Raw genomic sequence first — 112964 nt, 5'->3', positions numbered from 1 at the left:
CAGTTCGCCGGTGGTGGCGTCGAACCAGTCGTCGCCGACGGGCAGGTACACGTCCCGCTCCCCGGACGCGTCGAGGACCGGCGCGACCAGCAGGTCCGTCCCGAGGCGATACTGCAGGTCGGTCGTCCAGGCCGTCGGATCCTGCGGGGTGTCGACGAGCAGGGCCCGCATCATCGGTACGCCGGTGCGGGCCGCCTGTACCGCCGCCGACCAGAGGTACGGCATCAACCGGTAGCGCAGCCGCAACGCGGCCACCCCGAGTCGTTCCGCCTCGGCCGGGAAGTCCCACGGCAGCCGGCTGGTGGTGCCGTGCAGCCGGACCAACGGAGACAGCGCACCGAACTGCGACCAGCGTACGTAGAGGTCCGGCTCGGGGGTGCCGTGGAAACCGCCGGTGTCGTGGCTCCAGAACGGCACCCCGGACAGGCCGTGCGACAGCCCACCGCGCAGCGTGCTGGCCAACGCCGGCCAGGTGGCGTTGACGTCACCGCTCCACTGCGCGCTGTGCCGTTGTCCACCCAGGTACGACGAGCGTGCCCACACCGCCCGGTGGCCGGCCACCTCCTCGGTGACGGCGGCGACCACGTCGTTGAACAGCAGGGCGTACACGTTGTGCAGGTCGACGCCGCTCATCCCGTTGTGGGCCACCGCGTCGGCGGGCACCCCCTCGGCGAAGTCGGTCTTGAACACCGCCACGCCCTGCCGCAGCAGGGGCCGCAGCAGCCCGGTGAACCAGTCGACAGCCGCCGGGTTGGTCAGGTCCACGATGGCCGAGGCCGGGTAGCTGCCGTGCCACACGTCGGCGACGTACGTACTGCCGTCGGGCCGGCGCAGGAAGTATCCGGCCGCCTCGGCCTCGGCGTACAGCGGGCTGGCCGTCATCAAATAGGGATTCATCCAGAGGCAGACCTTGAAGCCCTGCTCGGCCAGGGTCCGCAGCATGCCGGCCGGGTCGGGGAAGGCCTCGGCGTCCCAGCGCAGGTCCGACCAGTTGCCGGCGACCTGCCAGTAGCAGTCCAGGTGCAGCACGTCGCAGGGGATGTCGCGCTCGCGCAGGCGCCGGGCGCGCTCCAGTACCCGCTCCTGGCTGTCGGGGTAGAAGCCCGAGGAGACCCAGGTGCCGAAGGCCCAGCGTGGCGGCAGGTACGGCGACCCGGTCAGCTGCCGCAGGCGATCCAGCACCTCGGCGGGGGTCGGCCCGGCCAGGACGTAGTAGTCGAGCAGGTCGTCGGGGACCAGGATCTGCACCGCGCTGTGGGTGGACTGGCAGATGTCGAACTGCACCGGCAGTCCGCTGTCGACCAGGACCCCGTAGCCACGGTTTGACAGGTAGAACGGGACGTTCTTGTGCGCCCGGTCGGACTCGCTGCCGAAGGCGTCGAAGTTCCACATCAGGGCCCGCTGGCCGCGCTTGTCCAGCGGGGTGAACTTCTCGCCGAAGCCGACGAAACGTTCGTCGCCGGGGGCGACGAAGCTCTCGTGCCAGGCGACCCGGACCCCGTCGGCGGTGGAGTGTCCGAACGGAAGGGTGCGTTGCCGGCCACTGATGTCGACAGTGCCCGGGTCCTGCTCCAGCAGCAGCGAACCGTCGGGGCGCAGGAACCGGATGTGCCACGGGTCGAGCCGGATCTCGGCGATCACCGCGCCCGCGTCGACCCGTACCCGCCGGTCGTCGACGGTGACGGTGGCCGGGTGCGTACGGGGGTGCACCAGCGGCATCAGCCGAGCCGATCGGCTGCGGGCCTGGGGATCCTCGGCCAGCCGTACCCGGATCATGCCGTCGCCGGCCGCGTCGACGCGCACCACCGCCGTCACCCCGTCGGCCAGGACCGCCTTGACTGTCGCGCCGTGCGCGTCGGTGCCGGCGACCTCGGCCCGGCTCACCACGGCCGGGCCGCCCTCACCGGGAGCACGCACCGGCAGGTCGGGTGGGTCGGCGACGAAGGTCTCGTAGGGCACCAACGGCGGGCGGTACGGCATCAGCTCTCCTCGATGGCTTCGCAGCGGTGCCGTCAGTTTCTTTAACTACCCAACGAACTGTCAACGATGATCACGGATGTGGCCGGATGTCGGGCGGTTGACATGCGTAGAAGTGATCCATAGTTTGGACGCCTCCCCAACTAAAGCGGTGGCTGGTGATGCTGATGTGGACCGACGGCCCGCTGTGCTACGGCGGTGACTACAACCCCGAGCAGTGGCCGGAGCAGGTCTGGTCCGAGGACGTCGCGCTGATGCGCCAGGCCGGGGTCAACCTCGTCACCGTGGGGGTGTTCGCCTGGTCCCGGCTCGAACCGGCGCCCGGTCGGTACACCTTCGACTGGCTCGACCAGGTGCTCGACCTGCTGCACGCCGGTGGCGTACGGGTCGCCCTGGCCACCCCCACGGCCTCGCCACCACCCTGGTTCTCCCTGGCCCATCCGGGTGCGCTACCGGTCACCGCCGACGGGATCCGCCTGCACCACGGCAGCCGGGACACCTACTGCGCGGCCACCCCGGCCTACCGCGAGGCCGCGCTGCGCGTGACCGACGCCCTGGCCGACCGGTACGCCCACCATCCGGCGCTGGCCGGCTGGCACGTGCACAACGAGTACGGCACCACCTGCCACTGCGAGCATGCCGCCCGGGCCTTCCGCCGGTGGCTGATCGCCCGTCACGGTGACCTGAGCGCCCTCAACGACGCCTGGGTCACCAGCTTCTGGAGCCAGTACTACTCCGACTGGGCGCAGATCAGCACCCCCCGGGCCACCCAGTACCTGCCCAACCCCGGTCAGCTGCTGGACTTCCGCCGCTTCTGGTCGGACACCCTGCTCACCGCGTACACCGAGCAACGCGACAGGCTGCGCACGGCGAACCCGGCACTCCCGGTGACCACCAACTACGTGCTCGGCGACTGGGTGCCTGTCGACCACGCCCGCTGGGCCACCGAGGTCGACCTGGTCGCCGTCGACCACTACCCGTCCGCCGTCGACGGCGCGGCCGAGGAACAGACAGCGCTCGCCGCCGATCTGGCCCGTGGCTGGGCCCGACACGCAGCCGTCCACCGCCGCTCCGCCGCACCGCGGGCCGGTGGCCCGCCGTCCCCGCCGGCCGGCGCCGCCGCGTCGACGTGGCTGCTGATGGAGAGCGCACCCAACCAGATCCACACCGCCGGCCGGATGCACACGAAGGAACCGGGGCGGATGATGCGGCACAGCCTCGCCCACGTCGCCCGAGGTTCGCACGGTGCGCTGTTCTTCCAGTGGCGGGCACCGGTCGGCGGCGCCGAACGCTTCCACTCCGCCCTGGTGCCCCACGCCGGCCCGGACAGCCGGGTGTTCCGGGAGACCGTCGCGCTCGGTGCCGCGCTGCGGCGCCTCACCGAGGTCCGGGGCGACGTCGAGGCGTCCGTGGCGCTCGTGGTCGACGCGGCCAGCGCCTGGGCGCTGCGCCATCCGGGCATGCCGTCGACGCTGCCGGACCACCACGACGAACTCGCCGCCGCGCATCGTGTCCTCTGGCACGCCGGTTACACCTGCGACACGGTCACCCCGGGCGACCCGCTCGACGGTTACCGGATGCTCGTGCTGCCCGCCCTCTACCTGATCGACGACGCCACCGCCGACTGGTTGCGCGGCTACGTCCACGCCGGCGGTCACCTGGTGGCGACCTACCTCAGCGGCGTCGCCGACGAACACGCCCGGGTACGCCTCGGCGGTTACCCCGCAGCGCTGCGGGACCTGCTCGGGGTGGCCGCCGAGGAGTTCCACCCGCTGGCCGAGGACGACCACGTTCGACTCGACGACGGCGGCACGGGGCGGATCTGGGCCGAGACGCTCCGCCTGTCCGGCGCTGACCCCGTCGTCTGCTACGCCGGAGGCGTACTGGACGCGATGCCGGCGGTCACCCGGCACCGGGTGGGTGCCGGCACCGCCTGGTACCTGTCCACCCGCCCCGACGACACCACCCACCGACGGCTGCTCGACGCCGCCGCCCGGGCCGCCGGCGTCACCCCCGTCTGCCCCGGCGCACCCGAGGGAGTCGAGACGGTACGCCGCCGCGACGGCGACGCGAGCTGGCTGTTCCTGCTCAACCACACCGACCACGAGCAGCACGTACCGGCGCGGGGGATGGAACTGCTCACCGCGACACCTGTCGAGCAGGCGGTGACCCTGCCGTCCGGCGGCGTCGCCGTGCTGCGCGAACACAAGGGTTGAACGGTCGGCCACGGCTGGCTACTGTCGAGGCAGCGCGTCGGGAACGCGCCGAGACTCGCCGGTAGGCTTGAAGCCACCCCACCACCTCCTTTGAGAGCGACGGACACCGGAGCTCAGTTCCGCCCGTGCGGGTCCGGGCGAGAAGCGAGGTGCCGTGTGAAGGTTCTGCCCGACAACCCCAGCCTCGACCACCTGCGTCAACAGGCCAAGAATCTGCTGGCCGGTCTGCGCGACATCGACCCGGCCACGACGCTGACCAGCGCCCAGGCCCGGCTGGCCGAGCAGTACGGTTTTCCCAGCTGGGCAGCCCTGAAGACCGAGGTCGACCGGACGCGCGGTCGGGCCGGGATCGCTGAGGTGTCGCTGGCCCGCGCGATCGCCGACTGCTACGGCCTCGGTGACGTCGTCGGCGAGATGCGCACCGTGGCCCGCGCCGACGACATGGGCCGCCGATGGTCACTGGTGACGGACCGCGGTCGCTGGGCGGTGCGGACGATGGACACCTGGTGGCCCATCGTCGACGCCGAGACCGACGTGGCGTTGCAGCAGGCCGCCGCAGCCGCCGGTGTGCTGCTCCCGACCCCGGTACGCAGCCGCGCGGGCCGGATCGTGGAGACGATCGGCGGGCACCGTTGGCGAGTCTACGAAGGACTGCATTCCGGGCCGCCACTGCTCGCTCCGGCCCGTTCGTCGGTCACCCGTGCGGTAGGCGGTGTGCTCGCCACCATCCACGGACTCGGCCTGCCGGTGGATCGGGTCAGCCCGTGGCACGGCTCCCGGCTGGACACCGAGAGTTGGCCCGGCCTCGCCGCCAGCGCCACGGCCCGCCACGCCGGCTGGGCTGCCGCGCTCAGCGCCGCGGCGGCCACCCTGACCGACCTGGACGGCATCGGCAGCGACATCGGGACGCCGGAACCTGTGCTCTGCCACAACACCCTGGGCCCGGCGAGCACCCGGCTGGCCACAAACGGCCGCCTGGTGGTCGTCGGCTGGGAACACGCCGGCGGTCAACCACCCAGCTGGGAGCTGGCGAACGCACTGCTGGACTGGGCCGTGGTCCCCGGTGGGGCGGTGAACGTGGCGGGTGCGCGCGCGTTGCTCGACGGGTACCGCGCGACAGCCGGCACCGTGCCGCCGCTGGACCTGTCCGCGTTCCGTGGTGCGGTCACCAGCCTGGCCAACTACGTCTTCGGCCAGGTGCGCGATGCGCTGGACGCCGTCGATGAGCAGGAGCGGCGGTACGCCGACCGCAGTGTCGCGCACCTGCTGTCGCACCTGCCCACCCGGGTGATCCTGGAGCAACTGCTGGACGCGGCCACCGGGGCGGTACGCCGCTGACGTCGACCGGCCGGCTCAGCCGACGGCGGTGCGGACGACCGGCTCAGCCGGTGGCGACGGCGGCGCGGGAACGGTCGGCGGCGATCCGCACCGCCATCGCCGCCAGCACCGTGCCCATCACCATCCGCTGGACCCGCAGCCACAGCGGTCGCCGGCTGAGGAACCCGGCGATGCCACCGGCGGTCAGCACGATGAGCGCGTTCACCGTCAGCGCCACGGCGATCTGGGTCAGCCCCAGCAGCAGGCTCTGCCCGGCCACGTTGCCGCGCGCCGGGTCGATGAACTGCGGCAGCAGCGACACGTACAGGATGGCGATCTTCGGGTTGAGCAGGTTGGTGACCAGCCCCATGGTGAACAGCCGCCGGGCCGGATCCGGTGGCAGCGGTGCCGGGTTGAACGGCGACTGACCGCCCGGGCGCAACGCCTGCCACGCCAGCCACAGCAGGTACGCCGCGCCGGCCAGCTTGACCGCCGTGTACAGCGTCGGCACCAGCACGAACACGGTGGCGATGCCGGCCACCGCGGCAGCCAGGTAGACCGCGAACCCGGCGGCCACCCCGAGCAGTGAGATCAGGCCGGCCCGCCGGCCCTGGGTCACCGACCGCGACACCAGGTAGACCATGTTCGGGCCCGGCGTCAGCACCATTCCCAGGGCGACCAACCCGATCCCGACGATTCCCGCTGTACCCACCATGCCCGTGACCCCCGTCCCACCTTCTGCCTGAGCCTAGGGCACCGGGAATGGGGACCCCGGTCCGTGACGCTGCGCAATCGGGAGACGGTGGTCACGTTACGGTTGTGCCCGGGAGGTGGCGAGGTTGGAGATGCGGTGGGAGGCCTCCGTCGAGGCGCAGATCAGGTCGGCCCAGGAGCGCGAAAAGTTCGACAACCTGCCCGGTGCGGGCAGGCCGATCGCCGGTCGTGGCCTGCCGTACGACGAGTCCTGGTGGATCAAGAGTTTCCTGGAACGCGAACAGGTACCCACCGACCTGTTGCTGCCCACTCCGCTGCTGCTGCGTCGCCGCATCGAGCAGCTGTCCGACGAGGTCCGTGACCTGCCCACCGAGGAGGCTGTGCGGGCGGTCGTGGCCGACCTCAACGCCGAGGTGCTGGCCTGGCTGCGGAACCCGTCCGGCCCACGGGTCGCGGTGCGCCCGGCCGACGCCGACGCGGTGGTACGACGGTGGCGGGACGAGCGTCGGGCGACGGCCCCGCCCGCACCCGCCGCCGCACCGTCGGTGCCGCGACGACGTTCCTGGTTCCGTCGTCGCCGCGCCACGTGAACGGCCGGCGTGAGCCATCAGCAGACGGGGTACCGGCCCGCCGATGATGTGCCCGAAATGCCGAACGGCGGCCCGCTGAACCAGTCGGGCCGCTGTTCGCAGAATGGGATCAGAGCGGGCGGATGTTCTCCGCCTGCGGGCCCTTCTGGCCCTGGGTGATGTCGAACTCCACCCGCTGGTTCTCATCGAGGCTGCGGAAGCCGCTCGATGAGATCGCGGAGAAGTGGGCGAAGACATCGGCGCCGCCACCGTCCTGGGCGATGAAGCCGAAGCCCTTGTCGGCGTTGAACCACTTCACGGTACCTGTAGCCATGTCTGCTCCTTCGCAGGCTGGTGGAGACCGCGGTGTGCGGACTCTTACGCCGCCGCGTTGATCGCCCGCGCCGCGAACCGACACGGAAAACGAAAAAGCGCCTGGACAGGTTTCAGATAACCCATCAGGCGCTGGCAACGTCTACGGAAATCAAAACTGCAACTGGAGGGACCCTAGCACAGGCGACCGGTAGCAGCCCCGGCGTCCGCAGATTCCTCGGGTATGACAGACGGCCCCTCCCCATGACGGGGAAGGACCGTGCGGCGTGGAGTCAGGCAGCGCCGGGCTGCTGGCGGCATTCGTGGTCCCGATTGTGCTGGAGGGCCTCTTCGAGCTGGTCTTCGAGGATGATGATCCGGCAGGCGGCTTCGAGGGCGGTGCCGTGGTCGACCATCTCCCGGGCTCGGGCGGCCAGGCGCAGCTGGTAGCGGGAGTAGCGGCGGTGTCCGCCGGCGGAGCGGAACGGGATGATCAGTTTCGCCTCGTCGAGGCGGCGCAGGAAGTCCTGCGAGGCGCCCACGATCTCGGCGGCACGGCCCATGGTGTAGGCGGGGTAGTCGTCGTCGTTGAGCATGTCGTCAGGTTGGGCCATACATTCCTCGTCGTGAACGAGGGCCCCGGCGCAGAACGCGCCGGGGCCCAGGGCTACGGGTTGAATACACCATCCACCGACAGGCTCGTCGGTTTCTCGTTTCCGCACCGTGCCGTCGTCGGCATGCGGTGCGAGGATCGCATAAGCGTGACCGGAGACCACCTCACGTTCGATGGAGCAACGGCGTCCACCGCAGAACTGGAACTACATCCTGACGGCGGGCGATCCAACGGCGTCCAGCCCTCCCTTTCCTCTTCTTCCATTTCCTGCGGTGCTGTCCGCCGGTGTGGGAGCCTCACGCGACTTCATGGCCCCGCACACGTGCGGCGGATTCCTGCTGCGTCAGGCAGAGCCCCGAACCTGCATCGGCCCTGCCTGCGGTTGCCCTGACCTGGAGTTACGTCAAGGTCTTGTCGCGCACTTGCCGTGTTGCGTGCGGTGCTGTTGGTCCCACCGCAGTGCCGAGCGAGCCGCGAGAAGTTCCGGGCCCTGCTTTGACGCTCGGCCTGTTCCGTCAGCGTCTTCAACCGATCTCTGTCGTCAACGGAGGCAACGTTACCCACTCCCGCCGAGAATGTCTAGTCTCGGGAGGCCAGATTTTCTCGGCCCCGCCTAGAGCTTCCTGGCGTACCGCCGGCCTTCGGCGATGTGCGTGCGGCGGGGGAGGGATCAGGCGGCGACCGAGGGCTCACCAGTAGCCGTGGCGCCGCTTGTCCATCAGCAGGGCCCGGGTCAGCTGGCTGGCCAGGTGGCGGCCCGCAGCGTCAGGCCCGGTCGTTCGGCTGCGGCACGGGAGCGCGACCGCCCGCGCCGCAGCCGTCTCAGTTCGAGTCGGCCGAGGCCACTGCCGTGGCGTCCGCGTTGGTGACCAGCTCGCGGACCGCCGCGACGACACGGCGCGCACGGGCATCCTGGTTGGCGGAGCGGCTGATCGTCGCCAACAGGCATTCACACTTCGCACATTACCGGATTATCGGTTACTGCAATCCGTTAATTAGTGCCCAGCAATCGGACATAACGTGCGTGCACCATAATGACAGTTAATGTGCGTAATGACTTGCGCTGGTGTATGCGGCGGGCTGACCGGGCGGTCGCGCTCGCCGACCTCGCTCAGGCATAGGGTGGGCGGCATGGCGCTGCGACTTGTCCAGGTGAACCTCAAGGCGCGGGACGAATCAGCCCTCGGCCGGTTCTGGGCGGACGCGCTCGGCTGGGGTGTCTCCATCGAGGAGCCCGGCGTGGTCAACGTCGAACCCGTGGGCTTCGCCTGGCCGGACCCGACAGCCGTCTGCATCGACGTCGTCATCGTCCCGGATCCGGAGACGGTGCGGTACCGCGCGCACCTCGACCTCGCCACCACCTCTGCGGCACACCAGGCGGAGCTGGTGAGCCGCCTGGTGGACCTCGGCGCGACGCCTGCGGACATCGGTCAGGGCGACGTCCCGTGGACGGTGCTGGCCGATCCGGAGGGCAACGTGTTCTGCGTGCTGGAGCCTCGGGAGATCTACCGGGACACCGGGCCGATCGCCGCTGTGGTGGTCGACTGCGCGGATCCGCGCGCCATGGCCCGGTTCTGGGGTGAGGCGACCGACTGGACGGTGCACGAGGTGACCGATGACCATGCGCGGTTCCGGTCGGCCCAGGGCGTCGGACCGTACCTGGAGTTCCTGCGCAAGCCGGGGCCGAGGAGTTGGTGGAGTCGGGTTCACCTCGACCTGAAGCCGTACCCCGGTGATGATCAGGCGGCGGAGGTGGCGCGACTGGAGGCGCTCGGTGCCAGAGTCGTCGACGTCGGCCAGGGCGACGTGTCGTGGCGGTGCCTGGCCGACCCCGAGGGCAACGATTTCTGCATCCTCAGCCCAGGCTGACGCCGAGCATCCAGCGGTCGAGCCTGCGGCGGCTCGGGACGGAAAACCGGTTGAGCCTCATCCGGGCGTTGCCATAGGTTGCCGACGACCCGTCGCAGTGAAGACAGAGGACACATACCCGCGTGACCCCGCCTGCTCTCTGAACCTGACATCTTTTCCGCTCTGGTAGCCGACGTCCCTGTCGGCCTCGCCGGGCTGCCCTCGCGCGCCCGGTCGTACAGCGCTTGAGGCCGCGCGCAATCGGCCTCGTGTCAGGTCTTCGGAGCAATCGTGTCTTCACAACCTCATATCGTGCTGCCCTGGTTCGTCCGTCGGACCAGGCTGCCGCTGCTGTCGCTGCGGTGCGTGGACTGCCGGTCGGAGTCGGCCACCACCGGCCCCGGCAGGTTCCGCGTCAACGCCAACCACAAGTTGCTGGACGTGTGGCTGCTGGTCCGCTGCGTGGCCTGCGATCGGACCAGCAAACTGACCGTGTGCGAGCGAACTCCGGTCAGCTCGTTCGATCCGGTCGAGCTGACCGGTTACCGGGTCAACGACGCGGAACTGGTGGCGTCCACGCTGCTCGATCCACAGTTCGCCCGGCGTAACCGGTTCACCCTCGACTGGACCGGGGCCTGGCGGCTGGTGGCCCCGCCGGCGGTGCTCGACGTCGCGTGGCCCGTCCAGGTGGACGTCGCCTTCGACGACCCGGTTCCGGTACGCCCGCAGAAGCTCATCGCGCACGGGCTCGGCCTCAGCAGAAACGAGGTCCTGCGTCGGATCAAGTGCGGCATCTCGCTGCGCCGTCCGACAAGCGCGGCGTTCACCTTCACGGTGCTGCCGACGGATCCGGGCAGCGACCGGAACCGCTGACCGGTAGGTGGCCGGGGCGCGGCCGATCGGCCGCGCCCCGGCCCCGCGACGCACCTCGGGCGGTGGTCAGGACGACGCTCGGCCGTACGTCGCACGGGCCTCGGCCACCTCCGCCGCCTGACGCTCCCGCCAGCGTTTCTGCGCCAGCCGGTTGCAGACCCGGCAGACCCGTCGCAGCCGGCCCGTTGCCGGCTCGACCTCCCGCTCGTGCCCGTTGCGGCAGCGTGGACGCTGCGTGCGTTCCCGACAGTTGTCCGCGTGGCTGAGCTGGCGCAGATGGGTCGGCTCGATGCAGTCCGGCACCCCGCAGTCGTGGTGGACTTCGAGGGCGGGATCGTAATCGCCGACGAAGACCGCGTACGCCGCGATGTGCGCCCACGCCCGACCCGCGAGCTTCTGGTGCACCCCGCGTCGGCTGCCGTAGCCGCGTACGATCAGGCATCCGGTGGCGGCCCGCGTCGAGCGACTCAGCAGGTACGCCCGGAGGGTGTCCTCGGTGAATCGTCGGGACAGTCCGTTGACCTGAGACAGCACCGGGTCAGCGTAGGGGTCGGGTGCGACACGGTGTTCCGTCCCGGCGGCGGCCGATCATGAAATGTCGGCGCGCCTGATCGTCAACCCACAGCGGGACTGAGAGCATTTTTCACATGCGTCCGCAGAACAATCAGGTGCAGTACCGCCCGTCGGCCTACCCGGCCCTACCCGACGGGCCGATGGCCGTCACCGACGCGTGGTTGCGTAACCGGCGGCTCAGTGAGCACACCCGCGACGCGTACCGCCGCGACGTCGCCGGCTGGCTGGCCTGGTGCGCCACCCGGGAACTGGACCCGCTGCGCGCGAACTTCCTGCACGTCAACCAGTACGGGCGGGAGTTGGAAAGCAGCGTGGCCGCCCGGACCGGCCGCCCGCTGACCCCGGCGACGGTGGCCCGGAAGCTGTCCGCGCTGTCGAGCTGGTACGACTTCCTGGTCAAGCTGCGGGCGGTCGAGGCCAACCCGGTCTCCGGAGCCGACCGGCCGCGCGTCGATCGGGACCACTCGGTCACCGTCGGTCTGACCCCGGACGAGGTGGACGCGCTGCTCGCGGCCGCCGAGGCCGAGAACGGGCCGACCGCCGCCCGCAACCGCGCCGCCATCGCCCTGCTCGCCGACCTGGGGCTGCGGGTGGGGGAGTTGGTCTCGCTGAACCTGGACGACCTGGGCGCCGAGCGGGGACACCGCAGCGTGCGCTTCGTCGGCAAGGGCGGCAAGGTCCGCCGCCGGGCCCTGACCCCGGGCACGGCGTACGCCGTCGACGCGTACCTGGCCGAGCGGGCCGCCGCGCAGCGGGTGGACGTGGCAGGGCTGACCGGTCCGCTGCTGGTCACCGCCAGCGGTGCCCGACTGGACAGACACTCGGTGTTCCGGCTGGTCCGGCGGCTCGCCCGCAGTGCCGGGATCCCCGCCTGGGCCCGGCTGTCCCCGCACTCGCTGCGCCACGCCTTCGCCACCACCGCGCGATCCGAGGGAGTGCCGTTGGAGGACGTGCAGGACGCGATGGGCCACGCCGACCCGCGCACCACCCGCCGCTACGACCGGGACCGGCACAACCTGGACCGGGATCCCGCGTACGCCATCTGGGCGGCCCGGGCCCGTCGCCGCGGCTGACCGCGACGGCCGACGGAGCGGCCCCCGGTCAACCGTCCGTGGTGCGGACGCAGTAGACGTCGCCGGAGTTGGCCTCGTGCGGCAGTGCGAGCAGGTACGCGGCCATCTCCTCGGCGTCGACCCACCGCCCGAGGGCCAGCGACTTGTCGTCGCCGAGGGCCACGTCGAATCCGCCGAATCCGAGCGCGGCGAGGCGGTCCAGGCAGCGCAACGCGACAGCCCGTCCGATCGTGGTGAACTCGAACGACAGCGCCGGCAGTGGGTGGCTCAGTCCGGCGAGCACGGCGTCCTCGAAGCCCTCCACGTCGATCTTGACGAAGGCCGGCGTGCCGTGCTCGGCGATGAGCGTGTCGACGGTGGTCACCGGTACCTCGATCTGGCCGTCCCAGACCTGGTCCTCCCAGCCGCCCGCGCCGGCGGCGGCAGCGACGAAGTCGGTGGAGGCGGTGGAGACCGTGGGGTTGGCCGAGTTGACCAGGAAGCCGATCCGGCCGGGTTGGGCACCGCAGGCCGCCTCGATCAGGGTGACCTGGTCGTCGTCGGCGTAGATGGCCCGCAGCGCCCGCAGGCACAGTGGTTGCGGTTCGACGGCGACGACCCGGGCGCCGAGCCGGCGGAAGCTGCCGATGTGGTCGCCCACGTGCGACCCGATGTCGAAGACCAGGTCGCCGGGGCGCACGAAGCGGGCGTAGAAGGCGTCCATCGCCGCGTCCCGGTCGGGGTTGCCGTAGTAGACCTCAAGCGAGCGGCGCAGCGAGGCGGTGCGCGGGTCGGTCTTGAGCGCCTCGACCGCGGCGGAATGGGTACCCATCGCAGCACCTTAACCCGCCCGGCGTGCTCGCCGTGGCGGTCGGCGTGGCTGCCGTTCACCCCCGGTGACCGGTAGCCACGCCGAGGTCACCGACGCTGCGTGGTGCCGGTCGTCTCGACTCGCGCGATGAGCAGTTTGAGCCGTTGCACCTCCTCGGTGAGGGCGGTGTCACCGGCGGCGGTGAGGGTGATCCAGGTACGGCCGCGCCGGCCCTCGTAGCCCTTCTCCACGTCGATCAGACCTGCCTCTCCGAGCACGCTCAGGTGTTTGGAGAGGTTGCCGGCGGTCAGGTCGAGCTGGGTACGGAGGTAACCGAACTCGACCCGGCGCGCCTCGTGGGTGATGGCGAGAATGCCGAGCCGGACTCGCTGGTGCACCACGTCGTCCAACCCGGTGGCCGGGTGCGTGTCACTCGGGTCCGGAGTGCCGGTCATGGCCGTCACCGGTGCCGGCGGCGGGCTGCCGCGAAGCCGGCCGTGCCGAGCAGCAGCACGGCGGCGCTGACAAGTTGCGGCAACGCCATGCCTGCCCGGATGCCCCAGTGGGGTGGCCCCCAGCCGTCGTTCATCGGCAGGACGAGCAGCACCATGGCCAGGTAGCCGACGGTGAACAGCCCGAGCGCGAGGTTGCGCTCCAACCGCGCCAGCACCAGCAGCGCGATACCGATCATGCTCCACGGGGTGAACAGCCGGTCCACCAGTATCCACCAGTACGGCAATGGCTGCTCCGGCAGCGGATTGCTCGGGAAGTAGAGGGCCGCGGCCACCCATGCGGCGGTGAACACGACTGTCGTCACGGCACCGGTGATCGCGTACGGCAGCACCCGGGAACCCAGCCCTCGGGCGCGGGCGGCTCGCACGTAGCAGACGGCGATCGTCGTGTACGCCAGCAGCAGCGCGGGGGGCCAGTAGTACAGCACGCCTCGCCGGGAGAACTCGCAGCTGCCGTCGGGCAGGCAGCGCACCGACATGCCGTACCAGTCGAACGGGATCCCGACGAGCGTCACCGTGGCCAGCACCAGCAGGGCGAGCCAGGTCACCCGCTGGTCGAGACGTACCTGCCGGGTGAGGGCGCGTACGTCGGACAGCAGCCGACGGGGATCCCCGTCGGCGGGCACCGAAGCAGTAGTCATGCCAACAGGTTTCCATAACAAACCAATTGGCGCTAGTGCTCGTTTGGGCCGTCGCCGGCCGACTTGACGACGCGCGTGCCGGCGCGCTAAATAAAGAAGCGGAAGTTGAGTCGCATGGACTCAACTAAGGACCTTCGGCCAGGAGAACCGAGGAGGTAACCCCGATGTTGATGCGCACCGACCCGTTCCGTGAGATCGACCGGCTCGCCGAGCAGTTCTTCGGCAGCACCAGCCGTCCGGCCGTCATGCACATGGACGCCTACCGCGACGGCGACCACTTCTACGCCGCCTTCGACCTGCCCGGAGTCGACCCGGAGAGCATCGACTGCACGGTGCAGCGCAACGTGCTCACCGTGCGCGCCGAACGTCGCCGCCCCGCCGGCGACAACGTCGAACTGGTCGCCGCCGAACGCCCGATGGGCGTCTTCAGCCGCCAGCTCTTCCTCGGCGACACCCTCGACACCGACAAGCTTGAGGCCGGCTACGACAACGGCGTGTTGACGCTGCGGATCCCGGTGGCCGAGCGGGCCAAGCCCCGCCGGGTCACCATCAGCGCCACCGGCAACGGCCGCAAGGAGATCAAGGCCTGACCACCGGCCTGCCCCCGGGTGTGGCCGGACGGGACGCGGCGCGGTCCCGCCCGGCCACACCCACTTTCCGCCCGCCACGGCGGCCGATTCTCTACCGTCGAGTGGTGTGGGGGCTGCGCAGCCGTGGAGCAGACCGGCCCGGCGACGCCATCCGATGCGGACCGGCCTCGCCGTCGCCGCAGCGGGGATCGCGCTGTGCTGCGTCGGGGTCGCCGGGCTGGGCGCCTGGAACCTGCAACTTGTCACCCAGGCCGCCACCCCGGTCCGGGAAACCGCCGAGGGGTTTCTGCGCGAGGTCACCGCGGGGGACACCGGCAGCGCGTACGAGCGGCTCTGCGCCGACGCGCGGACCCGATGGAGCGAACTCGGCTTCACCAGCTGGGTACGCACCCCGCCGGTGGTGCGCGACTACGAGATCGTGGACGTGTCCGTGGCCACCCGCGGTGGCCGGCCGCACGGCACGGTCACCGTGCTGCTGACCCGCGACACCGGCGGCACCGAACAGCGGGACCTCGCGGTGGTACGCGAGGACGGCGGCTGGCGGGTCTGCGGCGACCCGTACTGACCTGTCACACCCCGACCGGCTCCGCCGCCTCGACCAGCCGGCCGTCCCGCAGCACCAGCACCCGGTCGGCCAGCTCCACCAGCGTCGGATCGTGCGTGGCGACCAACGCCGTCATCCCCCGGGCATGCACCAGGGCCCGCAGCAGGTCCATCACCGCCCGACCGGTCTCCGAGTCCAGCTGGCCGGTCGGCTCGTCGGCGATCAGCAACGCCGGGTCGTTGGCCAACGCCCGGGCGATCGCCACCCGCTGCTGCTGCCCACCGGACATCTCGTACGGCCGCTGCGCGGCGTGCCCACCCAACCCGACCATCTCCAGCAGCACCGACACCCGCTGCTCCCGGTCCGCGGCCGGCACCTTCGCCAGCCGCATCGGCACCCCCACGTTCTCCGCCGCGGACAGGATCGGAATCAGCCCGAAGGACTGGAACACGAACCCGATGGTGTCCCGGCGCAGCCGCAACAGATCCTTCTCGCTGGCCGCCGTGATGTCGTGGCCGGCCACCCACACCCGCCCCGAGGTGGGCCGGTCCAGGCCGCCGATGAGGTTCAGCAGAGTGGTCTTGCCCGCCCCGGAGCGGCCCCGCACCGCCACCAGCTCACCCCTCCCGGCGCGCAACGACACGTCCCGTACCGCGTGGACCACCCGGTCGCCACCACCGAAGTCACGGCTGAGCCCGTCGACCCGGATCAGATCCTGCTCGCTCACCGCGCACTCCTCTCGTCGCCGGAGCGGACCTGCACGTGGTCCGACTCCAGGGTCAGCCTCACCCGGTCCCGCAGCGCCAACGAGTCCACGAAGCCCGCCGGCAACTGCATCCGCCCGGCCCGGTCCAGCACCGCGTACTCCTCGGTGACCAGCTCCTCGACGCCGTCGGCACCCACCCGCGCGGTGCGGTGCACCTCCGAGGCGGTGCGGCCGTCGCGGATCGCCACCGTACGGCGAACCTGAGCGGCGACCTGCGGGTCGTGGGTCACCACCACCACCGTCACCCCCAGTTCGGCGTTGATGGTGCGCAGCGCGGCGAAGACATCCCCGGCCGTCGCCTCGTCCAGCTCACCTGTCGGCTCGTCGGCGAAGAGCACCTCCGGGTCGTTGGCCACCGCCACCGCGACGGCGCAGCGCTGCTGCTCGCCACCGCTCATCTGCCCCGGCCGACGGTCCGCGCAGTAGCCGACGCCGACCATCTCCAGCAGCTCCGACGCCCGCCGCCGAGCGGCCCGGCCACCCCGACGCGACAGCCGCATCGGCAGCTCCACGTTCTCCTGCGCGGTCAGGTACGGCAACAGGTTGCGTCCGGTCTGCTGCCACACGAACCCCACGGTGTGCCGCCGGTACGCCAACCGCTTCGCGGCCGACATGGTCAGCAGGTCGTAGCCGGCCACCCGGGCGATGCCCGCGGTCGGGGTGTCCAACCCGGACAGGATGTTCAGCACCGTCGACTTGCCGGAACCTGACGCGCCCACGATGGCCAGCAGCTCACCACGGTCCACCACCAGGTCGAGGCCCTGCAACGCGACGACCTCCACCCCTTCGCTGGTGAAGATGCGGACCAGTCCGTCGCAGACGATGTGCCCGCGCAGGCGGTCGGTGCCGCCCGCCCGGGCAGCCGCCCGTTCCGCCGCACGCCGCTGCAACGTCGCCAGGTCCGGAACATCCGGCACCACAGTCACGGGTTCTCCTCTCCCAGACGCAGCACCTCACCGAGGCGCATCCGTCGGTTCATCAGGTTCTCCACCGCCAGGCCGGTCATCAGACCCACCACCACCAGCCCCAACACCGAGATCAGGACCAGCGGATCCAGGTGATCGCGGATCGGCACACCGGGCACGAACGCGGACAACCCCAGGGTGGGCCCCAGGATCCGGGGCAGGGCCACCCCCACCGCAGCCCCGACCAACGCCGCGACCAGGACCAACGGCACCAGCTCGTACACCAGCAGCCGCCGGCCACGACCGGCGGACAGGCCCAGAGTGCGCAACCGGGACAGCATCCGCCCCCGGCCGGCGGCGTCGGCGACCACCGCGAACCCGACGGCGAGCACGGCCAGTACCGTGCCGCCCACCGCGCCAGCGGTGAACGCCAAGGTCAGAACGTCGTTGGCCCCGGTGCGGTCCAGGTCCTCGCGGTACGCCCGCCGGGTCTGCACCGACGCCGGCACCTGTGTGCGCGTCACCGGCACGCCGAGCACGTCCGACTGCCGCTGCCGCTGCGCGTCGTCGGCCACCCGCAGCAACTGCGCCTCGTCGACGTCGTCACCGGCGACCAGGTACCGGTTCGGGATGATCGGCGTGTACTCGTACTCGGGCAGCGCCTGCCACGGCAGCACGACGAACCGTTCGGTGCCCAACCCCACGCCCGGGAACGCGTCGGCGACCCCGGCGACCCGGAAGTCGTACAACCTGCCCTGCACGTCGACGGCCGCCCGGTCACCGACATCGCCGGCCACCGGCGGCGACACCACCGCCGGCACCGGCCCGTCGCCCCGGGCGGCAGCCCGCAGCGCGGCCGGCACATCCACGTCGACGCCGCTGCCCGCCACCACCTCGGCGAAGGCCGGCGCGTCCACCACCAGCACCCGGGCGGTACCGATCTGTCGCGACGGCGTACCGGCGTCCGGTACCAGCCGCCGATTCGAGTCCACCCACACCCGGGCCACCGCCGTCACCCCGGACACCCGGACCAACGCGTCCTGCGCGTCCGGAGCGAAGGTGTACCCGGTCAGCCAGGCGTCCGCCGGCACCGCCAACGTGGCCGCCCGGTCCCGGGCCGCGCCGACGGTGGTGGTCACCACCCCGCCGAAGACCCCGGTGCTGACCGCGACGATCAGCACCGCCAGCGGACCCAACGCCACCGCCGCACCCCGTCCGGCCCGGGCGACCCCGAGGAACAGCAACGCGCCCCGGGCCCGCGCGGCCAGCCGGCCGGCCAGCCGCAGCGGCCACGGCAACAGGCGTACCGCCACCAGCGCGGCGGCGACCGCGACAAGCACCGGCACCGAACTGAGGTACGCGTCGACACCGGCACCCGGGTCGAGACCGCGACGGCGCAGCAGCACCACACCGAGCCCGGCCAACACCAGCACGCCCGCCTCGACCGTCAGCCGCCGCGCCGACGGGCGCCGCCAGGCGACATCGGCGCGTCCGGTGACCACCGCGACCCGCCGCTGCGAGTGCATCGCCAGCACCGGCACAGCCGCCGTGGTGAGCACCGCCAACGCCACCACCAGCCACGGAAACGCCCCGTCACGGCCCGGCACCCGGGTGCCCACAAGCCAACCGACAAACACGGCGAGCGGCTGCACGGGCGCGGACTCGGCGAGGGTACGCAGCCCGATGGCGGAAAGCGCCGCGCCCCGGGCCCGCAGCAACGCGAACTCGTCGCGTCGCCGCAGCACCGTCAACCGGGCGGCCAGCAGGATCAGCCCGAGCAGGCTGGCGACCAGACCCGCCTGCACGACGCCGAGCAGCGCCTGCACGGCGTGCAGCTGCCCCGCGAAACGCGACAGCGCGCTGTCCAGTGACGTCTGCACGGTCGCACCCGAGGTCCACGACATACGGCGGGCCTCGGCCACCGCCGCGGTCACCGACTCCAGCGTCGCCGCGTTCAGCCGCCGCTCGTCGAGACGGTACCGCCACCCACTGACCGCGGGTACGCCACTGCCGGCGGAGACGACGTCCACACCGACCCAGTCGGTCACCCCCGCCACGATGTACGGCTCACCGTCGAGCACCGGGATCACCGGCTCCAGCGCGTAGCCCAGGTCGTCCCAGACCGGGTCACCGGCGTCACGCGGCTCGAACACCCCGACGATCCGCGCGGACGCCTGACCGTCCCGACCGGCGAACCGCAGCCGCTGGCCGGCACGCAACGACAGCGTCTCGGCCACCGCCCCGGACACGACCACCTCCGCCGGACCACCCGGGCGGGTACGCGGCCACCGCCCGGCGGTCAGCTCGGCGGCCTCCGGGACACCTGTCTGCGCGCGCAGGCCGAACATCTTCCGGGCGCCGCCGTCCATCGGCGGGGCGGCGCCGCTGGCGAGCAGTTGCTCCTCGTCCAACGACGCCGCGTACCACCGGCGGTCCACCAGGCTCGGCAGGGGCTGCGGCAACTCGGCGGCGTAGCGGTCCAGGTCGGCCTGCCCGGCCACGGCCGGCGCGGGCCGCTCCACGGCGAGCGACACGTCCCGCACCAGGTGCGGTAGCCGGGCCACGTCCGCACGCAACCCCCGATCGGCGTACTCACCCGTCAACCGGGGCGCGGCGGTCAGCAGCAGCGCCGCGACCAATCCCAGCACCGCCAGCAGGCCCACCTGTCCGCCGTACGCCCTGATCCGCCTCGCGCTCACTGGGCTGACCTTTCGTTCGCGACTGCGGGGCTCGCAAGCTCACTCCTCGCGCTCACTGGGCCGGCCTTTCGTTCGCGACTGCGGGGCTCGCAAGCTCACTCCTCGCGCTCACTGGGCCTCCCCGGCGCGTAGGTGCGCGGCGGTGAGCCGCCGCCGCACGCTCACCGACACCGCGGCGCTGAACGCCAGTGCCAGTGCCAGCAGTCCGACGCCGGTGCCCAACACCGGCGGCCAGTCGACGCTCAGCAGCGGCGGGGGATCGGGACGGTCCGCCGACGGGGTCAGGATCACCAGCGGGGCCATCGTCGCCGCCACACCGATCCCCACGGCCAACCCGACGAGCACCCCCATGCCGGCCAGCAACGACTGCTCGGCCAGCAGCGACCGGGCCACCAGACGGTGACCCGCGCCGAGGGTGTGCAGCACGGCGAGTTCCCTGGCCCGGCGCCGCGCCGTCGCGCTGACGTCCACGGCCACACCCACCGCGGCCAGCAGCACCGCGGCGAGGGCGGCGACGAAGAGCGCACCACGGGCACCCACCCCGAACGGGTCGCGCGCCAACTCGTCGGCGACGTCCTGGCGATCGAGCACGGTCAGCCCGTCGAGCGCGGCGGCAGCTCCGGCCACCTGCGCCGCAGCACCGGGTCGGGCGGCGACCCACCACTCCTGGGGCGCGCGGACGATGCCGCGCTCGTGGAACAGTCGGGTCCGCAACGACGGCAGGTCGACAAGCAACGCGGCGTCCCGCACGTCGCCGGGCAGGGCCGCGACCCGGTCCGTCAGAACGACGTCGACCTCCGCGCCGCCCAGGAACAGCCGGGTCTGCGCGCCCACGTCGACGTGCAGCATGTCCAGCGCAGCACCGGTGGCGACGACCGGCACCTGGTTCGTCCCTGCCGGCCGGGTGACGGCCAGCTGCACGGGAGTGTTCCGGGCGAACCAGCCTGCCGGTATGTCCCGTTCGTAGCGGCCGGCCAGGGTGCTGCCGGAAACCGTCGCCGCGGTCGCCGCGCCCGCGCGGTCGACAAGCTGCCACGCCCCGTCCACCGCCAGGTCGACAGGAGCGCCGGTGGTGGAGTCCGGGCTGGCCCGCAGGTTGGACAGCCGCCAGTCGAGGCTCAGCCGCGGGCCACCGAGGGTATCGGCGGTGAAGCCGGCCAACCGCCACGGTTCGTCGCTGGCCGGCAGCTCGACGGAGAACCGCAGCGGCTCACCACCCCAGCCGGTGGCGCCCAGGGCCACCCGGCGGTGCTCGCCCCGGGCGTCGCTGAGCACCACCTCATGCCGGATGCGCGTGCCGTTGTCGCCGTCGCCGCCCCGGGTACGCAGCTGCCCGGTCAGTCGCCGGGTGCCCGCCGGCAACAGCGTCTCCGGCGCCTGAACCCGGGCGTCCGCGAGGCCGGCGAGCAGCCGGTCGGTGGACCCACCGGCCAGGTCCGAACGGAGCCGCAGCACCCCGTCGGCGGTGCCGGCGTCCACCGCCACCATGGTGGCCGGTTCGGTGCCGGAGCCGAGACGGACCGGTTCCCGCCAGGCCGGCAGCACCGCCCGGGCCCCCGGGAGGGCGGCGAGCTGGTCCGCGCGGCCGTCGGGGGCCGCACCCTTGGCCTCGGTCAGGCGCAGGTCGGCGCCGACCCGGTGGGCGGCCTGGTCGTCGAGGGAACGTTGGGACGTCCCGGCGAGGGACCAGGCGAGGGTGCCCACCGCCACGGCGAGGGCGAGCAGCAGCACCGGGCCGGCGTGCGGACGCCGGCCGGCCTGCCAGGTGCCGAGCATCACGGCGGTCCACGGCCTACGGTCCACCCAGCGTTCCGCCAGCCGCACCAGCACCGGGAGCAGCCGCAACGCGAGCACCGCCCCGGCCAGCACACCAAGCGTCGGCGCTGCCGCCAGCAGCGGGTCGACACCCAGCTCACCACCGCGCGAGCGGGACAGCGGGGACGAGTATCGGCTCAGCTGGTACCAGCTGAGCAGGGCCAGGCCGACGAGCAGCACGTCCAGCCCGGCCCGCTGCACCATGCCCCGGCGGCTCGGGCGGGAGCGGCTGGCCAGGTCGGCGACGTAACTGTCGCCCCGGCGCAGACTCGGGCCGATCATCGCCGCCGCACAGCCGGCGGCGGCGATGCCGGCCACCAGCCACACCATCGAGTCGGCGGCGAGGTCCTGCCGAAACGACACGGCGGCAAGCCCGGGTATCCGGCCGGCCAGCCCCAGCAGTTCCACGACGAGCGGTGGGGCGAGGACCACGGCCGGCAGCACCACGAACGTGGCCTCCCGGGCGGTCAGCCCGGCCACCTGCCAGCGGGCCGCGCCCCGGGCCCGCAGCAGCGCGGTCTCACCCCGCCGGTGCTCGGTGAGCAGGATCGCCACGAGCAGCAGTGCGTACCCGCCGAGCACCACCACCAGCAGCATCGGGGTGACCAGGGCGGACCGGCCGACGAGGGTGGCCTGCTGCAGACGGCGCACCAGGGCCACCAGGTCGCTTGTGACCACCGCCGACTCGCCGAGTCCGGCCTCGGCCGGGGTGCTCGTGGTGATCCGGCCCGCGGCGTCGGCGAGCCGGTCCAGGGCGGTCGGACCGACCCCGGCCAGGTCGGGCTCGACCAGCCAGCCCGCTGAGGCGTTGGCCAGGAAGTGGGCGTCGAAGTCGTCCCGGGACACCGTCATCGGGCCGTAGGTGGCCGCCTGCGGCAGTGAACCGGTCGTCGTCTCCGGCGCCAGCCGCCAGTACGCGGCGTCCGGGGCGACGGGGGTGAACACGCCCGCCACCAGCACCTCGGTGACCCGCCCGCTGAGCCCGTCGGTGATCGGGATGCGGTCGCCGACACCCACCCGCAACGTCGTCGCCGCGACCTCGGCGATCGCGGTCTGCACCGGGCTCGCCCCGGGCTGCGGCCACGCCCCGGAGACCAGCCGGGCGTGTGCGGGTAGATCGTCGAGGAACATCACCGACGCGTAGGTGGCGCCGCTGCGGTCGGCGGCGGCGTCTCCGGTGTCGCCGCGTAACTGCCGACCGGCCGCGTAGCCGGCGGTGCTGACCCGGGCCGGCAGACCGGCCAGATCCGCCGACACCCGCTCCCGTAACGCGTCGTCACGTTCCCGCAGCGCCTCGGCGGTGCGGCCGGCGGAGGCGCGTACCAGGATCGACCGTTCCTCGGCGGTGGCCGCGGTCAGCACGTTCCGGGTGCCGGAGTCCACGACGTCCCGGTTGTACGCCGCCAGCCCGGTGAGCGCGACGGTGGCCACCAGCGCCGCCCCGGCGGCCGCCAGCAGCAGGCCCTTCGTGGCCCGGGCGCGCCGCAACGCGAACCTCATTCGTTCTGTACCCCCGCCGGTTCGCGGGCCGGTGCGGCCCCTGGTTGCTGTCGTCATGCACCAGAAGGGGCCGACCCCCGGGAAAGGTTCGCAGCGGTGATCGTTTCGTTATCCAGGCAGGTGCGCTCCGGCGCCGGGCGTGGCACGGCGCGGGCCGAGGTCACCGGCACGGTGGTGGCGACGGCAGAGCACCTGGTAGCGCACGTCGGCGGTGTCGACCGTGTCGCCGATCACGACCTGGGCGCCCTCGCGGGCCACCCGTCCGTCGGCGACGCGGGCGTTGAGCAGACCCTCGCGACCGCACCAGCAGAGCACCTCGACCTGGATCCGGGCCACCGAGTCGGCCAGTTCGAACAACCGCTGGGCCGCCGGGAACAGGCTGGAGCGGAAGTCGGTGGCCAGGCCGAAGGCGTACACGTCCACGTCGTAGCTGTCGACCAGGTCGGCCATCTGCTCCACGTGCTCGACCGAGTAGAAGCTGGCCTCGTCGCAGATCAGGTAGTCCACCCGTACGCCGTCGGCCCAGGCGTCGCGCACCAGCGTGCGCAGGTCGAGCGCGTCGGTCACCTCGATGGCCTCGTGGGCCAGTCCGATGCGGGTGGTCACCTGCGGTCCGAGCGAACGGTCGATGCGGGTGGTGACCAGTCCCCGGCGCCCCTGCCGGGCATGGTTGTAGTTCATCTGCAGCGCCATCGTGGACTTGCCGCAGTCCATCGGCCCCCAGTAGAACCGCAGCGCGGCGGCGTGCGCGGGCCGCCCGTCGACGCCGCGGGCGGCGACACACCCGACCGGGTTGTCGTCCTCACCGGGCAGCGGCGGGCGGGCCAGGCAGGTCGGTACGGCATCGTCGGTCGTCACGGACCGGCAGCCTAGTGCGGCACGCACCCGACACGCGCGAGTGGTCGCTCGACGGTGTCGATCATCGCAGCGACGCCCGGCGGGTCAGAGCACCCGGGGCGGGGTGTTACCGGCGGCGACGATGGCCCGGCGGATCGGCACCGCCAGCAGCAGCAGGAAGCCGACAACGAAGAAGATCAGCAGCGAGACCAGACCGACCCGGTAGGAGTTGGTGAGCTGGAACACCAGCCCGAACGCCGCTGGTCCGAGCCAACTGGTGCCCTTGTCGCTGATCTCGTAGAAGCCGTAGTACTCGCCCTCCTTGCCGGCGGGAATCAGTTGGCTGAACAGGGACCGGCTCAGCGCCTGACTGCCGCCCAGGACCAGGCCGATGGCCGCGCCGAGCACCATGAACGGCAGTGGCGCCTCGGCGGGCAACCGGAACGCCGCGACGATCACGGCGGTCCACAGCACCAGGCTCAGCAGCACCGTCTTCCACGCCCCGATCCGACCGGCCAGCGCGCCGAGGGTCAGCGCGCCGCCGAAGGCCAGGAACTGCACCAGCAGGATCGTCACGATCAGGGTGCTCTGCCCCAGCCGTAGTTCCTCGGTGCCGTACACACTGGCCAGCGTGATAACGGTCTGGATGCCGTCGTTGTAGACCAGGAACGCCAGCAGGAAGAACAGCGTCAGCGGGTACGCCTTCATCCCCCGCAGGGTGCGCCCGAGCTGCCGGAACCCGTCGGTGAGCACGTTGCCGCGACCACCGGCGGCCAGCGCGGCGGCGGTCGGGTGCTCCCGCAGCCAGCGCAGCGGCACCAGGGTGAACGCCGCCCACCACAGCCCGGCCGACACGATCGACCAGCGGGCCATATCCAGGGTGCGTTCGGCGGTGCCGTTGTCGAACGACTGCACCACGACCAGGTTCAACCCCAGCAGCAGACCGCCACCGAGGTAACCCAGCGCCCAGCCTCTGCTGGAGATGCCGTCGCGTTCGTCCGGCCCGCCCAGCTGCGGTAGGAACGAGTTGTACACCACGATCGACGCCCCGAAGGCGATGTTGGCGATCAGCAGCAGCACGCCGCCGAGCAGGTACCGGTCGCCGGTGACGAAGACCATCGCGATGGTGGCGAACGCGCCGGTGAACGCGCTGGCGGCCAGCAGCCGCTTCTTGTGCAGCGACCGGTCGGCCACGGCCCCGATCACCGGCAGCACGAAGACGGTCAGCAGCACCGACAGCGAGATCGTGTACGGGTAGAACGACCCGGTGGCCACCTTGATGCCCAGCGGATAGACGTAGCCGGTGCAGTTGTCGGCACCGGGTTCGCAGCCGGCGGCGAGCTTGGCGACGCTGGTCAGGTACGGCCCCAGGAACACCGTGATGACTGTGGTCTGGAAGGCCGAGTTGGCCCAGTCGTAGAAGTACCAGCCGGTACGCTCGCGGCGGGTGCTTCCCGGTGGTGGGGTGTCCTGCGCCGCCGGGGTGACCGTCTCGGCCATGGGGTCCTCCGCCCAGGTTGTTCAGGCGGCCCAGTGGCCGCGGCTGCGGTAGACGTCGCGCAGCACGTCGACGTGGTCGGTCATGATGCCATCAACACCAAGATCAAGTAACTCGTGCATCTCGGCAGGTTCGTCGATCGTCCAGACGTGCACCTGCAGGCCGAGCCGGTGGGCCATCCGCAGGAAACGACTGTCGACCACCGGCAGCCGGCCGTAGCGCACCGGCACCTGCGCGGCCACCACCGACGGCGGTAGCCGCAGCCGTCGACCGGTCCACGAGGCCCACCGCAGCCGGGCCACCCCGCGTACCCCGAGACTGGTGGCGACCCGACCGCCGGTCAACGCCCGCAGCCGGGTCAGCCGGGCGTCGCTGAACGAGGCCAGCAGCACCCGGTCACCGGCACCGGCCCGGTGGACAGTGGTCACCGTGGGCGTCACGCCGGCATCGGACTTGACGTCGATGTTGAAGCGCACCTGGGGCCACGCGTCGAGCACCTCGTCCAGGCGCGGCACCACGGCGGAGCCGCCGACGCGCACCGTGGCCAGGTCGGCCCAGCGCATCGCGCCCACCCGGCCACGTTGCCCGGTGACCCGCTCCAGGGTGTCGTCGTGGAAGACCACGGCCACCCCGTCGACGGTGCCGTGCACGTCGGTCTCGACGTACCGGTAGCCCAGCTCGACCGCCCGGGCGAAGGCGGCGGCGGTGTTCTCGTCGCCGTCGGCAGCGCCGCCGCGGTGGGCGAAGGCCAGCGGGGCGGGCGCGTCGAGGTAGGGGTGCGCGGTCGTGGGCACGCGGCGCAGTATGCCTGGCCCCGGTGGCCGCCCGGTGGCGGGCCGGCGGCGAGCCGGGTTCGTCAGGTCGTCCGCGCACCACGTCGTACCCGCCGGTGACTGCCGGATGCCGGACAGTAATCTTCTCTGCTCGCTCGGCGACGGCGAAGATGCCCAGGTGATGGCGTGGACGAATTCCACACAGCGACGTGACGACGCGTCCCCGGCGCCAGCGGCGTTGACCATCCGTCCCGTGCACGCGCTGCCCGGGCGGGTTGCGTCGCCGCGCCGCACGAGGACCCGGCAGATCCCGTCCGGCTTCGGGGCGTTGCTGGCCACGACGCTTCTCGTGGGCAGCCCCTGGGGATACGAGGCGATCCGGGAGCTGAGCACCAGTCTGCCCCGGCCCGACGGCCCGGCCGGGATCGTCACGACCATGCTCGACGCGATGCTGGTGGGTCTGTCGTGGCTGCGCTGGGGCAGCGCCGACGGCCCCGAGACGCTGTCCGGCTATCAACTCGCGCAGAACGCCCAGGTGGCGCTGTTCCTCCTGATCGTGCTGATGGTGCTGCGCAGGCTGACCGCCGGGGCCGCGCCGTCGCGGGCGTACCGGTTCTTCGGCAGGGTCGGCGCCACGGTGGTGGCGGCGCTGCTCGCCACGGTCGGCGGCGTCATCGTGCACCTGGCCGTCGACACCGGCATCTATGCCGGGTCGGCCATGCGTGGGGAACTGTTCAACGAACTGATCCGGGCGCTGCTGTGCGGCCTCGTCGTCGGTCTGCTGCTGGCGGCGGTCCCTGCTCGACGACCCCGGTCCCGACCGACCGTCCCCGGCCTGGGAGGCAACTGACATGGTGATCCGGCAGGTCACTCCCGAGGTGTCGACGGCGAACCCGGCGGACGTCACAAGCGAGGCGACCCGATACCTGTGCGTGGCGGCCCACACCGACGACACGTTCGCCGACTCGGCCCTGGCCGAGGTCTTCGACGACGAACTGCGGGCGGTGGCACCCTCGGTCGGATTCGACCTGAGCACCGTGCTGCGGCACTGCCTGGAGGCACGCCAGCGACGCATCCGCCGCGACGCCGGCCTGCTGATCGCCGGAGGTCTGGCCCTGCTGCTGGCGCCGCTGTGGACGCTGTTGGCCGCGGCAGTGCTGGCGATCAGCATGTCGCTGTCCCGGGCGAACCGGCAGGGCCCGCTCGGTCCGCTCGCCTCGGTGCTGGCCCTCGTGGCAGCCACCGTGGTGTCGCTGTGGCTGCTGATCCAGTTCGCCGGGGTCGACACCGACGACGAGGGCACGCTCAGCTGGACGGTCGGCCTGCCGTGGCTGGCGCTGGTGGCCGGCCTTGTCGCGTACCTCATCCTCGTGCTGCACCTGTTGGGTATCCGTCAGCTGCTTGTGGAGCGGCTGCGCCGTGGTCACTTCCAGCCCTCGGCGTCCGACACCAGCCCGGTGCCGCGGCGCCACGCCGCACGTCTGGCGGCTGTCGACACGGCGCAGCACGGCAACGTGACGATCTACAGCGGGTACACCCCGTTCGTCGGGCACGGCGCCCCGGTGGCCGGCTGGTCGTTCGCCCTGCCGATCCACCGGGCCGAGCCGCAGCTGTCCGGATCGCCGAGCGCCGACGCCGACGCCGACGCCGCCGTACGGTTCGCCGTGGTGGACCTGATCGACCATGTACGGCACCGGCTGGCGGCGATCCGGCTCGACCCGGCCGGCGATCCGGAGCTGAATCCGGAACGGCTCGCGGGGCTGGTGCTGGAGGACCGTGTCTTCGTCCACGGCGGTCTGCTGACCGACGATCCGCTGCTGCTGCCCGAGCGCAGCCAGATGCCCCGACAACACTGGACCGACGAGCGGCTGCGGGCGGTGGCCAGCCGGCCGCAGGGCGCCGCCCGGCATTTCCTGTGCGCCCTGGTGCCGTCCTGGGGCGGCGAGGTGGTGGCCTGCACGTTCCTGCACTTCTCCACCGACGGTCGGGTGCTCTACCTGGAGTGCGCCCGGACCTTGCTGGAACCGCCCCGCATCGAGTACCACGACGTGGACCGGTTGACCGAGTGGATCCCGGTGCGCCAGTTCGTCCAGTTGTTCACCGGCGCCGCCGAGCAGTTGGTACCCACCGCCTTCGGTGCGCCGCTGCGCCTGGTACGCGACGGCGTCCAGGTGTTGCGTCACCAGATCCGGCAGTCGCGGTTCCGTCGGATGGCCCGTGAGGATCTCGGCTACGACTACGGTGCCCGCGCCGGGGTGCGGGAAATGGCCACCGGGACCACCTACCACAACTACTTCCAGGTGCTCGACGCGGCGAAGCATCTCAAGGTGGTCGAGCGGCACGTGCTGGCGGCCATCGTCGACTTCCTGGAGGACCGGGGCGTGGACACCGCCGAGTTCCGTACCCGGCAGACGATGATCCTGAATCAGGGCGTGATCCAGACCGGTGGCCTCAGCGTCGTCGGCAACCAGGCGGTGGGTACCGGGGCCCGGGCGGAGCAGCAGACCACCACAGAGCAGCCGTCGCCGCAGGGCACGGCCCGCCGATCCGGCACCGGGAGGCCGTCATGACCACGTCCGACAACTCGATCAACTTCGGCATCCAGCAGTCGGGTGGGGTGAGCCAGGTCGGCAACCAGGCGGTGGGCCCGGCAGCGCACGCGGTAGGTGGGACGCTGTGGGCGACGGCACCGGGAGTGGACGTGCCGGCGCTGGTGGCCGAACTGGTGCGGACCCTCGACCGGCACCGTGACGAGTTGCCGGAGTCGGCTCGGGCGGTGGCCGCCGAACTGCGCGTCCAGTTGGCCCGCCCGGATCCGGAACCGGCCCGGGTGACCGCGCTGTTGCAGCGGCTGGCGGCGCTGGCCGCCCCGGTGGCACCTGTGGCCTCGGCGGTGACCGAGGTGTTGCGGGCGGTGCAGCAGGCAACCTGAGAGCCTGTTTGAGGAGGCTCGCTACGGGCGAGCCTCCTCAAACACACTCTGGGCTCAGCCGGCGGCGGGACGGCGTCGATGCGCGCGGGTGGTGTCGACCGGCCGGCTCGGGTCGACGTGGCGGGGAATGTCGGGTTCGTCCGGCCGCAGCGGCGCGAGGGTGTCGGTGAGCGCGTCGATGATCCGGTCGGTGGCCAGCCGGGCCGCGCCGGGCACGGCGCGGGGCACGTCGGCCAGGTCGACCGGGTCACCGAAGTGCACCCGTACGGTGGGGCGGTGCAACAGCGCCCGGGCGATGCCACGCGGCATCCCCTTGGGTGCGCTGTAGGGCAGCACCTCGTGTGAGCCCCACTGGGCGACCGGGATGACCGGCGCGCCGCAGGCCAGGGCGAGTCTCGCGGCACCGGTCTTGCCGCGTTCGGGCCACATGCCCGGGTCGAGGCCGATGCGCCCCTCCGGGTAGACCAGGATCGGCGCGCCGGCGCCGACCGCGGCGGCGGCGTCGTCCAGGGCCCGGTGTACGCCGCTGGTGCCCCGGTCGACGCGGATGTGCCCGGCGCTGCGCATCGCGGCGCCGATCAGCGGGGCGCGGAACAGTCCGCCGGTGGCCATGATCCTGGGTGCCACCCGGCGGGCCCGGCAGGCGGCGGCGAGCACGATCGGGTCGAACGGGCTGATGTGGTTGGCGGCCAGGATCAGCGGCCCGTCGCGCAGCCGGGCCGGGATGTCGCCGGTGACCTCCAGCCGGGCCAGCATCCCGACGACGACGCGGGCCAGCAGCAGTGCGACGCGCCAGATCAGCGGCGGACGCCAGGGGGAGTGGGCTGCTTCCATCAGCGGGACATGGTCGCACGGCGGGTGCCGACCGTGGCGGCCAGGGCGGGCCGTACGGCAGAGGTGAGCAGGGTCATTGGTCCCGGTCCGGTTCGGGCCGCCCGCCTCTGCCCACCCACGTACGACGCGCTGTAGTATTTACTACGTCTTGTAGTATGAATAGCCTGGGGGTCGCAGGTGGACGCGTTGGACGTCGCCCGCTGGCAGTTCGGTGTCACCACCGTCTACCACTTTCTCTTCGTACCGCTGACCATCGGCCTGTCCGTGCTGGTCGCCATCCTCCAGACCCTCTGGCACCGCACCGGGGACGAGAAGTACCTCAAGCTCACCAAGTTCTACGGCAAACTCTTCCTGATCAACTTCGCCATGGGCGTGGTCACCGGCATCGTGCAGGAATTCCAGTTCGGCATGAACTGGAGCGACTACTCCCGCTTCGTCGGCGACATCTTCGGCGCGCCCCTGGCCATCGAGGCCCTCGTCGCGTTCTTCCTCGAATCCACATTCATCGGCCTGTGGATCTTCGGCTGGGACCGGCTACCCGCCCGCCTGCACCTGGCCAGCATCTGGGCCGCCGCCATCGGCACCAACCTGTCGGCCTACTTCATCCTCGCCGCGAACTCGTTCATGCAGAATCCGGTCGGCTACCGCTACAACCCGGACACCGGCCGGGCCGAACTGACCGACTTCGTCGCCGTGCTGACAAACAAGGTCGCCCTGATCACCTTCCCGCACACCATCGCCGGCGCCTTCCTGGTCGCCGGGTCACTGCTGGTGGCCGTCGCCCTGTGGCACCTCATCCGCAACCGCGACAGCGCCGACACCCCCGCCTACCGCTTCGCCGCCCGCTTCGGATCCTGGGTCACCCTGGTCTCCGCCGCAGTCGTCGTCATCACCGGCGACATCCAAGGCAAGATCATGACGCAGGTGCAGCCGATGAAGATGGCCGCCGCCGAAGGGCTCTACTCCACCGAGAGCCCCGCGTCGTTCTCCGTCCTGACCATCGGCAGCCTCGACGGCAGCCGGGAGCTGTTCGCCCTCAAGATCCCGTACCTGCTGTCCTACCTCGGCACCGGCGACCCCAACGGCACCGTACAGGGCATCAACGACCTCCAGGCCCTCTACAGCGCCCAGTACGGCGCCGGCAGTTACACCCCGATCATCCCGGTCACCTACTGGAGCTTCCGACTGATGATCGGCTTCGGGCTCGCCGCCGCCGCCATCGCCCTGCTGGTGCTCTGGAGCCAACGCAAGGGCCGCACCCCCACCAGCAGGTGGCTGCTGCGCGCCGGCCTGGCCATGCCGATCCTGCCGCTGCTGGCCAACTCCTTCGGCTGGATCTTCACCGAGATGGGCCGCCAGCCCTGGATCGTCTTCGGCGAGATGCTCACCCGCGACGGCGTGTCCCGCAGCGTCTCCCTGACCGAGGTCCTCACCTCCTTCACCGCCTTCACCCTCATCTACGCCGTCCTCGCCGTCATCGAGGTGAAGCTGCTGATCCGCTACGCCAAGGCCGGCGTACCCGACGTCACCCCGGCCCCCGAACCCGACGACACCGACGACGCCGAGCGCCCGCTCGCCTTCGCCTACTGAGCCCGGAGCCCCACAGTGGAACTGACCACCATCTGGTTTCTCCTCGTCGCCGTGCTGTTCACCGGCTACTTCATCCTGGAGGGCTTCGACTTCGGCGTCGGCATGCTGCTGCCGGTACTCGGCCGCGACGACAGGGAACGCCGCGTAATGATCAACACCATCGGGCCGGTCTGGGACGGCAACGAGGTCTGGCTGATCACCGCCGGCGGCGCCATGTTCGCCGCCTTCCCCGAGTGGTACGCCACCCTCTTCTCCGGCTTCTACCTGCCCCTGCTGCTCATCCTGCTGGCCCTGATCGCCCGGGGCGTCGCCTTCGAGTACCGCCACAAGCGACCCGAGGCGACCTGGAAACGCCGCTGGGACAACGCCATCTTCTTCGGCTCCCTCGTGCCGGCGATCCTGTGGGGCGTCGCCTTCGCCAACATCCTGCGCGGCGTGCCCCTGGACGCCGACCACGAGTACGTCGGCGGACTGCTCAACCTGCTCAACCCGTACGCCCTGCTCGGTGGCGCGACCACCGCGGCGCTGTTCGCCACCCACGGGGCCGTCTTCGTCGCCCTCAAGACCGTCGGCGACATCCGCGCCCGGGCCGCCGCGCTCGCCGTGCGCCTGGGTGTGGCCGCGGCGGTCCTCGCCGTGGCCTTCCTGAGCTGGACCCTGACCATCCGCTCCAGCACCGCCGCCGTCGTGCTCGCCGTCGGCGCCGCGCTCGCCCTGCTCGGCGGTCTCGCGGCCGCCACCGTACGCCGTGAGGGCTGGGCGTTCACCGGCACCGCCGCCGCGATCGGGCTGGCCGTGGCCACCCTGTTCGCCGCGCTGTTCCCGAACGTGCTGCCCTCCACGCTGGACCCCGCCGGCACGCTCACCGCCACCAACGCCGCCTCCACCCCCTACACCCTCACGATCATGACCTGGGTGGCGGTGTTCTTCACCCCGATCGTGCTGGCCTACCAGGGCTGGACGTACTGGGTGTTCCGCAAGCGCATCGGCGTGGCCCACATCCCGCAGCACTGACGAGCGAACGACATCCCGGTCAGGCCGCCGCCAGGGCCTGCTCGGCGCGGCGGCGCACCACGTCCAGCACCCGCGCCGCCGCCGCCAGGTCGTCGGCGGAAAGATCAGCCCACAGCCGGGCCCCGATCTCGGCGGAAGCCGCGGCGACCAGCTGCTGCGTGTGCCGTCCGGTCGGGGTCAGCGCGACCCGGGAGGCGTCGGTGGGCAGCGGCGCCACAAGCGTCGCCGCGATCAGCTCGGCAAGCGTGCCCTGCGCCGTCGCGGCCGGCACCCGCACCGCCTCGACCAGCCGGCGGGCGGCCTCGGCCCGGGGGAGCGGGGCATCGGCGGCGGCCAGCGCGTTGAGCAGCAGCGCCTGCGCGAAACTCAGCCCGAGCCGGCTCAGTTCCCGCTCCAGCACCGCCCGGGTGGCGTAGTGGGTCCGGCCGAGGATCTGCCCGTTGAGGGTGGTGGACATGACAACCCCTTTGCATTGGCGCAACCAACGTTGGCTGGACCAACTTAGCATGGGTCGTGGGTGCCGCCAACAAAACGCGTACAGTCACCACATGGAGCACCCCAGCACCCCCACACCCAGCCGCCTGCGCACCACCCCCAGCTGGCTGCTCACCCAGACCGCCGCCCACGCCGGACGCCTCGTCACCGCCGCACTGAGCCCCCACCACGCCCGCGGCTACCACTACCGACTCCTGGCCACCCTCGCCGAAACCGGCCCCGCCAGCCAGGCCGACCTCGGCCGACACAGCGGCATCGACCGCAGCGACATCGTCGCCACCCTCAACGACCTCGCCGACCGCCACCTGATCCGCCGCCAACCCGACCCCACCGACCGACGCCGCAACATCGTCCACATCACACCCGCCGGCCAACGCGAACTCAGCAACCTCCAACACGCCCTCGACACCGCCCAGGACACCCTCCTCGCCCCCTGAACCCCACCGACCGCCACGAACTCGTCCGCCTGCTCGACCTCCTGCTCACCCACCACACCCAACCGAAAGGCTGACCATGGCCCGCACGCACCACTACGCCACCACCGTCACCTGGACCGGCAACCTCGGCACCGGCACAAGCGGCTACCGCGACTACCGACGCGAACACGACATCACCACCGACGGCCGCCCAGCCATCCCCGGCAGCTCCGACCCCACCTTCCACGGCGACCGCACCCGCTGGAACCCCGAACAACTCCTCCTCGCCGCCCTGTCCCAGTGCCACATGCTCGCCTACCTGCACCTGTGCGCCGACAAAGGCATCATCGTCACCGCCTACGTCGACCACGCCGCCGGCACCATGACCACCGACAACACCGGAAACGGCCACTTCACCGAGGTACTCCTGCGCCCCCACGTCACCATCGCCGACCCCACCACCGCCGACCTCGCCACCACACTGCACGACGACGCCCACCACACCTGCTTCATCGCCAACTCGGTCAACTTCCCGGTCCGCCACGACCCCGTCACCACCACCTGACCACCCGACCCACAAAACCGGTCGACCCCACCACCACGACCGCTATCGTCGGCCCGTGCCCGACGTGCGTGAACTCACCCCCGACGACCTGAACGACGCCTGGCAACTCGGCCGGCTCGCCTTCGGCTCCGACCCGCAACCACCCCCACCACCAGCCGCCACCGCCCGCACCGCCTACGGCGCCTTCGACCCCACCGGACACCTCATCGGTAAGGCCGTCGACCTGCACGACGAACAATGGTGGACGGGGCACCGGGTACCCGCCGCAGACATCGCCGGCGTCGCCGTCGCAGCCGAGGCACGCGGCACCGGAGTCGCCCGCGCCCTACTGACCACCCTGCTGCGCGGCGCCCGCGACCGCGGCGCCGCCATCAGCACGCTGTTCCCCACCACCGCCGCCCCCTACCGGGCCTGCGGCTGGGAGATCACCGGACAGCTACGCACCCTCGACCTGCCCACCGCGACCCTGCCCCGACACCGCACCGACCCACGGCTGACCGTCCGCACCGGCACCACCGCCGACCTGCCCGCCACCAGCGAGCTCTACCGGCGCGTCGCACACCACCGCAACGGCCTGCTCACCCGCACCCACCGCCGATTCACCGCCACCGACAACCTGCCCTACGACGGACTCACAGTCGTCGAACACGACGGACACCTGGTCGGCTACGCCGGCTGGGACCGAGGTCGCGGCTACGGCCCCGACGCCGTCCTCACCGTCGAAGACATCCTCGCCACCACCGCCGAGGCGGCCCGCACCCTCGTCGGCGTCCTCGCCAGCTGGTACAGCGTCACCCCGACCCTGCGACTGACCCCACTGCCCGGCGACACCATCAGCACCCACCTGCCCCTGGAACAGGCCCGCGAACACGAACGCCATGCCTGGATGCACCGACCCGTCGACATCGTCCGCGCCGTCGCCGCTCGCGGCTGGCCCACCCACACCCGCGGCCAGGTCACCTTCACCCTCACCGACGACCTCGCCGACTGGAACACCGGCACCTGGCACCTCACCGTCGCCGACGGCCACGCCGACCTACGCCCCAGCAGCACCGACGCCGACCTGCACCTGACCGTGCGCGGCTTCGCCCGCCTCTACACCGGCACCGCCACCGCCCGCACCCTCGCCGAAACCGGCCTGCTGCACCACAGCACACCCGACCCGAGCCCCCTGGACCTGCTCGCCGCCGGACCGACCGCCCACCTCATCGACTACTTCTGACAAACGGCTGTGGCCCGGCCGGCACCCGCGTGCCGAACCGGGCCACCGCTCAGGTCGCCACCAACGAAACCCTCAGCCCGCCTCGCGCAACTCCGCCAACCGGGCCTCGATCTCCGCCAACTCCGCCCGCAACTTCTCCGCCTGCCGCTCCGCCTCGGACCGCTCCGCCGCCAGAATCTGCTCCACCGCCTCATGCACCCCCGGCACATCCACCAACGCCACCATCCGCAGCGCCTCCGCCGGCTTGAGCACGTACGGCTTGGCCAACACCTTGCCGCCCTGCTGAGCCGCCACCGTCCACTCACCCTCGGCATAGGCCAACGTGACGGTCAACCCCGCCGGCCCCTTGGGTTTCGCCGCCTTCACCGCCCGCCGGGCCGGTTTCGCCTCCACCTTCGACTCCACCGTCTCCACCCTCGGCTCCTCTCCACGCGACTGCTCCTCCCGGCGCGGCACCTCGTCACCGCGCTGCTGCGGCACCCGGTCCAACACGAACTCCGGCTCCACCACCGCCGGCTCGACTGCCTCCGGCTCCGGCTTCGACTCCACCGGCCGCCGACCCGCACCCCGAGGCGCCACCGCCACATCAGTGGGGGAGAAGGGCAACTCGTCACGCCCGAACCGCACCACCACGAACTCGTCGGACTCCGCCGGATCGGTCAACCCCACCACCTGACCCAGCTGACCGGCGATTTGACCGGCCGCCGCCGTGAACACCACCTTCGGCTTACGCCCCGCGGCCAACGCCTCCCGGATGCCGCGCACCTCGTCCTCGGACAGTCCCTGACCAGCGGCACCCATCGCCCAACCTCATTCCTCGTACACCTGTTCAGACGCCTGCCTTGATACCAGCCACCAGCGACAACCCGAAGATCAGCCCCCCAACGCCCGCAACGCCCGATCAGCGTGATCGTTCATGCCCAGCTCACTGTGCACCACCTCGATCACCCGCCGATCCACCCCAATCACGAACGTCATCCGCCGCGTACTCAACGGACCCAACGGCAACCGCCGCCGCACCCCGAACCGGTCCGCCACCACACCATCCGGATCCGACAGCAACGGATAGTCGAACCCGTGCAGCCGCGAGAACTCCGCCTGCCGCTGCACCGAATCCCGGCTGACACCCACCCGCTGCGCACCCACCGCCGCGAACTCCGCCGCCAGGTCCCGGAAATGGCAACTCTCCGCCGTGCACCCCCGCGTCATCGCCGCCGGATAGAAGAACAACACCACAGGCCCCGACGCCAGCAACTCCGTCAACCGCCGTGGACGACCCGTCTCGTCCGGCAACTCGAAATCCTCGACCAGATCCCCGACACCGACACCAGCCACGCAAACCTCCCCACCGACACTGAGGCCGCGAGCGTATGCCATCGAACAACACCGGCAGTGCGCCCGACCACACCGCGCTACCCACCACCGGACCACCCCGGTAACGTCCCCGACACCGGCTCGGGGCAGGGGAGAGGCCACATTGGCAAACGTCACAGTCATCACCGGCGGTAGCCGCGGCATCGGCGCCGCCACCGCCCGCCGCCTCGCCCACACCGGCCAGCACATCGCACTCGGCTACCGCCGCGACCACGCCGCCGCCGACACCGTCGTGGCCGACCTGCGCGCCACCGGCGTACGCGCCATCGCCGTACCCGCCGACACCCGCGACCCCGACCAGGTCACCGCCCTGTTCGACGCCGCCGCCGAACTCGGCATCCTCACCGGCCTGGTCAACAACGCCGGCATCACCAGCCCGATCGGCCCCTTCACCGACCTCGACCCCGACGACCTGCGCCGCGTCATCGACGTCAACCTCATCGGCTACGTCCTCTGCGCCCAACAGGCCGCCCGCCGGATGACCGACGGCGCCGCCATCGTCAACCTCTCCTCAGTCGCCGCCACCCTCGGCAGCCCAGGGGAGTACGTCCACTACGCCGCCGTCAAAGCCGCCACCGACGCCCTCACCATCGGCCTGGCCAAGGAACTCGCCCCCCGAGGCATCCGCGTCAACGCCGTCGCACCCGGCATCATCCGCACCGACATCCACGCCCTCTCCGGCCAACCCGACCGACCCGACCGCGCCGCCAGCCGCATCCCACTCGGCCGCCCTGGCGAACCCGACGAGGTCGCCGCCGCCATCGCCTGGCTACTGAGCCCCGACGCCTCCTACACCACCGGCGCCATCCTCCGCGTCGGCGGCGGCCTCTGACCGCCCTCATGCCCCCGCTCGTACCACCAGCTCTGCCACCCGGCAGCCTGCACCGCCAGCGGCAACCCACAATCGACGCCGACCGTCTGCGCCTGCGCCCCTGGCACCCCGGCGACCAGCCCGCCGTCCTCGCCGGCTACGCCGACCCCACCATCCAACGCTGGCACTGCCGCACCATGACCGCCGACGAGGCCCACACCTGGCTCGTCTCCTGGCCACACCGCTGGCAGGCCGAAAGCGGCGCCGGCTGGGCCATCACCGACACCAGCGGAGTCCTCGGCCAGATCAGCCTCCGCCGGCTCGACCTCGCCAGCGGCATCGCCGAGGTCTCGTACTGGATCCTGCCGCACGCCCGCGGTCACCACACCGCCGCCCGCGCCCTCATCGCCCTCACCACCTGGTCGTTCGACACCGGCCTGCACCGCCTCGAACTGAACCACTCGACGGCCAATCCCGCCTCCTGCGCCGTCGCCCGACGCGCCGGCTACCCGGCCGAGGGGACCGCCCGCCGCGAAGGCCACCACGCCGACGGCTGGCACGACACCCACCGCCACGCCCGACTGCGCACCGACCCACCCGTCACCCACCACCCGGGGTGAAACCCCCACACCGCATCCACAAACGCAAGTAAACGCGGGACGGGAGAGGCACGCCGACGAACTCATCACCTTGGGGGAATGCGCACCGGCCCGGCGGGTAGCCCCACGAAAGCCGCCACCGTGCTCAGGGTGCCCGGCGGCTACCCGACGCAGGAGGGGAGCAGACATGCAGACCACCTACGACTCGGTGGACGACCTGGCCGCGGCGCTGCGCCGGGCGGCGTCCGCGCACGACCGCCACGAAAAGGACCTCGGCCACCCCGACCCCGACTGGCCGGACTGGTACGCCCGACACATGGTGGACGAGCGCGCCGGCCACGAACAGCACCGCTGAGCGTTGGACCGCCGGTACCCGTGCCCACCGTCAGGCAGGCCACGGCACCTCGTGGTACGTGATCCCCGAGGAGATGGTGACAACATGCTCGTGCCGCCGCAACGGACCATTCCGTAGCGCGTCGAAGTCGACCGTTCGCGCTTCGACGAAGACCGTCGGCCAGGTGAGATCCGGAACGGATTGACTGCTCAGGGGATCGCCGATCCGTGACCATTCGGCCTGCCCAGCCCAGTCCTGTGACCAGCCGACCTGAACAGTCCAACCCCGCCCGGGGACGAGGTAGCTCAACCCGGGCACGGGCAGCGGTAACCCGTCCTCGGTCTTACCGTTCGCCGCGTGGTACCTCTTGACCTCCTCGATAGTCGAGTCGGTTTCCGGCACCAGCCCGGCAGCCCTGGCGCGCCTGTCGACCTCCCGCAGCACCTTCAGCATGTCGCCGTCGGCCCCGAGGTACCTGGTCTCGGCGAGACCACAACTGATGCGGAACTGGTCGTGGGGCCACAGACCGTTCGTGTCGCCGGCATGGCAGATGTCCCGCGTCGCCACGGCGACCGGCCTGAGCGGCGACACCCGGGCCACGTCGGAGAGCAGGATGCTGAGCTGCTCCGCGCTCGACGCACTTGCCTGCCGGACCGCTGCCGATCGCGCCTCCCGGCTGGCTTCCTCGTGCGTGGGTGCGTCCGACCCGCAGGCCGCCAGCGTGAGCAGCAGAGCTGCGGCTGTCGCCGACGTGACCAGGTGACGAGGAGCCATGATGGCGAGGATGCTGGCCGCCGTCAGACGACGCATGAGTCGCCGTACTCATTTCGCCACGACTGCACCATCGCGAGCGGACCTGCCCCAGTTCGATAATGCACATTATGTAAAGTTGAGGTGGTGAGCCCCTGCCCCTGACCGCCTCGGGGCCTACCCCGTGAGGGTCGACGGTCAGTCGGTCGGACCGAAACTGACCTCGCTGGTCTCGACGGTCCCGGCCTGGCGACCGGGCGCCCGGTGGAAGCTCCAGTACAGGTTGGTGTGGGCGATCACCTGCTCCGGCGGCGGTGCGCCGTAGGCGGTCAGGTCTTCAGTGGTGTGCGCGTCGCCGACGAGCGTCGCGTCGTAGCCCCGCACGAACGCGCCGTGCAGAGTCGACCGGATGCACGCGTCGGTCTGCGCGCCTGTGACGATCAGCCGGCCCACGCCGCGCTCGGCGAGCACCGCCTCCAGGTCGGTGTCCTCGAACGAGTCGCCGTAGCGCTTGTGCACCAGCGCCTCGCCGTCCTCGCGGGCCAGCTCGGGTACGTACTGCCAGGCCTCGCTGCCCTGCGGGAGGCCGTCGTCGGAGTGCTGCACCCAGACGACAGGCGCGCCCTCGGCGCGGGCCTTGCCCAACAGAGTGTTGATGTTGGCGATGACACCGTCGCGGTTGTGGGCGCCCGTCACCACCCCGTTCTGCACGTCGATGACGAGCAGGGCCGTGTTGGGTCGCTCGGGCAGGGTCGTCATGGCACGCCTCCGGTGACGGTGAATTCGGTGATCGCACCGTAGCCCCGGCCCCTGACAGAAACGCTCCCCTCCCCTCGGGCACCGAACACGAAAATCATGCATAATATGCCTTATGCATTACAAACAGGACGAATCGGTAGTCGTACTGATCGAGGAGTTCCTGACCGACCGGGCGACCCGCAAGCCCTCCCCCCACACGCAGGCGGCCTACCGACGGGATCTGACAGCCGTCGCCGCGCTCGCCGCCGGACTGTCCGCCCCTCCCCTCCCCCTGGCCGACCTGCCGGTCGACGCGCTCTCCCCCAGGATGATGCGGGCGGCGTTCGCCCGATTCGCCGCCGGCCGGGCGGCCAGCTCCGTCGGTCGGGCCTGGTCGACCTGGAACGGCTTCTTCTCCTTCCTGGTCGCCGAGCAGGTGGTGTCCGGCAATCCGATGCCGGCCGTGGGACGTCCCCGCACTCCCCTGCCGACGCCGAAACCGCTGCGCGGTGAGGACACACCGGAGCACCTGCTCACCTCGGTCGCGCGGGCCGAGGGACGGCAGCGGGACCCGTGGCCGGAGCGGGACGTGGCGGTGCTGGCGTTGGCCCTGTGCGCGGGGCTGCGACTGTCGGAGCTGCTGGCGTTGCGGGTCGGTTCGCTCGGTGGCCGCCCCGGTGAGCGACGGCTGGAGGTGGTCGGCAAGGGTGGGCGTCCCCGGGTGCTGCCGGTCGAGCCGGATCTGGACGCGGTGCTGGCGAGCTATCTGGACAGTCGTGCCCGCCGCTTCGGCGCGCGTACGGTGCGGCAGGTGTCGCCGCTGCTTGTGGATCGTCAGGGTGAACCGCTGCGTCGGGGCGGTCTGCAGTACCTGGTGGAGTCCTGCTACCGGCGGGCCGGGATCGGTGACCGGGTGCCGCGTGGGGCGAGGTTGCACGCGTTGCGGCACACGTTCGCCACCCGGTTGGCCGAGGACGGTGCCGGGGCTGCGGAGATCATGCGGCTGTTGGGGCACGCGTCGTTGGCGTCGTCGCAGACGTACATCGAGGTGACCTCGGGGCAGCAGCGGGAGGCGGTGCGGGCCAACCGTACGAACCGGGCGTTGGCTGGGTTGTTCTCGGCTTCTGGTTGAGCTGGCCAGGTGATGACGCGGCCGGTGCTGGTTACATCCGGATCAAGTAGCGGCAGGCGGCGGAGCTGGGTTTCGCGTCGCCGCATGTGCGGTTGGCGGTGTCGGCGTCGCAGGCCGACGTGCACGCGGTGCTGGCGGGTTCAACTCCGATCCTGCTGCAACGCGTTGCGGGCGGCCCGGTCAGCGGCTGGTCTGGCGGACCAGTCGTAGGGCGTCGGTGACGGCGGTGGGGATGTCGGTGACCGGGTAGATCGCGGCGGTGATCGTCCGGGTGTGGTCGGCGACGAGGACGAGGCGTTTGAGGCGGGTCTGCTGGCCTGCGCGGAAGGTGGGTAGGCGCAGCGCGGCGGTCAGTCGCAGGTCGGTGTCGGAGAGCAGGGCGAACGGGATGGCTTCGGCGGCGGCGAAGGCGGCCTGTTCGTCGGGGCGTTGGGTGCTGATGCCGTGGACGGTGGCGCCGGCGGCGGTGAAGTCGTTCCACTGTTGGCGGAAGAGGCGGTTTTCCAGGGTGCAGCCGGCGGCGCCGGGGATGTCTGTCCAGTGTGGTGGTGTGGGGGTGGGGAGGCCGGTGCCGGGATAGGTGAACAGCACGGTGGTGGGGGTGGTGGCGACCGGGTCGGTGGGTGTGCGGTCGGTGGCGGTGAGGGTGACGTCGGCGGGTATCCGGGTGCCGACGAGGGTCTGGACGCGGGTGGCTTCGGCGCCGTCGGGATCGGTGGTGGCGGTGAGGTCGCCGTCGCCGAGTATCCATCGGTCGGCCCAGTCCTGCATGGTGACGAGGGTGGGTAGCAGGGCGCGACCACGGTCGGTGAGTACGTATTCGTGGCGGGGTGGGTGTTGCTGGTAGGGGCGGCGGGTGAGGACGTCGTGGTCGACCAGGTCGTGCAGGCGTTGGGTGAGGACTTTGCGGGAGACGCCGAGTTCGGTGACGAGTGTGTCGAAGCGGTGGTGGCCGCGGGCGATCTCGCGTAGCACGAGCAGGTTCCACCAGTCGCCGAGTACGGCGGCTGCCTGGGCGATGCCGCAGGTGTCGTCGGCGCGGCGGCGGTTGGTCATGGTCGGATCCTGCCTCAGTGGTGGGTGAGGGGTGTACGTGCCCACGCCCCCATAGTAAGTTCCCTTTGGGAACTCACCGGGAGGTGTGGCGGTGTCGGTCATGGGGGCCACCTTCGTGCGCAACTGGCGGATCACGGTGCGCGCCTACCCGTGGACGTACTTCGTCGGCACTTTGGCCACCGGTGTGCTGACCATCGGGGTGTCGATGTTGGCGTACCGGGCCATCGGGGGCAGTCGCGTCGGGGCGAGCTTCACCGCGGCCACCGGCAGCGCCGACTATCTCGGTTACGTCACCATCGGCGCCGCCGCGCTGACCTTCACCACCCGGATGGTGCTGTGGGTGGCCAAGGCGCAGATCACCGAGTACCGCGAGGGCACCCTGGAGAGCCAGTTGCTCACCCCGGCGCGGCGCCTGCCGTACCTGTTGGGGGTGACCGCGCAGGCGTTGAGCACCACAGCTGTGGAGATAACCGTGCTGGTCGCCGTGGCGAGTGTCCTGGGGGTGCGGCTGAGCGTGCCCGAGCCGCTGACGTTGCTGGCCGCGACGGTGGCCGCGACCGTGGCGGTGGTCGGCATGTCGGTGCCGTTGAGCGCGCTCATGCTTGCCGCCGGTGAGGCCCACATCACCCAGAACACCCTGTTCACCGCGATGGCGTTGCTGTGCGGGTTCACCTTCCCCACCAGCTACCTGCCGACGGCGGCGCGCTGGCTCGGGGAGGCGCTGCCAATCACCTGGGCGCTGCGGGTGCTGCGGGCGGCCACCCTGCCCGGCGCCGACGTCGATCCCTGGCCCGCCTTCGCCGTCTGTCTCGTGCTGGGCGGGGCGTATCTGCTGGTCGGGCTGTCCATCCTCAAGCCCGCCGAGCGGCGGGCGCTGCATCGGAGTGCGCGCGCATGAGCACTGGCATCGTCACCACCGACCTGCGCAAGACGTTTCCGGTTCGGCGCTGGCAGGGCTGGCGCCGTCGGCCGGTCGCCGCGCCGGTACCGGCCGTGGACGGGCTGTCGTTGCGGATTCCGCCCGGTCAGGTCACCGGGTTGCTGGGTCTCAACGGTGCCGGTAAGACGACCACCATCCGGATCCTGTCCACCCTGCTGCGGCCCAGCGGCGGCACGGTGAGCGTGGACGGGTTGGACGTGGTCGAGCACGCCCGGGAGGTACGCCGACGGATCAACGTGATCTCCGGTGGCGAGCGGATGGTGTACGACCGGCTGACCGCCCGGGAGAACCTGTGGTACTTCGGCCAGTTGTACGACGTGCCGCGGGCCCGGTTGCGGGTCCGGATCGGTGAGCTGCTCGACCTGGTGGGGTTGACCGAGGCGGCGCGGCTGCCGGTGGAGCGGTACTCACGGGGCATGCGTCAGCGGTTGGTCATCGCCCGTGGCCTGATCAACGATCCGGCGTACCTGCTGCTGGACGAGCCGACGCTGGGTCTGGACGCGCCGATCGCCCACCAGTTGCGGGCGCTGATCGCCCAGTTGGCCGCGGACGGGGTCGGGGTGCTGTTGACCTCCCACTACCTGGCGGAGGTGGAACAGCTGTGCCGGCACGTGTACCTCATCGCCCGGGGATCGTTGGTGGCCCAGGGCAGTCCGGCGCAGTTGGCGGGTCAGACGGTTCGTCGGCACACCGTGCGGCTCGTGCTCGCCGAAGCCGACCCGGCGGTCACCGCCGCGCTGCGTGCGCTGGCCGTGCGGCACGACGCGGAGCTGGCCGTCGACGTGGACGACGAGGGTCGGCCACGGTTCGCGCTGCGCCACCCGGAGGACCTGGTGGGTGCGGTGGTCACGGCGGTGGTCCAGCAGGGCGGGACGGTCGCCGGGCTGACGGTGACTCCACCGACCCTGGAGGATGCGATCCTCGCCCTGGCCGACCCGGCGGTGGTGGCGCGGTGAGCCACGCCCTGCGGGTCGTCGCGGCTGAGGCGCTCAAGCAGCACCGGCGGCTGTTCGGGCAGCCGTTGGTGTTGTTCTCCATGCTGTTGTGGCCGCTGCTGACCCTGGCCGCCACGTACTACACGATGCTGCCGGTGATGGAGTCCGCGGCGGCGCCGCAGCGGTGGCCGGTGGCCGGCGATCCACGGCGGCTGCTGGCGTTCCTCGCCGCCGGCGCGCTGGCCTACACGTTCTTCTTCTCGCTGGTCCAGTCGGCCTGGCACTTCTCGTTCGAGAGGGTCAGTGGCACCCTGGAGGCGTTGTTCCTGTCCCCCGCCAGCCGGATGGCGCTGGTGATCGGTAACGGCGCGGCGGCGCTGACCCAGAACGCCTGGTTGTTCGGCTGCTTCGCGGTGGCCGCGGCGACCGCCGCCGACGTGCTGGACGTCGCCCATCCCGGCATGTACGTGGTGGCGGCGGTGGCGCTGTTGGTGCCGGCGGTGGCCTGGGGCGCGTTCCTCAACAGCCTGTTGATCTTTTCTCGGGATTCGGCGTTCCTGTACACGTTGCTTGACGATCCGCTGTGGTTCGTCGCCGGGGTGCGGCTGCCACTGTTCGCCCTGCCGGTGTGGATCAAGGCGGTCGGCTTGGTTTTCCCGTTGACCAGCAGCCTGGTGGTGCTGCGTGGGGCGCTGCTTGATCGCGCGGACCTCGGGGATCTGGTGGTCCCGCTGGGGTGGTTGGCGCTGCTGACCGTCGGGCTGTTCGTCGGTGCCTCGGCGTTGCTGCGCCTGGGCGAGGCGCGGGCCCAGCGCACCGGCGGCCTTCAGGTTTTCTAGCCCCGACCGGGCCTCGGCCCCGCTTCTAGCCCCGACCGGGCCTCGGCCCCGCTTCTAGCCCCGACCGGGCGTCGGCCCCGCGCTCGGGTGAGCCGTCAGGAGACACCCCGGCCGAGGTCGACGACCAGGGGTCGGTGGTCGGAGATGGTCGACAGTGGGGTGCGCGCGGCGGTGACCGGGGGTAGCTGGTCGAAGCCGTGCCGGTCGGCGAGGATGTGGTCGAGTTGGACGCGGGGATGTGCGGCGGGGTAGGTGGGCCGGCGGGCCAGCAGGTGCCAGCCGGAGACGGCGCGGGTGGCCCAGGCGGGCAGGTTCAGGTCGCCGAGCAGGATGCGGGGGGCGGGCAGGGCGCGTAGCGCGCGGATGACCTGGCGGAGTTGGCGGACGTTCCAGCCGGCGACGAAGGACAGGTGGGTGGCGGCGACGGTGAGCGGGCCGTGTGGGGTGTCCAGCACTGCGGCGAGGACGACGCGGGGTTCGTCGCGCAGCAGGATGAGGCCGCCGCCCGGGCCGGGCACGTAGACCGGGGAGCGTACCGGTGCGGGGTGCAGTCGGGTGACGCGCCAGCTGGTGACCGGGTGGCGGGAGATCAGGCCGACGCCGTAGCAGGGTTCGCCGTGGCCGTCGTCGTCGTGGGTGAGGGGGCGGAACGCCTCGCCGGGGGTGCCGACGACGGCGGCGGCGAAGCGGTGCGCGGGGGCGTCGAGGGCCTGGGCGGCGATGGCGGTGAGGTCGAGGTTGCCGCTGCGGGACTGGTCGCGGTCGACTTCCTGGAGGGCCAGGATGTCGGCGTCGAGGGTGGCGACGGCGGCGGTCAGCCGGGCCGGGTCGACCAGGCCGTCGGTGAGGGACCGGCCGTGCAGCAGGTTGAACGTGGCCAGGCGCACGCTGTCACCTTAGCGACGCCGTGGGACAGTTGCCCGATGGTGCGGGTGTTGTTCTGTTCGGTGCTGGTGTTCGTGGCGGTCGGCGGGGCGGGTGTCTGGTTGCGGCGTCGCCGGGGCCGGTGAGGCTGGCCACAGCCGGCGGCGTGGGCGGGGCACCGGTGGGAAGAATCCCTGGTCGTGGAGTTGGACCTGGCGACCGTGGTGACCCTGCTGACCGCCGCCGCCCTGGCGGGGTGGGTGGACGCCGTGGTGGGTGGGGGTGGGTTGCTGTTGTTGCCGGCGTTGCTGGTGGCGGCTCCGGGGATCCCCCCGGCGACGGCGTTGGGGACGAACAAGTTGGCGGCGATCGCCGGCACGTCGACGGCGGCGGTGACGTTCGCCCGCCGTACGAAGATCGACTGGGTGGTGGCGGGTCCGGCGGCGGCGCTGGCGGTGGTGTGCGCGGGTCTGGGTGCGGCGTTGGCCGGGGCGGTACCGCCCTCGGCGTACCGGCCGGTGGTGCTGGTGGTGCTGGTGTCGGTCGCGTTGTTCGTGGTGCTGCGTCCCGCGTTGGGGGTGCTGGCGGTGCCGCAGCGGCGGACCCGGCGGCGGGTGGTGGTGGCGGTGCTGGTGGCCGGGGTGGGCATCGCCGCCTATGACGGGCTGATCGGTCCGGGTACGGGCACGTTCCTGGTGGTGGCGTTCACCGCGCTCGTGGGTGCGGACTTCCTGCACGGTTCGGCGATGGCGAAGGTGGTGAACGCGGGCACGAACGCCGGTGCGCTGGCGGTGTTCGCGGCGACCGGGCACGTGTGGTGGCTGCTGGGTGCGGCGATGGCGGTGTGCAACATCGCGGGGGCGGCGTTGGGTGCGCGGATGGCGTTGCGGCGCGGTTCCGGGTTCGTGCGGGTGGTGCTGCTGGTGGTGGTGCTGGCGTTGGTGGCGAAGCTGGGATACGACCAGTGGGTGGCTGGTTCAGCCGCGGCGGGATGAGTCGAAACGGCCGGCGCGGATCTCTCGTAGGGCGCGGCGGCGGGTCTCGCCGCGCAGGGTGTCGACGTAGAGGCGGCCGGCGAGGTGGTCGGCCTCGTGTTGCAGGGCGCGGGCGAGGAAGCCGCTGCCGGCGATGGTCAGCGGTTCGCCGTGCTGGTCGTAGCCGCGGGCGGTGGCGTGCAGGGCGCGGGGGGTCGGGAAGTACAGCCCGGGGATGGACAGGCAGCCCTCGTCGTCGTCCTGCATCTCGGTGGACAGCTCCACCGTCGGGTTGACCATGTGGCCGCGGTGTCCGTCGGCGTCGTAGACGAAGACCTGCGCGTTGACACCGATCTGGGGGGCGGCGACGCCGGCGCGGCCGGGCGCGCCGAGCAGAGTGTCCATCAGGTCGGTGACCAGGGCACGCAGTTCGGCGTCGAAGCTGGTGACCGGTTCGCTGGGGGTGCGTAGCACCGGGTCGCCGATGATTCGGATGTCCCGCATCGTCATGTCGGCAAGGTTATCGGGCGGTGGTCCCGGGTGGGTGGCGGGCGTTGAGCCGGCTGGCGGTCAGGTGAGGGCGGTCCGAACCGGGGTGGTCTTGGCCGCCGCTTCGGCGACCTCGGCGTCGGGGTCGCTGTCCCAGGTGATGCCGCCACCGGCCCACACGTGCACGGCGTCGCTGTCGACTGCGGCGGTGCGGATGGTCAGGCCGAGGTCGAGGTGGTCGGGGCCGACCCAGCCCAGGGCGCCCATGCCGGCGCCACGGCCGACGGGTTCCAGGGCGGCGAGGTGTTCCAGGGCGGCGAGCTTCGGCGCGCCGGTGACCGAGCCGCCGGGGCAGACGGCGCGCAGCAGGTCGGCCAGGCCGAGTCCGTCGGCGACGTCGGCGCGGATGGTGGACTCGGCCTGCCACAGGTCGCACCAGCGGCGTACGGCGAACAGGTCGTCGACGCGGACGCTGCCGGTGCGGGCGACGCGGGCCAGGTCGTTGCGTTCCAGGTCGACGATCATGATGTGTTCGGCGCGTTCCTTGGCCGAGGCGAGCAGGTCGGCGCGGCCGGCGGCGGTGGCCGGGCGGGTGCCCTTGATGGGTCGGGTGGTGAGGGTGCCGCCACGGACCTCGATCAGGGTTTCCGGGCTGGCGCAGCCGATGGCCCAGCCGGGGCCGGTGAGCACGCCGCCGTAGCGGGCGCCGCGCAGCCGGCCGAGGCGGGCCAGGGCGGGCAGCGGGTCACCGGTGTAGGTGGCGCTGGCATGGCCGACGAGGTTGACCTGGTAGACCTCGCCGCGCCCGATGGCCTCGCGGATCGTGGTGACCGCCGCGGCGTGCTGGCGGGGGCTCCAGCTTTCGGTCCAGGGGCCGCGCCACCAGGGCGGTGGTGGGCCGGGGCGTGGGTGGGTCGCCTCGGTGTGGCCGTAGACGACGACGGCCACCTCGGGCAGGTCGGCGGGGTTGGGTGCGCCGGGTGCGCCGCCGGCGAGCAGCGCTCCGGCGGCGGCGGAGACGTAGAGCGCGGCGCCGCAGATCCCGTGCGGGTGGTGGCGGGCCGGCCGGCGCAGGTCCCGCAGGTGCAGGCCGTGGTCGGCGAGGAACTGCTCGGCGTACGCGGCCGGGTCGCCGCCGTCGGCGGGCCGCCACTGCCAGCGGGCCCGTTCGACGAGCCGGCCTCGGCACGACGCGGGAACCGCGGGTGGATCGACAACCATCCGTGGGAGCGCTTCCACGACGTCCGGGCGGTTCATGCTCATCCGTTCAGCGGATTTCCCGCACACCACGCGCACATCTGCTCGATGCGGCATGCTTTCGCTTGGTACTGTGCGTCACTGGTCATGTGAACCATGACACAGTGCCCCCACAGTCCGGAGAACCCGATGTGCCAGCACCAACCCACCTGTCCCTCCGCCGAAGCCACCGACCGGGAAGCCGCCAGGGTCATCGCCTGCTTCCGTGAACAGGGCTGGAGCCTGCTCTGCAACGGAGTCATCGTTTTCGAGGACACCGGCGAGCTGCTGCCCGACGGCAGCAGCATCGCACCGCACCGTGGCCCCGCCCGACACGCACTCGCCGCCTGACCTGACATAACGATCCGTCACGACGTCTTTCCCGCGCCGACCCAGGCTAGTCCCCCGGTCAGGGACCGCCACGACCAGGTCGGCGCGGTACCGGACCCGGTCAGCTCTCGTACGCCTGCGGTGACGGGCACGAGCAGACCAGGTTCCGGTCGCCGTACCCGCCGTCGACCCGACGCACCGGCGGCCAGTACTTCCCCGCCCGGTCCACCCCGCCCGGCCAGGCACCCACCGACCTCGGGTACGGGTGCGGCCAGTCGTCACCGCCGACCATCACCGCCGTGTGCGGCGCGTTGGCGAGAGGATTGTCCCCGGCCGGCCACTCACCCGAACCCACCTTGTCGATCTCCGCCCGGATGGCGATCATCGCATCGCAGAACCGGTCCAACTCGGCCAGGTCCTCGCTCTCGGTGGGCTCCACCATCAACGTCCCCGCCACCGGGAACGACATCGTCGGCGCGTGGAACCCGTAGTCGATGAGCCGCTTGGCCACATCGTCGACACTCACCCCGGTCGCCTTCGTCACCGGCCGCAGATCCAGGATGCACTCGTGCGCGACGAGGCCCTTGTTGCCCGCGTACAGCACCGGGAAGTGGTCCCGCAGCCGCGCCGCCACGTAGTTGGCCGCCAGCACCGCCACCCCGGTCGCCCGGGCCAGACCGTCGGCACCCATCATCCGCAGGTACGCCCACGGGATCGGCAGGATCCCCGCCGACCCGTACCGGGCCGCCGCGATCGCCGGCCGCCCGTCGACAGGCGCGCCGGCCGGATCACCCGGCAGGAACGGCGCCAGATGCGCCCGCACCGCCACCGGACCCACCCCCGGCCCACCCCCACCGTGCGGGATGCAGAACGTCTTGTGCAGGTTCAGGTGCGACACGTCCGCCCCGAACCGGCCCGGTCGGGCGAACCCGACGAGCGCGTTGAGGTTCGCCCCGTCGACGTACACCTGCCCACCCGCGTCGTGCACCTTCGCGCACAGCGACGCGATACCCGTCTCGTACACCCCGTGCGTCGACGGATACGTCACCATGATCGCCGCGAGGGTGTCCCGGTGCGCGTCGATCTTCGCGTCCAGGTCGACCAGGTCGACGTTGCCGTCGTCGTCGCAACCGACCACCACCACCCGCATCCCGGCCATCACCGCGCTGGCCGCGTTGGTGCCGTGCGCCGACGACGGGATCAGACACACGTCGCGGTGCCGCTCACCCCGACTGCGATGCCACGCACGGATCGCCAGCAGGCCCGCCAACTCACCCTGCGAACCGGCGTTGGGCTGCACACTCACCGCGTCGTAGCCGGTGACCTCCGCCAGCCACCCCTCCAACTGGCCGATCAGCTCCCGGTAACCGGCGGTCTGCTCCACCGGGGCCATCGGGTGGATGTCCGCGAACTCGGCCCAGCTCACCGGCTCCATCTCCGCGGTGGCGTTGAGCTTCATCGTGCACGACCCCAACGGGATCATGCCCCGGTCCAGGGCGTAGTCGAAGTCCGCCAGGCGACGCAGGTACCGCAGCATCGCCGTCTCCGACCGGTGCGTCCGGAACACCGGATGGGTGAGGAAGTCGCTGGTCCGGGCCAGCCCGGTCGGCAACGCCGCCGGCACCTCACCGGCGACGCCGTCGACATCGAACGCCGCCCACACCATGGCCAGGTGCGCGTCCGTGGTCGTCTCGTCGCAGGAGACACCGACCCGGTCGGCGTCCACCAGCCGCAGGTTCACCCCACGCCGCCGCGCCTCGTCGACCACCTGCGCGGCCCGACCCGGCACCCGCGCCGTCACCGTGTCGAAGAAGCCGACATCGGCGACATCGACCCCACCGGCGCGCAACCCGGCCGCCAGCCGGGCAGCCATCCGGTGGGTACGCGACGCGATCTCCCGCAACCCGTCCGGGCCGTGGTAGACGGCGTACATGCCGGCCATCACCGCCAGCAGCACCTGCGCGGTGCAGATGTTGCTTGTCGCCTTCTCCCGACGGATGTGCTGCTCACGGGTCTGCAACGCCAACCGGTACGCCGGCGCGCCGGCCGCGTCCCGGGACACCCCGACCAGCCGGCCCGGCAGCATCCGCGCCAACCCCTCCCGCACCGCCAGGTAGCCGGCGTGCGGCCCACCGAAGCCCATCGGCACCCCGAACCGCTGGGTGGTGCCGGCGGCGATGTCCGCACCGATCTCCCCCGGCGGCCGCAGCAACGTCAACGCCAGCAGGTCCGCCGCCACCGTCACCAGCGCCCCGACCGCGTGCGCGGCCTCGACCAGCGGGGCGTGGTCACGCACCGCCCCGGACGCCCCCGGATACTGCAGGTGCAGGCCGAAGAACTCCGCCGGCAACGGCTCGACGTCCAGATCCAGCACCCGCACCTCGATGCCGAGCGGCTCAGCCCGCCCGGCGATCACCGCGATGGTCTGCGGCAGCGCGTCCGCGTCGACCACGTACACCCGGCTGCCGCTCTTCGACGCCCGCCGCGCCAGGGTCATCGCCTCCGCCGCGGCGGTCCCCTCGTCGAGCATCGACGCGTTCGCGGTCGCCAGGCCGGTCAGATCCGACACCATGGTCTGGAAGTTCAGCAGCGCCTCCAGCCGCCCCTGGCTGATCTCCGGCTGATACGGCGTGTACGCCGTGTACCACGCCGGATTCTCCAACACGTTGCGGCGGATCACCGCCGGCGTGTGAATGCCGTGATAACCCAACCCGATCATGGAAACGGCCACCGTGTTACCGGCCGCCAACGCCCGCAGCTCCGCCAGAGCCTCGTGCTCGCTGGCCGGCGGCGGCAGGTCCAGCCGACCGTGCCAGCGGATCACCTCGGGAATCGCGGCGTCCATCAGCTCGTCGATCGAGGCGTACCCGACGGTGTCCAACATCCGGCGTTCGTCGTCGGGGCCGGGACCGATGTGACGGTCGGCGAACAGCTCTGCGGTCATGGGCGCTCCTGCGAGGGCGGGGGTCGACAGGTCGGCCCTCCCCCTCTGTCACACCCGGCGGGCGCTCCACAGTGCCTGACCCGACGCGGTCCTTCTGCCTGAGAGGTTCCGGGGAGGATTTGCCCCTTCGGCGCCGCCCAACAGTCGTCAGGCGGTCTCTCCCACGTCGGTGCTACCGGCGCGATCAACGCTACCAGCGTGCCCGACGCCCCCGCACCGAAGCCCCTGACCTGCCGCCGGTCACCCTCCGACAGGACTCGGCAGCACCACCGGACCCACCGGCGCGCCGGCACCCAGCAGCCGATCGGCGAGCGCCGGCAACAGCCGCCCCAACGGCGCCTCCACCCGCAGACACGCGTACTCGTCACCGCGGGTCGGCCCCTGGTTGACGATCACCACCGGCACACCCCGCTTCGCCGCCCGCACCACGAACCGGCGCCCCGACATCACCGTCAACGACGACCCCAGCACCAGCAGCAACCGGGCCCGCTCCACCATCGCGAAACACGACTGCACCCGCGCGGCCGGCACCGTCTCCCCGAAGAACACCACGTCGGGCTTGAGCAACCCGCCGCAGGTCACACAGCCGACGGTGCGGAACGCCGCCACCTGAGCGTCATCGAGATCCACGTCACCGTCCGGGTTCACCGCGACGGCCTGCCCACCGAACCCCGGATTGGCCGCCCGCAGCCGCCCGTCCAACTCCGCCCGGGACGTACGCCGCCGGCACCCCAGGCAGACCACCACGTCGAGCCGGCCGTGCAGCTCCGTCACCGCGTGGCTACCCGCCGCCGAGTGCAACCCGTCGACGTTCTGCGTGATGATCCCACCGACCAGCCCACCCTGCTGCAGCCGGGCCACCGCCCGATGCCCGTCGTTGGGCGCCGCCCCGACGATCAACCGCCACCCCAGGTGGCTACGCGCCCAGTACCGTCGACGCGCCACCGGGTCCGCCAGAAACGTCTGATACGTCATCGGGATATGCCGGCGCGCGACACCACTCGGCCCCCGATAGTCGGGAATGCCCGACTCGGTGGACAACCCGGCGCCGCTGAGCACCACCACCCCACCGGCGTCCACCAGTCCCGCCAGCGGCTCGATCAGCTCCTGCACCCACCCATCGTGCCCCAGCGACACCGCCCACGACGAACACCACCGGCGGTGGCCACAGCCACCGCCGGTGGGTCGCACCGGTCCACCCGGCGGCCACGTCAGGCCCGCCGGCAGCCGCCGCGTCAGCGTTGCTGGTGCCGAGGCAACGACCGGGTCGACGCCGACCCGGCCGCCGCCGGCTGCGCACCGATCCGATCCATCGTCCGGGCCAACTGCTCACTGCCGTCGTCGAGATGCCGCGCCGCCGCCTGCATATGCGAGATCATCATCTCGCCGTAGATCCGCAGCGCCTCCCGCGCGGCCACCCCGTCGTCGAACGTCGGCCCCGCCGCCACGTGGTAGTCCTGCACCGCCCGCTCCGCCTCCTGACGGGCCTCCTCCACCGCCGCCCGCACATAGCTCTCGTACTGGGTACGGGCGTACTCGGCGACCCGCCGCGCGTAGTCGTGCGCCTGGGCGATGATCTGCTCGGCCTCCCGCTGCGCGGCCGAGAGCAGATTCACCTCCTTGGCCGCCGGCACCTTCGCCGCCGGCTCCGAACTCGGAATCACCCCGTGCCGGTGCAACTCGACATGGTCGTTGAGCCGCTCGTTCTCCGCCCGCAGATTCGCCACCTGCGTCGACAGCAGATCCAACTCATCGGCCACCTGCATACGGAACCGATCCACGTCGTTCTGGTCGTAACCACGCCGCCCGAACGACGACGAACCGAACTCCCACCTACGCACCCGGTCGGCGGTCATCCGCACCTGCACACCACCGGCGACCTGCCCACCGTCGTACCTACCGACCGGGGCGGCGCTCACCGTACCGGCCCGCCACTCGCGGCCACGAGGCTCACTCACCGGGCACCTCCGGAATCGTCAGAGACAGCGGAATCTGCCGCCGTCGTCCGCCACGAGGGGCCGTACCAGTGCCGACCCAGACCCTCGTGATGCACCTGCCCGGCATGGAAGCCGGACCGGGTCAGAATCGCCACCGTGTGCGACACCATGTCATCGGAACCACACACGTACACATGCCGGGACCGCCAGTCACCGTCGGCCAGCGCCCGGTCCACCGGATACACGAACTCCCCCGGCCGGTTCACGTCCAACCCCACCACCTGCGTCACCGACAACCACGGATACGAGGCGGTCAACTTCTCCAACGCGTCAGCGTCGTAGAACTCGCTGCGCGAACGCGCACCCACGTACACGTCGACCCGACGCCGGGAACCCTCCGCGGCCACCTGCTCCACCAACGCCTTCAACGGCGCCCAACCGGTACCACCGGCCAGCAGCAGCAGATCCGCCGAACCCGCCGGACGCAACGTCAAGCCGTCACCCACCGGAGCGGCCAGATGCAACTGGTCACCCACCGCACACCCGTACACCAGCCGCGACGACACCGCACCACCGGGTGCGGCACGCACATGCAGCTCCACGGTGCCGTCCGCGCGTGGCGCATTCGCCGGCGAGTAGTACCGCCACGACCGCACCGCCGGATGCGACACCCCGATCGACTGGCCCGCGGTGAACGGCAACAGATACTGCGGACGCAACGTCAACACCGCCACGTCGAACGCCCGCCGCTCGTGCCCCACCACCTCCGCCGCCCACCACGGTGGACTCGTCGCCTCAGCGGCCTGCGCCGCCTCGCTCATCACCTTCGCCACCAGCCCGTACGCCGCGGCCCAGTCCTGCGCCAACTCGTCGGTCCACTGATCGGCGAGAAAATGCCGCAGCGTCGCCAGCAACGCCTCCCCCACCGCCGGATAATGCTCCGCCCGCACCGCGAACTTACGGTGGTCGACGCCGAGATCCTGCAGGAAACCAACCAACCGGTCCACCTGGTCCACCTGGGACACGATGTGACCGAGCGCATTCACCAGCCGATCCCGCTGACCCGCCATATTGGTCGGGAACATCTGCCGGGTCTCCGGATACGCCAGGAACAGCGTTGAATAAAAGTAGAGCGGCACCTGGTCACCGTGCGCGGCCACCAGCGACCAGCTCTGCTTGAGCCGGGGCACGTCCACGCTCAGGCGCCCGCCTGGTCCCCGCCGGCCACCACCTGGTCCTGCACCTGCCCCAGCACCGCCTGCACGTCAGCGATGATGTCACCCGGCACACCCAGCTGCGTCAGCGTCACCGTCAGATGCTCACCCACCTTGACGTAGTGCGCCACCGGGATGTTCAACGGCTTGTGCGCCGACGCCAGGTCCCGACCGGTGTACTCGTTCGGACCACCGAGCACCACCGTCAGCATCAGCGCCAGGTGCCGACGCTGCCCCGCCATGTCCACCTCGGCGAAGTAACCGGCAAGCTCCGCGTCAGCGAGCACCCGGTCGTAGAACAGCTCGACAGCGGCCTTCACCGAAGCCGCCCCGCCGATGCGCTCGTAATGCGAGACCGGAGCGGTCTCTTCGGTAACCGTCACGGTTGTTTCCTTCCGTCGTGAGGGGACGCGCGGTGTCAACGCGCGCAACGACGACCCGCCGACGCCGGAACCTCCCCACGGCGACAGCACCCGGCAGACCGTGTCGGACGATAGCGTGCCGCGCCCGCCCCGTCACCGCCGGCCCATCGGATTCCCGACAACAACCAGACACGAAGAGTCACAAATCTCACCCCGGAGCATCACCCCGAGACAACCACCACCGCACCGAACGTCACCGACCAGCACCAACGGCAAACGCCACGCCGGACAACCGGACGGATCACCGGAGACACGACCTCACCCGGACACCACAGTGGAACGACTCAACCCGCTCGCCGCCGCGCCCGACGCGCAGCCAACTCGTCGCCCACAGCGCCCCCCTCGGCAACCTCCGGCGACCCCTGCTCCACCGACACCGCCGCGGGCTCCGCCGGAAGATGCGACAACGAACCCTGGATCTCCTTGAACGCCCCACCGATCGCGATGCCGAACACCCCCTGGCCGCCCTGCAACAGGTCGACCACCTCCTCCGGCGAACGACACTCGTACACCGTCGTCCCATCGGAGATCAGCGTGATGCCGGCCAGATCCTCCACCCCACGCGACCGCAACGCCTCGATCGCCTTCCGGATGTTCTGCAACGACACCCCGGCGTCCAGCAGCCGCTTCACCACCTTCAACACCACCAGGTCGCGAAACGAGTACAACCGCTGCGTACCGGAACCCGAGGCGTCCCGCACACTCGGCACCACAAGCGAGGTACGCGCCCAGTAATCCAACTGGCGGTAGCTGATCCCCACCGCATGGCAGGCCGTCACACCCCGGTACCCCACCGCACCGTCACCGTCAGTTGCCGACCCGGGCATCCCACCCGGCTCACCCGACACCGCACCCCGATCGGAATCCCGCGGCTCGTACATCCGGACAACCTCCCCGTCAGTGCGGTGCCACGCCGCTTCCGGGACGCGCACCCCTCGACACGGCAACCCTATAGCGACCGCCAGGAGTTACCACGGAGAAACCGTCGCGACACGCCGCGCATCGACAGCGATGACCATCACCATCACCCACAGTCACCGCACACGCGGCGGCACAATCCCACCACCGGGCCGGGCCCGCCGCTCAGCCGGCGAAATCCTCCGGACGCACCTGCTCCAGGAACTCCCGGAACTTCTCCACCTCGTCCTCCTGCTCGTCGGGAATCACGATCCCCGCCTCGCTGAGGACCTGCTCCGCACAACGAATCGGCGCACCCACCCGCAACGCCAGAGCGATCGAATCACTCGGCCGAGCCGAAACCCGCACCCCATCACCGATCAACAGATCAGCGAAGAACACGTTTTCCTTCAACTCGGTGATCTCCACCGCCCGCAACGGCGCCTTCAACGCCGCCAACACATCCCGCAGAAGATCATGGGTCAACGGACGCGCCGGCTTGACACCCTGCTGCTCGTAAGCGATCGCCGTCGCCTCGACCGCGCCGATCCAGATCGGCAGATAGCGGTCCCCCTCGACCTCCCTGAGCAGGACGATCGGCTGGTTACTGGGCAACTCCACCCGAACCCCGACCACGCTCAGCTCGCGCACCGCCGCCTCCGTGTCGTTGTCACCTACGCCGCACCGCGCCCTTCTCTGCACGGTACACGGACCGCGACACGGCCGTCTCATGCGCTACACGCACCCACGCCCGCGCCAGAAGAGGGGTTACCCCCGCAAGCCTACGCCACTCACCAACCGGCCGATCAGCACGCACACGCACCTCACCGCCCCAACGTCGAGCGCAACCCCACCCGCACCAACGCCGCATGCAACTGCTGCGACAACGCCACCAACTCCCGCGCCGTCTCCGCCGCCCGCGCCCGCGCCGCCGGATCACTCTGCCGCGCCAACGGCGCCACCAACTGCGCGAACAAACCGACCTCGCGGTCCGCCGCCGTCCGGTAAGCCCGCAGATGCCGCGGCTGGAACCCGTACGCCGCCAGACCCGCCACCGCCCGCGCGATGATCAACGCGTCGCCGTCATACCAACCCGGTGGATCCGACACCACCAACCCGAGCCGCTCCAACTCACCCAACGTCGACTCGTCCAGCCCACTGCGCGCCACCAACTCGGCACGATCCAACCGGACCTGCGCCGACTCACCCGACGCCGCCGCGCCACGACCCGGCACCTCACCATCGGGCCCCACCGCCACCAACGCCGGACGCGACCACTCCGGCGCCGCACCGTCGGCATCCCACTGCGCCAACTGCTCCCGGATCACCCGCAACGGCAGATACTGATCCCGCTGCGCGGTCAACACGAACCGCAGCCGCGCCACATCGTCCCAGCCGTACTTGCGGTAACCCGCCGCCGTACGCTGCGGCTCCACCAGGCCCTCAGCCTCAAGAAACCGCAGCTTCGAAATCGTCACGTCCGGAAAATCCGCCCGCAACTGGGCCAGCACCTCGCCGATACTCATCAACGGCGGGGCGCCACCCACCCCGGACGGCCTGGAGGCCGCAGGCTCGTTCACCCCCGGCCGGCCTCACCCTCCGGGCGCGGACCGGCGATGAACACCACCCGGAACTTACCGATCTGCACCTCGTCACCGTTGCTCAAGGTCGCCGCCTCGACCCGCTCCCGGTTCACGTACGTGCCGTTCAAACTGCCCACGTCCCGCACCGTGAACGTCCCACCATCCCGGTGGAACTCAGCATGCCGGCGCGACACCGTCACATCATCGAGGAAGATGTCACTGTCCGGATGCCGCCCACTGGTCGTCACATCGTGATCCAACAGGAACCGGGCACCCGCGTTCGGCCCCCGCCGGACCACCAGCAGCGCCATCCCCGGCGGCAGCGAACCGGACATCCGGCTCGGCACCACGTCGGTGTCCGGCCCCTCCAGAGCTTCCTCGAGCGAACCGAGATTGAGCGTCGACGTGACGTCGAGCGGGGGGAACTCGTCGCCTGGGCGAGTCATGGGGACCACCTCACGGAATCTGTTTCGGTCGGCGTCGGGAGACGGCGGGTCTGGCCGCCGGGCTCTCATCCACCCGGCGGCTGGCTCTCCGTGCCCCGAAAGGCTTGTCCGCGACGCTCAACTAATGGGTTCTCGGTCGACTGGGCGAGCCTAGCCAGCGCCGAAAAACAGGGCAACCGGACGCGCGGCAGACACCGCCCCGCCCGCACAGCAAAACGCTCAGCTCTCGGTCAACTCGCGATACGCATCCGCGCTCAACAGCCCGTCCACCGCCGCCGGATCCGACACGGTGATCTCCACCAACCAACCCGCGCCGTACGGATCACTGTTGACCACCTCAGGAGTGTCGACAAGCGCCTCGTTGCGCGCCGACACCGTCCCCGCGACCGGGGCGTACAGCTCCGACACACTCTTAGTCGACTCGATCTCACCCAACGACTCACCGGCCGCCACCATCGCGCCCGCCTCCGGCAACTGCACATACACGATGTCGCCGAGAGCATCCTGCGCGAAGTGGGTGATGCCCACCCGGACGGCCCCACCGTCCGCCGCGGCCACCCACTCGTGCTCGGCGGTGTAACGCAGATCCTCAGGAATCACCAGCAGCGTCCTCATCCATCGCGACACCGGACCAACCGGTGCCGGCCCGCCGACCTTCAGGAGACCGGACGAGCATGTTCCAGCGGGCGGGGCACGTGCAGCGCCGAGACCTCGGCAACCTCACGATCCTCAACGATCACGTTACCGCCGTCGCCAGCCACCGACGCGACCACCCCACCAGGAATGTTGAGCGCCGTACGCATCGTCGCCGGATCACCCACCACCGTGATCGTGAACGGCCCCGTCAACCGACGCCCGTCCACCACCAACGAACCATCCTTGCTCTCGTGATCCACGAAGTACGTCGACGCCACGATCCGCACCGTCGCCCGGTCACCCCCGGAGATCTGCATCGCCTCCGCCCCGGCACCCCGCAACTCCTGCACGGCGTCCAACACCCGCATCGCCGAGATCGGCTTCGTCGCACCCGCCTGGAAACGCACCGCCAGACCCGGCCCCCGCGCCGGCAACGTACCCGCCAGGATCCCCAACTCGTCCGCCCGCCGGGTCGCCTCCTCCAACGCCGCCTGCCGCCCCTGCTCACCCGACCGCAACTGCCGCTGGCTCTCCTCCAACGCGGCGACGTCCTGCCGCAACCGGATCTCCCGCGCCTCCAGGTCGTACAGGATCCGGACCAGGTCCTCCTGCCGCGCCGTCGCCAACGCCGAATCCGTCGACGTCGTCTTCAACTGCACCGCCAGGGTGAAACCCAACAACCCCAGCAACACACCGATCATCACGGCCGCCGAACTGAGCCGCCGCCACGGCGGCACCGCCGCAGCCGACTCCGCCACCGGCGCCACAGCCTCGGCGGAAGGCGCCGCAGCCCCCTTCGGCGGATCCGACGGCTGCCCGTCCTCCCCCGGCGGGCTCCCCTGCGGCGACAACGGACTCAACTCGTCCGGATCCGGCGCCTCCGGACGCGGATCCGGCTCCCCCGCCGGGCCATCCGGCCGTGCCGGCTCCGCCGGCTGCGGCCACCCCGTACCCGTCTGCGTGTGCTCGTCACTCACGCCACAAACCTACGCCCGGAACAGGTGCCGGCGGATCGCCGCCACGTTGCCGAAGATACGAACCCCCAACACGACCACCACACCCGTGGACAACTGACCGCCCACCCCCAACTGGTCACCCAGGTACACGATCAGCGCGGCGACCAGCACGTTCGAGATGAACGACACCACGAACTGCTTGTCGTCGAAGATGCGGTCCAGCTTCGCCCGGACCCCACCGAACACCGCGTCCAGCGCGGCCACCACCGCGATCGGCAGATACGGCTGCAGCGCCGCCGGCACCGTGGGATCGAGCCACAGTCCGAGCAGCACACCGGCCAACAGGGCCAGCACCGCGATCATCGACCACCTCCGGAGGGACTGGGGGACGTACCCGAGCCGGACGACTCGTCACCACCCGACGACGACACACTCGGACTCACCGAGGGCTCCGCGTAGCGTAGCCGCGGCTCCGGAGCAGCAGGCAGGGTGAGGTCATCGGCGTCCCGCACCGCGAACGACAGCCCGTTCACCTTCGCCACCTGACGCATCGTCAACGCGCTCCGGCTGGCCTCGTACCGCTTACGCATCCCATCTGGACCTATCGCGCTCACCTCGTACGGCCCGGTGATCGGCCGGAAGTCCACCAGGATCGCCTGGGCCGCCGACCGGATCGTCGAGGTCGACGTCAACCGCTGCCCGTTGATCGCGATTGCCTCCGCGCCAGCACCCCACAGATCGTTGGCCACACCCTGCAGATCGAGGTAGAGCACCTGCGGTGGACCGACATCGGCACCACCGAGTGCACCCTGGCCCGCCGGCGCGTCCGCCAACTCCACCACCACACCGTCACCGCGCACCCGCCCGAAGCCGGTGCTCGCCTCCAACTCCCGCAACCGAGCCGCGTGGGAACCGCCCAACGCGGCCTCCCGCTGCCGGTTGACCTCCTCGCGCAGTTCCTCGGCCCGCGTCGACAAGGCGTCGGTCTCACCCTGCCGCTGCTTGATCTGTGCCACCAGCCCGGAACGGGCCTGCGCCCGCCCCGGCTCCTCCGCCACCGTCTGCCGGTAGGCCACCGCGAACAGGAAACCGAGCAGCACGATCACCACCAGGCCGACCGGCCCCACCGACCAGCCCGACCGCGCCGGTCGGCCCGACTTCGCCCGCTGCGCCGCCGCGTCGGCGTAGCCCGGATCCAGTGGATTACGGAACAACTCGGTGAGAAAGTCCGGGGTGAAGGCCCTCGCCCCACGCCGGCTCTGACCGGGATCCTCGCTCATGACCGCCCTCCGCCGCACTGCGGGCCGTCATCAGGCACCAGGGCGCTGAGTCGATTCGCTCGCTGCCACTCGCTCATGCCGCCGCTCCCTGCCGACCGCGTACCGCCCGCACCAGCTGCCGGGCCTGGACCACGTACAGCGCGCCAGCGACCCAGTAGAGCACCAGACCCCACCACGCCAACGCCCAGCCGATCGCGCCGGCGACCGCGGCGGCGGCCGGCAACACCGCGGCCAGCAGCAGGATAGGGAACGCGGCCAGCAGCAGGAAGGTGGCTGTCTTACCGACGTAGTGCACAGGTGGCGGCCCGTACCCGTGCCGACGCAACACCCCGAGCGAACCCAGCAGCAACAGTTCCCGGGCCAGCAACGCAGCGGTGAACTGCCAGGGCACCACCTCGCGGGCGGTGAACGCGACAAGCGTGGCCAGGATGTAGAGCCGGTCGGCGAGCGGGTCGAGCAACTCGCCCAGCCGGCTGACCTGTCCCAGCCGCCGGGCGATCCAACCGTCAACCCAGTCGCTGGTGCCACCGACGGCCAGCACCACGATCGCGGCGGCGTCGGCGCGGGCCACCAGGAACAGGTAGAGGAACAGGGGAACACCCAGCAGGCGGACGAAACTGATCAGGTTCGGCCAGGTGAACACCCGATCGTCGGGTCGCCGGCCGTCGCCGTCGCGGGCCTGCGGTTGCTCCGCCCGAGCCGCCCGACCCGACACCGAACCTCCTCCGCGACGCGCTCGGGCACCGCGGCCCAGGTCCGCCGTGCGGCGTCGTACGCGTTGTCCAGCCGGCTGGCGCCGGCGCCCCCTGTGATCCCCCTGCGAGATCGGTTCCTGACCTGCCGTCCATCGTCGATGATCACGGGCCGGTCGAATGCGCTGCCACTATAACGGGCCGCTCCGGTGCCTCCGCTGCCCAGCATGTCCGTGGCGGGTGCCAATCGGCACGACTGTGACCCGTGTCACCACCCGTAGGGCATCCTAGGACACTAGTTGAAGCGGGATCAGGCGCTGCGGGCCTTCGCGTTGGCGGACTCCACCACCAACGCCGCCTGACCGAAGGCCACAAGCGCCCGCAGCAGATCCTGCTGGCCCCGGGCGGGCATCCGTTCGAGCACCGCCCGCACCGCCTCGTGCCGGCGTGATCGCACCTCCCCCAGCAGCGCCTCGGCGGCGGCGGTCGGGATCAGCCGCACCTCCCGGCGATCCCGGGCGTCGGCGGTGCGGCGCACCAGCCCGATCGCCTCCAACCGGTCGCACAGCCGACTCGCCGATGAGGGCACCACGTCCAACAGCTCCGCCAGCCTGTTGACGTTGAGCTCCGGTCGGGCGCTCAACAGGGCCAGCACCCGCAGCTGGGTCGGCGACACCACGAGCCGGTGCCGGGAGACGGCGGAGTCGAGCACGCCCACAAGCGCCTCGGCCGCCGTGTCGATCGCCGCCGCGAGATCCGGTCGCTCCACCCGATGTCCCCTGGGATCGTCCCGCTGGTACTGCGCCGACCCGGCGGTCAACTGTTTTCCCGGCCGTCCGCACCACGCCAGTCCAGGCAGACGACGACCGCGTCGTCCCGCAGGTCGGTGTCCGCGTGGAAGGTCTGCAACTCGCGCATCACCGTACCAACCGCCTCGGTCGGCGGCTGCAGCCGTGTGGCCCGCATCGCCCGGGCCATCGCCCGCTCGCCGTACGTCTCCCGGCCGCTCGGATCGGCCGCCCACACCCCGTCGGAGACGACGAACAGCCGGTCACCCGGATCGAGGTCGAACTCCTGCAGGTCATAGCGTGTCTCCGCGAACATCCCCAGGGGAAGCTGCTGTTCGAGGGTGACCCGGGAGACGGCACCGCCGCGCAGCCGCACCAGATGCGGTGAGCCGGCGTCCACCGCCCGCACCCGACCTGACGCACAGTCCAGTTCGAGCAGCAACGTCGCCACGTGCCGGTGCCCCCGATGCTGGTAGTAGACCGTGTCCGAGGCCAGCTCGGCCTGCTCCACCAGACCACCACCGGAGCGACGCGCGTTACGCATCGCGTTGACCGTCACCGCCGTCAGCAGCGCGGCGGCCAGCCCGATGCCGTCGCCGTTGAGCACGGTGACGGTCAACCGGCCGTCGTCCAGAGACCAGTCGAAGTGGTCACCACCCACCGTGTACGCCGGTTCCAGTTGACCCGCCAGTTGGAAGGAGCCGTGGCTGACACTGCGCCCCGGCAGCAGTTCCCACTGCAACTCGGCGGCCATGCTCAGCCGTTCCCGCCGCCGGGCCCGCCGGTAGCGGTCGGTCTCCCGGTCGGCCGCGCGCAGCGCCATGGCGACGTCCCCGGCGATGTCGACAGCCGCGCGCACCACAGCCTCCGACGGTTCGGCGGCCAGGTCGACCATGAGCACCCCCAGCCGCTCGCCCCACACGGACAGCGGAAGGTAGAGCCGGCACCGCCCGTCCTCAGCCGACTCCCGGACCGGCTGCTGGCTGCTGAAGCAGCGCTGCACCGTACCCTGGACGGTCGGGGTGACCACGCCATGCCGACCCGGGTCGAGCACCGGCCACAGCCCGCTGATCCGGTAGTCGGCGATGAACACGGCGGTGCCCGACGCGCCGAGCGACGACCGGATGGCCAGGTCGGCGGCCTCGACCACACGGTCGGGCGGGGCCTCGCGCAGGGCGCGGGAGATCCCCGTGGGCGCATCCGCCATGACCATCCTCCGAAAATACTTGCTCTGGGGCAAGCATCATACGGAGGTGGATTCATCCATGGTCACCCGGTCGACCGCACCGCGACCGCCGGTCGACCGCACCGCGACCGCGCCGTGGAAGGCGTCCGGCACCTCCGCCGGCCGGCCCTCCGGCCGCCAGTGGGTGACCGGCACGATCCCGTCCGGGGTGGGCCGCCACCGACCGAGCAACGGGGCGAACGCGGCCGGCGGACGCATCCGGAACGCCGGGCCCATCATCGCCAGCGCCTCCGGATGCGCGTCGAGCTCCTCGGTGTCGAAGTCGATCGCCAGGTGGCTGCCCGGCGCCACCGCCGTGTACAGCTCGTCCAGGGTGCGGGCCAGGGTCTCGTCGTCGAGGAACGCCGCCAGGCCCAGGAACACCACTCCCACCGGGCGGCGACCCCAACCGGGTACGAACCGGTGCAGCAGCGCCGGGTCGACGGTGCCGAGGTCGGTGGCGTCACCGAAGCCGTAACCCGCCCGGTCGCTGCCGGCCAGCACACGCTGACCGAGACGGATGGTCACCGGGTCGACGTCGGTGTACAGGACCGTCGCGTCGGGTGCCACCTCGTGCACGTTGCCCATGGTCGGCACCCCGGCACCGAACACCAGGAATCCGTCGACTCCGGTGGCGGCGATGGCGCGTACGGCACGGCCGAGGAAGGCGCGCAGCTCCCGGAAAACCGGAGCACACGGACCGTACGCCTGCTCGAAGGCGCGGGCGGCGGCCACGTCCACCGGATAGTGGTGCGCTCCGCCGAGCCAAAAGTCGATCATCCGTGCGGTACTCGGCTGGTCGGGCTCCACCATCGACGACGCTCCCTCCCCAGGCGCGACTCCGCTGTGCCGGGTCGCCGTCTGGACCTCACCGCGACACCGCAAACGTTTCTGGACACCGCACCAGCCGTCAGCGTACCGACATCACGTCCCTCGCCGGTATCGCCCCGCGGGCCACCGCGTGCGGTGATACTGACCCAGACCGGTCCCGATGACGGCCCAGCACGGGAGGCGACGGTGAACTCGGCGAGCGGCTCGGCGGTGGTGGTCGGCGTGGACGGCTCCGAGCCCGCCCTCGCCGCGGTACGGCTGGCCGCCGCGGCGGCGGCCCGCCAGGGCCGGCCACTGCGGGTGGTGCACGCCTTCATCTGGCCGACGCTGCACTCCCCGGTCCGGCCGGCCACCGAGGGCGCGCCCGACGGTGGGCTGCGAGCCCGGGCGGAGCAACTGGTTACCGCTGCCGTCGACGAGGCCGAGGCGACGGTGCCGGGGATACCTGTCACCGGCGAGATCGTCGACGGGGAGGCCACCGCCGTACTGCTCGCCGAGGCACCGAGCGCGGCGGTCGTGGTGCTCGGTGACCGGGGTGCGGGCGGGTTCGCCGCACTGGTGCTCGGCTCGGTCGCGGTGCAGGTGGCCGCGTACGCCGACTGTCCGGTGCTGGTGGCGCGCGGCGCGTCACGTCCCGACGGTGCCGTCGTGGTCGGGGTGGACGGTTCCGAGCTGTCCCGCCGAGCTGTGGAGTTCGCCGTCCACGAGGCCGCGCTGCGTGGCGCCCCGGTGCTCGCCCTGCACGCCTACCGGCATCCGGTGTCCACCCGTCCGGGTGACATGCAGCCGCTCGTGTACGACGAGTCCGAGTTGCGCGACGACGAGGACCGTGCGGTGGCCGAGTCCATCGCCGGGCTGACCGAGCGGTACCCGGAGGTGGCGATCACCCGGCAGTCGGTGCGGGGTCGCGCCGCCCGGGTGCTCACCGACGCCTCCCGCCAGGCGCAACTGCTCGTGGTCGGGGGGCGGGGGCGAGGCGAGGTGACCGGGTTGCTGCTGGGTTCGGTGAGCCAGTCCCTGCTGCACCACAGCCACTGTCCGGTCGCGGTGGTACGCGGCCCCCGGTGACCGGTCGGCACGGTTGGCGACGGTCCAGGCGGGTAGACGGGCCGCGTACGCCACCGGCGACGACCAGAGCGTCACCGACGCCACCGGCGACGACCAGAGCAGAGCAGAGGAGACAGTGATGCCAGGACCTCGACCCGGCAGCAACGCCTACGACAAGCAGCGCGCCCGCCTGCGCAACGCCATCGACGGCTCGGGTCGGCGCACGCCGGACCAGAAGGCCGACCAGGCGGCCAACCGGATCCTGCGGGAGGATCAGGGCCGGCGGGGCGTCGTACGGGGCGAACGCGCCTACGGGCCGAAGGGCAACCGCGAGCCCGGGGATCCGAAGAAGTGAGGGTCGCCGACCTGACCGACGGCCTCATCGCCGGGGCCGTCGGCACCACAGCGCTGAACATCGCCACCTATGTGGACATGACGGTCCGGGCCCGGCCGGCCAGCCGGACACCGGAGAACAGCGCCGGGAAGCTGGCTGGCGCGGCCCACCTGTCCCTGGGGTCACCGCAGCAGGCCGACAACCGGCGCAGCGGCATCGGTGCGCTGATGGGCTACGGGCTCGGCGCGGCGGCGACCGTCGGGTTCGCGCTGCTGGCCCGGGGTCGCCGTCAGCCGGTGCTGCGGGCGGCCGCGCTGCTCGGCGGGGGCCTGATGACGCTGTCGGACGGATCGCTGACCCTGCTCGGCGTCACCGACCCGCGTACCTGGCGTCGGGTCGACTGGATCGCCGACCTCGTCCCGCACCTCACCTTCGGGTTGACGGCCGCAGCCACCTGGAACCGGCTGCGGCCGTCGACGTAGGCGAACTAGCGTTCGGTGTCGTCCTCGGCGACCTGTTGACCGCTGGGACCGTACGGTGACACCTGGCCGCGCGGCACCGGACGGCCGGCGTCCCCGCGCGACGAGCCACGGTTGCGGGGATGGCCCGCCGGGTCGGGGCCCTTGTTGTCCTGGCTGGTCTGGCCGAGGGCGTTGCGCCGGAGTTCCTGCTGCTGCGGGTTCGTCACGGTGGTCTCCCTTCGCCGGTACACGGCGTGGTGCCGCGTCACCGGCGGCTTACCCGCCGCCGTCGGCGGCATTCCGGCGCGGCCACCCCGGTGAGGGCTATCCGCGTCGTCGGTGGGTACCCCCCGAGGATGGGCGACCAACGGGCGCTGGCGCGGACCCTGCTGACCCGCCACACGTACGCCGAGGAAGCCGGCATCGCGCTGGCCGACCGACCGGCGCCGCTGTACCAGCTGCTGGTGCTTGTCACCCTGCTCAGCACCCGGATCCGGGCGCAGGTGGGGTGGCGGCGGCCCGGGAGCTCTTCGCGGCCGGGTACCGCACCCCGCAGGCCATGGAGGCCGCCAGCTGGCAGGAACGGGTCGACGCGTTGGGGCGCGGCCACTACCGCCGCTACGACGAGCGGACCGCCACGATGCTCGGCTCCGGCGCCCGGCTCTGCCTGGACCGCTGGCACGGCGACCTGCGGCGGCTGCACCGGGAGGCGGCCGGTGAGCCGGCGCAGCTACGCCGGCTGCTCACCGAATTCCCCGGGATCGGTCCCACCGGCGCGGACATCTTCCTGCGCGAGGCGCAGTCGGTCTGGCCGGAGCTGCGCCCGTACGCCGACCGGCGGACGGTGGCCGGTGCGCGGCGACTCGGTCTGCCCGCCACCACGGACCGGTTGGCCCGGCTCGTCGACGACGTCGACTTCGGTCGGTTCGCCTCGGCCCTGGTGCGGGTCGCCCTCGGCGAGGAGTCGGCCGGGCAGATCAGCCGGGGCGTGGCCACCCGTTGAGGGGCCTCACTTCGCCGCGTCGCCGCCGGGCTTGGTCAGGTACCACACCAGCAGCGCGGCCAGCACTGCCAGCACCACGAGCCCGCCGGAGAGGCCGCGACCCTCCTCCGGGGACCGGCCGGTGGTGCCGAAGTAGATCACGGCGAGGCCGGCCAGCACCGCGACGAACTTCCGGATGCCTCGGTCCTTCACAGCTGGCACCGTACGACCGGCGACCGGGTTATGCCCTTGTTATCCGCATTTGTCCCTCGGATGGGGGGCGTCAGTCTACGTCCAGGTCGTCGAGGGAGATCTTGTGGCTCATCAGCCAGCGGGCCAACGCCGACATGCCGAACAGCCACAGCGGCGCCGATTCGGTCGTGCCGTTCGTCGCGTAGATGGCGAACCGCAGATCCGGCGCGCGGTACGCCTCGATCCGCCACCGGTGCTGCCGGTCCCGCCACACCGCGCAGGGGTCCATCCCGTCACGGTAGGTGCCCCACTCCGGTCCCGGCCGACGATGTGCTCAATCCACCACCACCCGGGCGTCGTCGGGTAGCCGGCGGGTCAGTCCCTGCCGGTCCAGCAACTCCAGCAGCGGCACCGCCACCCGGCGAGTCGTGTCGAGGGCCTGCCGGGCGGCGCTGAGCGTGAACGGCTGCGGCAGCCCGGCCAGTACCCGCACCGCCTGCTGCGGCGCGCCGGGCAGCAGCAGCACGTTGCCGGTCAGCCGGAGCAGCGCACCCGCCCGCACCGCCGCACCGATCTCCCGGGCACCCAGGCCGACGGCGGCCAGCCGGTCGGCGTCCGGGGCGCGGAACGGATACGCCGCCCAGTCCTCGCCCACGAGCGCCAGCGCGCGGGCCAGCGGCTCGGGCAACGCCGCCGCGCCGGGGGTCACCACCCGACCGGCGACCAGCCGCAGCGGCGGCCGGACCAGCGCCTCGACCAGAGCCCGGTCCGGCAGGTCCAGGTGCCGGCGCAGTTCCTCGACCGGAACACCCGCCGCCAGCGGATCCGCGCGGGCGTGCTCGGCCACCGCGACGGCGAGCCGATCGCCCAGCCGCGACAGGTGTTGCGGATCAGCCAGCCAGTCGCCGACCACCGGCGCGACCGTCACCGGCACGCCCGCCCGCACCAGGTCGGCGACCCGGACCAGGCCCCGCCGGCGCAGTTCTCCGGCGACGTCGGGCCGGCCGTCCAGGGTGGCCAGCACCGCCGCCCGGGCCGCCGCGGCACCCCGACGCGCCAGCGGCGGCGGCAACACGTCGAGCACGGTGACCCCACCGGCGACGTACCGGCGGCCCGGATCCCGCAACAACGCCCGATCCCCCACCAGCAGCGGCAGCGGGCGGCCCAGCCGCAGCCGGGCGGTGTCCGCGCCCAGCGGCCGGACCCGCACCGGCACCGCGGCCGACCCGACATGCAGCGTCAACGTCGCCGGCAGCTCGGCCACCGGAACGCCGGCCAGTCGCACGTCGACCAGGTCGGTGGCCCGGAACCAACCCGGGGTGAGCAGGGCGTCGCCGCGGTTGATCCGGTCACGGGCCACACCCCGCAGATTGACCGCCACCCGGGTCACCGGCACCGCATCGGCGCAGGCGGCACCGAGCCGGTGCAGGCCCCGGATCCGTACCTGTTCGCCGCTGCCGGCCAACTCCAGCTCGTCGTCGATGCGCAGCCGGCCGCCGCCCAGGGTGCCGGTGACCACCGTGCCACTGCCCCGCACCGTGAAGCAGCGGTCGACCCAGAGCCGCACCGGGCCGTCGGGCACCGGGACCGGCACCCGGTCCGCCAGCCGGTCCAGCGCGGCCCGCAGGTCGGCCAGGCCGGCCCCGGTGACGGCACTGACCGGCACCGCCTCCGCCCCGGCCAGCGAGGTCGCCGCCAGCTCCGCGCGGGCCACCGCCAGGGCCGCCGCCGGATCGGCCAGGTCCACCCGGGTCACCACCAGCAGGCCGTGCCGGACGCCGAACGCGTCCAGGGCGGCCAGGTGCTCGGCGGACTGCGGCATCCAACCCGCGTCGGCCGCGACCACCACCACGGCGGCCGGCACCGGCCCCACCCCGGCCAGCATGTTCGGCACGAACCGCTCATGCCCCGGCACGTCGACGAACGCGACGGTACGACCCGACGGCAGCGCCGTCCAGGCGAACCCCAGGTCGATGGTCATGCCCCGGCGGCGTTCCTCGGCCCAGCGGTCCGGTTCCATCCCGGTCAGCGCCCGCACCAGCGTGGACTTGCCGTGATCGACGTGCCCGGCGGTGGCCACCACCAGCATGGTCAGTCGTCCCCCGGCACGGCCAGCACCGCCGCGCGCAGCAACCCGTCGGCCCGCTCGGGCACGCACCGCAGGTCGAGCAGCAGCCGGCCACGGACCACCCGACCCAGCACCGGCGGATCACCGGTACGCAGCGGGCCGGCGTACCGCTCCGGCAGGCTCAGCGCCCACGAGTCCAACTCGACGCCGGGCGCACCACCGCCGCCAACCACCGCCACCGACGGCACCACCTCGACCTTGCGGCCCTCGGCGACGAGCGCCTCGCGCAGCCGTTCGGTCCGCCCACGCAGCGCCGCCGCGTCGACGTGCAGCGCCCGACGGGTGGGGGTGACCGGATCACCGAGCGTGCCCGCCAGCGCGGCCAGGGTCAGCTTGTCCACCCGCAACGCCCGCGCGAGCGGATGCCGGCGCAGCCGGTCGACCAGCTCGGCGGTGCCGAGCAGCAACCCGGCCTGCGGGCCACCGAGCAACTTGTCGCCGCTGGCAGTGACCAACGCCGCCCCGGCGCGCAGGGTGCTCGTGGCGTCCGGCTCGTCCGGCAGCAACGGATCGGGTACGAGCAGCCCGGAACCGATGTCGACGACCACCGGCACGCCGAGCCCGGCCAACCGCCGCACCGGTACCGCCGAGGTGAAACCGGTGACCCGGAAGTTGGACGGGTGCACCTTCAACACGAAGCCGGTACGCGGCCCGACGGCGGCGGCGTAGTCGGCGAGGGTGGTCCGGTTGGTGGTGCCCACCTCACGCAACCGGGCGCCGGTGCTGGTGAGCAGGTCGGGCAGGCGGAAACCGTCACCGATCTCCACCAGCTCGCCCCGGCTGACCACGATCTCGGCGTCGGCGGCGAGCGCGGTGGCCGCCAGCGCCAGCGCGGCGGCACCGTTGTTGACCACGTGCACCGCCTCGGCGGCCGGTACGGCGGCGGCAAGGGCATCCAGCGCGTCCCGCCCACGGCGGGCCCGCCGCCCGGTGCCGAGATCCAACTCGACGTCGGTGTACCCGGCGGCGGCGGTCACCGCGGCCAGCGCGGCCTCGGAGAGGGCGGCCCGCCCGAGGTTGGTGTGCAGCACCACCCCGGTGGCGTTGAGCACGACCCGCGGCACGGAGGGCGGCAACGCGGCCAGCGCGGCGTCGGGTACCTCGGCGGGCTCGATCTCACCTCGGCGGGCCCGTTCCTGGGCCTGCCGCACCGCGCGGCGGACCCGGTCGCGGCCGACCGCGACGGCCGCCGCAACCAGCGACGGCTCAGCCAGCAACGCGTCGGTACGCGGTACCCGGCGCCGCGGGTCCGCGCCGCCGTCGCTCATCGGTTCATCTCCTCACAGCCTGGCGGAGACGGACGGGAATCGAACCCGCCTGGCCCGGATCCCGGACCACACCGGTTTTGAAGACCGGGAGGGGCACCAGCCGCCTGAACGCCTCCACCGGCCATTGGATCACAGCCCGGCGGCGGGTGTGCGGCCGAGTCGACACCGCGCTCACCCGTCGGGTTCGGCCGCCTGTCGCTCGAGCCGGGCCCGCTGCGGCACCACCGTGTACTTCGGATCGCGGGCCGAGGCGACACCGGCGTGGAAGACCCCGAATCGGGTCGCCACCGAAGCGGCGAGCAACGCGGCCCCGGACACCGCCGACACCAGTCGGCTCCGCCGGCCCAGCACCGCACCGGCCACCCCGGCCACGGTGAGCGCCCGCCCGGCGCGCAGCAGCCGACCGGGTCGACCCGTCCGGTACGGCTCACCCAGCAGGCCGAGGCGATTCTCCACCCGGTGCGCGCCGACCAGTTCCAGTCCGGCGCCGGCCACCGCCATCCGCCGCGCCGGACCCGCCTGGGCCGGCGGCACGGCGAGCAGACCCACTCCCGCGCCGCTGGCCAACGCGCTGCCCGCGAAGACGAACGGCAGGTCGGCGTACGCCTCGTGCCAGGACGGCACGGCCGTGTCGGCGAGCAGCACCGCCGTGTACGTGCCCAGGGCCGGCGCGGTCAGCGCGGCGGCCAACCCGGCGGCCCGTCCCGCCGGCGGCAACGCCCGGCGGACCAACCCGAGCGGGCCACGCGTGGGCAGCAGCGGCGCCAGCTCGGCGACCGCGGCCAGCCCGGCGGCCGGACCGTATCCGGTGAGGATCCAGGTGCCCACCGACATCGGCGAGGTCGGCTTGGCCACCCGCAGCATGTGGTGGAACCGCTCCGGCCGGCCCAGGTCCTTGACCAGCAGACCGGCGCTGGCGGTGACCGCGACCAACGCGGCGACCCGGCCGGCGCGACGTACCTCGGCGCGGCCGGTGAGCTGACCACCCGCCGCCAGCAGCGACGAGCCGGCGGCCAGCCCGCCGGTGAACAGGTAGGCGGCGATCTCCCACGTCCACACCGGCGGCTTGAGGATCGGCCGGCCGTAGTAGGAGGTGAACTCCGCCGGCGGCACGGCCAACTCCTCACCAGCCCGGCGGCCGGCCCGGAAGCGGCGGAACCGGTCGCCGACTGCCGGCCGGTCCGGGTTCACCGCCGACCGCCGAGGAACGCGCCGACGGCAACCGCCGTCATGGCCAGCGCGGCCAGCCCCGCCCGGCGCCACATCGCCGGCAGGTCCCGGGTGGTGACCTGCGGATCCGGCGGCAGGCCGTACACCTCCGGCTCGTCGAGCAGCAGGAAGAACGCGCCGTCGCCGCCGACCCCGTCGTGCGGGTCGTGGCCGTAGAGCCGCGCCTGCGGCTCCCCCCGCTCCCGCAACGTGGCGACCCGCTCGGCCGCCCGCTCCCGCAGCTCGTCGAGGGGACCGTACTGGATGGACTCGGTCGGGCAGGCCTGCGCGCAGGCCGGGGTCAGCCCCGCGCCGATCCGGTCGTAGCAGAGTGTGCACTTCCACACCCGGCCGTCGTCCACCCGCCTGTCGATCACCCCGTACGGGCAGGCCGACACGCAGTAGCCGCACCCGTTGCAGATGTCCTCCTGCACGACAACGGTGCCGAACTCGGTGCGGAACAGCGCCCCGGTCGGGCAGACGTCGAGGCATCCGGCCCGGGTGCAGTGCTTGCACACGTCCGACATCATCAGCCAGCGGAAGTCGCCGCGCCCCTCGGCGCTGCCCGTGCGCCCGGGAGGCCCGGCCCCCGGCATGCCGAGGAACTCGGTCGTCCGGGCCGCCGCCTGCGGCTCACCGGGCAGCACACCCGGCTCGGTGCCGGTCGGGTTGGCGGTGCCGGCCGACCGGGCGGCGGAGGCGGCGCTGGCCGATTCACCTGTCGGGTTCCCGGCGAACGACGCGGTGCCGTGCCCGGTGGGCCGGGGCTGTTCGACGAAGGCGACATGCCGCCACGAGTTCGCCGTCAACGCGCCGGTGTTGTCGTACGACATGCCGAGCAGGTCCAGCCCGGAGGTGGGTACCCCGTTCCACTCCTTGCAGGCCACCTCGCACGCCTTGCAGCCGATGCAGACGCTGGTGTCGGTGAAGAAACCCATCCTCGGTGGCGCGTCGACCCAGCCGGCCGCGGTCGCCGGATCGACGGCCGGCAGCGACGACTGTGGCGGTGCGGCGGGCCGGTGCGGCGGATCGGCCATCAGGGGTTCCCCTCTCCGTCGCCGGTGGACCCGGGTGGCTCGACCGGCACACCGGGGGTGACCGCCGGCGGCAGGACACCCGGCACGATGCCGGCTCTGGTGCGGTAATCCTGCACGAGTTCGCGCAGGGCCGCCCCGGTGGGCCGGCGTCCCGGCCGCACGTCACAGGTGCCGATCTTGCTTTCCTGGATCAGCACGTTCGGATCCAGGGTGATGCCGAACAGGTCGTTCGCCGAATCGCCGGTGACCAGCCCCTCGAAGCCGAAGTGGTACGGCAGCCACACCTGGTGGATCACCCGGCCGTCCACCGACAGCGGCACCAACCGGTCGGTGACCAGCACCCTGGCCTCGATAGCCGCGCGGGCGCTGATCAGGTGCGCCCAACCGAGATGGGTCAGCCCGGTCAACGCCGCCAACTCCGGGGAGACCTCCACGAACATCTCCGGTTGCAGTTCCGCCAGCGGCGCGACCGTACGGCTCATCCCGCCCGCGGTGTGGTGCTCGGTGAGCCGGCTGACCGTGAACACGTACGGGAAGACCTGGTCGTGCTGCTGCGGTGGACTGGGGTTCGTCGAGTTCACCGGATGGTCGTACATCTTGCGGGTCGGGTTGGCCTGCTGACCGTAGAGCGGGTTACGCACCGGCGACTCGGCCGGCTCGTAGTGCGTCGGCAACGGCCCGTCCAGCACCCCGCTGGGCGCGTACAGCCACCCCTTACCGTCGGACTGCATGATGAACGGGTCGTCACCGGCCAGTGCCGCCGGCCCCGTGGCACCCTCCGGCGGCCGGTACGACGGCGGTTTCGTCACCTCGAAGTCCGGCACGTCCCGGCCGGTCCACCGCCCGGCGTCGGCGTCCCACCACACGTACCGTTTGCGCTCGCTCCACGGGCGGCCCTGCGGATCGGCGGAGGCCCGGTTGTAGAGCAGCCGCCGGTTCGCCGGCCAGGCCCAGCCCCACTCGGCGGCCACCCAGTCCTGCTCGTGCCCCGGCCGGCGCCGGGCCGCCTGGTTCACCCCGTCGGCGTACACCCCGGTGTAGATCCAGCAGCCGATCGCGGTCGTCCCGTCGTCCCGGGCCTCGGTGAAGGCCGACAACGGACGGCCGCTCGTCGTGTCGCAACCGTTGATCTCCCGCAGCACCGCCTCGGCGTCGGGCTCGGCGTACCGGCCCTGCGTGGGATAGTCCCAGGCCAGATCGAGCAGCGCACGGTCGCGCGGCAGAGTCGAGCCGGCCAGCTTCTCCCGGATCCGGCGCCCCAGGTGATAGAAGAACCACAGCTCGGAGCGGGCGTCGCCGGGCGGGTCGACGGCCTTCTCCCGCCACTGCAGCAGCCGCTGCGTCTGGGTGAACGTGCCCTCCTTCTCCACGTGGGAGGCGGCCGGCAGGAAGAACACCTCGGTGGCGCACCGCTCCGGCACGATCTCACCTGTGGCGACCTCGGGGCCACGCTGCCAGAACGTCGCACTCTCGATCATGAACAGGTCGCGGACGACGAGCCAGTCGAGGTTGGCCATGCCCAGCCGCTGAGCCCGGCCGTGCGCCGAGCCGACCGCCGGGTTCTGGCCGAGCAGGAAGTACCCCTTCACCTTTCCGTCGATCATGTTCAGCACCTGCTGGTAGGTGCCGTGATCGCCGGTCAGCCGGGGCAGGTGGCCGTAGCAGAAGTCGTTCTCGGGGGTGGCCGCTTCCCCCCAGTACGCCTTCAGCAGGCTGGCGGCGTAGGCGCGGGCACCACCCCAGAAACCCTTCTGACCCGGATGCCGGATGCTGTCCACCCACGCGTCGAAGTCGGGATGCCGGGCGTGGTGCGGCATCGGCAGATAACCCGGCAGCAGGTTGAACAGGGTCGGAATGTCGGTGGAACCCTGGATGCTGGCGTGCCCGCGCAGCGCCATCACCCCACCACCGGGCCGCCCCATGTTGCCCAGCAGCAGCTGGATGATCGCCCCGGTGCGGATGTACTGCACGCCGACGGTGTGCTGGGTCCAGCCGACCGAGTAGATCAGGCACCCGGTGCGTTCCCGACCGGAATTCTCCGTCCAGGCCCGGGCCAACTCCAGGAACTTCTCCCGGGGTAAGCCACAGACCCGTTCCACCATTTCCGGGGTGTAGCGGGCGAAGTGCCGCTTGAGGATCTGGTAGACGCAGCGCGGGTGTTGCAGGGTCTCGTCCCGCCGCACCTGGCGGGCGACCGGAGCACCGTGCGACTCGTGGCGCAGACCGGCCGCGGTATCCCGCTCCCGGGCCGTGTGGCCACTGCCGGAGTCCCGCTCGTGGCCCGCGTACTGCCAACTGTCCTGGACGTAGCTGGCGGTCGCCGGGTCGAAGCCGGAGAAGATCCCGTCGGCGTCCTCGGCGTCGACGAAGTCGTCGCTGACGATCGTGGCGGCGTTCGTGTACGCCAGCACGTACTCCCGGAAATCCAGCTCGTTGCTGAGGATGTAGTTCACCACCGCGCCCAGCAGCGCGATGTCGGTGCCCGCCCGGATCGGCAGGTACGCGTCAGCGACGGCGCTGGTACGGGTGAACCGGGGGTCGACGTGGAAGACCTTGGCCCCGCGCCGTTTCGCCTCCATCACCCACTGGAAGCCCACCGGATGGGCCTCGGCCATGTTGGAGCCCTGGATCACGATGACGTCGGCGTTCGCCACGTCCTGCTGGAAGTCCGTCGCACCACCGCGACCGAAGCTGGCCCCCAGACCGGGGACGGTGGCGGAGTGTCAAATCCGGGCCTGGTTCTCGATCTGAAGCGCCCCCATCGCGGTGAACAGCTTCTTGATGAGGTAGTTCTCCTCGTTGTCCAGGGTGGCCCCACCCAGACTGGCGATCCCCAACGTCCGGTTCAGCGGCCGACCCTCGGCGTCCGCGTCCTCCCACGTCTCGGCGCGCGCGGCGAGGACCCGGTCGGCGATCATGTCGAGCGCGGTGTCGAGGTCCAGGTCCTCCCACTCGGTGCCGTACGGCCGCCGGTAGCGCACAGTTGTCTGCCGCAGCGGACTGGTGACCAGGCTCCGGCTGGCGGCACCCTTCGGGCAGAGCCGGCCCCGGGAGATGGGGCTGTCCGGGTCGCCCTCGATCTGGGTGACCTGCTCGTCGCTGACGAAGACCCGCTGCCCGCAGCCGACGGCACAGTACGGGCAGACGGAACGGGCCACCCGATCGGCGTCCTCCGTGCGGGCGGTCAGCTCGGCGCTGCGGCTCGAGCACGCCGCCGCGCCCCGGCCCAGGGGGTCGGTGCCGGTGAGCTGCCGGTAGACCGGCCAGCCCAGCAACCTGTCCCGCAGTCCCACGCCCGCACCTCCGGTCTTGACCTTAGGACAGCGCGGCGGAATCGGCGACCCACCTGCCGGATCCACAATCACGACGTCGCCCCCGGCCCGAAATCGGGCCGGGGGCGACGAAGGTGTCGGTGTGCAGGTCGCCTCTCGGCGAGTGGCGCGACGCGGCTCCAGCCGAACGGAATTCCGCGACGGCAATTTAGGTGAGGCCCGGGGACACTGAAACACACCGACACCCGAGTCAACAGGTTACCCGCTCTGCTTCTTCCTACCCCTGCTGTGACCGCCGCCACAGGGTCTACGGAGCCAGCCGCCCAGAGCCCGCTGGCCGGCACCCTGGTTCGGGTGCCGGCCAGCGGCTTTCTGTTCCCCCTGTGGAGGAATGTCTTCGGTTGTCAGCTGGTGTTCATCAGCTTGGTTGGTGGGGTCAGCTGGTCCAGTGCTGGGCGACGAGGTCGGCGGCCTGCTGTTCCCACTGGGCGTAGTGGTCGGGGTAGGCCGACACCTGCACCGTCTGCGCGGCCTGGGTCAGGGGCATGTCCTGCCACCCGTCGACCTGCTTGAGGCCCTTGAGGAAGGCCAGGGTGGAGTACTCGGGGTCGGTGATCTGCTCCACCGTGCCCCAGCCGGAGGAGGGGCGCTGCTGGAACAGGCCCTGCGAGTCGTGGTCGTTGCGGTCACCCAGATGACCCAGGTTCTCCAACTTCGACTCCTGCAACGCCGTCGCGATCGACACCACCGCGGCCCGCTCGTCCATACCGGCCTTCTTCGTCGCCGCGATGATCGCCTTCACATTCGCGACCTGCTCATCGTTCAGCTCGATCGTCGACTGGTTCCTGGGGGTGCCATGCGGCAGCAACTTGCCCATGTCCGGCTTGTCCGCCTGCACCGCCACCGCGACCGGGGTCGTCTGGACCGGGGTGACATCGGCGTGCGCGGCCACCGGACCAGCGAACATGCCACCGGTGAAAGCCAGACCCGCAACACCCAGCACACTCTTCCGCAGCATCGAGTTCATCACAAGGCTCCAATTCGGGGGTCGACGCACACCCACACCGAGGGGGATCGGTCAGGCGCACGCAAGCACCGACAGGCACTCAAACAAGGGGGAAAAGAGAAGTCCTCCGGCACGCGGGGCCGTATCGCCACTTCACGCCGCCGGGACCATGCACAACGACCGACCGGCCCGGATCATTCCCGGGGCCATGCACCCACCGCGACAGGCGGTCTACCTCGGTCGTTCAGGGATGTCCAACGACCACCGGCCCGCCATCATTCCCGGGGGCCATGCACCCACCACAGCGAGCGGTCCTCGTCGGCCGTTCAGGGATGTCCAACGACCACCGGCCCACCACCATTCCGGCCCGAGCCGCTCACCACAGCGCGGCGGACAGGTCTTCCTCAGCCGTCCGGGACTATCCAACGCCCCCGACCCGCCACCCATCCCACCCCAAGCCCCCGACCACCCCGGCAATCTTGGTCCGAAACCGCCCACCCAAGGGCACAACCGCACCAAGATCCCGCACCCCACCGACCACAGACCCGGCACACCGGGTGCGGGGCTATGCCCACGACGAGGGTGTGGCCCGCCGTGCCCGGCGCAGGGATCAAGCCTGACCGCCCGGAGCCGGGCACGGCGGGCCACACCCCCCCACCGCACCCACCGCACAGCGCAACAGACCACCACCCCCGACCACACGCACCGCGCAGCCTGAACCCCCGGCACCCCATCGACGACCACGGCGACAAAATGCCCAGACAGGGTCATTGACGGCACACCAGGGACAGGTCATCGGACCGGGCCGGCCCGATCTGGGGTTACCCTGACAGCATGCAGGCCGTCTTCCCCACCACGACCAGCGTGGCGCACCTGGCCCGACCCGGCCGCCCCGCCGTGGTGACCCGGACGCTGGCCGAGCTGCGTGGGCCCACCCGGGGGGTGGTCGAGTTGCCGGTGCGGCTGATGTGGTGTGCCGACCGGGCGTTCGACCTCGCCGACCCCGACCAGCTGCTCTGGTTGTACGAGAACGTGCTGCGCGAGACCACGAACGTCGACGACCTTCGCCGCCTGGTCAACGGGCACGCACTACGCCGGGTGTGGAAACTGCTCAACCTGCCCCGGGGCGTACGCCTGGCCTGGGAGAGCCGGCACCGGGGTCTCCGGTCGGCGTGACCGGCGCATCCCCCGCCGCGCATCCACACGAGTTCTACCGGGAGGTGGCCCGGGTCGCGTTGACCGTCGCCGGGCCGCACCGTTTCGTCCTCGGCGGCGGGGTGGCCTGGGCCGCGCACGGACTCGTCACCCGCCCCACCGAGGACGTCGACCTCTTCGCCGACGTCGAAGGCGCCGCCGCCGCGGCGGCCGCCGACGTCCGGACCGCCCTGGAGACCGCCGGGTTCGAGGTGGCCGACGCCGACCCGGGTAGCGCCCTCGGTGACCTCTTCGACGGCTTCGACCAGGACCTGCGGGACTTCGTCGTCACCCGGGACAACCGGCAGATTCGTCTCAGCCTGGCCCGTCTCGACCGGCACCGCAGCCCGGTGGTGATGGACCTCGGACCGGTCATGGACGTCCGAGACCTCATCGCCAACAAGACCGCCGCCCTGGTGAACCGCCGCGAGGTACGCGACTACATCGACGTGGCCTCCGCACTGGAGCACCGGTCGGTGGCGGAACTGCTGGACCTCGCCCGGCAGCTCGACCCGGCGCTCGATGACGACGACGTTCGGGCGGCCGGCCGGTATCTCGACCGGATCGCGGACGGCCGGTTCACCCGCTACGGGCTCGGCCCCGCCGAGATCGCCCGGGTCCGCCGGTACCTGGCGGACTGGCCCCGCTGACCCGGCGCCGCCGACCCGCACGGGGCCGGCGGGAACACCGGGTCGACAGGAACCTCACTTGGTGAAGCGACCGCCGGTGACGCCGAGGACCTCGCCGGTGATGAAGCTCGACTCCTGCGAGGCGAAGAAGACGTACGCGGGCGCCAGCTCCGCCGGCTGACCGGGCCGGCCGACAGGGGTGTCGGTGCCGAACTGCTCGACCTTCTCCTCCGGCATGGTCGCCGGGATCAGCGGCGTCCAGATCGGCCCGGGAGCCACCGCGTTGACCCGGATGCCCCGATCGACCAGGTCGGCGGCGAGCGCCTTGGTGAAGTTCGCGATCCCCGCCTTGGTGGTGGCGTAGTCGAGCAACTGCGGCGACGGGTCGAAAGCCTGGATCGACGACGTGTTGATGATCGTGGACCCCTCGCCCAGGTGCGGCAACGCCGCCTTGCACAGCCAGAACATCGCGTACAGGTTGGTCTTGAACACCCGGTCGAACTGCTCGGTGCTGATGCCGGCGATGCCCTTGTCCTGCGCCATCTGGTACGCCGCGTTGTTCACCAGGATGTCGATGCCACCCAGGTCGGTCACCGCCCGCTCGATCAACGCCGCGCAGTTGCGCTCGTCGGCGATGTCGCCCCGGATCGCGACACCCTTGCGACCGGCGGCCTCGATGAGTCGTACCGTCTCCCGGGCGTCCGCGTCCTCCTCCTCGCCGAGGTAGGAGATCAGCACGTCGGCGCCCTCCCGGGCGTACGCGATGGCGACCGCCCGGCCGATGCCCGAGTCACCACCGGTGATCACCGCCTTCTTGCCGTCGAGCTTGCCGGTGCCCCGGTACGAGTCCTCTCCGTGGTCCGGCTTCGGCGTCATCTCGCTGGTGCGGCCCGGCGGGTTCTGCTGCTGGTTCGGCTGCCCGGACTGTTGGCCGTACTGGTCGGTGGGGTCCTGCTGGGTGTGTTGGGTCTCGCTCACGGAGATCTCCTCGCCCGGGATCGTTTGCTGCGGTCCCGGATGCCCCTACCCGGGCGAAGCCTGCGGAAACGCCCGGGTAGGTCACCACGCGTAGGGCATCCTAGGATCCTGGATGGCTGACCACGGCGGTCGGGCAGGTGCCTTCCGTGTCAGTCAGACACGCGTGCCGGCGACGTCGCGCCTCGGGCCGGGTAGGCGGTCCGCCAGCGCCAACGCGGCCCGGACCGGCACCCGACCGACCAACTCGTCGAAGTCGGCCCGGCCCAGGCAGAACCGGGTGAACGCGCGCCAGCCCGGCGGCGTGGCGAGCAGCGTGTGGCAGACCGCGGGCCGTCGGGAGAAGACGTCGAGCAGCCGGTGCCCGGCCCGCATGGCCGGGACGAGGCGCTCGGTCACCGACCGTTCGTAGCCGGCGAGATCGGCATCGGCCACCGCCACCCCGGCCAGCTCGCCGGAGCGAAGCGCGTAGCTGATCCCCTCCCTGGTCCAGGGCTCCAGGAGACCGGCGGCGTCACCGGCGACCAGCACCCGGCCCCGTCGCAGCGGCGAGTCGTAGCTCCGGCAACGGGTCAGGTGACCCGAGTCGTGCGCCGGCGACACATCGGCCAGGCCGAGGCGGTCGACGAACCGCCGCAGATACTGCCGGGTCCGCTCCCCCTCACCCCGACCGGCGATCACGCCAACGGTGAGCCGATCCCCCTTCGGGAAGACCCAGGCGTACGAGCCGGGCAGCGGGCCCCAGTCGAGCAGCGCTCGACGCCGCCACCGGGCCTGCTCGGGCGGCGGTACCGGCAATTCCAGCTCCAGCCCCAGGTCCACCTGCCGGTGCCGCACCCCGACGTGCCGGGCGCTCACCCCGGACGAGCCATCGGCACCGATGACCGTACGGGCCAGCAGCACCTCGCCGTCGGCCAGCCGCAGGCGTACCACATCCGGGTCCTGCTCCACCGACCGGACGGCGGCCCGCTCGCGGACCTCGGCGCCGGCGGCCACCGTGGCGGCCCGCAGCCGGTCGTCGAACTCCTCCCGCCGCACCATGCTCACCAGCGGCCCCGCACCATGCCGGCGGGTGAACCCGCCGCGCCCGTCGAGGGTGAAGGTGATCCGGTCCACCGCGTCGTGGGCGGGAACCTCGATCCGTCCGGCCACCGCGGCCAGCGAGGTGCCGATCAGGCCACCGCCGCAGGTCTTGTACCGGGGATGCGCGGCGCGCTCGACGACGAGCGTGCGTACCCCTCGCCGGGCGGCGGCGTAGGCGGCGGAGAGCCCGGCGGGTCCGCCGCCGATCACCACGAGTTCCCAGACGCTCACTCGTGCAGGGTAGATCAGCCGAGGTGCCCGACGACGCCGACGCGACCACCTGCCGGGCGGGACGGCGGCCCGCCGTACCCCCTCGCTGGCCGCGGTGCCCGCCGAGCGCGCAGGTCGGCCCGGAACCGGCCGCGACCGGCCCGGGGCGGGCATCTTCTCCGGCGCGCCGGGTAACCGCCCGCCGCAGACCGCCTGCCGCAGGCGGACGAGGGCACGAGGAGGACACCATGCAAGAGGTGCGGCTGTCGGACGTCGAGGCGCGGGTGTACGACGCGGTGGCGGCCCTGGAGGCCCGTGGCCAGGTCCCGTACCCGGACATGATCGCCCAGGAGTGTGGTTTGACCGAGGAGCAGTTGCAGACCCCGCTGCACCTGCTGACCGAGAAGAACCTGCTGCACCGGGAGGATTCACCGATGTCCGGGCTCGACTTCGGACCTCGCTTCTGCGCGCAGCAACTGGCATGACGGACAGCCGCGTGCGCCACCCGACGGCACGGCGCCGGATCGCCTGTTGAACTCGACGGAGCCCGGCGCTCCGAGGTCCGGGGCGGTGCTGGACGGGCGGCGACGCTGGCCGGCCCTCGGGGTCGGGTTGGTCGCCGCGTTCATGACGCTGCTCGACATCAGCATCGTCAACGTGGCCCTGCCGTCGCTGGAGCGCGCCCTGCGGGCCGATCCGAGCGACCTGCAGTGGGTGCTGTCCGGGTACGCGCTGAGCTTCGGCCTGGTTCTGGTGCCGGCCGGACGCTTCGGCGACGTCCGGGGGCGACGCAACGCCTTCGTCTTCGGCATCGCCCTGTTCACGCTGACCAGCGCGCTGGCCGGGCTGGCCCAGTCCCCCGGCTGGCTGATCGCCGCCCGCCTGCTCCAGGGTGCCGCCGCCGGTGTGGTGAACCCGCAGGTGACCGGCCTGATCCAGCAGCTGTTCGCCGGCCCTGAGCGGGCCCGGCCCTTCGGGTGGCTCGGCGCCACCATCGGCATCTCCACCGCGATCGGTCCGCTGCTCGGTGGTCTGCTGATCGCCGCCGGTGGGCCCGAGCACGGCTGGCGGTGGGTCTTCTTCGTCAACGTTCCGGTGGGGATCGTCGCGGTGCTGCTCGGCTGGCGGTTGCTGCCCGGACGGGTCACCCCCCGGGGCGCGCAGCGCCGGTTCGACCCGATCGGCGTCCTGCTGCTCGGCATCGGCGTGACCCTCGTGCTGCTGCCGCTGGTGCAGCGCGAGCAGTGGCACGGCCCGACGAAGTGGCTGCTGGTACCCGTCGGGCTGGTCACGCTCGCCGGCTTCGTCGGCTGGGAGCGACGGTACGCCCGGCACGGCCCGCCACTGTTCGACGTCCGCCTGTTCGGCCACCGGTCGTACGCCCTCGGCTCGACCATCGCGCTGCTCTACTTCGGTGGGTTCACCGCGATCTTCTTCATCTTCACGCTCTACCTGCAGAACGGACGTGGCTACAGCGCGCTTGTCGCCGGTGCGGCGATCACCCCGTTCGCGCTCGGCTCAGCCGTCGCGTCCGCCGTCGGCGGGCGGCTGGTCAACAGGTACGGACGCCCGCTCGTCGCCATCGGGCTGGTCGCCGTGGTGACCGGTCTGGGCCTGGCCGCGCTCGCCATCGAGCTGGTACCTCGCGTGCCCGTGCCCTGGGTGACCGCGCTGCCGCTGCTGGTCGCCGGCATCGGCAGCGGTCTGGTGATCGCCCCCAACCAGACGCTCACCCTGTCGGAGGTGCCGGTGCCCCAGGCGGGCAGCGGCGCCGGGATGTTGCAGACCGGGCAGCGGATCGGTTCGGCCGCCGGGATCGCGGTGGTCGGCGCGGTCTTCTTCTCCGCGCTGGCCGACGGCGCGGACGCCTGGTCCAGGGCGTTCGAGATGTCGCTGCTCACCTCTGCGGCGATCATCGCGTTGGCCCTGGTGGCAGCCGCCGTGGACATCGTCCGCAACCACCGCGGCCGGCCCCGCGAGCGGGGCCGGCCGGTAACTCACTGATTCGGTGTCACCAGAGCTGGGAGACGATGTCCGCCGCCTGCTCCTCCCACTGCGCGTAGTGGAACGGGTAGGCCGACACCTGCACCGTCTGGGCGGCGGTGGTCAGCGGCAGATCCCGCCAGCCACCGACGTTCTTCAGCGCCTCGAAGAAGACGGTCGAGGAGTACTCCGGGTCGGTGATCTGCTCCACGCTGCCCCACCCGGTGGACGGACGCTGCTGGAACAGGCCCTGCGAGTCGTGGTCGTTCCACGAGCCCAGGTGCCCGAGGTTGTAGAGCTTCGACTCCTGCAACGCGGTGGCGATGCCGATCACGGCGCCGCGCTCACCCACACCTGTGCGCTTGGCCACCTCGATGATGGTCTTGGCGTTGTCCCGCTGGGCAGCGTCGAGCGGGACACGCGACTGGGCGCCCTGCACGCCGTGCGGGATCAACTCGTCGCGGGTGGGCTTGCCGGCGTCCGGCTTGTCGGTGCGGCCGGCGGTCGTCAGCCCGGATTCCACTGTCACGCCGGTGCTGGTGCGCCCGGTCGCCCGGTCGATCGCCGCCACCGCTCCGGAGTGCGGACCGGTGGTGATCGGTGCGGCCACGGCGGTGGGGCCGAAGGCCAGTCCGGCGAGGGCGGTCACGCCCACCACGCTGAGCGCGGTCTTCCGGTTCGGGATCGTCGCGATGGCCGGGAGCCATCGAGTGAAGTCCGGCTTCACGATGGTTGCCCTTTCGATCGGGTACGAGCCGCTCGGGGTTGAGCCGCTCTCGGGGGACAGACGGGTGCCGGCGAGGGTTTGCCAGCGGGCCCATGGGGGACACAACCCGGCTGGCATGTCCGCCATTCCGGAAATGTGCGGGTGCCGTCAGGCTGCGACCCAGGTCACAGCGCAGACCGGAGCGAAGGCCCCAGCACGACACGGACCGGTCAGTGCGCCTCAGATCTCGTACGGGACGCCGAAGCGCACCAGGACATGCCAGAGCTGCTTGAGGTGCTGCAACGTGTCCATCGCCGGCCCCCGGTCGGCCCACCGCCCCGGCTCGGTCACCACCGACGCCGCGGCCCGCCCGATCAACGCGGCGTGCACCGGCTCGCCCGCCCGGGCGAACTCGGCGTGCACCCGCGCCGCCAGTGGCGGGATCGCCGGCCCACGGAACTCCGCGTCCACCCCGTCGACCGGCAGCGCGAAGCCGGCATGCCAGCGGATCGGGAAACCGTACCGGTCAGCTGCGGCGATCAGGCTCGCCGCGGTGCCGCTGCCCCGGAACGAGGGATCGACGACCAGTTCCAGGACGTCGCGGTCCAGTCTCACCTCGCCGTGCACCTGCGCCTCGACATAGTCGTCGAGGGCACGGCCGGCCGCCCGGGGTGTCGCGGCCAGCGCCTCCCGAACGCGCAGCAGCTCACCGGTGAGGGTCACCAGGTCCATCCCGGGCCGGCCCAGGCACACACCGGTTTCGGCGGTGGCCGCGATCAGGGCGGCCAGCACCGGCTCGATCACGTCGACGGTGCCGACGTCGCGCGGTCCGAGGTGGCTGTCGCCGAAGCAGAAGGTGGTCCGGGCCAGCACCTCGGGACGCAACCGCAGGTGGCAGGAGCCGAACCTGGGACAGGCGCCGTCGGGATGGTCGAGCAGATTCAGGCCACCGTACTTCGGCCGCTCCGCCGGCGCGACGTCCGGTCGCTGGTACGCGCCGCCGAACATGCGCTCCTCCCAGCGGTCCCGGTCGCCGCCGGGGTACGCGGTCAGGCCACCGTTGGAGATGCCCGTCTCGAACTGGCTGCGGTAGACCCCCTCGGTGGCGAGCGCCTCGGCGACCGTACGACCGTCGGCGCGCAGCCGGTCCGGATGGAAGTTGAGGGTGACCCGCCCCTGCTGGCCGATCGCCGCGACGAGCCGCTCCGGTTCGAGGCGTACCCCGGTGCCGGCCAGCGCACGCCCGATGACGGCAAGCGCGGCGGGCCTGTCGCGCAGCGCCACCGCGCGTACATGGCGCAGTGCCGCACGTTGCGCGGCGGTGAGCGTCGGGTCGTCGGACATGTCGGCAGTCTCGCCGGGACCGGCCGGTCCCCGCATCCCGGTTCCCGGCCCACCGGGCGCAGCGGTCCGCCTCGGTGCGGGACGGGGGCTGCCCGCCACCGACCTCAGTGGCCCCTGGCCAGCCACTGTGGCAGCTGCGGAGCCTCGGCCCCGATGGTGGTGCTCGCACCGTGCCCGGTGTGCACAGTGGTCTGCGGTGGGAGGGTGAGCAACCGGTCGCGGATCGAGTCGACGATGGTGCCGAAGTCGCTGTACGAGCGGCCGGTGGCACCCGGGCCGCCGGCGAACAGGGTGTCGCCGGTGAAGACCACGCCCAGCTCGGCGGCGTACAGGCAGCACGCGCCGGGGCTGTGCCCGGGGGTGTGCAGCACGGTCAGCTCGGTACCGCCCACCGCGATGGTCTGGCCGTCGTCGAGGGTGCCGCCCGGCGCCTCGTCGGGATGCACCAGATCCCACAGCACCCGGTCGGCGGGGTGCAGCAGCACCGGCGCGCCGGTCGCCCGGGACAGCGGTGGGGCGACCCGGACGTGGTCGTCGTGGGCGTGCGTGGCGACGATCGCGGTGACCCGCCGCCCGGCCACAACCTTCAGGATGGCGTCGACGTCGTGCGGGGCGTCGATCACGACGCACTCGGTGTCGTCGCCGACCACCCAGACGTTGTTGTCGACGTCGAAGGTCTGACCGTCGAGGGAGAAGGTGCCGGAGGTGACCGCGTGGTCGATGTGGGCGGCCATCAGAAGACCACCACCGAGCGGAGCACGTCGCCCCGGTGCATCCGGGCGAACGCCTCCTCCACCCCGTCCAGGCCGATCTCCTCCGTGACGAAGGCGTCCAGGTCGAGGCGGCCCTGCAGGTACAGCTCGGTGAGCATCGGGAAGTCACGGCTGGGCAGACAGTCGCCGTACCAACTGGACTTGAGGGCGCCACCACGGCCGAAGACGTCGAGCAGGGGCAGCTCGACGCGCATCTCGGGCGTGGGTACGCCGACCAGCACGACGGTGCCGGCCAGGTCGCGGGCGTAGAAGGCCTGCTTCCAGGTTTCCGGCCGGCCGACCGCGTCGATCACCACGTCGGCGCCGAAGCCGCCGGTGGCGGCCTGGATCTCCGCCACCGGGTCGGCCTCGGAGGCGTTGACGGTGTGGGTGGCGCCGAGCCTGCGGGCCCAGTCGAGCTTGCGGGAGTCGGTGTCCACCGCGATGATCGTCGTCGCCCCGGCCAGGGCAGCGCCGGCCACCGCCGCGTCGCCGACACCACCGCAGCCGATCACGGCCACCGAGTCGCCGCGGGTCACCCCGCCGGTGTTCATCGCCGCCCCGAGCCCCGCCATCACCCCGCAGCCGAGCAGTCCGACAGCGGCCGGCCGGGCCGCCGGGTCCACCTTCGTGCACTGGCCGGCGTGCACCAGGGTCTTCTCGGCGAACGCGCCGATGCCCAGCGCCGGGGAGAGTTCGGTGCCGTCGGCGAGGGTCATCTTGCGGGCGGCGTTGTGGGTGGCGAAGCAGTACCACGGCCGGCCCCGCCGGCAGGCCCGGCAGACCCCGCAGACGGCCCGCCAGTTGAGCACCACGAAATCACCAGGTGCGACAGCGTCCACGCCCGCGCCGACCTGCTCGACGATGCCGGCCGCCTCGTGGCCCAGCAGGAACGGGTAGTCGTCGTTGATGCCGCCCTCACGGTAGTGCAGGTCGGTGTGGCAGACGCCGCACGACTGCACCCGGACCACCGCCTCGCCCGGCCCGGGGTCGGGCACCACGATCTCGGTGACCTCGACGGGCGCGCCCTTGCTGCGGGAGATGACTCCCCGGACCTGCTGGCTCACGCTCTCCTCCTCCTCGCCGGCCCGCACAGACTGTCGTCGCCGCCCGGCGGCGTCAGCGGCGGCGCTGCCACGTTCGTCTTCGGAGGCGAACCTACCGCCGCGACGGCGGATCGGCACCGTTTCGGTTGCCGACGGCGGCCAGCAGGCGGCCGTGGCCGACCGGCGCGATCCGGGCCAGCAGGTCCAGCAGCCGCGCCGACCAGCCGACCAGCACCCGCCCCCGCCGACGGGCCACCCCACGCAGGATGGTCTCGGCGGCGACGGTCGGGTCGATGGTGAGCAGTCGCTCGAACCGTTGCCGGCCCGCCTCGTACTCGACCAGGTCGACGCCGCTGCCCACCCGGGCGTCGCGGGCGATGCGGGTCCGGATGCCGCCGGGGTGGACGCAGGTCACGCCGATGCCCTCGGCGGCGAGTTCGTGGCGCAGCGCCTCGGTGAAGCCCCGTACCGCGAACTTGCTTGCCGCGTAGGCGACCTGGCCGGGTGGGGCGATCAGCCCGAACAGGCTGGAGATGGTGACCAGGTGCGCGCCGGGCTCGGCTCGCAGCGCCGGCAGCAGCGCGTGGGTCAGCTGCGCCACGGCCCGGAAATTGACGTCGACGACCCAGCTGAACTCCTCCAGGGTCACCTCGCCGAACCGGCCGCCGAGCGCCACCCCGGCGTTGTTGACGAGCAACCGGATCCGGGGGTGCCTCGCCCCGATCCGGTCGGCGAGCGTGGCGGTCGCCGACGCGTCGGCCAGATCCACCTGGTGGGTCCACACCTGTCGACCGGGATGCGCGGCACGGATCGCGGCTGCCACCGCCGCCAACCCGGACGCGTCGCGGTCGACGAGAACCAGCACGGCGCCCCGGCGGGCCAGGCCGTGGGCCAGCGCCGCGCCGATTCCGCCGGCCGCGCCGGTGACCACCGCCACCCCGTCGGTCACGGTGAACCTACGCATCGACGGAACTCCTTCGCCGTGCGCCGGCCCGGTCGAACCGGACGTTGGCGTCGGTCAGCCGCCCGTACCGCATGGGCAGCAGGTCGCGCAGGTAGTTCTGGTGCAGCCGCCAGGGTGCCCGGGTGCCGGCGCGGGGCAGGCTGCCGACGCCGCGTCGCACGTAGCCCGAGGTGAGACCGATGAGCGGGGTCCGCGGGCCCGGTGGTGGGGCGACCGGGGTGACGATCTGCGTTCCGGTGCGGTCCAGGTGGCGCAGCAGTCGGCACACGTAGCCGGCCACCAGGTCCGCCTTGAGCGTCCACGAGGCGTTTGTGTAGCCGATGGTCATGGCGAAGTTCGGCACCCCGGAGAGCATCATGCCCTTGTACGCCACGGTTTCCGGCAGGTCCACGTCCACGCCGTCCACCCGTAGGGTGATCCCGCCGAGGGCGAGCAGGTCCAGCCCGGTGGCGGTGACCACCACGTCGGCGGGCAACTCCCGACCCGAGCTGAGCCGGACGCCCCGGGCGGTGAAGGTGTCCACCGTGTCGGTGACCACCTCGGCCCGCCCGTCGGAGAGCACGGTGAACAGGTCCCCGTCGGGCACCACGCACAGCCGCTGGTCCCACGGGTCGTAGCGGGGGGTGAAGTGGCGTTCGACGTCGTAGCCGGCGGGCAGCCGGCGGGCGGCGTCCCGCCGCAGCAGCCCGCGTACCAGCCCGGGGGCGCGGCGGCTGAGCTGGTAGTTGGCCGTGGCGAGCAGGACGTTCTTCCAGCGCACGCTCCGGTGCGCCAGGCGCGCCGGCAACAGCCGCCGCAGGGCGTCGGCGAGCCGGTCGCGGGACGAGAGCGTCAGCAGGTACGTGGGTGAGCGTTGCAGCATCGTCACCCGCGCCGCCTCCCGGGCCAGCGCCGGCACCAGTGTCACGGCGGTGGCGCCGCTGCCGATCACCACCACCCGACGGCCGGTGAGGTCGAGGTCGGCGGGCCAGTGCTGCGGATGCACGATCCGGCCGGTGAACTGTTCCTGACCGGTGAAGTGCGGGGTGTGGCCGGCCTCGTACCGGTAGTAGCCGGTGCAGGCGTACAGAAACGAGCAGGTGAGCGTGACCGTCTCGGTGGTGTCCTCCCGCTGGATGTGCACCGTCCAGCGGGCGAGTTGGCTGTCCCACTCCGCCCGGTGGGCCCGGTGCCGGAACCGGATGTGGCGGGTGACGTCGTGTTCGTCGGCGGTACGACGCAGGTAGTCGCGGATGGTCGCGCCGTCGGCGAGGCTCTTCGGGGCGGTCCACGGCGCGAACGAGTAGCCGAGGGTGAACATGTCCGAGTCGGAACGCACCCCGGGGTAGCGGAACAGGTCCCAGGTGCCGCCGATCGCGTCGCGCGCCTCGACCAGGGCGTAGGTCCGGCCCGGGTGCCGGCGCCGCAGGTGGCAGGCGGCACCGATGCCGGAGAGGCCGGCACCGATGATGAGCACGTCGACATGCTCTGGGGTCATCCCGTCTCCCGCCCACGCAGTGATGATCGAGACCCTATCGCCTGCCCGCGCCGAGGTCGCGGGTCACGGGGTGAGCAGGGCCGCCGCCGCGTCGAGCAGCCCGAGTTCGGTGGAGGTCTGGGTGGGGTTGGCGCGCCGGATCGCCAGGGCCTCGGCGACGAGGGGGGCGGCGTGATCGCGCAGCGCGTACCGGTAGGCGCGCTGCATCTCGTCGGCGGCAGCCGCCATCGGTTGCTCCGGGTCGACGGCGACCTGGGCGAGGATCAGGGCGGTCATCGCCACGTCCAGTCCGGGCGGGCCGTGGCGGACGTTGCGCCAGTCGACGAGCACCGGGCCGCCCGGGTCGAGCAGGACATTGTCCGGGTGCAGGTCCAGGTGCAGGATCCGGTCGCCGTGGTGGGCGCCGGGCAGCGGCGCGACGGCGTGCAGCCGACGGTGCAGCCCGGCGAGGACGGCGGCGGCCGGTGCCACCTCGATGGTGCCGGCCACCAGCGCCTGGAGCATCGTCGGCCCGGCCACCCGCTGCATGACCAGGTCCGCACCGTCGGCCCGGTCCACCCGGGGCACCGGGAAGCCGGCGGCGTGCAGGTGGGACATGAACCGGGCCTCGACCGCGACGTCGGTGCCGTCGCGGTAACGGCGCAGCACCCGGCCGCCGTCGAGGGCGTACACGTCGGCGTCGCGGCCGGCGGCGAAGGGGGTCGACGCTGCCATGGTTGGCACGGTAACCCGTCCCACCCAGGAGCCACGATGGACGTCGGCCGGGACACCGAGCGTGGTCCCCCTGTGACACGCTGGGATGACGACGAGGGACGCCGGAGGTGGTTGTCACGCTACGCACGCTGGACCTCGTTGCCGTGCCGGACCTGTCCCAGGTGGACGTCGAGGTGGCAGTCGGCGCGACGGCCGCCCTGGTGGCCCGACCCCGAGCGGCCACCGCCGTGGCCCGGGTGGTGGCCGGGCTGGCCGCGCCGGTCGCCGGCCGGATCCTGGTCGGCGGCCGCGACGTCACCGACCTGCCGCCGTTACGCCGCCGCATCGGGTACGTGCCGGCCGGCGGTGCCCTGCTGCCCCACCTCACCGTCGGGAGCAACATCTCCTACGGTCAGCGCCGACGCAGGTGGGTACGCGACGTGGCCGAGGGCTGGGCGGCCGTCCTGGTCGACCGGCTCGAACTCGCCCCGACGCTGGGGCTGCGCCCACATCTGCTCTCCGAGGCGCAACGGTTCCGGGTCGCGCTCGCCCGGGCGATGGCCTGCCTGCCCGAGGTGCTGGTGATCGACCTGCCGTCCCCGGTCGACGGGGTGCGTCTACCGGAGCTGCTCGACCGCGCGTCCCCACCGGACGCCCCGGGCGTGACCGTGCTGCTCTGCTCGGCCGACGAGGAGGTGCTGGCCGGCGTCACCCACCGGGTGCCGGTCGCCGACCCGGCGCCGGCCACTCCGGCACGGCCGGTGGCACGGCCGTGACCACCGTCGACCGCCGTACGGTGCTGCGGGCCGCCGCCGCGGCCACCGCCGCCCTGGCCGGTGCCGGCGGCTGCGGGCAGGGTCGCCGGTCGGTGCAGGTGGCGGTCGTCTGGGCCGGCGGCGAACTGGCCCGGTTCCGCGAGGTGGTCGCCGACCATCCGGCGGGTGTGCAGGTGATCGGGGTGGGCAACGACATCGACGCGTTCCTGACCGCGCGCCGCGCCGCCGGCACCAGCCCCGACGTGGCGATCCTGCCCCGCCCCGGCCTGGTCGTCGAGTACGCCCGGCGGGGTTGGCTCAGCGAGGTGACCCCGGCCGTCAGCTACACCGCCCCGGCCGGCATGACCGAACTGCTCAGCGTCGACGGGCGGCGCTACGGCGTCTGGGTGAAGGCGGCGCACAAGTCGCTGTTCTGGCACTTCCCGTCGATGCTCGCCGAACCGCCCAGGTCCTGGGACGCGCTTGTGGGGGTGACCCGCCGGCTCGGCGAACGGCACCGGGCGGGCGCCGGTCCGGCCCCACTGGCGATCGGTGCCGCCGACGGCTGGGTGCTCACCGACTGGTTCGAGAACGTGCTCGCCGACGTCGCCGGTGTGGAGTTGTACGGGGCGCTGGCCCGTGGCGAGGCCGACTGGCGGGACCGGCCCGTGGCGTACGCGCTGGAGCGGCTGGCCGAGTTGTGGAGCGTGGCGGGCGCCTTCCCGGGCGGCGGCCGGCGGGCCTTGCTCACCCAGTTCGAGGAGTCGATCATTCAGGTGGTGCACCACCGCGAGGCGGCGATGGTGTTCGAGGCCGACTTCGTCGACGCGGTGGTCGCCCGGTTCCGTCGCGGCACCGAGCCGCTTGTCACCTTCCGCTTCCCGGGTGCCCGGATGGCCGACCGGCCGCTCATCGTCGGTGGCGACGCGGCGGTGGCGTTCAGCGGCTCCGCCGGCGGGGCGGAGCTGGTCCGCTGGCTCAGCGACGCGGTGGCCTTCCTGCCGTGGCTGGACGCCGGGGGCTATCTCTCCCCCAACCTCGCCGTGCCGGTGGACAGTTACCGCGACCCGCTACGCCGACGGCTCGCCGGCGAGTTGCGGGCCGCCGACACCGTGCAGTTCGACCTCTCCGACCAGTTGCCCGGCACCTTCACCGGCACCGACGGGGTGGGCATCTGGCGGATCATGCAGGACTTCTTCATGGACGTGACCGACGGGGTGCCGGCGCGCGAGGCGGTCCGCCGGGCCACCGGGCAACTCGCCGAGGCGGCCCGGGCGGCGGGAGGCGACAGGTGAGCCGGGGGCCGCTGCTGGGCGAGTTGGCGGTGCTCGACGACGTCGGGCCACCCCGACGCGGCCGGGCCTACCCGGCGGCCGGTGTCGGCTGGGTGCTGCTGACCCCGGCGGTGCTGCTGCTCGGTGCCCTGCTGGCCTGGCCGGTGCTGCGTACCGTGCACGCCAGCGTCACCACCGACGGCGGCTGGGTGGGTGCCGAGCACTACCGGGCCGCCCTCGCCGCCCCCGGCACCGCCGCGGTGATCGGGCGGACCCTGCTGTGGGCGCTGCTGGTGCCGACGGTGGTCACGGTCCTGGGCTACCTGCTCGCCGCCGCCTCCCGGCGTTCCCAGGAGGGCTGGCTGGTCCGGCTCATCCTGGTGGTGCCGACCGCGCTGCCGCTGGTGGTCACCGGCGTGACCTTCCGGCTGCTCTACGACCCCGACCCGGGGCGTGGGCTGGCCACCCTGCTGCTGGCCCGGGTGACCGGACGTGACCCCGAGCAACTGCCGCAGCTGCTCGGGCCGGACCTGGTCACCGTCGCGGTGATGTCGGCGTTCGTGTGGGCCTGGGTCGGGCTGGCGATGCTTGTCTTCCGGGCCGCCCTCGACGCGGTGCCGACCGGGCTCGCCGACGCGGTCCGGGCCTTCGGCGGCAGCCGCCGCGACGTGCTCTGGGACGCGCAGTGGCGACCGCTGCTGCTGCGTACCGTCGCGGTGGTCTTCGCCCTGGTCGCCGTCGGCACCAGCCGGACGTTCGACCTGATCCTGGTGATGACTCCCGGATCGGTGCGGGACGAGGCGGCGGTGCTCTCGCTGCGGATCTGGCAGACCTCCGGGGCGACGACCACCGGCGAGGGTGCCGCCCTGGGCGTCGTCTGGCTGGTGGCGGTGACCGCCGGCATGCTGGTGGTGGCCCTGTTCGTCAGGCAGGCGTGGCCGCCGCCGCAACAGCCGGCCGGCGTCGCGGTGACCGCGCCGCCACCGCGGCGGCTGGTCCGGCTGCTGGCCGCGGGCGCGGCGATCGCCTGGCTGCTGCCGCTGGGGGTGTTGGCGGCCACCTCGTTGCAGAACCCGGTCCGGGCGGCCACCGGTGGCTGGTGGTCCGGTCCACCGGGTCTGGACTCCTACCGGGCCGTGCTCACCGGCGCGGAACTGTGGCGCAGCCTCGGCTTCACGCTTGTGCTCGCCACCGTCGTCACCGCCGCGGTGCTGGGCGTCGCGCTGCTCGCCGCGTACCCGCTGGCCTGGTTGACCGGGCCGGCCGCGCAGGCGGTCGGGCTGGTGCTGATGGCCGCGGTAGTGGTCCCGGTGCAGGTGATCGCCGGGCCGCTCAACGAGGTGCTCGGGCTGGCGCTGTCCTCCGGCACGGCCCGGGGCGTGGCCCTGGTGCACATCGCCCTGGGCGTCCCGTTCGCGGTGCTGGTGCTGCGCAACTCCTTCGCCGACCTGCCGGCCGAGCAGGTCCGGGGCGCCCGGATCGGCGGGCGGCACTGGTGGGGCACGCTGCGCCGGTTGGCCCGGCACAACCGCACCGCGTTGGTGGCGGTGGCCGTGCTGGAGTTCGTGCAGGTGTGGAACGACCTGGTGGTGGGTCTGCTGTTCAGCGGGCCGGACGCCGCCCCGCTCGGGTTGTTCCTCGCCGGGCAGACCCGTGGCTTCGTGGCCGGCAGCGGCACGCTCGCCGCCGGATGTGTGCTCGCCTCGATTCTGCCGGTGCTGGTGTTCGTCCTGGCCCGCCGTCAGGTGGTCGCCGGTCTGGTCGCCGGGGGTGTGCGATGACCGGGTCCCCGCCCCGCCGGCCGGCCCGCCCGTCGCGGCTGCTGAGCGTGCTGCTGGCCGCTGGCGGAGTGGTCGGCGCCGGGATCAGCGCCGTGCTCGGCAACGTCACCGGCAACCTGCTCTCCGAGCTGTCGCTGACGGTGCTCGGCTCGGCGAGCCTGGGGCTGGCGGCGATCGGGGTGGTCGCCTCCTTCGTGGTGGAGTGGCGGCGACGACAACGCGAACAGCTGCTCGCCGGTGAGGAGGCCCAGGCCAGCAGCGGCGCACCGACGCTGCCCTGGCCCGCCGGGTACACCGGTCGGCAGGGCCAGGCCGAAGCGGTGGTGGCCATGCTCGCCCCGGAGCACGCGGTGGCGGTGGTGGGCCGGCGGGCGGTCGGCACGTCGTGGTGCGCGATCCAGGCGGCGAACCTGAGCCGCGCGGACTTCCCCGACGGGCAGTACTACCTCGACGTGCGCCGGGGTGGTCGAGCCCGCTCGCCCCGGGAGGTGCTGGCCGCGCTCGCCCGCATCGTCGGCACCGGGCCGCCACGCACCGGTCGACCGGACGATCTCGCCGACGCCGCCGACGAGTTGCGCGGCCAGTTGGACGGCCGCAAGGTGCTGCTGGTACTCGACAACGTGGACTCGCCGGCGCAGGTCCGGTCGCTGCTGCCGCCCACCGCCCGGGACTGCCGGCTGCTGCTGGCCGGCACCGGCCGGCTCGCCGCGCTCGACGGGGTGGTGGCGTACTGGCTGGCCGAGCCGGAGGTCGGCGACGCGGTGGAGATGTTCGCCGACGCCGGGGCGGCCACCGCGGTGGCCCGCCCGCACCGCCCGGACCCGCGCTGCGACCCAGCGGTACGGGCCATCGTCGAGCTGTGCGGGCGGCAGCCGCGCGCGGTGACGGAGCTGGGACGACGCAGCGCGCAGCACGGCTGGCGGCACGCCGACGTGCTGCACGCGCTGCGCCGCGCCGCCGACACGCCGCCGCACCAGCGGGTGGGTGTGTCACCGGTGACCGGGCTGGTCACCGCCCGGGACACCGCGTACCACGCGCTCAGCGGCGAGGCCCGCCGGCTGTGGCGGCTGCTGTCGCTGAGTCGGGTGCCGCTGGACCGGGCGACGATCGCCGCGCTCGCCGGCCGTCGCCCGCACCGGGTCGCCGCCCTGCTCGACGAACTGGCCGACGGCGCCTTCGTCGTCGGCGCGTCCGGCGACCGGTACGAGGTTCGTCCGCTGCTCGCCGGGTACGCCCGGATGCATCTGCGGGAGGCCGAGCCGGTGCACCGGCGGGTCACCGTGCAGGCGCGGCTGACCCGGCATCTGGCCCGTCGGGCCGAGCAGCAGGTGGCCGCCCTGGCGACCGGCGCGCTCGACCGTGATCGTCGGCTGCCCGACGACGACCCGTACGGCTGGTTCGACCTGCATCAGGAGTTGCTGCTGGCGGTGGTGAAGGTGCCGGCCGGCGCGGTGGAGACGCTGCCGCGTCGGGTGCGGGACTGGTGGTTCCGGCTGGCCGTGGCGTTGTGCGGCTGGCTCGCCCACACCGAGCGGCTCGACGAGTGGGAGGACGTGTGCCGGACGGTGCTGGCCAACCCCACCGCCCAGGACCGGCCGGAGATCGCCGGTTGGGCCCACAACGAGCTGGGGGTGCTGCGTCGCCGCCGGCACGACCCGTACGGTGCGGTGGCCGCGCTCAGCCTGGCGGTGGCCGGTCAGGGCCGCCGGGGCACCGCCCAGGCGCGGATGAATCTCGGGTTGGCCCTGCTCGACCTCGGCCGCACCGACGAGGCGGTGGAGCATCTGGAGCTGTCGCGGCGGCACCGGGCCAGCGCCGATCGCGCCGGTCAGGCGCTCAGCGACCTCGGACTGGGCGCGGCGAGGCTGGCGCGGTACGAGTTGGAGACCGCACACGACCTGCTGGTACGGGCGGCGAACTCGTTCCGTTCGCTCGGCGACGCACGCGGCTACGCGGCGGCGTTGACGAATCTGGTGCTTGTCCATTCGGCGATGGGTGAGCACCTCGACGCGGCGCAGGCGTGGCGGGCCGCGCTGCGTGAGCACGAGTCGCTCGGTGACCCGACCAACCGGGCGGTGGCGCTGCTGAACGCGGGGGTGGCGTTGCTGGGTGTGGCGCCGCAGCAGGCCCGTCAGGCGTACGAGCTGCTGGCGGAGAGCTGGCGGCTGCGCGAGGGTGGCCGCCCGGACGCCGGGTTGGGCCGGACGCTGTTGCACCTGGGCGACGCGGCGGCGACGCTCGGCGACGACGAGGAGGCCCGTGGGCACTGGGCGGACGCGGCGGCGATCTGTGAGGTGGCCGGGGACGACGACGGCCAGCAGGCGGCCGACGCCCGGCTGGGCGGTGAGCGCCCGGTCGAGCCCCGCTCGGGGTGACTGCCGCGACTACCCGTCGCGCCGCGCCGCCGCCACGGCGGCGATGCCCGCGTCGATGGCCGAGGCGGTGTTGGCCGCGTAGCCCAGCACCAGGCCCGGCCGGTAGGGCCGCAGGCAGTGCCAGGACAACGGCTGCACCTTCACCCCGCGCGCCAGCGCCGCTGCGGCGAGTTCCGTGTCGACCACGTCGCTGTCGAAGGTGACGGTCAGGTGCAGCCCGGCCGCCGCGCCGCGGACGGTGGCCCCCGGCAGGTGCCGGGCCAGGGCGGCGGTCATCGCGTCCCGGCGGCCCACGTGCCGCCGGCGTAGCAGCCGCAGTTGTCGTTCCAGCGCACCTGAGGTGAGCAACTCGGCGAGCACGAGTTGAGGCAGCACGGCGTTACCCAGGTCGGCGTTGCGTTTGGCCGCCACCACCGCGTCCCGGTAGCGGCGGGGCACCAGCAGCCAGCCGATCCGCAGCGCCGGGGCGAGCAGCTTCGACACACTGCCGGCGTAGCACACCTGCTCGGGCAGGGTGGCGCGCAGCGCGGGCACCGGCGGACGGTCGTAGCGGTGCTCGGCGTCGTAGTCGTCCTCGATGACCAGGCCGCCCGCACGGGTCCAGTCGGCGAGTCGGCGTCGTCGTTCGCCGTCGAGCACCACGCCGGTCGGGAACTGGTGCGCCGGGGTGAGCATCACCGCCGGCACGCCACTGGCCGTCAGCTCGTCCACCCGTACCCCGGCGGCGTCCACCGGGATCGGCACGGTGGTCAGCCGCCAGTTGTCGAAGTGCTGCCGGACGCCGAGCGAGCCGGGGTCCTCCAGGCCGACGCTGCTCACGCCGTCGTCGCGCAGCGCCTGGGCCAGCAGGCCCAGCGCCTGGGAGACACCTGTGGTGATGATGACCTCGGCCGGGTCCACGCCGATGCCCCGGCTGCGGGCCAGCCAGCCGGCGACGGCCCGGCGCAGGGCCGGCGCCCCGCACGGGTCGCCGTAGCCGAGGTCCGCCGCCACCAGCCGGCCCAGCACCGCCTTCTCGGCACGCAGCCAGGCCGCTCGGGGAAACGCGGCGAGGTCAGGTACGCCGGGCGTGAGGTCGATCTGGGCCGGGAGGGCGCGTACCGCGTCGAAGACGTCGGCGCCGGGTGCGCAGCGGAACACGGCGGCCGGATCGGCTGGGCGACCCGACGACGCGACGCCCGGCGGTTCCCCGGTCGGCCCGGCCGTCGCGGTGAGGGCGCTGGCCACGATCACCGTGCCGGCCCGGCCCCGGCCGGCGACGTGCCCGTCCTCCATCAGACGCTGGTACGCCTCGACCACCACGCCCCGGGACACTCCCAGGTCGGCGGCGAGGGTCCGGGTGGCCGGCAGCCGGGAGCCGATGGGGATCACGCCGTCGGCGATCGCCCGGCGTAGCCGGTCGGCCAGCCAGATGGCCCGGCCACCCGGCGGTGCCTGCCCGACGTCCAGGTGCAGGAAGTCCGCCCCGGCGTTCAGGGTCGGCTCCGCCGAGCCTGAGGTCCGGGCCTTCCGGGCCGTTATGGACCTGTCGGAGGCTACGGTTTTGGCACTGCTCATCGGACCATTGTGCCGGCAGGGTGATGGTGAACCCGTCATCGACCAGGGAGCATTTCTCGTGACCGTCGCTTTTCTGTTGACCACACGCCGGTGTTTCGCCGGGTCGTTCCTGGGGCTTGGGCTGCTGCTGGCCCGCGCCGAGGCGTGAGCGAGAGGGGGAGCCGGACATGTTCTTCGAGCACTCACCGCAGGTGTGGGCGCAACACCCCACGCTCGTCGCCGGTGTGCTGTACGCCGAGGGCGTCGCCGGGAAACCCCGCGCCGAACTGCCGCTGGCGGATTTGCTCGGCACCGCCCGCCGGAGACTCGACGGGACCACCGAGGCGACGTTCGCGGAGATCCAGGCGTGGCGACGGGCGTTCGCGCGGATGGGCCTTGCTCCGACGAAGTACCGGTGCGCGTCGGAGTCGCTGCTGCGGCGGCTGCGCACCTCCGGTGACCTGCCCAGGGTGCATCCGCTGGTGGACCTCGGCAACGCCGTCTCGGCCGCGTACGCCGTACCTGTGGGGATCCTCGACGTCGACAGGTGTGGCGGCGGCATCGAGGTACGACAGGCCCGGGGCGACGAGCGCTACCTGACCTTCGGCGGAGTCGAGGAGCACCCCGAGCCCGGCGAGGTGGTCTTCGCCGATGCGCTCGGCCGGGCCCACGCGCGCCGGTGGACCAATCGGCAGAGCGGCTGGTCGGCGGTACGCGACGACACCCGTACCGTCCTGGTGGTGGTCGAGGCGATGCACGACGCGGCGGGCCGCGACGTGCCGGCGGTGCTCGACGCGCTCGCCGCCGGGCTGCGGCACGGCTGGGATGCGCCGGCACGCACCAGGGTGTTGACCCCGCAGGAGCCCCGGTTCGAGGCGTAGCGACCGGTCACGCCGGTGTCGAGCCCGCGCGTCCGGGACGCCCGGCACGGGGCGGGCCGTCCCGGACGCGGGTCGGCAGGGGTCAGCGAGTCTCGCCCGGCGCGAGGTAGCGGTAGCCCGCGACGGTTTCGCCGAACCAGCCGTTGACACTGGCCAGGCCGCGTTCGTTGAGCTGCGCGTCGTGGATCGGGAAGACCTCGGGCGCACCGACTCCGACGGCGAAGTTGATCGCCTCGGTCAGTTTCAGCCAGGACGCCTGCGCCGGCACCAGCAGGGTCCGTACCGGCCGGTCCGGCGGCACCAGCGAGTCGCCCGGATGGTAGAGCGCGTCGGCGACGACGTAGCCGAGGTTCGGGCAGTCGGGCTGCCCGGCGTGGATGGTGGCGTGTCGCCCGCCGACCGCTGTGACGTCGATGCCGGCTGCGGTGAACCGCTCCCCCGGACGAACCCGGGTCACCGGCAGCGGCGCCAGGTCCGGCAGTGCGGCGCCCTCCGGCGCGAAGACCGGTACGCCCAGGCCGGCCAGCCGGAGCACGTCGATGTGGTCGGTGTGCTCATGGCTCACCAGTACGGCGTCCGCGCCGACGAGCGCCCGCGGCTCGCTCCAGGTGCCCGGGTCGATGACGAGGACGACCCCGTCGTGTTCGAGCCGGACGCAGGAGTGCGTGTACTTCGTGATCCGCATTCCGGGACAGTACGCCGCGAAACGCGTCGCCGGGTGCCCGTGCCCGCCACCGGGCGTGCTGTCGCCGTCGCCGGCCGCCGCGCGTCGGTGGTGGTGGTGTGCCGGGTCAGGTGCGCGTCGGACGCCGCCGCCCGCCCCGACCGACCGGCGGTCGTTCCGCCGCCGCCTCGACCGCCTGGCACAGGTCGGTGAGCGGGTCGACCGCCTGCGCCGCGCAGGCCACCCGTTGCAGCAGCGCCCGCAGGGTGCTGGCCTGCTCCGGCGACAGGTCCCGCAGCAGCCGGGCCTCGACGGCGCCGAGGGCCTCCCGGCGGTGCCGCGCGGCCTCCCGCCCGGTATCGGTGAGGGTGACCAGGCGGCTGCGCCGGTCCGCCGGGTCGGGGCGGCGGACGACCAGCCCGTCCCGCTCCAGATCGTCGATCAGGTACGTCAGCACGGTGCGGTCGATGCCCAGTTCCTCGGCGATCGCGCCCTGGTTGCGGGCGGGTTCCCGCTCGGCCGAGGTGAGCACCTGGTAACCGCGGGGACCGCCGGGCAGGTCGCCGACGGCGTGGTCGGCCGCGCGGATGTAGGCGCGGAAGACCACGCCGAGCATCCACCCGAGGTCGTCGTTGATCGGGCCGCTGCCCTGGGCACCGCTCATCACCCCACGATAGCGTAGGTCACAGATTTTCTTTAGCAATGATGTTCTGTTGGGCATAACATTTCCGTGCGGCGGTGCGCGCCGCAGGACCGGAAGGACTGCCGAGATGAGCGACTACGGGCACCCACTGACCTTCGGGTCGTTTCTCACGCCCGGCAACGCTGACCCGATGCTGCCGGTCGGCCTGGCCATGCTTTCCGAGCAGGTCGGGCTCGATCTGGTGACGTTCCAGGACCATCCGTACCAGCCCGCGTTCCTGGACACCTGGACACTGCTCAGCTTCGTCGCCGCACGCACCGAACGGGTACGGCTGTCCGCAAACGTGACAAACCTTCCGCTGCGCCCGCCCGCGGTACTCGCCCGGAGCGTGGCCAGCCTCGACCTGCTCAGCGGCGGCCGGACGGAACTCGGCCTGGGTGCCGGCGCGTTCTGGGACGCCATCGAGGCGATGGGGGGCCGACGTCTCTCCCCCGGGCAGGGCGTGCGCGCCCTGGAGGAGGCAATCGAGATCATCCGTCAGATCTGGGACGTCGACGCCCGTGGCGGCGTCCGGGTCGCCGGCGAGTTCCACCAGGCGGCCGGGGCCAAACGGGGACCGGCTCCCGCCCACGACGTCAGCATCTGGCTCGGCGCCTACAAGCCACGCATGCTGGCGTTGACCGGACGCCGGGCCGACGGCTGGTTGCCCTCCCTGGCCTACCTGCAACCCGGTGATCTGGCCCGGGGCAACGACATCATCGACGAGGCCGCCGCCGGTGCCGGCCGGTCCCCCGCCGACGTGCGGCGGCTGCTCAACATCAACGGACGGTTCGCGGCCACCGGGCGTGGCCCGCTGAACGGCCCGGCCGAGCAGTGGGCCGAGGAACTCGCCGACCTGGCCCTGACCGAGGGGATCAGCACGTTCATCCTCGGCAGCGACGACCCGGACGACCTACGGCGCTTCGCCGCCGAGGTGGCACCGGCCACCCGGGAACTTGTCGCCGCCGAGCGCGCCGCCCCGCCGACAGGTGTCCCGGCCGGGCCGGGCCGCACCGCGACCGACCCGACCGGCGCCCCGGCCGACCAGACCCGCACCGCGACCGACCGGGCCATCACCACCGGCGGCACGCGCAGCAGCACGTCGGCCGGCCCGACCGCACGGCCGACCACTGTCGGCGCGGCTCCGTTCGCCGTGGTTCCCACACCCGACGACGGCGTCCGCCGCAGCGACGTGCGGGTGTGGGACGAGGCGGCCCGACCGGCCGGACCGGCCCCGGACCCGCAGCGCACCTACACCGCTCACGAACAGGCCGGTGCGCAGCACCTGATCGACGTGCACGACGGCCTGCGCGCCGAACTGGCTCAGATCCACGACCTGATCGAGCAGGTCGCGGCCGGTCTGATCGACGTGGGTACGGCCCGTTCGCACATCAACACGATGACCATGCGGCAGAACAAGTGGACCCTGGGCACCTACTGCGAGTCGTACTGCCGGGTGGTGACCACCCATCACACGATCGAGGACCGGTCGCTCTTCCCGCACCTGCGGCGGTCCGACCCGCGACTCAAGCCGGTGATCGACCGGCTCGAGGAGGAACACCACGCCATCCACGACGTGCTGGAGGGCGTCGACCGGGCCCTTGTCGCCTTCGTCGCCACCCAGGACGGAATGGCCGACCTGCGGGCCGCGGTGGACCTGCTCAGCGACACGTTGCTGTCCCACCTCGCCTACGAGGAACGCGAACTGGTCGAGCCGATCGCCCGCCTCGGCGCACATTAGGCCAACCCCCAGGGGTCGCCCACGGACGTGCCGGAGGGCCATCGCCGTACGTCGAGAGGCGACCCTCATTCGCGTCCCCAGGCGGCAGTTGACTCACCGTCACCGGATCTACCGTTCGTAGCGCAACGGACCGACCGCGCCCGACCGGGCGCCGAACCGGTAGGAGGAACGGTGTCCCGCAGCAGATTGACCTGGCTCGGGCTGGTCGCGCTGACCTGGGCGGCGATGATGTCGTTTGGGGGCGTGGCGGCCGAGACCGTGATGCTCTATCCGAACATCTTCCACGACGCGCCGGCATCGCTGGAGCGCGCCCGCGACTTCCTGACGGTCAGCGGCCCGAGCGACTACTTTCCCCCGCTGGGCGCCTCGGTGGTGCTGCTCGGCGTCGCCACCACTGTGCTCACCTGGCGCGAGCGCCGGCTGCGGTGGTGGATCGCCGCCGCGACCGGAGTCTTCATCGCCTGCGAGTTCCTGTTCTCGGTCGTCTTCTTCTGGCCCCGCAACGAGATCATGTTCGTCGACCCGGTCGGTACCCACTCGGCGCAGTACCTGCGCCAGGTGGCCGAGGAGTTCGTCGCCGGGCACCTGGTGCGGCTCGCCGGTGGCGCGGTGACCGCCGCGCTGGCCTTCACCGCACTGCTGCGGTGGGCCCGTACCACCGTCACACCTGGTAGAAGCGGCGGTAGCGGCGGATGAGCCGCCACTGCACGAGCACCGCGGCGACGGTCAGCAGCATCATCACAAGTGTCGCCGCCGCCGCGTAGCCGTACCGCAGGTACTCGAAGCCGGTCTGGTAGACGAAGAGCGACAGGTAGGTGGTGGCGTACGGCGGGGGGCCACCGTCGGTCACCACGAACGCCGGCACGAAGGTGAAGTGCAGGCTGGCCACGGCGTCGCGGACCGCCAGCAGGGCGAGCACCGGGGCCATCAGTGGCAGGGTGATCCGGCGGAAGACGTCCCAACCGGTGGCGTCCTCGATGGCGGCCATCTCGTACACGTCGCGGGGCAGCGCCCGCCGGGCCGCCAGTAGCACCACGAAGGTCTCCCCCATGGTGAACAGGCTCATCAGGATGATCCCGGCGCGGGCGCTCGTCGGGTCGGTCAACCACTGCGGCGGGGTACGCCCCAGCGCGGTCAGCCCGTGCTCCCCACCGACCCGCAGCAGTTGGTTGATCGGCCCGTACAGCGGGTTGAACAGCCACAGCCAGAGCAGCCCGTACGCGATCTCCGGTACGGCGGTGGGCAGCAGCGCGGCGGTGCGGGCGGTGCCGACACCGCGGGCCCGCCGGTGCAGCAGCAGCGCCAGGCCGAGCGCCAGCAACACCCGCAGCGGCACGGCCACCAGCGCGAAGACCACCGAGTTCAGCAGCGCCACCCGGAAGATCGGGTCGTCCAGCAGGGCGGCGAAGTTGTCCAGCCCGGCCCAGGTCGGCGGGCGCAGCAGGTCGTAGTCGGTCACCGACAGACCCAACGTGACCAGGGCGGGCACCAGCACCAGCCCGACCAGCCCGACCAGGTACGGGGTCAGCATCAACGCCAGGTGCCGCCGCGACCGGCGGTCCGGACCGCGCGCCGCCCGGGCTCGCGCTCGAACGGGCGGTGCCTCGCCGCTGGCACTCACGGCTGGTACCGGCGGCCGGTGGCGGCGTGGAACAGGTGCGCGTCGGCCCAGCGCACGTCGAGGCGTACCGTCGCGCCGCGCTCGGGCCGGCGGGCGGCCGGCACCCTGGCGACCACCGGCTGCCCGGCGGCGAGGCTGAGGTACGCGAACGCGTCCTCGCCGATCACCTCGACCCGGCCGACGGTGGCCGGGGTGCCCTCGGTCGCGTCGAGCGCGACAGCCTCGGGCCGGAACCCGATCTCCAGCGGCTCCTCCCCCAGCGTCGGCGCGTCGCCGCGCGGTCGCAGCGGGCCGTCCGCCGGCAACAGGTTCATCGCCGGGGAGCCGACGAACCGGGCCACGAAGGTGCTCGCCGGGGTACGCCAGATCTCGTCCGGGGTACCCACCTGTTCGACCCGTCCGTCGCGCAGCACCGCGATCCGGTCGGCGAGCACCAGGGCCTCGGTCTGGTCGTGGGTGACGTGCACCATCGTCGCCCCGATCCGGTCGTGCAGGGCCCGCAGTTCGGCCCGCATCTCGGCGCGCAACGCCAGGTCCAGGTTGGACAGCGGCTCGTCGAGCAGGAACACGTCCGGTTCGCGGACCAGGGCCCGGGCCAGGGCGACCCGTTGACGTTCCCCGCCGGAGAGCTGCCCGGGCCGGCGGTCGAGCAGCCCGGCGCAGCCCACCGTCTCGGCCGCCGCCCGGGCCCGCTCACGCGCCAGCCGGCGCGGGGTGTCGCGTACCTCCAGCCCGAAGGCGATGTTCTCGACAACTGTCAGGTGCGGGAACAGCGCGTACGACTGGAAGACCATCGACACGTTGCGCCGACCGGGTCGCTCGTCGGTGACATCCCGGTCGGCGATGTGGACCCGGCCGGCGGTGACCGGTTCCAGTCCGGCGACCACCCGCAGCACGGTCGACTTGCCGGCCCCGGAAGGACCGAGCACCACAAGCAGTTCACCCCGGGCGACGCTGAGGTCCACCTCGTGCAGCACGGCGGTGTCACGGTAGGCGGCGCTGACGCCGTCGAGCACCAGCCCGTCGCTCACCCGTGCTCCCCTCGGGCGAACATCGGCCGGCTCTTGGTGTCCAGTTCGCGGATCACGTCGTCGAGCTTGTCGCCGCGGTGCATGGCGTTCTCCAGGATTCCGTAGCTCAGGTCCTCGATCTCCGGCCAGGTGGAGACGGTCGGCAGTGCCCGGACGGTGGGGATGGCGTCGAGGAAGACCTGCGAGTTGCGCGGCGGCTGATCCGGGTCCAGGAACGCCGGTGAGCGGGACACCTGGATGTGCGACGGCACGGTACGCCCGGTCGCGGCGATGATCCGCTGCCCCTCCTCGTCCATCGCGTACTCCATGAACCGCCACGCGGCGTCCTTGTTCCGCGACCCCCGGGTCAGGCAGTACGCGTCGGAGTGCAGCACCCCGACCGGCTGCTGGTAGACCGGCAGCGGCGCGACGTCCCACTCGAACCCGGTGATGGTGCGGAAGTTGGTGGTGGCCCGACGGGAGGTCATCAGCATGGCGAGCCGACCGTTGAGGAACCGTGACTCGTCGTCCTCCGCCTCCACCTCGGCGTCACTGGGCACCACCCCGTACGCCTGCCGCAGGTCGACCAGGTTCCGGAGCACCTCACGGGCGGCCGGGCTGTCCAGCGTCAGCCGGGTCGGCCGCTCCGGATCGTCGACGATCTCGCCGCCGTTGGACCAGACCAGCGGGGCCAGCCGGATGATCGACGGCTCCACGCCGAGCCCGTGCACGGCGGGCAGCCGAGCCGCGCCCTCGGCCTCGGTGCCCTTGATCACCAACCCGCGGTCGTCGCGGGTCATCAGGGTGGCGGTGGCGACCAGGTCGTTCCAGGTCCACCCGGCCGCCGGTTCCGGCACCCCGTACCTGGTGAACAGGGTGCGGTTGTAGTACACGGCGAGGCTTGACACGTTCTGCGGCAGGCACAGCTGCGCGCCGTCCCAGCGGAACGCCTCCATCGCCACCGGGTAGTAGTCGGCCGGGTCGAGCACCGACGAGGCGGCTATCCGCTCGTCCAGCGGCTCCACCACGCCCTTGGCGGCGAACTGACCGTAGAAGCGGTAGTTCATCAGGAAGAGGTCGGGTGGCGCGCCCCCGGCGACCGAGGTGGCGAGCCGGGCCAGCAGGTCCTTACGGTCGCTGGCCTCGATCAGCTGGACCCGCTCACCGGGCCGGGCCCGCTGGTAGGCGTCGATCAGGGTGCGGTAGGCGCCCAGTTCCTCCGGGGCGCCGAACACCAGCAGCTTGACCGGGTCACCGGCCGACGACCCGCCACCGGAGCCGCAGCCGGTGACCGCGAGCAGGGCGCTCATCGCGAGGGCGAGCAGGGGTCTGGTTCTCACGGTTTGTCATCCCTCGGGTCGGTCGTCGTGATGCAGGAAACGCCGCTGCGCCAGCGCGAAGACCACGAGCGCGGGCACCGTGGCGATCACCGCCCCGGCCAGGAAGACGGGGAAGTTCGTCGGGTCCAGCAACGACAGCGACCGCAACGCCAGCGGCAGGGTGAACAGGTCACGGTCGTAGACGTAGATCAGCGGATCGAGGAAGTTCGACCAGGTCAACACGAAGGTGAGCGCGGTGAGTCCGGCGGTCACCGGACGCACCAGCGGCAACGCGACACGCCACCAGGTGCGCAGCGGCGACAGGTCCTCCACCAGGCAGGCGTCGTACAGGTCGGCCGGCAGTGCCCGGAAGGCCAGGTAGTAGACCAGGACGTAGAGCGGCGAGGTGCCCAGCAGTGCCGGCGCGATCAGCGGGACGAGGGTGTCGGTCAGCCCGAGCAGTCGGAAGATCGCGAAGCGGGGTACCAGCAGCGCGGTCGCCGGCACCATCAGCGCGACGAGTGAGGCGGCCACCACCACAGCTGTGGCGCGGGGGGCGATCCTGGTCAACGCGAAGCCGGCCAGGGAGGCGACGAGCACGCTCAGTGGCACCGCCACGACGGCGACGAGCACCGAGTTGAGCGAGGCACGCAGCAGGCCACCCAGGTCGAGGGCGCGCTCGTAGCCGGTGGTGGAGAGCGGGTCGGGCACCAGCTGCGGAGTCGGGGACGGCGGTAGGCCGGGCTCGGTGAGGGAGCCGGAGACCAGCAGCAGCAGTGGCGGCACGAAGACCAGGAGGACGAAGGCCGCGCCGAGCGTACGCCACAGCCGGGCGGCCCGCTCGGGCAGCGGCGAGGGGCCGCGGGTGCGGCCCCTCGCCGGAGATGTGCCGATGTCGGTTCCTTACTTCAGGGTCAGTTTCCAGGCGCCGAGCCCGTGCGAGGCAGCGTAGAGGACCCGCTCGCCGGGCACGATGGTCAGCCCGGCGACCTCGACGTTCGGCATGCCGCGAGCCGCGTTGGTCCAGGACTTCTTGCCCTTGGGCAGCAGCAGTACGCCGAAGTCGGTCGAGGCGTACAGGTCGCCGGTGACGTCGTCCCGGACCAGGTCGGTGATCGGCTGGTCCCCGAAGTCGTAGGACCTGTCGCTCCAGGTCGCCCCGTCGGCTGTGGCCGTCACCTCGAAGGCGTGGCCGGGGGTGGTCGGCGTGTTCGATCCGTACCCGCTGTAGGAGATCCACGCCCGGGCCGGGTCGGCCGGGTCGATGTGGATGCTGGTGACGAAGCGGTTCGGCGTGGTGGCGGAGTCGACCCGGGTCCAGGTCACCGCCGAGGCCGGCTCGGCATCGGCGTTGCGGGTGACGAAGACCCGGCCGGTGCTGGTGGCCGCCCAGGCGGTTGAGGTGTCCGAGTCGACCCGCTGGATCACGGAGACCGCGCCGCCGGCCCGGTCGCCCCAGCCGGCACCTGTCAGGTTCGTGGTGCCCAGCGGCTCCCAGTCGCCGCAGTCCTCCTCGTAGGTGCCGGTCCAGGAGTTGCAGATCCGGTCGGCCTCGGCCAGGCTGCGGTCGCCCAGGCCGAAGGTTTTGGTGCGGTACACCGACAGTCCGGTGCCGGCGAACATGGTGCCGCTCACCTTCGGGTCGCTGATCACCGGGGCGTAGAACAGGCTGCCCGGCTGGCCGTAGATCGGGTCGGCGGTCCAGATCCAGCTCGCGATGTCACCGTTGGCGAAGCTGACCTCGGGCGACACGTCGTAGTAGGTGTGGAACCGGAACTCGGGGCGGGCGACGTCCCAGCCGGAGGCCCCGCCGTCACCGATCATCGTGTTGACCCAGCGCTGCCGCTGACCCTTGTTCTCCCAGGTGCCGTTGTCCTGGGTGCCGCCCTGCAACAGGTTCACGTCGTGCGGGCTGGCCGAGAGGCTGATGAACTGAAGGGTGTTCATGCCCTTGTTGACGCCGTCCAGCTTCGACGGGATCTTCGACAGCATCTGCCGGCAACGCTCCCGCTGGCCCTCCTTGGTCAGGTTCCGGTCCGGGTTGTCACACCAGGACGAGCGGTCGACGAACTCACCGCTGGACCGCATCACGCCGCCGTCGCTGGCCTCGAAGAACTGGTACGGGTTACGCGGGTTGGTGACCAGGTCGTGCTGGTCGGGGTGCAGACCGTTGGGGTGCAGCTCGTCGGTGCCGTCGTAGGTCATGTCGGTGCCGCTGACCCCGGCGTCGGTGGAGAGGATCACGGCCCGCTTGTTGGCCACCGTCTCGCCGTACAGGTAGGAACCGCCGGTGTAGACGATGTCGGGGTGCCCCGCCGGGGTGTGCACGAACACGTCGTACCAGCACTGTCCGGTGCACTGGTTGTAGGTGGCGAAGCCCGGATCGACCGGGTTGGAGCTGGTCAGGTCGGTGAACGTCGGCGAGCCCGCGGCCACGTCGTCGCTGCGGAACAGCCGCGAGTACGGGGTGCCGGTGTTGCCCTCGTAGACGTACATCCGGGTCTTGCCGCCGGGCAGGGCGGTCACGTCGATCGCCGCGCGGGTCTGGAACAACGCCGCGTTGAGCGAGGGCTTGATCTGCGTCCAGGTCGCCCCGGCGTCCGACGAACGCCACACCCCCCGGGCGTACGAGCTGGCGTAGACGATGTTGGCGTCGCGCGGGTCGAGCTTGACCTGGCGTACGCCGCGCGGCGAGCAGCTGGTCGTGTTGTTGTACTCGGCGGCGCTGCCGGTGCAGGCGGTGGCGTCGGCCGAGCCGTTGTGGATGAACTTCCAGCTCTTGCCGCCGTTGGTGGACTTGTACAGGCCCCACTTCTCGGCGTCCGGCACCGGCCGGGTGACCCCGGTGCAGCAGGAACTGGACATGCCGCGCAGCGCCGTGGTGGTGGCCACGTAGAGCGTCTTCGGGTCGCCGGGCTTGATGGTGATCTCACCGATGCCCTTGCCGCCGAGGACGTCCTTGCCGAGCGGGCCGGACCAGGTCAGGCCGCCGTTCGTCGACCGGTACAGGCCGACACCGGCGACGCAGCCGGAACCGCAGGTGTTGGCCTCACCGGTGCCGACGTAGATGGTCAGGCCGGTACGGTCGTTGCGGTCGATCGTCACCGCGCCTGCGGCGTTGATGCCCAGCGGGCCACCCAGGTAGAACCACTTCGGCTCGGCGGCGAGGATGTTCAGGGTGCCCCAGACGCCGCCACCGGCCGGGGTCACGTACGCGCGGCAGAGCAGCTTGGAGCAGTCCGGGCTGATGTCGATCGAGGTGACCCGGCCACCGGCGACATACTCGTTGGGCACGTAGTTGAAGGCGTTGCGGTACTCGGTGAACGGGTAGAGCGCCTCGCTCGGGCCGATGTTCGTCCACTTCCGGCTGCCCTTGAACCGCTTGTCGGCCGCCGTGAAGGCGGCCTTGGACCGGTCCAGCTGGGCGATGGTGATCGCGTCCGCGGGGTAGGCACGCTCCAGGAAAGCCTGCTGCGCGGCGCCGCCGGGTCCGTCGGGTGACATGCCACTGTCGCCGGGTACGGCCCGACGCAGTCGTTCCAGGTGGGTGCCGAGGGCGTTGGGCATCTCCCCGCCGACCGCGACGGGTGCCGGCACCTCGGCACCGGCGTAGTGGATTCCGGCCAGGCCGGTCGACGCCACCAGGGCACCGACCGCCAGGCCAACGAGCAGCTGGCGACGTCTACGCTTCACGAGGGTTCCTCCGGCATGACGGCGTCACCGCAGCGCGGGCATCCGGATTGGCGACCGTCGCTGGCAGCGTCCACGCAGGAATATGTCAGAGAGATCCACCCCAGGCAATAGAGCTGTTAGACGTTATCCAACCGCCGCGAGGGGGGCGATCGGATGTCCGAGGAGGGTCGGCCGGGCGGCGACGAGTTGCGGGCCGACTGTGCCCGCTGCTTCGGTTTGTGCTGTGTCGCCCCCGCGTTCGCCGCGTCGGCCGACTTCGCGCTCGACAAGCCCGCCGGCCAGCCGTGCCGGAACCTGCGAGCGGACTTCGGCTGCACCATCCACGCCGAGCTACGCGAACGGGGCTTCCCCGGCTGCACCGTCTTCGACTGCTTCGGCGCGGGTCAGCGGGTCGCCCAGGTCACCTTCGGTGGTCGGGACTGGCGCGCGGAGTCGCGGAGCGCCCAGCAGATGTTCGACGTCTTCGCGGTGATGCGGCAGCTGCACGAGCTGCTGTGGTATCTGACCGAGGCGCTCGGGCTGGGTCCACCGGACGCGTTGCGTACCGAGTTGGCGGCCGCACGTGCCGATACCGAGCGAATGGCCGGTGGGAACCCGGACACGCTGCTGGCCGTCGACGTCGACGCGCACCGAGCGACTGTGAACGTGCTGCTGACGCGTACCGCCGACCTGGCCCGTGCCCGCGACGGCGGCGGCGTCGATCTGCGGGGTGCCGCCCTTGTCGGCCGCGACCTGCGGCGTACCACGCTGCGCGGGGCGAATCTGCGGGGCGCGTTGCTTGTCGGTGCCGACCTGCGCGGCGCGGACCTCGCCCGGGCCGACCTGACCGGCGCGGATCTGCGCGGGGCGGACGTGCGCGGCGCCGACCTGTCCGACGCCCTCTTCCTGCACCGGTCGCAGGTCGATGCCGCTCGGGGCGACCTGCGGACCCGGTTGCCGGGACGGATCACCCGCCCGCCCCACTGGTCGCACCTACCGCTCGCCGCGGTGCGCGGGTCGCGGCGCGGCCGACGCCGCTGACGGTGCGCGGTCGCCGCACCCCGCCTCAACCCGAGATCGGGGTGGCGCTGCCGTACCCGCCCGCCGATCGGCAGGTCAGCGGCGACCCGGCGCGGCAGCGCTCCGGGCCTCGTTCATGCCCTGGTTGGCCAGCGCGTCAGCCCGCTCGTTCTCCGGGTGCCCGTTGTGGCCCTTGACCCACAGCCAGGTGATCCGGTGCCGGGCGCAGGCCGTCTCCAGCCGCTGCCACAGGTCGGCGTTCTTCACCGGCTGCTTCGCGGCGGTCAGCCAACCGTTGCGTTTCCAGGACGCCAGCCAGCTGGTGATGCCGTTGCGCACGTACGTGCTGTCGGTGTGCAGCTCGACGGTGACCGGGCGGGTCAGGCTCTCCAGTGCCTCGATGGCGGCGGTCAGTTCCATCCGGTTGTTCGTGGTGGGGCTCGCCTCCCCGCCACACAGCTCGCGCTCGTGGGAGCCGTAGCGCAGCACCGCCCCCCAGCCGCCCGGGCCGGGATTGCCGCTGCACGCCCCGTCGGTCCAGATCCGCACCACCCGGCCGGCCGTCTCGTCCACCATGGCGGCAAACCCTACCGGCCACGGGTCTCCGGGCGCCCCGACAGGCCGCTAGGCTCGGCTGAGTGAATGGAGTGGTGACCGACAGTCAGCTGCTGATCCGTCCGGCGGAGCCGGGTGACACCGAGGTGTTGCACCGTTTCATCGTCGAACTGACCGAGGCCGAGCAGTTTCCCGGCGAGGTGACGGCGCAGCCGGCGGATGTGGCGGACGCCCTGTTCGGGGATCGGCCGGTGGCCGAGGCGGTGGTGGCTTCGGTCGACGGCGAGCCGGTCGGCTTCGCGCTGTACTACGCGACCTACAGCACCGTGGTCGGTCGGCCCGGCATCCACCTGGACGACCTGTACGTCCGGCCGGAGCACCGAGGCGGCGGCGTCGGCCAGGCGTTACTGACGCACCTGGCGCGACTGGCCGTGGAACGTGGCTGCGGCCGGCTGGAGTGGTGGGTGTTGCGTACCAACGACCCCGCCCTGCGCTTCTACCGGAAACTGCGCGCACGCACCCTCGACGAGTTGGACGTGCTGCGGCTCGACGGCGAGCAACTGCACGCACTCGCTGCCGGGTCGAGCGTGCCCGATCCGACCGGTGGCCGATCCTGACCGTGCCCGGTACCGACGCTGACCCTGCCCGCTACCGATCCGGGTCGGGCCGCTCGGCGCCCGGCGACGCGGAGCCGACGACCGGCGGCGGCACGGTCCACGCCGGGCGGCGGGCCGGCGCGAGCCGATCCCGGAGCCGACCGGCGGCGTCGACGACAGTCGCGGTGACCATCGGCCGGAGTCGGGTGGAGCGCATCACCGCCAGGTCCTCGGCGACTGTGGTGTGACCGTCGAGGAAGCGGAGCACCCGGGAGGCCGGGTTGCGGTCGAAGAGGCGGCCGAAGAAGTCCGGACCGTCGACCAGGCCGGCGTCAAGTGCGCGCAACGCGACAGCGTCCATCCACAGGTGCCGGTGCGGGTACGCGGGCGCGGGCACCGGCGGCCGGCCGGCGGCTACCGCCCGGGCCACCTGCTCGGCCTGACGGTGCATCGCCGAGAAGGTGAAGCCGGTCGAGGGGCGGGTGGCGCCGCCGGCCGTGCCGAGCCGCACCACCCGGGGTGAGGGCCGCGCCTCGAACGGGCCGTCGGTCATCGGGATGACGCCGTTCTCGACCTCGGTCACCGTGAGTCGGGCCGAATCGAGACCGAGCAGGTCCCGGTACCCGGCGAGCGCCGCGTCGTAGGCGGCACCGGTCAGCAGGTCGGGTGAGAACTCGGTGTACTCGACGAGGGCGTACCGGCTGTCGACGGGCAGCACGTAGCCGAAGGAGACACCCCGGGACGGCTGCGGCGTGCGGAAGTCCATCAGGACCGCCCGGGCCGGGTCGAAGATCGGTCGGTCGGCCGTCAACCACCAGCCCCGGAAGTGCTGCAACCAGTTCGTGCGCCCCGGTCGCCGCGGTGGTCGGGGTCGGGAGTCCAGCAGCCAGCGGGCGCGCAGCAACGGCCGACCGTCGCCGGTACGCACCAGCACCCGTTCGCCGTCGTCGTCGACGCGACCGGCGGCGGCGAGGATCCGGGTCACGGCCAGGCGGCGCTCCGCCTCGGCGGCCCGCTCGTAGATCGGGCCGGAGCGCAGCATCGCGTACCGCAGAGGGTTCAGGTCCAGCCCGCGATGCGCGTCCGGCGTGACCACCTCGACCCGTGACCAGCTGGCGCTCAGCAGCTCGTCCAGGTCGTTGCCCGGCTGGTCCCAGAACGCCCAGGTGCGGTCCTGCCCACGTCGACGCACCGGGTCGACGACGGCGATCCGCA

The 112964-nt window shown here is 72.1% G+C and carries 110 protein-coding genes, 1 tRNA gene, 3 pseudogenes and 1 riboswitch (2 of these 115 only partly in view); of the genes and pseudogenes, 43 read left to right on the top strand and 71 right to left on the bottom strand.

What is annotated here, in order from left to right; genetic code table 11:
- Positions 1–1980 carry the 5' portion of a TIM-barrel domain-containing protein gene (locus tag CLT74_RS07085; protein ID WP_099845829.1) on the bottom strand. Its footprint begins 369 nt before the window's first position, so 1980 of the gene's 2349 nt are visible here — the first part of the coding sequence; its start codon is at positions 1978–1980; the stop codon falls past the left edge of the window.
- A 158-nt stretch (positions 1981–2138) separates the two neighbouring features.
- Between CLT74_RS07085 and CLT74_RS07080 the strand changes: the two genes are divergently transcribed.
- Both CLT74_RS07080 and CLT74_RS07075 read left to right on the top strand, forming a co-directional pair.
- Complete coding sequence (locus tag CLT74_RS07080; RefSeq protein ID WP_486582084.1) at positions 2139–4193, top strand: beta-galactosidase; 2055 nt, start codon at positions 2139–2141, stop codon at positions 4191–4193.
- A gap of 156 nt (positions 4194–4349) precedes the next feature.
- Positions 4350–5531 (top strand): phosphotransferase, encoded by a 1182-nt coding sequence (locus tag CLT74_RS07075; protein ID WP_099845828.1) that lies wholly within the window; start codon positions 4350–4352, stop codon positions 5529–5531.
- A 43-nt stretch (positions 5532–5574) separates the two neighbouring features.
- Here CLT74_RS07075 and CLT74_RS07070 read toward each other — a convergent pair whose 3' ends face one another.
- Positions 5575–6225 (bottom strand): LysE family translocator, encoded by a 651-nt coding sequence (locus CLT74_RS07070; protein ID WP_099845827.1) that lies wholly within the window; start codon positions 6223–6225, stop codon positions 5575–5577.
- A 130-nt stretch (positions 6226–6355) separates the two neighbouring features.
- Here CLT74_RS07070 and CLT74_RS07065 point away from each other — a divergent pair, with 130 nt between their 5' ends.
- A complete protein-coding gene (locus CLT74_RS07065) occupies positions 6356–6814 on the top strand; it encodes a DnaJ family domain-containing protein (protein ID WP_486582701.1) in 459 nt (152 codons plus the stop codon).
- 109 nt (positions 6815–6923) lie between these two features.
- Here CLT74_RS07065 and CLT74_RS07060 read toward each other — a convergent pair whose 3' ends face one another.
- Positions 6924–7127, bottom strand: a complete 204-nt coding sequence (locus tag CLT74_RS07060; protein WP_099845825.1) for a cold-shock protein — start codon at positions 7125–7127, stop codon at positions 6924–6926.
- Between the two features lie 271 nt (positions 7128–7398).
- Positions 7399–7719, bottom strand: coding sequence for a MerR family transcriptional regulator (locus CLT74_RS07055; protein ID WP_099845824.1), 321 nt, complete (start codon positions 7717–7719; stop codon positions 7399–7401).
- A gap of 1130 nt (positions 7720–8849) precedes the next feature.
- Here CLT74_RS07055 and CLT74_RS07050 point away from each other — a divergent pair.
- The gene (locus CLT74_RS07050; RefSeq protein ID WP_099851474.1) at positions 8850–9587 is read left to right on the top strand and encodes a VOC family protein; all 738 of its coding nucleotides are present in this window, start codon (positions 8850–8852) and stop codon (positions 9585–9587) included.
- Between the two features lie 291 nt (positions 9588–9878).
- Complete coding sequence (locus CLT74_RS07045; RefSeq protein WP_486582081.1) at positions 9879–10439, top strand: DUF1062 domain-containing protein; 561 nt, start codon at positions 9879–9881, stop codon at positions 10437–10439.
- Between the two features lie 66 nt (positions 10440–10505).
- Here the strand turns inward: CLT74_RS07045 and CLT74_RS07040 are convergent, their stop codons facing one another.
- Positions 10506–10973, bottom strand: coding sequence for an HNH endonuclease (locus CLT74_RS07040; RefSeq protein ID WP_099845822.1), 468 nt, complete (start codon positions 10971–10973; stop codon positions 10506–10508).
- 113 nt (positions 10974–11086) lie between these two features.
- On the opposite strand from CLT74_RS07040, the gene CLT74_RS07035 reads away from it, so the two are divergent.
- The gene (locus CLT74_RS07035; RefSeq protein ID WP_099845821.1) at positions 11087–12085 is read left to right on the top strand and encodes a tyrosine-type recombinase/integrase; all 999 of its coding nucleotides are present in this window, start codon (positions 11087–11089) and stop codon (positions 12083–12085) included.
- Between the two features lie 28 nt (positions 12086–12113).
- Here the strand turns inward: CLT74_RS07035 and CLT74_RS07030 are convergent, their stop codons facing one another.
- The 3 genes from CLT74_RS07030 to CLT74_RS07020 all read right to left on the bottom strand — a co-directional run bounded on the left by CLT74_RS07030 (position 12114) and on the right by CLT74_RS07020 (position 14028).
- Positions 12114–12896, bottom strand: coding sequence for an FkbM family methyltransferase (locus tag CLT74_RS07030; RefSeq protein WP_099845820.1), 783 nt, complete (start codon positions 12894–12896; stop codon positions 12114–12116).
- Between the two features lie 86 nt (positions 12897–12982).
- Positions 12983–13330, bottom strand: coding sequence for a transcriptional regulator (locus CLT74_RS07025; protein ID WP_099845819.1), 348 nt, complete (start codon positions 13328–13330; stop codon positions 12983–12985).
- 5 nt (positions 13331–13335) lie between these two features.
- Entirely contained in the window at positions 13336–14028 is a 693-nt protein-coding gene (locus CLT74_RS07020) for a hypothetical protein (RefSeq protein ID WP_099845818.1), read from the bottom strand.
- Between the two features lie 164 nt (positions 14029–14192).
- On the opposite strand from CLT74_RS07020, the gene CLT74_RS07015 reads away from it, so the two are divergent.
- Both CLT74_RS07015 and CLT74_RS07010 read left to right on the top strand, forming a co-directional pair.
- Positions 14193–14618 (top strand): Hsp20/alpha crystallin family protein, encoded by a 426-nt coding sequence (locus CLT74_RS07015; RefSeq protein ID WP_099845817.1) that lies wholly within the window; start codon positions 14193–14195, stop codon positions 14616–14618.
- A gap of 106 nt (positions 14619–14724) precedes the next feature.
- Entirely contained in the window at positions 14725–15183 is a 459-nt protein-coding gene (locus tag CLT74_RS07010; RefSeq protein ID WP_099845816.1) for an Rv0361 family membrane protein, read from the top strand.
- 4 nt (positions 15184–15187) lie between these two features.
- Here the strand turns inward: CLT74_RS07010 and CLT74_RS07005 are convergent, their stop codons facing one another.
- The 7 genes from CLT74_RS07005 to CLT74_RS06975 all read right to left on the bottom strand — a co-directional run bounded on the left by CLT74_RS07005 (position 15188) and on the right by CLT74_RS06975 (position 25976).
- Positions 15188–15889 carry an ABC transporter ATP-binding protein gene (locus CLT74_RS07005; protein ID WP_099845815.1) on the bottom strand — a complete coding sequence of 234 codons (702 nt, stop codon included), beginning with the start codon at positions 15887–15889 and terminating at the stop codon, positions 15188–15190.
- Positions 15886–16854 (bottom strand): ABC transporter ATP-binding protein, encoded by a 969-nt coding sequence (locus CLT74_RS07000; protein ID WP_099845814.1) that lies wholly within the window; start codon positions 16852–16854, stop codon positions 15886–15888. Before CLT74_RS07000 ends, CLT74_RS07005 begins: the two co-directional genes overlap by 4 nt.
- Entirely contained in the window at positions 16851–19532 is a 2682-nt protein-coding gene (locus CLT74_RS06995; RefSeq protein WP_099845813.1) for an FtsX-like permease family protein, read from the bottom strand. Before CLT74_RS06995 ends, CLT74_RS07000 begins: the two co-directional genes overlap by 4 nt.
- Before the next feature lie 108 nt (positions 19533–19640).
- A complete protein-coding gene (locus CLT74_RS06990) occupies positions 19641–22847 on the bottom strand; it encodes an ABC transporter permease (protein ID WP_099845812.1) in 3207 nt (1068 codons plus the stop codon).
- A 108-nt stretch (positions 22848–22955) separates the two neighbouring features.
- Positions 22956–23675 carry a thymidine kinase gene (locus CLT74_RS06985; protein WP_486582700.1) on the bottom strand — a complete coding sequence of 240 codons (720 nt, stop codon included), beginning with the start codon at positions 23673–23675 and terminating at the stop codon, positions 22956–22958.
- A gap of 114 nt (positions 23676–23789) precedes the next feature.
- Positions 23790–25184, bottom strand: a complete 1395-nt coding sequence (locus tag CLT74_RS06980; RefSeq protein WP_099845811.1) for an MFS transporter — start codon at positions 25182–25184, stop codon at positions 23790–23792.
- A 21-nt stretch (positions 25185–25205) separates the two neighbouring features.
- Positions 25206–25976: a glycerophosphodiester phosphodiesterase family protein gene (locus CLT74_RS06975; protein WP_099845810.1), complete on the bottom strand. Its 771-nt coding sequence runs from the start codon at positions 25974–25976 to the stop codon at positions 25206–25208.
- A 106-nt stretch (positions 25977–26082) separates the two neighbouring features.
- Here CLT74_RS06975 and CLT74_RS06970 point away from each other — a divergent pair, with 106 nt between their 5' ends.
- From CLT74_RS06970 to CLT74_RS06960, 3 genes are read left to right on the top strand one after another with little or no spacing between them, the layout of a single operon-like run.
- Entirely contained in the window at positions 26083–26805 is a 723-nt protein-coding gene (locus CLT74_RS06970; RefSeq protein WP_143697097.1) for a hypothetical protein, read from the top strand.
- A gap of 1 nt (position 26806) precedes the next feature.
- Positions 26807–28525, top strand: a complete 1719-nt coding sequence (locus CLT74_RS06965) for a hypothetical protein (protein ID WP_099845808.1) — start codon at positions 26807–26809, stop codon at positions 28523–28525.
- Positions 28522–28887, top strand: coding sequence for a hypothetical protein (locus CLT74_RS06960; protein WP_099845807.1), 366 nt, complete (start codon positions 28522–28524; stop codon positions 28885–28887). Before CLT74_RS06965 ends, CLT74_RS06960 begins: the two co-directional genes overlap by 4 nt.
- 54 nt (positions 28888–28941) lie before the next feature.
- Here the strand turns inward: CLT74_RS06960 and CLT74_RS06955 are convergent, their stop codons facing one another.
- Positions 28942–29721, bottom strand: a complete 780-nt coding sequence (locus tag CLT74_RS06955) for a lysophospholipid acyltransferase family protein (RefSeq protein WP_099845806.1) — start codon at positions 29719–29721, stop codon at positions 28942–28944.
- Positions 29722–29898: 177 nt separating this feature from the next.
- On the opposite strand from CLT74_RS06955, the gene CLT74_RS06950 reads away from it, so the two are divergent.
- Together CLT74_RS06950 and cydB are read left to right on the top strand one after the other, a co-directional pair.
- Positions 29899–31311, top strand: coding sequence for a cytochrome ubiquinol oxidase subunit I (locus CLT74_RS06950; protein ID WP_099845805.1), 1413 nt, complete (start codon positions 29899–29901; stop codon positions 31309–31311).
- Between the two features lie 15 nt (positions 31312–31326).
- Complete coding sequence (cydB, locus tag CLT74_RS06945; protein WP_099845804.1) at positions 31327–32325, top strand: cytochrome d ubiquinol oxidase subunit II; 999 nt, start codon at positions 31327–31329, stop codon at positions 32323–32325.
- A 19-nt stretch (positions 32326–32344) separates the two neighbouring features.
- Here the strand turns inward: cydB and CLT74_RS06940 are convergent, their stop codons facing one another.
- Complete coding sequence (locus CLT74_RS06940; protein ID WP_099845803.1) at positions 32345–32782, bottom strand: hypothetical protein; 438 nt, start codon at positions 32780–32782, stop codon at positions 32345–32347.
- A 91-nt stretch (positions 32783–32873) separates the two neighbouring features.
- Here CLT74_RS06940 and CLT74_RS06935 point away from each other — a divergent pair, with 91 nt between their 5' ends.
- The 3 genes from CLT74_RS06935 to CLT74_RS06925 all read left to right on the top strand — a co-directional run bounded on the left by CLT74_RS06935 (position 32874) and on the right by CLT74_RS06925 (position 35023).
- Entirely contained in the window at positions 32874–33257 is a 384-nt protein-coding gene (locus tag CLT74_RS06935; protein ID WP_486582078.1) for a MarR family winged helix-turn-helix transcriptional regulator, read from the top strand.
- A 76-nt stretch (positions 33258–33333) separates the two neighbouring features.
- Entirely contained in the window at positions 33334–33801 is a 468-nt protein-coding gene (locus CLT74_RS06930) for an OsmC family protein (protein ID WP_099845802.1), read from the top strand.
- A 55-nt stretch (positions 33802–33856) separates the two neighbouring features.
- Positions 33857–35023: a GNAT family N-acetyltransferase gene (locus CLT74_RS06925; protein ID WP_099845801.1), complete on the top strand. Its 1167-nt coding sequence runs from the start codon at positions 33857–33859 to the stop codon at positions 35021–35023.
- Positions 35024–35095: 72 nt separating this feature from the next.
- On the opposite strand, the gene CLT74_RS06920 is transcribed toward CLT74_RS06925, so the two are convergent.
- Together CLT74_RS06920 and CLT74_RS06915 are read right to left on the bottom strand one after the other, a co-directional pair.
- Positions 35096–35824, bottom strand: coding sequence for a hypothetical protein (locus CLT74_RS06920; RefSeq protein ID WP_099845800.1), 729 nt, complete (start codon positions 35822–35824; stop codon positions 35096–35098).
- A gap of 72 nt (positions 35825–35896) precedes the next feature.
- Positions 35897–36358, bottom strand: a complete 462-nt coding sequence (locus CLT74_RS06915; RefSeq protein ID WP_486582077.1) for a peroxiredoxin — start codon at positions 36356–36358, stop codon at positions 35897–35899.
- A 142-nt stretch (positions 36359–36500) separates the two neighbouring features.
- Here CLT74_RS06915 and CLT74_RS06910 point away from each other — a divergent pair, with 142 nt between their 5' ends.
- The 3 genes from CLT74_RS06910 to CLT74_RS30410 all read left to right on the top strand — a co-directional run bounded on the left by CLT74_RS06910 (position 36501) and on the right by CLT74_RS30410 (position 38162).
- On the top strand, positions 36501–37229 hold the full coding sequence (locus tag CLT74_RS06910; protein WP_099845798.1) for an SDR family oxidoreductase: 729 nt from the start codon (positions 36501–36503) through the stop codon (positions 37227–37229).
- An 8-nt stretch (positions 37230–37237) separates the two neighbouring features.
- Positions 37238–37828, top strand: coding sequence for a GNAT family N-acetyltransferase (locus CLT74_RS06905; protein ID WP_099845797.1), 591 nt, complete (start codon positions 37238–37240; stop codon positions 37826–37828).
- Between the two features lie 166 nt (positions 37829–37994).
- Positions 37995–38162 carry a hypothetical protein gene (locus CLT74_RS30410; RefSeq protein ID WP_158240222.1) on the top strand — a complete coding sequence of 56 codons (168 nt, stop codon included), beginning with the start codon at positions 37995–37997 and terminating at the stop codon, positions 38160–38162.
- Between the two features lie 30 nt (positions 38163–38192).
- Here the strand turns inward: CLT74_RS30410 and CLT74_RS06900 are convergent, their stop codons facing one another.
- Positions 38193–38951 carry a hypothetical protein gene (locus CLT74_RS06900; RefSeq protein ID WP_099845796.1) on the bottom strand — a complete coding sequence of 253 codons (759 nt, stop codon included), beginning with the start codon at positions 38949–38951 and terminating at the stop codon, positions 38193–38195.
- A 138-nt stretch (positions 38952–39089) separates the two neighbouring features.
- A complete protein-coding gene (locus CLT74_RS06895) occupies positions 39090–39650 on the bottom strand; it encodes a cysteine hydrolase family protein (RefSeq protein WP_099845795.1) in 561 nt (186 codons plus the stop codon).
- Between the two features lie 112 nt (positions 39651–39762).
- Here CLT74_RS06895 and CLT74_RS06890 point away from each other — a divergent pair, with 112 nt between their 5' ends.
- Both CLT74_RS06890 and CLT74_RS31175 read left to right on the top strand, forming a co-directional pair.
- Positions 39763–40761, top strand: coding sequence for a tyrosine-type recombinase/integrase (locus tag CLT74_RS06890; protein WP_099845794.1), 999 nt, complete (start codon positions 39763–39765; stop codon positions 40759–40761).
- Positions 40762–40769: 8 nt separating this feature from the next.
- A pseudogene (locus CLT74_RS31175) lies at positions 40770–40895 on the top strand (bifunctional 5,10-methylenetetrahydrofolate dehydrogenase/5,10-methenyltetrahydrofolate cyclohydrolase); the annotation flags it as partial.
- Positions 40896–40941: 46 nt separating this feature from the next.
- Here CLT74_RS31175 and CLT74_RS06880 read toward each other — a convergent pair.
- On the bottom strand, positions 40942–41817 hold the full coding sequence (locus CLT74_RS06880) for a winged helix-turn-helix transcriptional regulator (protein WP_099845793.1): 876 nt from the start codon (positions 41815–41817) through the stop codon (positions 40942–40944).
- Between the two features lie 100 nt (positions 41818–41917).
- Here CLT74_RS06880 and CLT74_RS06875 point away from each other — a divergent pair, with 100 nt between their 5' ends.
- The 3 genes from CLT74_RS06875 to CLT74_RS06865 are packed head-to-tail and all read left to right on the top strand — an operon-like array spanning position 41918 to position 44531.
- The gene (locus CLT74_RS06875) at positions 41918–42715 is read left to right on the top strand and encodes an ABC transporter permease (protein WP_099845792.1); all 798 of its coding nucleotides are present in this window, start codon (positions 41918–41920) and stop codon (positions 42713–42715) included.
- A complete protein-coding gene (locus CLT74_RS06870) occupies positions 42712–43713 on the top strand; it encodes an ABC transporter ATP-binding protein (RefSeq protein ID WP_099845791.1) in 1002 nt (333 codons plus the stop codon). The genes CLT74_RS06875 and CLT74_RS06870 overlap by 4 nt, the downstream gene beginning before the upstream one ends.
- A complete protein-coding gene (locus CLT74_RS06865; protein ID WP_099845790.1) occupies positions 43710–44531 on the top strand; it encodes an ABC transporter permease in 822 nt (273 codons plus the stop codon). Before CLT74_RS06870 ends, CLT74_RS06865 begins: the two co-directional genes overlap by 4 nt.
- Positions 44532–44626: 95 nt before the next feature.
- Here CLT74_RS06865 and CLT74_RS06860 read toward each other — a convergent pair whose 3' ends face one another.
- Complete coding sequence (locus CLT74_RS06860) at positions 44627–45418, bottom strand: endonuclease/exonuclease/phosphatase family protein (RefSeq protein ID WP_099845789.1); 792 nt, start codon at positions 45416–45418, stop codon at positions 44627–44629.
- Positions 45419–45595: 177 nt separating this feature from the next.
- On the opposite strand from CLT74_RS06860, the gene CLT74_RS06855 reads away from it, so the two are divergent.
- Entirely contained in the window at positions 45596–46390 is a 795-nt protein-coding gene (locus tag CLT74_RS06855; protein ID WP_486582076.1) for a sulfite exporter TauE/SafE family protein, read from the top strand.
- Here the strand turns inward: CLT74_RS06855 and def are convergent.
- Both def and CLT74_RS06845 read right to left on the bottom strand, forming a co-directional pair.
- Entirely contained in the window at positions 46373–46879 is a 507-nt protein-coding gene (gene def / locus CLT74_RS06850) for a peptide deformylase (RefSeq protein WP_099845788.1), read from the bottom strand. The genes CLT74_RS06855 and def overlap by 18 nt on opposite strands.
- Before the next feature lie 60 nt (positions 46880–46939).
- Complete coding sequence (locus CLT74_RS06845) at positions 46940–48121, bottom strand: chorismate-binding protein (RefSeq protein WP_099845787.1); 1182 nt, start codon at positions 48119–48121, stop codon at positions 46940–46942.
- 123 nt (positions 48122–48244) lie between these two features.
- On the opposite strand from CLT74_RS06845, the gene CLT74_RS06840 reads away from it, so the two are divergent.
- Complete coding sequence (locus CLT74_RS06840) at positions 48245–48445, top strand: DUF5999 family protein (protein WP_093402410.1); 201 nt, start codon at positions 48245–48247, stop codon at positions 48443–48445.
- A 100-nt stretch (positions 48446–48545) separates the two neighbouring features.
- Here CLT74_RS06840 and gcvP read toward each other — a convergent pair whose 3' ends face one another.
- From gcvP to CLT74_RS06755, 17 genes are all read right to left on the bottom strand, one after another.
- The gene (gene gcvP, locus CLT74_RS06835; protein ID WP_099845786.1) at positions 48546–51368 is read right to left on the bottom strand and encodes an aminomethyl-transferring glycine dehydrogenase; all 2823 of its coding nucleotides are present in this window, start codon (positions 51366–51368) and stop codon (positions 48546–48548) included.
- A 76-nt stretch (positions 51369–51444) separates the two neighbouring features.
- A riboswitch (glycine riboswitch) is annotated at positions 51445–51542 on the bottom strand.
- 66 nt (positions 51543–51608) lie between these two features.
- On the bottom strand, positions 51609–52481 hold the full coding sequence (locus tag CLT74_RS06830) for an NAD-dependent protein deacetylase (RefSeq protein ID WP_486582075.1): 873 nt from the start codon (positions 52479–52481) through the stop codon (positions 51609–51611).
- Positions 52482–52603: 122 nt separating this feature from the next.
- Positions 52604–53326 (bottom strand): DivIVA domain-containing protein, encoded by a 723-nt coding sequence (locus CLT74_RS06825; protein ID WP_486582073.1) that lies wholly within the window; start codon positions 53324–53326, stop codon positions 52604–52606.
- Positions 53323–54501 (bottom strand): globin domain-containing protein, encoded by a 1179-nt coding sequence (locus CLT74_RS06820; protein ID WP_099845785.1) that lies wholly within the window; start codon positions 54499–54501, stop codon positions 53323–53325. Before CLT74_RS06820 ends, CLT74_RS06825 begins: the two co-directional genes overlap by 4 nt.
- Positions 54502–54503: 2 nt before the next feature.
- Positions 54504–54902, bottom strand: coding sequence for a group I truncated hemoglobin (locus CLT74_RS06815; protein ID WP_099845784.1), 399 nt, complete (start codon positions 54900–54902; stop codon positions 54504–54506).
- 323 nt (positions 54903–55225) lie between these two features.
- Positions 55226–55822: a MerR family transcriptional regulator gene (locus tag CLT74_RS06810; protein ID WP_099845783.1), complete on the bottom strand. Its 597-nt coding sequence runs from the start codon at positions 55820–55822 to the stop codon at positions 55226–55228.
- 202 nt (positions 55823–56024) lie between these two features.
- Positions 56025–56489: a bifunctional nuclease family protein gene (locus CLT74_RS06805; RefSeq protein WP_013733914.1), complete on the bottom strand. Its 465-nt coding sequence runs from the start codon at positions 56487–56489 to the stop codon at positions 56025–56027.
- 173 nt (positions 56490–56662) lie between these two features.
- Complete coding sequence (ftsR, locus tag CLT74_RS06800) at positions 56663–57364, bottom strand: transcriptional regulator FtsR (protein ID WP_099845782.1); 702 nt, start codon at positions 57362–57364, stop codon at positions 56663–56665.
- Between the two features lie 50 nt (positions 57365–57414).
- Entirely contained in the window at positions 57415–57867 is a 453-nt protein-coding gene (gene odhI / locus CLT74_RS06795; RefSeq protein WP_093402417.1) for an oxoglutarate dehydrogenase inhibitor Odhl, read from the bottom strand.
- A gap of 219 nt (positions 57868–58086) precedes the next feature.
- Positions 58087–58467, bottom strand: coding sequence for a glycine cleavage system protein GcvH (gcvH, locus tag CLT74_RS06790; RefSeq protein ID WP_099851459.1), 381 nt, complete (start codon positions 58465–58467; stop codon positions 58087–58089).
- A 56-nt stretch (positions 58468–58523) separates the two neighbouring features.
- Positions 58524–59480, bottom strand: coding sequence for a DUF881 domain-containing protein (locus CLT74_RS06785; RefSeq protein ID WP_099845781.1), 957 nt, complete (start codon positions 59478–59480; stop codon positions 58524–58526).
- 9 nt (positions 59481–59489) lie between these two features.
- Positions 59490–59822, bottom strand: a complete 333-nt coding sequence (locus CLT74_RS06780; RefSeq protein WP_093402419.1) for a small basic family protein — start codon at positions 59820–59822, stop codon at positions 59490–59492.
- Positions 59819–60739 (bottom strand): DUF881 domain-containing protein, encoded by a 921-nt coding sequence (locus tag CLT74_RS06775; protein WP_099845780.1) that lies wholly within the window; start codon positions 60737–60739, stop codon positions 59819–59821. The genes CLT74_RS06780 and CLT74_RS06775 overlap by 4 nt, the downstream gene beginning before the upstream one ends.
- A 73-nt stretch (positions 60740–60812) precedes the next feature.
- Positions 60813–61454 (bottom strand): cardiolipin synthase ClsA, encoded by a 642-nt coding sequence (gene clsA, locus CLT74_RS06770; protein WP_099845779.1) that lies wholly within the window; start codon positions 61452–61454, stop codon positions 60813–60815.
- Between the two features lie 287 nt (positions 61455–61741).
- Entirely contained in the window at positions 61742–62200 is a 459-nt protein-coding gene (locus tag CLT74_RS06765; RefSeq protein ID WP_099845778.1) for a MarR family transcriptional regulator, read from the bottom strand.
- A gap of 47 nt (positions 62201–62247) precedes the next feature.
- The gene (locus tag CLT74_RS06760) at positions 62248–63426 is read right to left on the bottom strand and encodes a PP2C family protein-serine/threonine phosphatase (RefSeq protein WP_099851456.1); all 1179 of its coding nucleotides are present in this window, start codon (positions 63424–63426) and stop codon (positions 62248–62250) included.
- A gap of 36 nt (positions 63427–63462) precedes the next feature.
- Complete coding sequence (locus CLT74_RS06755; RefSeq protein ID WP_099845777.1) at positions 63463–64257, bottom strand: SAM-dependent methyltransferase; 795 nt, start codon at positions 64255–64257, stop codon at positions 63463–63465.
- 204 nt (positions 64258–64461) lie between these two features.
- Between CLT74_RS06755 and CLT74_RS06750 the strand changes: the two genes are divergently transcribed.
- The 3 genes from CLT74_RS06750 to CLT74_RS06740 are packed head-to-tail and all read left to right on the top strand — an operon-like array spanning position 64462 to position 66138.
- Positions 64462–65343 carry a universal stress protein gene (locus CLT74_RS06750; protein WP_099851453.1) on the top strand — a complete coding sequence of 294 codons (882 nt, stop codon included), beginning with the start codon at positions 64462–64464 and terminating at the stop codon, positions 65341–65343.
- Positions 65344–65356: 13 nt separating this feature from the next.
- Positions 65357–65677, top strand: coding sequence for a hypothetical protein (locus CLT74_RS06745; protein WP_486582072.1), 321 nt, complete (start codon positions 65357–65359; stop codon positions 65675–65677).
- Positions 65674–66138 (top strand): hypothetical protein, encoded by a 465-nt coding sequence (locus CLT74_RS06740; RefSeq protein ID WP_099845776.1) that lies wholly within the window; start codon positions 65674–65676, stop codon positions 66136–66138. The genes CLT74_RS06745 and CLT74_RS06740 overlap by 4 nt, the downstream gene beginning before the upstream one ends.
- A 5-nt stretch (positions 66139–66143) precedes the next feature.
- On the opposite strand, the gene CLT74_RS06735 is transcribed toward CLT74_RS06740, so the two are convergent.
- Positions 66144–66344, bottom strand: coding sequence for a hypothetical protein (locus CLT74_RS06735; RefSeq protein ID WP_099851447.1), 201 nt, complete (start codon positions 66342–66344; stop codon positions 66144–66146).
- 129 nt (positions 66345–66473) lie between these two features.
- Here CLT74_RS06735 and CLT74_RS06730 point away from each other — a divergent pair.
- A pseudogene (locus CLT74_RS06730) lies at positions 66474–67120 on the top strand (HhH-GDP family DNA glycosylase).
- 6 nt (positions 67121–67126) lie between these two features.
- Here the strand turns inward: CLT74_RS06730 and CLT74_RS06725 are convergent.
- From CLT74_RS06725 to CLT74_RS06685, 9 genes and pseudogenes are all read right to left on the bottom strand, one after another.
- Complete coding sequence (locus tag CLT74_RS06725) at positions 67127–67312, bottom strand: hypothetical protein (RefSeq protein ID WP_099845775.1); 186 nt, start codon at positions 67310–67312, stop codon at positions 67127–67129.
- A gap of 70 nt (positions 67313–67382) precedes the next feature.
- Entirely contained in the window at positions 67383–67580 is a 198-nt protein-coding gene (locus tag CLT74_RS06720; RefSeq protein ID WP_099845774.1) for a hypothetical protein, read from the bottom strand.
- A gap of 45 nt (positions 67581–67625) precedes the next feature.
- Positions 67626–69380 carry a selenocysteine-specific translation elongation factor gene (gene selB, locus CLT74_RS06715; protein ID WP_099845773.1) on the bottom strand — a complete coding sequence of 585 codons (1755 nt, stop codon included), beginning with the start codon at positions 69378–69380 and terminating at the stop codon, positions 67626–67628.
- A 2-nt stretch (positions 69381–69382) separates the two neighbouring features.
- Complete coding sequence (gene selA / locus CLT74_RS06710; RefSeq protein ID WP_099845772.1) at positions 69383–70687, bottom strand: L-seryl-tRNA(Sec) selenium transferase; 1305 nt, start codon at positions 70685–70687, stop codon at positions 69383–69385.
- 20 nt (positions 70688–70707) lie between these two features.
- A tRNA-Sec gene (locus CLT74_RS30405) sits at positions 70708–70803 on the bottom strand.
- A 55-nt stretch (positions 70804–70858) separates the two neighbouring features.
- Complete coding sequence (gene nrfD, locus CLT74_RS06705) at positions 70859–71878, bottom strand: NrfD/PsrC family molybdoenzyme membrane anchor subunit (protein ID WP_099845771.1); 1020 nt, start codon at positions 71876–71878, stop codon at positions 70859–70861.
- Complete coding sequence (locus CLT74_RS06700; protein ID WP_099845770.1) at positions 71875–72933, bottom strand: 4Fe-4S dicluster domain-containing protein; 1059 nt, start codon at positions 72931–72933, stop codon at positions 71875–71877. The genes nrfD and CLT74_RS06700 overlap by 4 nt, the downstream gene beginning before the upstream one ends.
- Before the next feature lie 56 nt (positions 72934–72989).
- A pseudogene (fdh, locus tag CLT74_RS06695) lies at positions 72990–76226 on the bottom strand (formate dehydrogenase); the annotation flags it as partial.
- Positions 76227–76641: 415 nt separating this feature from the next.
- Entirely contained in the window at positions 76642–77232 is a 591-nt protein-coding gene (locus CLT74_RS06685; protein ID WP_099845740.1) for a hypothetical protein, read from the bottom strand.
- Positions 77233–78045: 813 nt separating this feature from the next.
- Here CLT74_RS06685 and CLT74_RS06680 point away from each other — a divergent pair.
- A complete protein-coding gene (locus CLT74_RS06680; RefSeq protein WP_099845767.1) occupies positions 78046–78387 on the top strand; it encodes a hypothetical protein in 342 nt (113 codons plus the stop codon).
- Positions 78384–79055: a nucleotidyl transferase AbiEii/AbiGii toxin family protein gene (locus CLT74_RS06675; protein ID WP_486582070.1), complete on the top strand. Its 672-nt coding sequence runs from the start codon at positions 78384–78386 to the stop codon at positions 79053–79055. Before CLT74_RS06680 ends, CLT74_RS06675 begins: the two co-directional genes overlap by 4 nt.
- 54 nt (positions 79056–79109) lie before the next feature.
- Here CLT74_RS06675 and CLT74_RS06670 read toward each other — a convergent pair whose 3' ends face one another.
- Both CLT74_RS06670 and CLT74_RS06665 read right to left on the bottom strand, forming a co-directional pair.
- The gene (locus CLT74_RS06670) at positions 79110–80012 is read right to left on the bottom strand and encodes an SDR family oxidoreductase (RefSeq protein WP_099845766.1); all 903 of its coding nucleotides are present in this window, start codon (positions 80010–80012) and stop codon (positions 79110–79112) included.
- Positions 80013–80165: 153 nt separating this feature from the next.
- The gene (locus CLT74_RS06665; protein WP_099845765.1) at positions 80166–81323 is read right to left on the bottom strand and encodes a geranylgeranyl reductase family protein; all 1158 of its coding nucleotides are present in this window, start codon (positions 81321–81323) and stop codon (positions 80166–80168) included.
- Positions 81324–81550: 227 nt separating this feature from the next.
- Here CLT74_RS06665 and CLT74_RS06660 point away from each other — a divergent pair, with 227 nt between their 5' ends.
- Together CLT74_RS06660 and CLT74_RS06655 are read left to right on the top strand one after the other, a co-directional pair.
- On the top strand, positions 81551–81787 hold the full coding sequence (locus CLT74_RS06660; protein ID WP_099845764.1) for a hypothetical protein: 237 nt from the start codon (positions 81551–81553) through the stop codon (positions 81785–81787).
- A gap of 46 nt (positions 81788–81833) precedes the next feature.
- A complete protein-coding gene (locus CLT74_RS06655) occupies positions 81834–83306 on the top strand; it encodes an MFS transporter (protein ID WP_486582068.1) in 1473 nt (490 codons plus the stop codon).
- Between the two features lie 7 nt (positions 83307–83313).
- Here the strand turns inward: CLT74_RS06655 and CLT74_RS06650 are convergent, their stop codons facing one another.
- From CLT74_RS06650 to CLT74_RS06620, 7 genes are all read right to left on the bottom strand, one after another.
- Positions 83314–84012: a hypothetical protein gene (locus CLT74_RS06650; RefSeq protein ID WP_099845763.1), complete on the bottom strand. Its 699-nt coding sequence runs from the start codon at positions 84010–84012 to the stop codon at positions 83314–83316.
- Positions 84013–84231: 219 nt separating this feature from the next.
- Positions 84232–85335: a DUF3626 domain-containing protein gene (locus tag CLT74_RS06645; protein WP_099845762.1), complete on the bottom strand. Its 1104-nt coding sequence runs from the start codon at positions 85333–85335 to the stop codon at positions 84232–84234.
- Positions 85336–85439: 104 nt separating this feature from the next.
- Positions 85440–86069, bottom strand: a complete 630-nt coding sequence (locus CLT74_RS06640; protein ID WP_099845761.1) for an MBL fold metallo-hydrolase — start codon at positions 86067–86069, stop codon at positions 85440–85442.
- The gene (locus tag CLT74_RS06635) at positions 86069–87154 is read right to left on the bottom strand and encodes an S-(hydroxymethyl)mycothiol dehydrogenase (protein ID WP_099851438.1); all 1086 of its coding nucleotides are present in this window, start codon (positions 87152–87154) and stop codon (positions 86069–86071) included. Before CLT74_RS06635 ends, CLT74_RS06640 begins: the two co-directional genes overlap by 1 nt.
- Before the next feature lie 91 nt (positions 87155–87245).
- Complete coding sequence (locus CLT74_RS06630; protein WP_099845760.1) at positions 87246–88097, bottom strand: SDR family oxidoreductase; 852 nt, start codon at positions 88095–88097, stop codon at positions 87246–87248.
- Positions 88090–89574, bottom strand: a complete 1485-nt coding sequence (locus tag CLT74_RS06625; protein WP_099845759.1) for a flavin-containing monooxygenase — start codon at positions 89572–89574, stop codon at positions 88090–88092. Before CLT74_RS06625 ends, CLT74_RS06630 begins: the two co-directional genes overlap by 8 nt.
- Before the next feature lie 63 nt (positions 89575–89637).
- Positions 89638–90288 carry a phosphotransferase gene (locus CLT74_RS06620; protein ID WP_099845758.1) on the bottom strand — a complete coding sequence of 217 codons (651 nt, stop codon included), beginning with the start codon at positions 90286–90288 and terminating at the stop codon, positions 89638–89640.
- Between the two features lie 107 nt (positions 90289–90395).
- Here CLT74_RS06620 and CLT74_RS06615 point away from each other — a divergent pair, with 107 nt between their 5' ends.
- The 4 genes from CLT74_RS06615 to CLT74_RS06600 are packed head-to-tail and all read left to right on the top strand — an operon-like array spanning position 90396 to position 96452.
- Positions 90396–91043, top strand: a complete 648-nt coding sequence (locus CLT74_RS06615) for an ATP-binding cassette domain-containing protein (protein WP_099845757.1) — start codon at positions 90396–90398, stop codon at positions 91041–91043.
- On the top strand, positions 91040–92317 hold the full coding sequence (locus CLT74_RS06610; protein ID WP_099845756.1) for an extracellular solute-binding protein: 1278 nt from the start codon (positions 91040–91042) through the stop codon (positions 92315–92317). The genes CLT74_RS06615 and CLT74_RS06610 overlap by 4 nt, the downstream gene beginning before the upstream one ends.
- Positions 92314–94077, top strand: coding sequence for an ABC transporter permease (locus CLT74_RS06605; RefSeq protein WP_099845755.1), 1764 nt, complete (start codon positions 92314–92316; stop codon positions 94075–94077). The genes CLT74_RS06610 and CLT74_RS06605 overlap by 4 nt, the downstream gene beginning before the upstream one ends.
- Positions 94074–96452, top strand: a complete 2379-nt coding sequence (locus CLT74_RS06600; RefSeq protein ID WP_099845754.1) for a tetratricopeptide repeat protein — start codon at positions 94074–94076, stop codon at positions 96450–96452. The genes CLT74_RS06605 and CLT74_RS06600 overlap by 4 nt, the downstream gene beginning before the upstream one ends.
- Before the next feature lie 9 nt (positions 96453–96461).
- Here CLT74_RS06600 and pdxR read toward each other — a convergent pair whose 3' ends face one another.
- A complete protein-coding gene (gene pdxR / locus CLT74_RS06595) occupies positions 96462–98009 on the bottom strand; it encodes a MocR-like pyridoxine biosynthesis transcription factor PdxR (RefSeq protein WP_099845753.1) in 1548 nt (515 codons plus the stop codon).
- A gap of 167 nt (positions 98010–98176) precedes the next feature.
- Between pdxR and CLT74_RS06590 the strand changes: the two genes are divergently transcribed.
- Positions 98177–98869 carry a phenylalanine--tRNA ligase beta subunit-related protein gene (locus CLT74_RS06590; protein WP_099845752.1) on the top strand — a complete coding sequence of 231 codons (693 nt, stop codon included), beginning with the start codon at positions 98177–98179 and terminating at the stop codon, positions 98867–98869.
- Between the two features lie 82 nt (positions 98870–98951).
- Here the strand turns inward: CLT74_RS06590 and CLT74_RS06585 are convergent, their stop codons facing one another.
- On the bottom strand, positions 98952–99554 hold the full coding sequence (locus tag CLT74_RS06585; protein WP_099845751.1) for an MBL fold metallo-hydrolase: 603 nt from the start codon (positions 99552–99554) through the stop codon (positions 98952–98954).
- Between the two features lie 106 nt (positions 99555–99660).
- Positions 99661–100197 carry a MarR family transcriptional regulator gene (locus tag CLT74_RS06580; protein ID WP_099845750.1) on the bottom strand — a complete coding sequence of 179 codons (537 nt, stop codon included), beginning with the start codon at positions 100195–100197 and terminating at the stop codon, positions 99661–99663.
- Between the two features lie 106 nt (positions 100198–100303).
- Between CLT74_RS06580 and CLT74_RS06575 the strand changes: the two genes are divergently transcribed.
- Complete coding sequence (locus CLT74_RS06575) at positions 100304–101956, top strand: LLM class flavin-dependent oxidoreductase (RefSeq protein ID WP_099845749.1); 1653 nt, start codon at positions 100304–100306, stop codon at positions 101954–101956.
- Positions 101957–102127: 171 nt separating this feature from the next.
- Complete coding sequence (locus CLT74_RS06570; RefSeq protein WP_486582061.1) at positions 102128–102652, top strand: DUF1772 domain-containing protein; 525 nt, start codon at positions 102128–102130, stop codon at positions 102650–102652.
- On the opposite strand, the gene CLT74_RS06565 is transcribed toward CLT74_RS06570, so the two are convergent.
- The 5 genes from CLT74_RS06565 to CLT74_RS06545 all read right to left on the bottom strand — a co-directional run bounded on the left by CLT74_RS06565 (position 102618) and on the right by CLT74_RS06545 (position 109599).
- Positions 102618–103487 (bottom strand): carbohydrate ABC transporter permease, encoded by an 870-nt coding sequence (locus CLT74_RS06565; protein ID WP_099845748.1) that lies wholly within the window; start codon positions 103485–103487, stop codon positions 102618–102620. The two genes, CLT74_RS06570 and CLT74_RS06565, sit on opposite strands and share 35 nt — an antisense overlap.
- An 86-nt stretch (positions 103488–103573) precedes the next feature.
- Positions 103574–104608 (bottom strand): ABC transporter ATP-binding protein, encoded by a 1035-nt coding sequence (locus CLT74_RS06560; RefSeq protein ID WP_099845747.1) that lies wholly within the window; start codon positions 104606–104608, stop codon positions 103574–103576.
- Positions 104605–105897, bottom strand: coding sequence for an ABC transporter substrate-binding protein (locus tag CLT74_RS06555; protein WP_099845746.1), 1293 nt, complete (start codon positions 105895–105897; stop codon positions 104605–104607). Before CLT74_RS06555 ends, CLT74_RS06560 begins: the two co-directional genes overlap by 4 nt.
- A gap of 36 nt (positions 105898–105933) precedes the next feature.
- Positions 105934–106755, bottom strand: a complete 822-nt coding sequence (locus CLT74_RS06550; protein WP_099845745.1) for a carbohydrate ABC transporter permease — start codon at positions 106753–106755, stop codon at positions 105934–105936.
- A 54-nt stretch (positions 106756–106809) separates the two neighbouring features.
- Positions 106810–109599 carry a sialidase family protein gene (locus CLT74_RS06545; RefSeq protein ID WP_099845744.1) on the bottom strand — a complete coding sequence of 930 codons (2790 nt, stop codon included), beginning with the start codon at positions 109597–109599 and terminating at the stop codon, positions 106810–106812.
- 153 nt (positions 109600–109752) lie between these two features.
- On the opposite strand from CLT74_RS06545, the gene CLT74_RS06540 reads away from it, so the two are divergent.
- Positions 109753–110619, top strand: coding sequence for a pentapeptide repeat-containing protein (locus CLT74_RS06540; protein WP_099845743.1), 867 nt, complete (start codon positions 109753–109755; stop codon positions 110617–110619).
- 75 nt (positions 110620–110694) lie between these two features.
- Here the strand turns inward: CLT74_RS06540 and rnhA are convergent, their stop codons facing one another.
- The gene (gene rnhA, locus CLT74_RS06535; RefSeq protein WP_099845742.1) at positions 110695–111174 is read right to left on the bottom strand and encodes a ribonuclease HI; all 480 of its coding nucleotides are present in this window, start codon (positions 111172–111174) and stop codon (positions 110695–110697) included.
- Between the two features lie 62 nt (positions 111175–111236).
- On the opposite strand from rnhA, the gene CLT74_RS06530 reads away from it, so the two are divergent.
- A complete protein-coding gene (locus CLT74_RS06530; RefSeq protein ID WP_199172130.1) occupies positions 111237–111770 on the top strand; it encodes a GNAT family N-acetyltransferase in 534 nt (177 codons plus the stop codon).
- A 31-nt stretch (positions 111771–111801) separates the two neighbouring features.
- Here the strand turns inward: CLT74_RS06530 and CLT74_RS06525 are convergent, their stop codons facing one another.
- A protein-coding gene (locus CLT74_RS06525; RefSeq protein WP_099845741.1) for a lycopene cyclase family protein crosses the window boundary here: on the bottom strand, positions 111802–112964 show its 3' portion. It continues 103 nt past the right edge of the window; the window shows 1163 of its 1266 coding nt (coding positions 104–1266); its start codon lies beyond the right edge, outside the window; it ends in the stop codon at positions 111802–111804.

This window comes from Verrucosispora sp. CNZ293 (assembly GCF_002754655.1).
The sequence above is the reverse complement of the archived record's forward strand: the minus strand, read 5'-3'. Positions and strand labels throughout refer to the sequence as shown.

Excerpts from the sequence above, each read along its gene's own strand:
- CLT74_RS06620 (WP_099845758.1), bottom strand. The coding sequence starts at position 90,288 with ATGGCAGCGTCGACCCCCTTCGCCGCCGGCCGCGACGCCGACGTGTAC.
- CLT74_RS06585 (WP_099845751.1), bottom strand. The coding sequence starts at position 99,554 with ATGCGGATCACGAAGTACACGCACTCCTGCGTCCGGCTCGAACACGAC.
- CLT74_RS07055 (WP_099845824.1), bottom strand. The coding sequence starts at position 7,719 with ATGGCCCAACCTGACGACATGCTCAACGACGACGACTACCCCGCCTAC.
- CLT74_RS06600 (WP_099845754.1), top strand. The coding sequence starts at position 94,074 with ATGACCGGGTCCCCGCCCCGCCGGCCGGCCCGCCCGTCGCGGCTGCTG.
- CLT74_RS06920 (WP_099845800.1), bottom strand. The coding sequence starts at position 35,824 with ATGGGTGCCGCTGGTCAGGGACTGTCCGAGGACGAGGTGCGCGGCATC.
- CLT74_RS07060 (WP_099845825.1), bottom strand. The coding sequence starts at position 7,127 with ATGGCTACAGGTACCGTGAAGTGGTTCAACGCCGACAAGGGCTTCGGC.
- CLT74_RS07035 (WP_099845821.1), top strand. The coding sequence starts at position 11,087 with ATGCGTCCGCAGAACAATCAGGTGCAGTACCGCCCGTCGGCCTACCCG.
- CLT74_RS07030 (WP_099845820.1), bottom strand. The coding sequence starts at position 12,896 with ATGGGTACCCATTCCGCCGCGGTCGAGGCGCTCAAGACCGACCCGCGC.
- CLT74_RS06590 (WP_099845752.1), top strand. The coding sequence starts at position 98,177 with ATGTTCTTCGAGCACTCACCGCAGGTGTGGGCGCAACACCCCACGCTC.
- CLT74_RS06980 (WP_099845811.1), bottom strand. The coding sequence starts at position 25,184 with ATGGCCGAGACGGTCACCCCGGCGGCGCAGGACACCCCACCACCGGGA.
- CLT74_RS06905 (WP_099845797.1), top strand. The coding sequence starts at position 37,238 with ATGCCCCCGCTCGTACCACCAGCTCTGCCACCCGGCAGCCTGCACCGC.
- pdxR (WP_099845753.1), bottom strand. The coding sequence starts at position 98,009 with ATGAGCAGTGCCAAAACCGTAGCCTCCGACAGGTCCATAACGGCCCGG.
- def (WP_099845788.1), bottom strand. The coding sequence starts at position 46,879 with ATGACGATGCGGGACATCCGAATCATCGGCGACCCGGTGCTACGCACC.
- CLT74_RS07015 (WP_099845817.1), top strand. The coding sequence starts at position 14,193 with ATGTTGATGCGCACCGACCCGTTCCGTGAGATCGACCGGCTCGCCGAG.
- CLT74_RS06840 (WP_093402410.1), top strand. The coding sequence starts at position 48,245 with ATGTGCCAGCACCAACCCACCTGTCCCTCCGCCGAAGCCACCGACCGG.
- CLT74_RS06935 (WP_486582078.1), top strand. The coding sequence starts at position 32,874 with ATGGAGCACCCCAGCACCCCCACACCCAGCCGCCTGCGCACCACCCCC.
- odhI (WP_093402417.1), bottom strand. The coding sequence starts at position 57,867 with ATGACTCGCCCAGGCGACGAGTTCCCCCCGCTCGACGTCACGTCGACG.
- rnhA (WP_099845742.1), bottom strand. The coding sequence starts at position 111,174 with ATGGTGGACGAGACGGCCGGCCGGGTGGTGCGGATCTGGACCGACGGG.
- CLT74_RS06955 (WP_099845806.1), bottom strand. The coding sequence starts at position 29,721 with ATGGAAGCAGCCCACTCCCCCTGGCGTCCGCCGCTGATCTGGCGCGTC.
- CLT74_RS06575 (WP_099845749.1), top strand. The coding sequence starts at position 100,304 with ATGAGCGACTACGGGCACCCACTGACCTTCGGGTCGTTTCTCACGCCC.
- CLT74_RS06565 (WP_099845748.1), bottom strand. The coding sequence starts at position 103,487 with ATGCTGACCCCGTACCTGGTCGGGCTGGTCGGGCTGGTGCTGGTGCCC.
- CLT74_RS06965 (WP_099845808.1), top strand. The coding sequence starts at position 26,807 with ATGGTGATCCGGCAGGTCACTCCCGAGGTGTCGACGGCGAACCCGGCG.
- CLT74_RS06880 (WP_099845793.1), bottom strand. The coding sequence starts at position 41,817 with ATGACCAACCGCCGCCGCGCCGACGACACCTGCGGCATCGCCCAGGCA.
- CLT74_RS30410 (WP_158240222.1), top strand. The coding sequence starts at position 37,995 with ATGCAGACCACCTACGACTCGGTGGACGACCTGGCCGCGGCGCTGCGC.
- CLT74_RS07065 (WP_486582701.1), top strand. The coding sequence starts at position 6,356 with ATGCGGTGGGAGGCCTCCGTCGAGGCGCAGATCAGGTCGGCCCAGGAG.
- CLT74_RS06720 (WP_099845774.1), bottom strand. The coding sequence starts at position 67,580 with ATGGACCCCTGCGCGGTGTGGCGGGACCGGCAGCACCGGTGGCGGATC.
- CLT74_RS06930 (WP_099845802.1), top strand. The coding sequence starts at position 33,334 with ATGGCCCGCACGCACCACTACGCCACCACCGTCACCTGGACCGGCAAC.
- CLT74_RS06890 (WP_099845794.1), top strand. The coding sequence starts at position 39,763 with ATGCATTACAAACAGGACGAATCGGTAGTCGTACTGATCGAGGAGTTC.
- CLT74_RS06940 (WP_099845803.1), bottom strand. The coding sequence starts at position 32,782 with ATGTCCACCACCCTCAACGGGCAGATCCTCGGCCGGACCCACTACGCC.
- CLT74_RS06780 (WP_093402419.1), bottom strand. The coding sequence starts at position 59,822 with ATGATCGCGGTGCTGGCCCTGTTGGCCGGTGTGCTGCTCGGACTGTGG.
- CLT74_RS06625 (WP_099845759.1), bottom strand. The coding sequence starts at position 89,574 with ATGACCCCAGAGCATGTCGACGTGCTCATCATCGGTGCCGGCCTCTCC.
- CLT74_RS06875 (WP_099845792.1), top strand. The coding sequence starts at position 41,918 with ATGGGGGCCACCTTCGTGCGCAACTGGCGGATCACGGTGCGCGCCTAC.
- ftsR (WP_099845782.1), bottom strand. The coding sequence starts at position 57,364 with ATGAGTATCGGCGAGGTGCTGGCCCAGTTGCGGGCGGATTTTCCGGAC.
- CLT74_RS06960 (WP_099845807.1), top strand. The coding sequence starts at position 28,522 with ATGACCACGTCCGACAACTCGATCAACTTCGGCATCCAGCAGTCGGGT.
- CLT74_RS06685 (WP_099845740.1), bottom strand. The coding sequence starts at position 77,232 with ATGAACTCGATGCTGCGGAAGAGTGTGCTGGGTGTTGCGGGTCTGGCT.
- CLT74_RS07070 (WP_099845827.1), bottom strand. The coding sequence starts at position 6,225 with ATGGTGGGTACAGCGGGAATCGTCGGGATCGGGTTGGTCGCCCTGGGA.
- CLT74_RS06810 (WP_099845783.1), bottom strand. The coding sequence starts at position 55,822 with ATGTACGAGCCGCGGGATTCCGATCGGGGTGCGGTGTCGGGTGAGCCG.
- CLT74_RS07080 (WP_486582084.1), top strand. The coding sequence starts at position 2,139 with ATGCTGATGTGGACCGACGGCCCGCTGTGCTACGGCGGTGACTACAAC.
- CLT74_RS06700 (WP_099845770.1), bottom strand. The coding sequence starts at position 72,933 with ATGGCCGATCCGCCGCACCGGCCCGCCGCACCGCCACAGTCGTCGCTG.
- CLT74_RS06645 (WP_099845762.1), bottom strand. The coding sequence starts at position 85,335 with ATGTCCGACGACCCGACGCTCACCGCCGCGCAACGTGCGGCACTGCGC.
- gcvP (WP_099845786.1), bottom strand. The coding sequence starts at position 51,368 with ATGACCGCAGAGCTGTTCGCCGACCGTCACATCGGTCCCGGCCCCGAC.
- CLT74_RS06630 (WP_099845760.1), bottom strand. The coding sequence starts at position 88,097 with ATGCGTAGGTTCACCGTGACCGACGGGGTGGCGGTGGTCACCGGCGCG.
- CLT74_RS06990 (WP_099845812.1), bottom strand. The coding sequence starts at position 22,847 with ATGAGGTTCGCGTTGCGGCGCGCCCGGGCCACGAAGGGCCTGCTGCTG.
- selB (WP_099845773.1), bottom strand. The coding sequence starts at position 69,380 with ATGCTGGTGGTGGCCACCGCCGGGCACGTCGATCACGGCAAGTCCACG.
- CLT74_RS06540 (WP_099845743.1), top strand. The coding sequence starts at position 109,753 with ATGTCCGAGGAGGGTCGGCCGGGCGGCGACGAGTTGCGGGCCGACTGT.
- CLT74_RS06660 (WP_099845764.1), top strand. The coding sequence starts at position 81,551 with ATGCAAGAGGTGCGGCTGTCGGACGTCGAGGCGCGGGTGTACGACGCG.
- CLT74_RS06900 (WP_099845796.1), bottom strand. The coding sequence starts at position 38,951 with ATGCGTCGTCTGACGGCGGCCAGCATCCTCGCCATCATGGCTCCTCGT.
- CLT74_RS06755 (WP_099845777.1), bottom strand. The coding sequence starts at position 64,257 with ATGGTGGAGCCCGACCAGCCGAGTACCGCACGGATGATCGACTTTTGG.
- CLT74_RS06870 (WP_099845791.1), top strand. The coding sequence starts at position 42,712 with ATGAGCACTGGCATCGTCACCACCGACCTGCGCAAGACGTTTCCGGTT.
- CLT74_RS06580 (WP_099845750.1), bottom strand. The coding sequence starts at position 100,197 with ATGAGCGGTGCCCAGGGCAGCGGCCCGATCAACGACGACCTCGGGTGG.
- CLT74_RS06760 (WP_099851456.1), bottom strand. The coding sequence starts at position 63,426 with ATGGCGGATGCGCCCACGGGGATCTCCCGCGCCCTGCGCGAGGCCCCG.
- CLT74_RS06775 (WP_099845780.1), bottom strand. The coding sequence starts at position 60,739 with ATGAGCGAGGATCCCGGTCAGAGCCGGCGTGGGGCGAGGGCCTTCACC.
- selA (WP_099845772.1), bottom strand. The coding sequence starts at position 70,687 with ATGAGCGACGGCGGCGCGGACCCGCGGCGCCGGGTACCGCGTACCGAC.
- CLT74_RS06640 (WP_099845761.1), bottom strand. The coding sequence starts at position 86,069 with ATGGCCGCCCACATCGACCACGCGGTCACCTCCGGCACCTTCTCCCTC.
- CLT74_RS06895 (WP_099845795.1), bottom strand. The coding sequence starts at position 39,650 with ATGACGACCCTGCCCGAGCGACCCAACACGGCCCTGCTCGTCATCGAC.
- CLT74_RS06555 (WP_099845746.1), bottom strand. The coding sequence starts at position 105,897 with ATGAGCGCCCTGCTCGCGGTCACCGGCTGCGGCTCCGGTGGCGGGTCG.
- CLT74_RS06680 (WP_099845767.1), top strand. The coding sequence starts at position 78,046 with ATGCAGGCCGTCTTCCCCACCACGACCAGCGTGGCGCACCTGGCCCGA.
- CLT74_RS06845 (WP_099845787.1), bottom strand. The coding sequence starts at position 48,121 with ATGAGCATGAACCGCCCGGACGTCGTGGAAGCGCTCCCACGGATGGTT.
- CLT74_RS07025 (WP_099845819.1), bottom strand. The coding sequence starts at position 13,330 with ATGACCGGCACTCCGGACCCGAGTGACACGCACCCGGCCACCGGGTTG.
- CLT74_RS07020 (WP_099845818.1), bottom strand. The coding sequence starts at position 14,028 with ATGACTACTGCTTCGGTGCCCGCCGACGGGGATCCCCGTCGGCTGCTG.
- CLT74_RS07050 (WP_099851474.1), top strand. The coding sequence starts at position 8,850 with ATGGCGCTGCGACTTGTCCAGGTGAACCTCAAGGCGCGGGACGAATCA.
- CLT74_RS06970 (WP_143697097.1), top strand. The coding sequence starts at position 26,083 with ATGCCGGACAGTAATCTTCTCTGCTCGCTCGGCGACGGCGAAGATGCC.